This is a genomic window from Paraburkholderia phymatum (genome assembly GCF_038900715.1).
Classification (GTDB): Bacteria; Pseudomonadota; Gammaproteobacteria; order Burkholderiales; family Burkholderiaceae; genus Paraburkholderia; species Paraburkholderia phymatum_A.
This window is the reverse complement of record NZ_JAYMRZ010000016.1, coordinates 1-115,343: the sequence shown is the minus strand read 5'-3', so window position 1 is coordinate 115,343 and position 115,343 is coordinate 1. Positions and strand designations below refer to the sequence as shown.

General features: G+C 63.0%; 98 protein-coding genes and 2 pseudogenes (1 of these 100 running past the window's edge). 34 read left to right on the top strand and 66 right to left on the bottom strand.

Annotated features, from left to right (window positions below; genetic code table 11):
• The 4 genes from VSR68_RS26670 to VSR68_RS26655 all read right to left on the bottom strand — a co-directional run.
• On the bottom strand, positions 1-656 hold the 5' portion of the coding sequence (locus tag VSR68_RS26670; protein ID WP_342942704.1) for a fumarylacetoacetate hydrolase family protein. 538 nt of this gene lie to the left of the window's left edge; only the first 656 of its 1,194 coding nucleotides appear in the window; its start codon is at positions 654-656; the stop codon falls past the left edge of the window.
• 70 nt (positions 657-726) lie between these two features.
• Complete coding sequence (locus VSR68_RS26665) at positions 727-1,734, bottom strand: LacI family DNA-binding transcriptional regulator (protein ID WP_342942807.1); 1,008 nt, start codon at positions 1,732-1,734, stop codon at positions 727-729.
• 207 nt (positions 1,735-1,941) lie between these two features.
• Entirely contained in the window at positions 1,942-2,832 is an 891-nt protein-coding gene (locus VSR68_RS26660; protein WP_342942703.1) for an SMP-30/gluconolactonase/LRE family protein, read from the bottom strand.
• A gap of 67 nt (positions 2,833-2,899) precedes the next feature.
• The gene (locus VSR68_RS26655) at positions 2,900-3,133 is read right to left on the bottom strand and encodes a hypothetical protein (RefSeq protein WP_342942702.1); all 234 of its coding nucleotides are present in this window, start codon (positions 3,131-3,133) and stop codon (positions 2,900-2,902) included.
• A 656-nt stretch (positions 3,134-3,789) separates the two neighbouring features.
• Here VSR68_RS26655 and cobA point away from each other — a divergent pair.
• Positions 3,790-4,551 (top strand): uroporphyrinogen-III C-methyltransferase, encoded by a 762-nt coding sequence (gene cobA, locus VSR68_RS26650; protein WP_342942701.1) that lies wholly within the window; start codon positions 3,790-3,792, stop codon positions 4,549-4,551.
• A gap of 50 nt (positions 4,552-4,601) precedes the next feature.
• Here the strand turns inward: cobA and VSR68_RS26645 are convergent, their stop codons facing one another.
• Entirely contained in the window at positions 4,602-5,210 is a 609-nt protein-coding gene (locus VSR68_RS26645) for a CBS domain-containing protein (protein ID WP_342942700.1), read from the bottom strand.
• Positions 5,211-5,422: 212 nt separating this feature from the next.
• Here VSR68_RS26645 and mnmH point away from each other — a divergent pair, with 212 nt between their 5' ends.
• Positions 5,423-6,481, top strand: a complete 1,059-nt coding sequence (gene mnmH, locus VSR68_RS26640; RefSeq protein WP_342942699.1) for a tRNA 2-selenouridine(34) synthase MnmH — start codon at positions 5,423-5,425, stop codon at positions 6,479-6,481.
• 66 nt (positions 6,482-6,547) lie between these two features.
• Here the strand turns inward: mnmH and VSR68_RS26635 are convergent, their stop codons facing one another.
• Positions 6,548-8,890 carry a bifunctional diguanylate cyclase/phosphodiesterase gene (locus VSR68_RS26635; RefSeq protein WP_342942698.1) on the bottom strand — a complete coding sequence of 781 codons (2,343 nt, stop codon included), beginning with the start codon at positions 8,888-8,890 and terminating at the stop codon, positions 6,548-6,550.
• Positions 8,891-9,136: 246 nt separating this feature from the next.
• Positions 9,137-9,628: a GNAT family N-acetyltransferase gene (locus VSR68_RS26630; protein WP_342942697.1), complete on the bottom strand. Its 492-nt coding sequence runs from the start codon at positions 9,626-9,628 to the stop codon at positions 9,137-9,139.
• 318 nt (positions 9,629-9,946) lie between these two features.
• Between VSR68_RS26630 and VSR68_RS26625 the strand changes: the two genes are divergently transcribed.
• Positions 9,947-10,384 (top strand): YciI family protein, encoded by a 438-nt coding sequence (locus tag VSR68_RS26625; protein WP_342942696.1) that lies wholly within the window; start codon positions 9,947-9,949, stop codon positions 10,382-10,384.
• Positions 10,385-10,458: 74 nt separating this feature from the next.
• Here the strand turns inward: VSR68_RS26625 and VSR68_RS26620 are convergent, their stop codons facing one another.
• From VSR68_RS26620 to VSR68_RS26605, 4 genes are read right to left on the bottom strand one after another with little or no spacing between them, the layout of a single operon-like run.
• Complete coding sequence (locus tag VSR68_RS26620) at positions 10,459-11,625, bottom strand: ABC transporter permease (RefSeq protein ID WP_342942695.1); 1,167 nt, start codon at positions 11,623-11,625, stop codon at positions 10,459-10,461.
• A gap of 14 nt (positions 11,626-11,639) precedes the next feature.
• On the bottom strand, positions 11,640-12,794 hold the full coding sequence (locus VSR68_RS26615) for an ABC transporter permease (RefSeq protein WP_342942694.1): 1,155 nt from the start codon (positions 12,792-12,794) through the stop codon (positions 11,640-11,642).
• 33 nt (positions 12,795-12,827) lie between these two features.
• A complete protein-coding gene (locus VSR68_RS26610) occupies positions 12,828-13,547 on the bottom strand; it encodes an ABC transporter ATP-binding protein (protein WP_342942806.1) in 720 nt (239 codons plus the stop codon).
• A 5-nt stretch (positions 13,548-13,552) separates the two neighbouring features.
• The gene (locus tag VSR68_RS26605; RefSeq protein WP_342942693.1) at positions 13,553-14,761 is read right to left on the bottom strand and encodes an efflux RND transporter periplasmic adaptor subunit; all 1,209 of its coding nucleotides are present in this window, start codon (positions 14,759-14,761) and stop codon (positions 13,553-13,555) included.
• Between the two features lie 202 nt (positions 14,762-14,963).
• Between VSR68_RS26605 and VSR68_RS26600 the strand changes: the two genes are divergently transcribed.
• The 3 genes from VSR68_RS26600 (at position 14,964) to nudC (ending at position 18,716) form a co-directional block, all read left to right on the top strand.
• Positions 14,964-15,821 carry a class I SAM-dependent methyltransferase gene (locus VSR68_RS26600; protein WP_342942692.1) on the top strand — a complete coding sequence of 286 codons (858 nt, stop codon included), beginning with the start codon at positions 14,964-14,966 and terminating at the stop codon, positions 15,819-15,821.
• Between the two features lie 98 nt (positions 15,822-15,919).
• Positions 15,920-17,638: a SulP family inorganic anion transporter gene (locus VSR68_RS26595; RefSeq protein ID WP_342942691.1), complete on the top strand. Its 1,719-nt coding sequence runs from the start codon at positions 15,920-15,922 to the stop codon at positions 17,636-17,638.
• Positions 17,639-17,723: 85 nt separating this feature from the next.
• Positions 17,724-18,716, top strand: a complete 993-nt coding sequence (nudC, locus tag VSR68_RS26590; protein WP_342942690.1) for an NAD(+) diphosphatase — start codon at positions 17,724-17,726, stop codon at positions 18,714-18,716.
• 46 nt (positions 18,717-18,762) lie between these two features.
• On the opposite strand, the gene VSR68_RS26585 is transcribed toward nudC, so the two are convergent.
• Complete coding sequence (locus VSR68_RS26585; protein WP_342942689.1) at positions 18,763-19,275, bottom strand: Ohr family peroxiredoxin; 513 nt, start codon at positions 19,273-19,275, stop codon at positions 18,763-18,765.
• Positions 19,276-19,738: 463 nt separating this feature from the next.
• Between VSR68_RS26585 and VSR68_RS26580 the strand changes: the two genes are divergently transcribed.
• Positions 19,739-20,767 carry a LysR family transcriptional regulator gene (locus VSR68_RS26580; protein WP_342942688.1) on the top strand — a complete coding sequence of 343 codons (1,029 nt, stop codon included), beginning with the start codon at positions 19,739-19,741 and terminating at the stop codon, positions 20,765-20,767.
• A gap of 394 nt (positions 20,768-21,161) precedes the next feature.
• Here VSR68_RS26580 and VSR68_RS26575 read toward each other — a convergent pair whose 3' ends face one another.
• Both VSR68_RS26575 and VSR68_RS26570 read right to left on the bottom strand, forming a co-directional pair.
• On the bottom strand, positions 21,162-21,437 hold the full coding sequence (locus tag VSR68_RS26575) for a hypothetical protein (RefSeq protein WP_090867668.1): 276 nt from the start codon (positions 21,435-21,437) through the stop codon (positions 21,162-21,164).
• Positions 21,438-21,683: 246 nt separating this feature from the next.
• Positions 21,684-22,073, bottom strand: coding sequence for a hypothetical protein (locus VSR68_RS26570; RefSeq protein WP_342942687.1), 390 nt, complete (start codon positions 22,071-22,073; stop codon positions 21,684-21,686).
• Between the two features lie 363 nt (positions 22,074-22,436).
• Between VSR68_RS26570 and VSR68_RS26565 the strand changes: the two genes are divergently transcribed.
• A complete protein-coding gene (locus VSR68_RS26565; RefSeq protein WP_342942686.1) occupies positions 22,437-24,308 on the top strand; it encodes a right-handed parallel beta-helix repeat-containing protein in 1,872 nt (623 codons plus the stop codon).
• A 156-nt stretch (positions 24,309-24,464) separates the two neighbouring features.
• Here VSR68_RS26565 and VSR68_RS26560 read toward each other — a convergent pair whose 3' ends face one another.
• From VSR68_RS26560 to VSR68_RS26540, 5 genes are all read right to left on the bottom strand, one after another.
• Positions 24,465-25,466, bottom strand: coding sequence for an Ldh family oxidoreductase (locus VSR68_RS26560; protein ID WP_342942685.1), 1,002 nt, complete (start codon positions 25,464-25,466; stop codon positions 24,465-24,467).
• The gene (locus VSR68_RS26555) at positions 25,463-26,443 is read right to left on the bottom strand and encodes a hydroxyacid dehydrogenase (protein ID WP_342942684.1); all 981 of its coding nucleotides are present in this window, start codon (positions 26,441-26,443) and stop codon (positions 25,463-25,465) included. The genes VSR68_RS26560 and VSR68_RS26555 overlap by 4 nt, the downstream gene beginning before the upstream one ends.
• A 76-nt stretch (positions 26,444-26,519) precedes the next feature.
• Positions 26,520-27,767: a C4-dicarboxylate transporter DctA gene (dctA, locus tag VSR68_RS26550; RefSeq protein ID WP_342942805.1), complete on the bottom strand. Its 1,248-nt coding sequence runs from the start codon at positions 27,765-27,767 to the stop codon at positions 26,520-26,522.
• Positions 27,768-27,959: 192 nt separating this feature from the next.
• Positions 27,960-29,135, bottom strand: a complete 1,176-nt coding sequence (locus VSR68_RS26545) for a UxaA family hydrolase (RefSeq protein WP_342942683.1) — start codon at positions 29,133-29,135, stop codon at positions 27,960-27,962.
• Between the two features lie 90 nt (positions 29,136-29,225).
• The gene (locus tag VSR68_RS26540; RefSeq protein ID WP_342942804.1) at positions 29,226-29,495 is read right to left on the bottom strand and encodes a UxaA family hydrolase; all 270 of its coding nucleotides are present in this window, start codon (positions 29,493-29,495) and stop codon (positions 29,226-29,228) included.
• A gap of 307 nt (positions 29,496-29,802) precedes the next feature.
• Between VSR68_RS26540 and VSR68_RS26535 the strand changes: the two genes are divergently transcribed.
• The 4 genes from VSR68_RS26535 (at position 29,803) to VSR68_RS26520 (ending at position 33,821) form a co-directional block, all read left to right on the top strand.
• Positions 29,803-30,588, top strand: coding sequence for a GntR family transcriptional regulator (locus tag VSR68_RS26535; protein ID WP_342942682.1), 786 nt, complete (start codon positions 29,803-29,805; stop codon positions 30,586-30,588).
• Between the two features lie 488 nt (positions 30,589-31,076).
• A complete protein-coding gene (locus VSR68_RS26530) occupies positions 31,077-32,096 on the top strand; it encodes an ABC transporter substrate-binding protein (RefSeq protein WP_342942681.1) in 1,020 nt (339 codons plus the stop codon).
• 2 nt (positions 32,097-32,098) lie between these two features.
• Positions 32,099-32,908 (top strand): ABC transporter ATP-binding protein, encoded by an 810-nt coding sequence (locus VSR68_RS26525; protein WP_342942680.1) that lies wholly within the window; start codon positions 32,099-32,101, stop codon positions 32,906-32,908.
• Positions 32,901-33,821: an ABC transporter permease gene (locus tag VSR68_RS26520; protein ID WP_342942679.1), complete on the top strand. Its 921-nt coding sequence runs from the start codon at positions 32,901-32,903 to the stop codon at positions 33,819-33,821. The genes VSR68_RS26525 and VSR68_RS26520 overlap by 8 nt, the downstream gene beginning before the upstream one ends.
• 78 nt (positions 33,822-33,899) lie before the next feature.
• On the opposite strand, the gene VSR68_RS26515 is transcribed toward VSR68_RS26520, so the two are convergent.
• The 8 genes from VSR68_RS26515 to VSR68_RS26480 all read right to left on the bottom strand — a co-directional run bounded on the left by VSR68_RS26515 (position 33,900) and on the right by VSR68_RS26480 (position 40,951).
• The gene (locus tag VSR68_RS26515) at positions 33,900-35,654 is read right to left on the bottom strand and encodes an L-aspartate oxidase (protein WP_342942678.1); all 1,755 of its coding nucleotides are present in this window, start codon (positions 35,652-35,654) and stop codon (positions 33,900-33,902) included.
• Complete coding sequence (locus tag VSR68_RS26510) at positions 35,651-36,265, bottom strand: fumarate hydratase C-terminal domain-containing protein (RefSeq protein ID WP_342942677.1); 615 nt, start codon at positions 36,263-36,265, stop codon at positions 35,651-35,653. The genes VSR68_RS26515 and VSR68_RS26510 overlap by 4 nt, the downstream gene beginning before the upstream one ends.
• A 2-nt stretch (positions 36,266-36,267) precedes the next feature.
• The gene (locus tag VSR68_RS26505) at positions 36,268-37,143 is read right to left on the bottom strand and encodes a fumarate hydratase (protein WP_342942676.1); all 876 of its coding nucleotides are present in this window, start codon (positions 37,141-37,143) and stop codon (positions 36,268-36,270) included.
• A gap of 68 nt (positions 37,144-37,211) precedes the next feature.
• The gene (gene sdhC / locus VSR68_RS26500; protein WP_342942803.1) at positions 37,212-37,565 is read right to left on the bottom strand and encodes a succinate dehydrogenase, cytochrome b556 subunit; all 354 of its coding nucleotides are present in this window, start codon (positions 37,563-37,565) and stop codon (positions 37,212-37,214) included.
• Positions 37,565-37,912, bottom strand: coding sequence for a succinate dehydrogenase (locus VSR68_RS26495; RefSeq protein WP_342942675.1), 348 nt, complete (start codon positions 37,910-37,912; stop codon positions 37,565-37,567). Before VSR68_RS26495 ends, sdhC begins: the two co-directional genes overlap by 1 nt.
• Positions 37,912-38,625 carry a succinate dehydrogenase/fumarate reductase iron-sulfur subunit gene (locus VSR68_RS26490; RefSeq protein ID WP_342942674.1) on the bottom strand — a complete coding sequence of 238 codons (714 nt, stop codon included), beginning with the start codon at positions 38,623-38,625 and terminating at the stop codon, positions 37,912-37,914. The genes VSR68_RS26495 and VSR68_RS26490 overlap by 1 nt, the downstream gene beginning before the upstream one ends.
• Before the next feature lie 142 nt (positions 38,626-38,767).
• Positions 38,768-40,033, bottom strand: coding sequence for a C4-dicarboxylate transporter DctA (gene dctA / locus VSR68_RS26485; protein ID WP_342942673.1), 1,266 nt, complete (start codon positions 40,031-40,033; stop codon positions 38,768-38,770).
• A gap of 132 nt (positions 40,034-40,165) precedes the next feature.
• On the bottom strand, positions 40,166-40,951 hold the full coding sequence (locus VSR68_RS26480) for a sulfite exporter TauE/SafE family protein (RefSeq protein WP_342942672.1): 786 nt from the start codon (positions 40,949-40,951) through the stop codon (positions 40,166-40,168).
• Between the two features lie 183 nt (positions 40,952-41,134).
• Between VSR68_RS26480 and VSR68_RS26475 the strand changes: the two genes are divergently transcribed.
• A complete protein-coding gene (locus VSR68_RS26475; protein WP_342942671.1) occupies positions 41,135-42,025 on the top strand; it encodes a LysR family transcriptional regulator in 891 nt (296 codons plus the stop codon).
• A gap of 30 nt (positions 42,026-42,055) precedes the next feature.
• On the opposite strand, the gene VSR68_RS26470 is transcribed toward VSR68_RS26475, so the two are convergent.
• The 3 genes from VSR68_RS26470 to VSR68_RS26460 all read right to left on the bottom strand — a co-directional run bounded on the left by VSR68_RS26470 (position 42,056) and on the right by VSR68_RS26460 (position 44,380).
• On the bottom strand, positions 42,056-42,376 hold the full coding sequence (locus tag VSR68_RS26470; protein WP_342942670.1) for a pyrimidine/purine nucleoside phosphorylase: 321 nt from the start codon (positions 42,374-42,376) through the stop codon (positions 42,056-42,058).
• A 113-nt stretch (positions 42,377-42,489) separates the two neighbouring features.
• Positions 42,490-43,284, bottom strand: a complete 795-nt coding sequence (locus VSR68_RS26465; RefSeq protein WP_342942669.1) for a family 1 encapsulin nanocompartment shell protein — start codon at positions 43,282-43,284, stop codon at positions 42,490-42,492.
• The gene (locus VSR68_RS26460) at positions 43,277-44,380 is read right to left on the bottom strand and encodes a Dyp-type peroxidase (RefSeq protein ID WP_342942668.1); all 1,104 of its coding nucleotides are present in this window, start codon (positions 44,378-44,380) and stop codon (positions 43,277-43,279) included. The genes VSR68_RS26465 and VSR68_RS26460 overlap by 8 nt, the downstream gene beginning before the upstream one ends.
• 344 nt (positions 44,381-44,724) lie before the next feature.
• On the opposite strand from VSR68_RS26460, the gene VSR68_RS26455 reads away from it, so the two are divergent.
• Together VSR68_RS26455 and VSR68_RS26450 are read left to right on the top strand one after the other, a co-directional pair.
• Positions 44,725-46,266: a methyl-accepting chemotaxis protein gene (locus VSR68_RS26455; RefSeq protein ID WP_342942667.1), complete on the top strand. Its 1,542-nt coding sequence runs from the start codon at positions 44,725-44,727 to the stop codon at positions 46,264-46,266.
• Between the two features lie 359 nt (positions 46,267-46,625).
• Positions 46,626-48,380: a penicillin-binding protein 2 gene (locus VSR68_RS26450; protein ID WP_342942666.1), complete on the top strand. Its 1,755-nt coding sequence runs from the start codon at positions 46,626-46,628 to the stop codon at positions 48,378-48,380.
• Positions 48,381-48,419: 39 nt separating this feature from the next.
• Here the strand turns inward: VSR68_RS26450 and VSR68_RS26445 are convergent.
• Positions 48,420-50,056, bottom strand: a pseudogene (locus tag VSR68_RS26445) (hypothetical protein).
• Positions 50,057-50,382: 326 nt separating this feature from the next.
• Here VSR68_RS26445 and VSR68_RS26440 point away from each other — a divergent pair.
• From VSR68_RS26440 to VSR68_RS26425, 4 genes are all read left to right on the top strand, one after another.
• Positions 50,383-51,420, top strand: coding sequence for a M30 family zinc metallopeptidase (locus VSR68_RS26440; RefSeq protein ID WP_342942665.1), 1,038 nt, complete (start codon positions 50,383-50,385; stop codon positions 51,418-51,420).
• 297 nt (positions 51,421-51,717) lie between these two features.
• The gene (locus tag VSR68_RS26435) at positions 51,718-53,385 is read left to right on the top strand and encodes an alkaline phosphatase family protein (RefSeq protein WP_342942664.1); all 1,668 of its coding nucleotides are present in this window, start codon (positions 51,718-51,720) and stop codon (positions 53,383-53,385) included.
• A 144-nt stretch (positions 53,386-53,529) separates the two neighbouring features.
• Complete coding sequence (locus tag VSR68_RS26430) at positions 53,530-54,981, top strand: cytochrome-c peroxidase (protein ID WP_342942663.1); 1,452 nt, start codon at positions 53,530-53,532, stop codon at positions 54,979-54,981.
• 209 nt (positions 54,982-55,190) lie between these two features.
• Positions 55,191-55,445 (top strand): DUF2866 domain-containing protein, encoded by a 255-nt coding sequence (locus tag VSR68_RS26425; RefSeq protein ID WP_152755684.1) that lies wholly within the window; start codon positions 55,191-55,193, stop codon positions 55,443-55,445.
• A gap of 72 nt (positions 55,446-55,517) precedes the next feature.
• Here VSR68_RS26425 and VSR68_RS26420 read toward each other — a convergent pair whose 3' ends face one another.
• Together VSR68_RS26420 and VSR68_RS26415 are read right to left on the bottom strand one after the other, a co-directional pair.
• Positions 55,518-55,760, bottom strand: coding sequence for a hypothetical protein (locus VSR68_RS26420; protein WP_152755683.1), 243 nt, complete (start codon positions 55,758-55,760; stop codon positions 55,518-55,520).
• 90 nt (positions 55,761-55,850) lie between these two features.
• Positions 55,851-56,381 (bottom strand): lecithin retinol acyltransferase family protein, encoded by a 531-nt coding sequence (locus VSR68_RS26415; protein WP_342942662.1) that lies wholly within the window; start codon positions 56,379-56,381, stop codon positions 55,851-55,853.
• A gap of 457 nt (positions 56,382-56,838) precedes the next feature.
• On the opposite strand from VSR68_RS26415, the gene VSR68_RS26410 reads away from it, so the two are divergent.
• A complete protein-coding gene (locus VSR68_RS26410; RefSeq protein ID WP_342942661.1) occupies positions 56,839-57,123 on the top strand; it encodes a hypothetical protein in 285 nt (94 codons plus the stop codon).
• A gap of 5 nt (positions 57,124-57,128) precedes the next feature.
• The gene (locus tag VSR68_RS26405; protein WP_342942660.1) at positions 57,129-57,899 is read left to right on the top strand and encodes a PP2C family protein-serine/threonine phosphatase; all 771 of its coding nucleotides are present in this window, start codon (positions 57,129-57,131) and stop codon (positions 57,897-57,899) included.
• A gap of 44 nt (positions 57,900-57,943) precedes the next feature.
• On the opposite strand, the gene VSR68_RS26400 is transcribed toward VSR68_RS26405, so the two are convergent.
• The 9 genes and pseudogenes from VSR68_RS26400 to VSR68_RS26360 form a co-directional block, all read right to left on the bottom strand.
• Complete coding sequence (locus tag VSR68_RS26400) at positions 57,944-59,287, bottom strand: sigma-54 interaction domain-containing protein (protein ID WP_428983590.1); 1,344 nt, start codon at positions 59,285-59,287, stop codon at positions 57,944-57,946.
• Positions 59,287-62,343 carry a peptidase domain-containing ABC transporter gene (locus VSR68_RS26395; RefSeq protein ID WP_342942658.1) on the bottom strand — a complete coding sequence of 1,019 codons (3,057 nt, stop codon included), beginning with the start codon at positions 62,341-62,343 and terminating at the stop codon, positions 59,287-59,289. The genes VSR68_RS26400 and VSR68_RS26395 overlap by 1 nt, the downstream gene beginning before the upstream one ends.
• Before the next feature lie 35 nt (positions 62,344-62,378).
• Positions 62,379-63,131 (bottom strand): peptidylprolyl isomerase, encoded by a 753-nt coding sequence (locus tag VSR68_RS26390; protein WP_342942657.1) that lies wholly within the window; start codon positions 63,129-63,131, stop codon positions 62,379-62,381.
• 98 nt (positions 63,132-63,229) lie between these two features.
• Entirely contained in the window at positions 63,230-64,603 is a 1,374-nt protein-coding gene (locus tag VSR68_RS26385) for an HlyD family efflux transporter periplasmic adaptor subunit (protein WP_090867578.1), read from the bottom strand.
• Positions 64,584-67,158, bottom strand: a pseudogene (locus VSR68_RS26380) (FHA domain-containing protein); the annotation flags it as partial. The pseudogene VSR68_RS26380 and the gene VSR68_RS26385, both read right to left, overlap by 20 nt.
• 273 nt (positions 67,159-67,431) lie before the next feature.
• Positions 67,432-68,904, bottom strand: a complete 1,473-nt coding sequence (locus VSR68_RS26375) for an efflux transporter outer membrane subunit (RefSeq protein WP_428983594.1) — start codon at positions 68,902-68,904, stop codon at positions 67,432-67,434.
• Positions 68,905-69,191: 287 nt separating this feature from the next.
• Positions 69,192-69,446 (bottom strand): hypothetical protein, encoded by a 255-nt coding sequence (locus VSR68_RS26370; RefSeq protein WP_342942654.1) that lies wholly within the window; start codon positions 69,444-69,446, stop codon positions 69,192-69,194.
• Between the two features lie 309 nt (positions 69,447-69,755).
• The gene (locus tag VSR68_RS26365) at positions 69,756-70,181 is read right to left on the bottom strand and encodes a DUF4399 domain-containing protein (RefSeq protein WP_152755675.1); all 426 of its coding nucleotides are present in this window, start codon (positions 70,179-70,181) and stop codon (positions 69,756-69,758) included.
• A 61-nt stretch (positions 70,182-70,242) separates the two neighbouring features.
• A complete protein-coding gene (locus tag VSR68_RS26360) occupies positions 70,243-70,668 on the bottom strand; it encodes a DUF4399 domain-containing protein (protein ID WP_342942653.1) in 426 nt (141 codons plus the stop codon).
• A 346-nt stretch (positions 70,669-71,014) separates the two neighbouring features.
• Here VSR68_RS26360 and VSR68_RS26355 point away from each other — a divergent pair, with 346 nt between their 5' ends.
• Positions 71,015-72,937: an SUMF1/EgtB/PvdO family nonheme iron enzyme gene (locus VSR68_RS26355; RefSeq protein ID WP_342942652.1), complete on the top strand. Its 1,923-nt coding sequence runs from the start codon at positions 71,015-71,017 to the stop codon at positions 72,935-72,937.
• 47 nt (positions 72,938-72,984) lie between these two features.
• Here VSR68_RS26355 and VSR68_RS26350 read toward each other — a convergent pair whose 3' ends face one another.
• The gene (locus VSR68_RS26350; protein ID WP_342942651.1) at positions 72,985-75,141 is read right to left on the bottom strand and encodes a serine/threonine protein kinase; all 2,157 of its coding nucleotides are present in this window, start codon (positions 75,139-75,141) and stop codon (positions 72,985-72,987) included.
• Between the two features lie 154 nt (positions 75,142-75,295).
• On the opposite strand from VSR68_RS26350, the gene VSR68_RS26345 reads away from it, so the two are divergent.
• The 4 genes from VSR68_RS26345 to VSR68_RS26330 all read left to right on the top strand — a co-directional run bounded on the left by VSR68_RS26345 (position 75,296) and on the right by VSR68_RS26330 (position 77,651).
• Positions 75,296-75,556: a hypothetical protein gene (locus VSR68_RS26345; protein ID WP_342942650.1), complete on the top strand. Its 261-nt coding sequence runs from the start codon at positions 75,296-75,298 to the stop codon at positions 75,554-75,556.
• 38 nt (positions 75,557-75,594) lie between these two features.
• Positions 75,595-75,819, top strand: a complete 225-nt coding sequence (locus VSR68_RS26340) for a hypothetical protein (RefSeq protein ID WP_342942649.1) — start codon at positions 75,595-75,597, stop codon at positions 75,817-75,819.
• Between the two features lie 351 nt (positions 75,820-76,170).
• Positions 76,171-76,377: a hypothetical protein gene (locus VSR68_RS26335; protein ID WP_342942648.1), complete on the top strand. Its 207-nt coding sequence runs from the start codon at positions 76,171-76,173 to the stop codon at positions 76,375-76,377.
• A gap of 635 nt (positions 76,378-77,012) precedes the next feature.
• The gene (locus tag VSR68_RS26330) at positions 77,013-77,651 is read left to right on the top strand and encodes a YigZ family protein (protein ID WP_342942647.1); all 639 of its coding nucleotides are present in this window, start codon (positions 77,013-77,015) and stop codon (positions 77,649-77,651) included.
• A gap of 78 nt (positions 77,652-77,729) precedes the next feature.
• Here VSR68_RS26330 and VSR68_RS26325 read toward each other — a convergent pair whose 3' ends face one another.
• The 5 genes from VSR68_RS26325 to VSR68_RS26305 form a co-directional block, all read right to left on the bottom strand.
• Positions 77,730-79,400: a GMC family oxidoreductase gene (locus tag VSR68_RS26325; protein ID WP_342942646.1), complete on the bottom strand. Its 1,671-nt coding sequence runs from the start codon at positions 79,398-79,400 to the stop codon at positions 77,730-77,732.
• Positions 79,401-79,456: 56 nt separating this feature from the next.
• Positions 79,457-80,674 (bottom strand): mandelate racemase/muconate lactonizing enzyme family protein, encoded by a 1,218-nt coding sequence (locus VSR68_RS26320; RefSeq protein ID WP_342942645.1) that lies wholly within the window; start codon positions 80,672-80,674, stop codon positions 79,457-79,459.
• Complete coding sequence (locus VSR68_RS26315; protein WP_342942644.1) at positions 80,675-81,997, bottom strand: MFS transporter; 1,323 nt, start codon at positions 81,995-81,997, stop codon at positions 80,675-80,677.
• A gap of 146 nt (positions 81,998-82,143) precedes the next feature.
• Positions 82,144-83,568 (bottom strand): aldehyde dehydrogenase, encoded by a 1,425-nt coding sequence (gene aldA / locus VSR68_RS26310; RefSeq protein WP_342942643.1) that lies wholly within the window; start codon positions 83,566-83,568, stop codon positions 82,144-82,146.
• 407 nt (positions 83,569-83,975) lie between these two features.
• On the bottom strand, positions 83,976-84,728 hold the full coding sequence (locus tag VSR68_RS26305; protein WP_342942642.1) for an H-NS histone family protein: 753 nt from the start codon (positions 84,726-84,728) through the stop codon (positions 83,976-83,978).
• Positions 84,729-85,166: 438 nt separating this feature from the next.
• Between VSR68_RS26305 and VSR68_RS26300 the strand changes: the two genes are divergently transcribed.
• Positions 85,167-87,182 (top strand): bifunctional DedA family/phosphatase PAP2 family protein, encoded by a 2,016-nt coding sequence (locus VSR68_RS26300; RefSeq protein WP_342942641.1) that lies wholly within the window; start codon positions 85,167-85,169, stop codon positions 87,180-87,182.
• A 121-nt stretch (positions 87,183-87,303) separates the two neighbouring features.
• Positions 87,304-88,371: a VTT domain-containing protein gene (locus VSR68_RS26295; protein WP_342942640.1), complete on the top strand. Its 1,068-nt coding sequence runs from the start codon at positions 87,304-87,306 to the stop codon at positions 88,369-88,371.
• 201 nt (positions 88,372-88,572) lie between these two features.
• On the opposite strand, the gene VSR68_RS26290 is transcribed toward VSR68_RS26295, so the two are convergent.
• Positions 88,573-89,652: a diguanylate cyclase gene (locus VSR68_RS26290; RefSeq protein ID WP_342942639.1), complete on the bottom strand. Its 1,080-nt coding sequence runs from the start codon at positions 89,650-89,652 to the stop codon at positions 88,573-88,575.
• A 210-nt stretch (positions 89,653-89,862) separates the two neighbouring features.
• Positions 89,863-90,804: a LysR substrate-binding domain-containing protein gene (locus VSR68_RS26285; protein ID WP_342942638.1), complete on the bottom strand. Its 942-nt coding sequence runs from the start codon at positions 90,802-90,804 to the stop codon at positions 89,863-89,865.
• Between the two features lie 285 nt (positions 90,805-91,089).
• On the opposite strand from VSR68_RS26285, the gene VSR68_RS26280 reads away from it, so the two are divergent.
• Entirely contained in the window at positions 91,090-92,682 is a 1,593-nt protein-coding gene (locus VSR68_RS26280) for an inorganic phosphate transporter (RefSeq protein WP_342942637.1), read from the top strand.
• Between the two features lie 100 nt (positions 92,683-92,782).
• On the opposite strand, the gene ppk2 is transcribed toward VSR68_RS26280, so the two are convergent.
• The 11 genes from ppk2 to VSR68_RS26225 form a co-directional block, all read right to left on the bottom strand.
• Positions 92,783-93,709: a polyphosphate kinase 2 gene (gene ppk2, locus VSR68_RS26275; protein WP_342942636.1), complete on the bottom strand. Its 927-nt coding sequence runs from the start codon at positions 93,707-93,709 to the stop codon at positions 92,783-92,785.
• 169 nt (positions 93,710-93,878) lie between these two features.
• Positions 93,879-94,265, bottom strand: coding sequence for a VOC family protein (locus VSR68_RS26270; protein ID WP_342942635.1), 387 nt, complete (start codon positions 94,263-94,265; stop codon positions 93,879-93,881).
• A 101-nt stretch (positions 94,266-94,366) separates the two neighbouring features.
• Positions 94,367-96,100 carry a gamma-glutamyltransferase gene (gene ggt, locus VSR68_RS26265; protein ID WP_342942634.1) on the bottom strand — a complete coding sequence of 578 codons (1,734 nt, stop codon included), beginning with the start codon at positions 96,098-96,100 and terminating at the stop codon, positions 94,367-94,369.
• A 160-nt stretch (positions 96,101-96,260) separates the two neighbouring features.
• On the bottom strand, positions 96,261-97,658 hold the full coding sequence (locus tag VSR68_RS26260; RefSeq protein WP_342942633.1) for an aspartate aminotransferase family protein: 1,398 nt from the start codon (positions 97,656-97,658) through the stop codon (positions 96,261-96,263).
• A gap of 40 nt (positions 97,659-97,698) precedes the next feature.
• Positions 97,699-99,204, bottom strand: a complete 1,506-nt coding sequence (locus VSR68_RS26255) for an NAD-dependent succinate-semialdehyde dehydrogenase (protein WP_342942632.1) — start codon at positions 99,202-99,204, stop codon at positions 97,699-97,701.
• A 154-nt stretch (positions 99,205-99,358) separates the two neighbouring features.
• Positions 99,359-99,850, bottom strand: coding sequence for an Lrp/AsnC family transcriptional regulator (locus VSR68_RS26250; protein ID WP_342942802.1), 492 nt, complete (start codon positions 99,848-99,850; stop codon positions 99,359-99,361).
• Between the two features lie 15 nt (positions 99,851-99,865).
• Positions 99,866-100,906, bottom strand: a complete 1,041-nt coding sequence (gene doeB, locus VSR68_RS26245) for a N(2)-acetyl-L-2,4-diaminobutanoate deacetylase DoeB (RefSeq protein ID WP_342942631.1) — start codon at positions 100,904-100,906, stop codon at positions 99,866-99,868.
• A gap of 4 nt (positions 100,907-100,910) precedes the next feature.
• The gene (gene doeA / locus VSR68_RS26240; RefSeq protein ID WP_342942630.1) at positions 100,911-102,122 is read right to left on the bottom strand and encodes an ectoine hydrolase DoeA; all 1,212 of its coding nucleotides are present in this window, start codon (positions 102,120-102,122) and stop codon (positions 100,911-100,913) included.
• A gap of 9 nt (positions 102,123-102,131) precedes the next feature.
• Positions 102,132-103,133, bottom strand: coding sequence for a cyclodeaminase (locus VSR68_RS26235; protein WP_342942629.1), 1,002 nt, complete (start codon positions 103,131-103,133; stop codon positions 102,132-102,134).
• Positions 103,134-103,349: 216 nt separating this feature from the next.
• On the bottom strand, positions 103,350-104,324 hold the full coding sequence (gene eutB / locus VSR68_RS26230) for a hydroxyectoine utilization dehydratase EutB (protein WP_342942801.1): 975 nt from the start codon (positions 104,322-104,324) through the stop codon (positions 103,350-103,352).
• 184 nt (positions 104,325-104,508) lie between these two features.
• Positions 104,509-105,933, bottom strand: a complete 1,425-nt coding sequence (locus VSR68_RS26225) for a PLP-dependent aminotransferase family protein (protein WP_342942628.1) — start codon at positions 105,931-105,933, stop codon at positions 104,509-104,511.
• A 193-nt stretch (positions 105,934-106,126) separates the two neighbouring features.
• On the opposite strand from VSR68_RS26225, the gene ehuB reads away from it, so the two are divergent.
• The 4 genes from ehuB to ehuA all read left to right on the top strand — a co-directional run bounded on the left by ehuB (position 106,127) and on the right by ehuA (position 109,319).
• Positions 106,127-106,981, top strand: coding sequence for an ectoine/hydroxyectoine ABC transporter substrate-binding protein EhuB (gene ehuB / locus VSR68_RS26220; protein ID WP_342942627.1), 855 nt, complete (start codon positions 106,127-106,129; stop codon positions 106,979-106,981).
• 126 nt (positions 106,982-107,107) lie between these two features.
• Complete coding sequence (ehuC, locus tag VSR68_RS26215; protein WP_342942626.1) at positions 107,108-107,779, top strand: ectoine/hydroxyectoine ABC transporter permease subunit EhuC; 672 nt, start codon at positions 107,108-107,110, stop codon at positions 107,777-107,779.
• A complete protein-coding gene (gene ehuD, locus VSR68_RS26210; RefSeq protein WP_342942625.1) occupies positions 107,776-108,435 on the top strand; it encodes an ectoine/hydroxyectoine ABC transporter permease subunit EhuD in 660 nt (219 codons plus the stop codon). The genes ehuC and ehuD overlap by 4 nt, the downstream gene beginning before the upstream one ends.
• Positions 108,432-109,319 carry an ectoine/hydroxyectoine ABC transporter ATP-binding protein EhuA gene (ehuA, locus tag VSR68_RS26205; protein WP_428983589.1) on the top strand — a complete coding sequence of 296 codons (888 nt, stop codon included), beginning with the start codon at positions 108,432-108,434 and terminating at the stop codon, positions 109,317-109,319. Before ehuD ends, ehuA begins: the two co-directional genes overlap by 4 nt.
• Positions 109,320-109,376: 57 nt before the next feature.
• Here ehuA and VSR68_RS26200 read toward each other — a convergent pair whose 3' ends face one another.
• The 5 genes from VSR68_RS26200 to VSR68_RS26180 all read right to left on the bottom strand — a co-directional run bounded on the left by VSR68_RS26200 (position 109,377) and on the right by VSR68_RS26180 (position 114,263).
• Complete coding sequence (locus VSR68_RS26200) at positions 109,377-110,780, bottom strand: MFS transporter (RefSeq protein WP_342942624.1); 1,404 nt, start codon at positions 110,778-110,780, stop codon at positions 109,377-109,379.
• Positions 110,781-110,932: 152 nt separating this feature from the next.
• Positions 110,933-111,697: a phosphocholine cytidylyltransferase family protein gene (locus VSR68_RS26195; RefSeq protein ID WP_342942623.1), complete on the bottom strand. Its 765-nt coding sequence runs from the start codon at positions 111,695-111,697 to the stop codon at positions 110,933-110,935.
• A gap of 21 nt (positions 111,698-111,718) precedes the next feature.
• Complete coding sequence (locus VSR68_RS26190) at positions 111,719-112,723, bottom strand: flippase-like domain-containing protein (protein WP_342942622.1); 1,005 nt, start codon at positions 112,721-112,723, stop codon at positions 111,719-111,721.
• A complete protein-coding gene (locus tag VSR68_RS26185; protein WP_342942621.1) occupies positions 112,720-113,577 on the bottom strand; it encodes a HalD/BesD family halogenase in 858 nt (285 codons plus the stop codon). Before VSR68_RS26185 ends, VSR68_RS26190 begins: the two co-directional genes overlap by 4 nt.
• On the bottom strand, positions 113,574-114,263 hold the full coding sequence (locus VSR68_RS26180; protein ID WP_342942620.1) for a CDP-alcohol phosphatidyltransferase family protein: 690 nt from the start codon (positions 114,261-114,263) through the stop codon (positions 113,574-113,576). The genes VSR68_RS26185 and VSR68_RS26180 overlap by 4 nt, the downstream gene beginning before the upstream one ends.
• Positions 114,264-114,586: 323 nt before the next feature.
• Here VSR68_RS26180 and VSR68_RS26175 point away from each other — a divergent pair, with 323 nt between their 5' ends.
• Entirely contained in the window at positions 114,587-115,024 is a 438-nt protein-coding gene (locus tag VSR68_RS26175; RefSeq protein ID WP_342942619.1) for a hypothetical protein, read from the top strand.
• Positions 115,025-115,343: the final 319 nt, after the last annotated feature.

Sequence of the window (115,343 nt, the reverse complement as noted above, 5' to 3'; positions counted from 1 at the left end):
TTCACGGCCAGCACGATTTCCGGCTCGGGGTTGTTCCATGTCGATGCCGCCAGCAAGCCGACGTCGTCGCCGAAGCCGACCGACGACATCGGCTGCGACTTCGAGAACACTTCCGCGTCGGGGCCGATGCCCACTTCCATGTATTGCGACCACGCGCCCCGCCGTTCGAGCTCCGCCTTCAGGCGCGCCGCCGCTTCGGAACCCGGCTCGATCTTCGACAGGTCCGTGCCGATCAGCGTCGCGATGGTCTGCCGCACTTCGTCCGCTTTCGCCGGATCGCCGCCCGCCTGCTCTTCGATCACGCGCTCGATCAGGCTCACCGCGAACGTCACGCCGCATGCCTTGATCGGCTGCACGTCGCACGGCGCGAGCAGACGCATGGGCGCAGCCGGATCGGCGGCGAGGCTCGCCGCGATCAGCTCCGCCGCCGTGCCCAGACGCTCGCCCGGCGCATTGCGCGCGACATCCGCGGCATCGTCGCGTTCGAACAGATCGGCCGTGGTCGGCGCACTCGCCGTGATGTCGAAGACCTCACCGTTGCGCACGGCGACGACGCTCGGGCCTTCATGACGCTGCGTCTTGCGCCACACGCGGCCGACCAGCAGCGCGCGGCCGAGATCGTCGGGCAGATAGTTCGTTTCGGTCGATGCAGTCATGACAGGCGATCCTCCGATGATGAACGGCCCTCGCAACACGCAACAGGCCGATGGTCCGATGAAAAGCGTGCTAAGCGCTCTCGCGCGCGATCACGCTGAAGTCGATCTTCACGCTCTTGCGCGCCGAGGCGCGCGTCGATGGTGCCCCGCCGTCCTGTGCCGCGAGCGCGGCCAGCAGCGCTTCGCCCGTGCGCGTGCCGATGCCGTACGCGTCGACGGAAATCGTCGTGATGGTGGGCGCGCAGCACGCGGCCACTTCGAAATTGCCGAAGCCCGCGACGGCGATATCGCCCGGCACCGACAAGCCACGCCGGCGGCATTGCATGATCGCACCGAACGCGGACATGTCGCTCACGCACATCACGGCATCCGTGTCGGGCCATTGATGCAACAGCGCATCGAGCGCGGGCGCGCCGTGGCTCATCGTGATCGGCGATTCGCCGAGACGCACGACGCGCGGCTCGCCCAGGCCCTGCGCCTTCACTTCCTGCAGATAGCCCTTGAGACGTTCGAGGCCGCGCCGGTCGAGCTCGCTCGCGCCGCCGAGAAAACCGATGCGCCGATAGCCGCGTTCGACCAGATAGCGAACCATCTCGCGCGCGGCCTTCGCGTTGGAAAAGCCGACGGCCGCATCGATCGGCGAGGTGGGCAGATCCCACATCTCGACGACGGGCACGCCCGAGCGCAACAGCAACTCGCGCGTCCCGCTCGTATGCTGCGCGCCCGTCAGCGCGATGCAGCGCGGCTGATGGCGCAGCATCGAGCGCACGAGCCGCTCTTCGCGTTCGAGGTCGTAGTCGGTATCGCCGATCAGCAGTTGCAGCCCTTGCGGCTCGAGCGCAGCTGTGAGCCCGCGCACGGTGTCGGAGAAGTTGGAACTGGCAAGCGACGGCACGAGCACCGCCGCGAACGCCGAACGCCCCGAGGACAACGCGCCGGCCGCCGCATCCGCGACGTAGCCGAGTTCGTCGATGGCCCGCTGCACGCGCTCGCGCGTGGCGGACGCCACGCCGCGGCCGGCGAGCACGCGCGAGACCGTCATCTTCGATACGCCCGCGAGCGCCGCGACATCCGACATGCGCGGCGGTCCCGCGAGCGCGTTGCGTGTGTCGATGGCGCGTCTGGTGCTGCGTGGAGTGCTGGACATACTGATCGTTTGGGGTCGCGTTCTTTATCAGCCGCATATGATAACGGCAACCTCGCGCGCGACCCGTGCGCCCGCTAAGGAAACGCCACGAAGCATGGTGAACGCAGCGAAGGGTTCGATGCGTGCGCGATCGCCCATTCAATCCGTCACGCGCAACGCGCTGCGCTTTTCGATCAGCCCCGGCACGGATACACGCATCGCAAAGACGCCGCCCGATTGTGGATACTGCTCCAGTTCCTCGGCGGGACGGCCCTGGCGCGCGGTGGTCACATAGAGCGTGCGCAGATCGTCGCTGCCGAACGCGCACATCGTCGGGCACCGCGCAGGCAGCGGATATTCGCCGACGACCTTGCCTTCCGGCGAAATGCGCACGACCCGTCCGCCTTCGTACAGCGCGGACCAGTAGCAGCCTTCGCTATCCACCGACGCGCCATCGGGACGCCCGCGATCCGTCGGCGTCGGCTCGAACTTCACCCAGTCTTCGCGCGGGCCGACCTCGCCGCTGCCGACGTCGTACGGATGCCGGTAGATGGTGAAGCGCGGCGTATCCGAGTGATAACACCAGCGGTAGTCGGGACTGAACGCCATGCCGTTCGACGTCAGCAGGCCGGCGTCGATCTTCGTCAGCTCGCCGTTTGCGTAGCGATACAACGATGCGGCGTTGCCCGCCTTCGGTTCGTCGAGCGTGCCGAGCCAGAACCGGCCATGCGCATCGCAGCGGCCATCGTTGAAGCGGCTCGTCGCGGGATTCTCGGGGTTCGCGCAGAGCTTGCGCACCACCTGCCCCTTCGCGTCCAGCAGAAAGATGCCCGTGCGCATGCCGGCGATGAAGCCGTCGTCTTCCGTCAGCGAAAAGCACGCGATGTTCTCGGGCATCGGAATCGCCACATCCTGCCCTGTCTTCGGATCGAAACCATGCAGCGCCGGCGCCTGGATATCGACCCACCACAGCTTCGCGCGGCGCTCATCCCATCGTGGGCATTCGCCGAGCGCGGCGGCGGCGGGCAATACACATTCGAACGTCTGCATGATGATGGTCCTCTCTCGTGGCTCTTGAAAACGCACGCGGCGCGGATCAATCAACAGTAGCAAACAATCATGCGACGTTCAGCGTCGCAGCCGTTCTTCGCACGCAGCCCGTCGCGCGAACCATTCTTCGCGCATCGCCGCGTTGCATTCGCGCGCGCGGTCCGCGCCGCTCCCGGAGCCGTTCGGGACGCATGCTCGCGCCATGTCGCTGGCGGCTGTCCTCTTCTTCGCCCGCGAGGGCAGCCGGGGGCACGCGATCGCCGGTGAAGAAGTCGATCAACGTCGAGAGGCGCTGCTTCATGTCGTCTCCAGGTGCTTGTCGTGTCGTGCCGCGTTCGTGCGCATGCAACGCGAAGAACGCGCGAAATTAGCGAGAGTAAACGCCAACGGCGTCCCGCCAGTCCGGTTCGAAGACCAGACCGAGGGGACGCCGTTGTCCAATTCGATGCTGCGGAAATGCGAGAAGGTTTGCTGCGGCGCGGGTCGTCGTCGACGCTGCGGCAGTTTGATCATGCAAGTCATATGCCATGCGCGACGTTTCGCCGGACAGCCACGCGCACAGGCGATATGGCGATCATCTCGTCTCGACAGCGGCCGAGGTCAGCGAATCATGATGACGCTCGAAGGCACTTTCGTGGTGCGTCGCAGCACTGCGCAAGTGCGCTGCAAGGCGCGATCCAATCGTCAGACGCATTACATCGCGCACTCGATTCGCTCGCCCGCAACGAAGCCTGCCGCGCATTGCACGCATGAAAGCATCGAGCGTTTCGGCGACTGGCCCCTTTCTTGCGAATACGCCGTTCGCCGGCAAAGGCGCCGGCATCCGGTCCGGGCACGAAGCCCGCCACGGGAACAGGTAAAGCAGACAGGACAGCGGCGTCCCCTTCGTGCAAGCACGAGCGGGACGCCGTTTGTATTTACGGCATCGATCGACGGACACACGCGATGGAGAAACGGATGAACACGGGCAAAGTCACACTGGTCAGCGCGGGACCCGGCGATCTCGACCTGCTCACCTTCAGGGCGGCTAAGGCGATCGCGGCCGCCGACGTGCTGCTGATCGACGATCTCGTCAACGACGAGATCACGACGCTGAAGTCGGCTCACGCGCGCGTCATCAAGGTCGGCAAGCGCGGCGGCTGCAAGTCGACGCCGCAAGCGTTCATCCAGCGCCTGATGCGCCGCTACGCGCTGCAAGGCCGCCACGTCGTGCGGATCAAGGGCGGCGATGCGCTGCTGTTCGGCCGCGCGGGCGAAGAGATCGCCGACTTGCGCAGCGCGGGAATCGACGTCGATATCGTCAACGGGATTTCGTCGGGCTTTGCGGCGGCGGCGGGGCTCGGCGTGTCGCTCACGCATCGCGACCATTGCCAGGGCGTGATCTTCGTGACGGCGCATCTGCGCGACGGCAGCGAACCCGACTGGGCGACGCTCGCGGCCACAGGCATGACGCTCGCGATCTACATGGGCGCGAGCCGCATCGAAGGCATCGGCGAAGCGCTCGGCAGAACGCTGCCCGTCGACACGCCCGCCGCCGTCGTGCAGTGGGCCGGCACGTCGCGCGAAAAGCGCGTGTGCGCAACGCTCGGCGACATTGCGGCGTGTGCCGCATCGGAAAACATTACGAGCCCGGCCGTGATATTGATCGGCGGGGCGATTGGAGAAGGCGCGGCGCAACGGGCCGCGCGCAGCGAGTCGATGTGCCGGCTGAGCGCGTGAGCGTGCCGACTGATTGCTGATCAGTCGCTTATGGGTGGCTTAGCATCCGCTCATTGCCCGCACATGATCTTCATGATGTCGGCCTGCGTCAGCACGCCGACCACACGGCCGCCCTCGCCCACCACGGGCAAGTGATGATGCCCTTCTTTTTGCGTGAAGAGCGGAATGACATCGGTGAGCGGCGTCGTCTCCGCCACGCAGTGGACCTTGCGCGACATAACCGTGGTCACGGGCCGCTGGCGCCGCTCGCTCTCCGGCACGGTCGTATCGGATGCGAGCTTGAGGAAAGGCAGGACGGCATCGAGCGGCTGAAGGTCGACATGCGTGACCACGCCTTTCAGGCAACCCTCTGCATCGACGACGGGCAGCAGCTTGATATGGTGCGAATCGAGCACCTTCAACGCTGCGCCGATCGTATCGTCGACGGTCACGGTGACGGGCGGGTTGCGCATCACGTCCGCGCAGGTGAGCCGCAGCAGTTGCTGGAAATAGGCCTGCCGTTGCAGCTCGCCGAGCGCCGCTCGCCGATCGTCCTGTGGCCCCCGCGCCTGGCGTTCGCCCCGGTTCGCTTCACCGTCGCCGTTGGCGCGATCATCCGTGGCCCCGACGTGATGGCCCGGGTTCCCGAAACACCAGCTCAATACCGACGAGATCGACATGTTGGCCCTCCCCAAGGGTACGTTGACCGTGCATGAAACAGCAACTCCAGCGATGCATATCAGCTTTCATCGCTTGCTGCCAGTTTACATCATAACGTGAGGCATTTGCGCGCGACGCTCTGTCGCTGTCAGAAACGGAAAAACCCGGCGAAAGCAGGGTAAAAACGCCGACATGCGATAATTGCACTTTACGTCGCACTGCGACGGCCCGTATGCCCGAACCCTTGAAATCGCTTCTCGCCCCGCTCGACCAGATATCGGAATTCGACGAAATCGTCGATGTCCGCACGCCGCTCGAATTCGCCGAGGACCACATTCCCGGCGCGATCAATGCGCCTGTGCTGTCCAATGAGGAACGCGTCATCGTCGGCACGATGTACAAGCAGGTGTCGCCGTTCGAGGCGACCCGCCAAGGCGCGGCGATGGTATCGCGCAACATCGCCGCGCACCTCGAAACGACGTTTGCCGATCGTCCGCGCAACTGGCGGCCGCTCGTCTACTGCTGGCGCGGCGGCAAGCGCTCGGGGTCGATGACGACATGGCTCAATCTGATCGGCTGGCGCGCGCGGCAACTGGATGGCGGCTACAAGAGCTACCGGCACGCGGTCGTCGAGTCGCTCGATGCGCTGCCGGGGCAATTCCGCTACGTCGTACTCGCTGGCCACACGGGCAGCGGCAAGACGCGGCTCCTGAACGCGCTCGCCGAAACCGATGCGCAAACGCTCGATCTCGAAGGGCTCGCGTCGCATCGCGGTTCGATTCTGGGCATGCTGCCGAACGAGGCGCAGCCTTCGCAGAAGGCCTTCGATACCGCGCTCGTCTCCGCACTGCGCGCATTCGACCCGAGTCGGCCCGTGTTCGTCGAAGCGGAAAGCCGGCGCATCGGTTCCATATCGCTGCCCGTCTCGCTGACGGAGCAGATTCATCGCGGCACGTGCATCCGGGTGGAAACGGAGCGCGGCGAGCGCATCCGCCTGCTGCTGCAAGACTATGCGCACCTCTTCGACAACCGCGAGTTCTTCAAGGCGCAACTCGCGAAGCTGATCGAGTTGCACGGTCGCGCGAGAATCGTCGAATGGCAGACCATGATCGACGAAGACAAACGCGTCGAACTCTTCGAGCAGTTGATCGACCTGCACTACGATCCCGCCTATGCGCGCAGCACGGGCAAGCACTATGCGCAGTTGCCGCAGTCGATGCGCTTCGCGCTGCGGCCCACGGACGCCGACATCCACGAACAGGCGCGCGCGCTGCTCGCGCAATTGCGCTAACGCTTCAACGCGTCAACACACAACGCTTCAACGCATCGTTGCGCTAAAGCGCCAGCGCGCGGCGCATCACCATTGCTCGGCCGTCGGCCACGGCAGACGCCGCAGCGACCAGTCAAGCTCCGCGCCGACCACGCAGCGCCCCTCGCGCGACTGCAGCGCGACCGTCACCGCGATGCACGGCCTGCCGCTCGCCAGCGACAGATACGGGCTGCTCGTGACGGGCACGCCCGGACGCAGCACGGCATTGCGGAAATACGGCCGATGGTCCCAGCGCGCATCGCGCGGATTCGCGATGGGATGCAGCGAACCGCTTTCGACCGCCGACGCCCTCCCCATCACTTCATGTCCAATCTGCCGCCCCGTATCGTCGAGCACGAAACAGCTGACGCATAGCTCCAGCTGCGCGAGATCGCGGAATGCGTCGTCGAGCGGCACGCCTTCGAGCCATGCGTCGACGCCCGCGTCGAGCGCCTGCAGGTACGGCCGCACTTCCGATTCGAACAGCGCGTGCTGATGCGCGCGCCCTTGCGCGATCACATCGAACGCGTGATCGATGCGCCGGTGCACGGCATCGGGCGGCGTAATGGACGGCGACGGCCGGCCAAGCAGAAAGCCTTGCGCGAAATCGACGTTCGATTCGACGGCGAGAATCAGCTGCTCCGTCGTCTCGACGCCTTCCACCACGACCAGCATCCCCGCCTGATGCAGCAGCGAGACGAGCTTCGGCAAGATCGGCTGCTCGACGCCAGGGCTCGTTGCGCGTATCAGCTCGCCGTCGAGCTTCACGAGATCGGGGCGGATGCGCAGCAGACGGTCGAGGTTCGAGTGGCCCGCGCCGAAATCGTCGACGGCAATCAGAAAGCCGTGCTCGCGATACTGCCCTGCCGCGCGCGACATGTCGTCGACGCTGCCGCCGTGCGACTCCAGCAGTTCGAGCACCACGCGATCCGGCGCGAGCCCCGCCGAGCCCACGAGTTGCGCAAGCTGACGGGCGTAGCCGTCGGCGATGAAAGTGGCCGGCAGGATGTTCAGAAACAGCCATGCGTCATCGGGGATCAGGCGGCGCGCATTGCCGAGGTGCAGCGCGTGGCTCGTGCGGTCGAGATCGCCCTGATCGCTGAACGGCCTCGGCGAAAACAGCACGGCGGGCGGCACGCGCGAGCCGTCCTCGCGCTCGCCGCGCAACAACGCCTCGAAGCCGACCTGTTTCTGATGCGAGAGGCTGTAGAGCGGCTGGAAATGCGAGGTCAGCCAGAAGTCGTCCCACAACTGGCGAATCGGCTCCGACGAAGCCCCGTCCGCGAGATCACGCGCCCATGCGAGACGCACGGGATCGACGGGCGCCGCGCGTTCGACGCACACGCAGTCGCGCCCCGTATGCTTCGCTCGCAGCAGGGCCTCGTCGGCGCGATCGAGCAGCGCCATCACGCTCTCGCCGCATCGGTATTGCGCGACGCCGAAGCTCGCGCTCACGAGGCCATCCGGACGCGCAATGCGGCCGATCGCGCTGCGCAACGTTTCGGCAAGCTGCGCGGCGGGGCGCAAGGCCGCGTCGTGCAGCAGCACGAATTCCTCTCCGCCGATGCGGCCCACGATGTCGGCGGGCGTCGTCATCTCCTTCAGCACGCGCGCGACATTCGACAGCGCCTGATCGCCGACGGCATGGCCGAACCGGTCGTTCAGCGACTTGAAGTGATCGATGTCGATAAAAATGGCGCTGACGCTCGCGCCGCTGTCCAGCTTCGAGAGACGCATCGCCGCCTGGTCGAGAAACGCGCGGCGGTTGTGCAGTCCCGTCAGCGGATCGGTTGCGGCAAGGCGCGCGAGGCGGTCTTCGAGCAGAAAGTGATTGCGCCTGAAGCGATAGAAGCCGAAGTGAAACACGGCGGCTGTCGGCAGCGCGACGGCGAGCCACACCCACCACACGACATTCGCATCGCCTTGCGCGCGCGGCAGGCTCATCAACAGCGGCACGCCCGTTACGCAAAAGAGCGCGCTGCCGACGAAAAAATGCGCAGGCGTGAGCCACAGCGGCGCCGCGCAGACGGGAATCGCGACCATCGCGGGCAGCGCCCACAACAACGGCACGTCGAGCCCATCGACATTCAACGCGAGCCCCGCAAGCAACACGAGCATATACGCGACGCCGAGCGCGCCGAATTGCGACGTGCTCTTCGCGCGGGCAATCGCCGCGACCAGCAGCGCAAGGCACGCGGCGCACGCAAGCCGCCAGACGAGCGGCACGGCCGACCCCGCCACGAAGCAGCGCGCGAACGCGAACGCCATGAACACGATGACGGTAAACGCCATCGTCATGGTTGCAAGGGGTCGCTGATGTTCCAGTGAACGTCGGTGAAACCGGTGTTGCAATCCGGCGTCGAACGTCCGATCCGTTAGGGAGGAAAGCATTATTAGCTCAGGCCAGTTCCGGTGACTCTGCCGATGTATAACGGCATCTCTGGCCCGAGGTTGATACTTCATATGAAAACAGTGATGCGCGACGGCATCGGCTGATGCTGCATTTGACAATTGCAGGTCTCGCGAGCGCGAATCACTTGCGTCGATCGCTTGCATCGAATGTCAATTGCGTCGCGGGTGCAATCTCATCCTCCCTCTACGTGAGATCACGAGCGATCGAACACGTCCTCCTTTCCTTTAGAGAACAAGTGAGAGAAAGCGCGTCCCTGCAACGGGGTTCGCATAGTAGGCGGACGTTTCGGTAAAGCCCATGCGTTCGTATAGACGCTGCGCGAAGGCCGTTTGAGGAACGGAATCGAGCACGAGCTTCGCATATCCCAGCGCGTTCGCTTTGCCGATCACCGACGCAACGAGTTGCTCTCCAAGCGAAAGGCCGCGATATGCAGGACGCACATAAAGCCGCTTCACTTCGGCAACTTCATTCGAATGACGCAGCAGTCCCACGCAGCCCGCTATGTCGCCGTCTGCTTCCGCGACGAAGAACAAGCCCGATGGCAACGTGTACGTCTGCTCGAACATCTGCATTTCATGCTCGAAGCCGCGATACGACAGGTCCATGTCGAGCCATTGCACATACTCGCGAATGATCGCGACAAGAGCCGCCGTGTCCGACGAAAAAACCGCTTCCCGAATCGAAGGAAGCACTTGATGCGTGATTGAAGCCGACATGTCGCCCTCGCGCTGAATACCCGGATCATCCGTAGGGGACACAGCGTAGTGCTCACGACGGCGCGCAGTCTTGAACGTTTGTGCAAACGCGTTGCGCGCCTGCAATCCTACTATTTGATGCAGAACGCTAAACGACGCGCACACCGAAGCCGAAGCGAAAGTCAGCGGACCCAACGCGTCAAACGAAGCGCGCGGACTGAACGCGCTCGACGATCGTCAACCATCCGCACGATGTCGATTTCGGCTATCGTCGATCGTCGTAACGATGAAAGCCGCCTGATCGCGCGGTTTCAACAACCCATTCGAGGAGATGCAGAGATGAAAGTGATGGTGATCGTCAAGGCCACGAGCGACTCGGAAGCCGGCAAGATGCCGGATACCGAACTGCTGGCCGCCATGGGCAACTTCAACGAAGAGCTCGTCAAGGCGGGCGTGATGCTCGCGGGCGAAGGCCTGCATCCCAGCTCGCGCGGCAAGCGCGTGCGTTTCTCCGGCCCGCAGCGTAGCGTGATCGACGGGCCGTTCGCGGAGACGAAGGAATTGATCGCCGGGTTCTGGCTGTGGCGGGTGAAGTCGATGGAAGAAGCCGTCGAATGGGTCCGGCGCTGCCCGAACCCGATGGAAGGCGAATCGGAAATCGAAATCCGCCAGATATTCGAAGCCGACGATTTCGGCGACGAATTCACGCCCGAACTGCGCGAACAGGAAGACCGCTTGCGGGCCGACATCGAAAAGCAGGCGAACAAGACGAAGTGACGCTCCGCGCGTCGGCGGAATGGAATGCGCTCGACGCGTGCTCAGGGTTTACTCGACGCGTGCTCGACGCGTGCTCAACGCGCACGCAACGCATCGACGATGCTCATGCGAGCGGCGCGCATCGCGGGCAGGAATCCGCCGACGAGTCCCATCGTCATCGAAAACGCGAGCGTCTTCACGACAATGGCGGGCGTCAGGATGAAGCGGAACGACAGGTCCGCGAAGGTCTGGAAGTTGGTGGTCGAAAACGACGCGAACTGCATGAAGGCCGCGCAGCCCAGGCCCATCATCCCGCCGACGAATCCGAGCAGCATCGCTTCGACGAGAAACGCGGCGAGCACGTTCGAGCGCCTGAAGCCGAGCGCGCGCAACGTGCCGATCTCCGCCACGCGATTCGCGACGGACGCATACATCGTGATCATCGCGCCGATCATCGCGGCGATCGAAAAGATCGTCGACAGCGTGAAGCCGAGTATGTTGATGAAGGTCGAGAGCGCCTTCGACTGGTCGCTGTAGAACGTCTGCTCGCGCTTCGCTTCGTCGGCGAGGCGCGGATCGACGTCGAGATCCTGTTTGAAGCCATCGAACTGATCGGACTGCGCGAGGCGCACGACCATCGACGAATAACTGGTGCGGCGAAACGACTGCATCAGCTGATCGACGTCGCCCCAGATTTCCGAATCGAAGCCGCTGCCGCCGGCGTCGAACGTGCCGACCACCGTCCAGTCGCGTTGCGCGAAGTGCAAATGCTCGCCCGGCTGCGTGCCGCTGAAGCCCTTCGCAACGCTGCTGCCGACAATGATCTCCGACGAGCCGGGACTGAACATGCGTCCCGACGCGAGCTTCACCTGCGGCCGCAAGCTCATGCCGGCGGGCGACACGCCGCGTATCACGACGTTCGACGGCTTGCCGGTGCTGAGCTTCAGCAGCGAGATCAGCACGACGGATTCCTTCGACGCCATGCGCCGGCCATCGCTGCCCATCGCCACGGCAGGATGCATTTCGATGACGTTCGCCTGAGCGCGGTCGATCGCGCTCTGCACTTCCGTTTCCGCGCCCTTGCGGATCACCACGACGTTGTCCTCTTCGCCCGTCGAGACGAGCGTTTTCTTGAGGCCCGCATCGAGCATCAGCACGGTCGCGAACACGAACACGACGAGCGCGAGTCCGCTCGCGGTGAGCGCCGTGGTCAGACGGCGCGTCCACAGATTGCGAGCGATGTAAGAGAGCGGAATTGCCACGATAGCCCTCGCCTCTAGCCAATTGCCCGCAGGCCTTCGACGATCCGCACGCGCGCCGACTGCATCGCCGGAATGATCGCGGCAGCGAGCCCGACGGCCAGTGCGCACGCGGCCTGCAACAGCATCGTCTGATGCGACACGACGAACACGGGAAACACGCCGCCCGTCGCCTGCTTGAAGAAGCTCGCGGCGGGCGGCGTCGCGAGCATGCCGAGCGCGCCGCCCACCGCGCTGATCGTCACCGATTCGCCGAACATCAGCAGCGCGAGAAAGCCCGGTCCGAAGCCGAGCGCCTTGAGCGTCGCGTATTCGACGGTGCGCTCGCGCGCGCTCATCGCCATTGCATTCGCCATCACGGCCATGATGATCACGATCACCACATACGATACGAGACGAATCGCCGCGATGATCTGATTCGACATCGCGACGAAGCCGAGCTGGAACGCCTGCTCCGTTTCAGTGAGCGTTTCGGCGAGCGAGTTCTTGAACACGGCGTCGACGTTGCGCGAGATCGCGGCGGCATCGTCGGGATTCGCGATGCCGAGCACGTACACGCCGACCTGATCGGCTTTGCGCCCCGGCATCTTGCGCACCGATTCGTTCAGATAGTCCCAGTGAAAAATCAGCTGGCGCGTGATCGTCGATTCGTCGCGCCCATCGAGAATGCCGCGCACCGTGAATTCCCACGTGCCCGGATAGATCGTCCCTTTGATGGGGATCACGTCGCCGACCTTGAAGCCGAACGCGTTCGCAAGCTGCCTGCCGATCAGACAGCCTTTGCGGTCGCGTTCGTAGTCGCTGCGCTGCTGCGCGGACAGAATGAATTCCGGGTACAGGTCCAGATAGTTGTCCGACACCGCGAACTGCGCGAAGAAGTTCTTCGGCTCGCGATAGATGCCGCCGAACCAGCTCGACCGCGCGACCATCGTCACGCCGTCGACGCCTCGAATGCGGTTCTCGTAGCTGAGCGGCAGCGGGAACGTGAGCGAGATCGCATTGCGCGTGACGAGCCGCGCATTCGACGCCGCCGCCGCGCCCGCGTACCACGCGTCGACCACCGTATGCAGCAGCCCGTATGCGAGCACGGCGATCGTCAGCCCGAGCACGGTCAGCATCGTGCGCAGCTTGTGACGCAGCGCGTTGCGCGTGATCAGCTTCAGCAGATGCATGGCAGCCTGCGATTGCGCGCTTCGTCGGGCATTTCAGCGAGCCGTTCCATCGATCAGCTCCCCTTTCTCCAGATGCACGAGCGCTCTTGCCGCGCCCGCCGCATGCGCGTCGTGCGTCACCATGATGATCGTCTTGCCCAGCTCGCGGTTGAGCCGCTGCAACATCGACAGCACTTCCTCGGCGGACGCGCGGTCGAGGTCGCCTGTCGGCTCGTCGGCGACGATCAGCGTCGGATCGGTGATCAGCGCGCGGGCAATTGCGACGCGCTGCTGCTGGCCGCCCGACAGCTCCGACGGATAGTGATGCGCGCGGTTCGACAGATTGACCATGTCGAGCACGAGCGCCACGCGCTCGCGGCGCTCCTTGCGCGTCAGGCGCGTGAGCATCAACGGCAGCTCGATGTTTTCGAACGCCGTCAGCACGGGCATCAGGTTGTAGAACTGGAAGATGAAGCCGACATGCGCCGCGCGCCATTGCGCAAGCGCCGCTTCGGAGAGCCGCGTGATATCGACGCCGCCGACGTGCAGCTCCCCGCCGTCCGGCCGGTCGATGCCCGCGATCAGATTGAGCAGCGTGCTCTTGCCCGAACCGGACGGCCCCATCAGCGCGATGAAATCGCCTTCGCCGATCGCGAGCGTGATGTCCGACAGCACGGGCACCGTCTGCACGCCGCGTCTATACGATTTCACGAGGTGACGGATGTCGACGAGGGGCATCGCCTCTTTCAGTGCCGCACTCGCGTCGTGACTCATGTCGTTCACGGCTTCTTCGCCACGGTGACTTTCGCGCCGTCCTTGATGTGCTCGTTCGGCGAGCGCACGAGCACATCGCCGGGACGCACGCCGCCGACGGCAACCAGTTCGCCGAGCGTCGCGCCCGTCTTGACGGGCACTTCGCGCACGGCATCGTCCTTGATCGCGAACACGACCTTGCGTCCGCCTCGCTCGACGATGGCGGCCGGCTGCACCGCGACCACCGGCTGTCTGTCCTGCGGCGGCACCGGCTTCGACAAAAACGCGATCTTCGCGCTCATGTCGGGCAGCACGCGTTCGTCGCGATCGACGAAACGCACCTTGACGAGCACGGTCGCCTTCGAGCGGTCGACGGTCGGCACGATGCGCGACACGCTGCCCGCGAGGCGAACCTCCGGCAGCGCGTCGAGCTGGATCTCGCACGGCTCGTCGACGGTGATCTTCGCGATGTTCGATTCGGCGACGTCGGCCTCGACTTCGAGCGTCGCCATGTCGGCGATCGTCACGACCGCGCCCTTGCTGTCGGAGGCCTGCGAAAACGGCGTGATGTTGTCGCCGACGTTCGCGTGCTTTTCGATCACGACGCCGTCGAACGGCGCGCGGATCACGGTCTGATCGACGGAGACCTGCGCGGCCTGCGCGTTCGCCTGCGCCGACACGATCGCGGCGCGGCTGTTGTCGATCGACGCCTTCGCCTTGTCGTAGCGGGCGAGATCGGCGTCGTACTGGGTCGCGGGCATGGCGCCCTTCGGCGCAAGAATCGCCGAGCGGCGCAGATTGATTTCCGCGTTCTTCAGCTCCGCTTGCTGAAGCGCGAGATTGGCCTGCGCGACCTTGACCTGCGCCTTCGCCTGCGCGAGCGCGGCCTCGACGTCGTTGCTCTCGATCCGCGCGATCACCTCGTTTTGCTTGACGCGCGTGCCTTCGAGCACGCCGAGCCATTCGAGCCGCCCTTGCGCCTTCGACGCCACGGCCGCCTTGCGCTGCGGCACGACGTAGCCCGTCGCGTTGAGCAGCGTGTAGGTTTGCGATGGGTAAGCGGACACCACGGTCGTGGTGTCGACGGTCTGCGGCCCGGCGAGCCTCAGGCCGACAAAGAGCCCGCCGGCAAGCAGCAGCGCGACGGCCCCGTAGCCGATCCAGTTGCGCCGGCGGCCGCCCGTAGCGACGGCCGGCCGGTCGATTTTGAGCCGCTTCAGATCGTGATCTGCCAATTTATATGTCGTCGCCGGATGGCTCGTGCAAGCCTGGACGCCTCATCTAATGAAGCGCGCATCGGAGCACCGCCATGCCGGCTACCTGTCCTGTATTCGGGCCCACAGTATAGCGCCGCGCATCGTCCGTACTTTTGTCCGGACGCGTGCGATTGCTTTACAGTCTTGGCGTCGGCATCCGGTTATTCGAAGGGGGAACATCATGCAGGACAAGCAGACGGTGGCGGCGGACAGCACCGCCGTACGCGTCGCGTTGTGGCGGGCGATGCATGTGCAGGTCGACGCGCCGCCGCACGTGCTCGACGACGAGATCGGCTTGCGCCTCGCCGCGCCCGACGAAGGCTGGCGCAACCGCCCCGACATGAACCCGCAGGGCACGCGCGGCTATCGGGCATCGATCGTCGCCCGCGCGCGTTTCATCGAAGACCTGGTGACGGAAAAGGCGAGCCACGGCGTGTCGCAGTACGTGATTCTGGGCGCGGGCCTCGATACGTTCGCGCAGCGCAAGCCGGAGATCGCGTCGCGGCTGCGCGTGTTCGAAGTGGATCGACCGGGCGCCGAGGCGTGGAAGCGCCAGCGCCTGATCGAACTCGGCTACGGCATTCCGCCGTGGCTGCGGCTCGTGCCCGTCGACTTCGAAGCGGGCCAGTCGTGGTGGGAGCGCCTGTCGGGTGCGGGGTTCGAAGCGGGCGCGCCGGCCGTGGTGGCGTCGACGGGCGTGTCGATGTATCTGACGCGCGACGCAAACCTCGCGACGCTGCGTCAGATCGCGAAGCTTGCGCCTGGCTCGACGCTCGCGATGACATTCCTGTTGCCGCTCGATCTCATCGATGCCGCCGAACGCGCGCAGCATCAGGCCGTGTATGAACGGGCGCGCGCGGCGGGCACGCCGTTCGTCAGCTTTTTCAGCCCCGACGAGATGCTGGCGCTGGCGCGCGAAGCGGGTTTCAGCGATGTCCGGCACGTATCGACGGCCGATCTGACCGAGCGCTATTTCTCGCATCGACCGGATGGCCTGCGGCCCGCGACGGGCGAGGCGTTTCTCGTCGCGAGCACCTGAGAGCCGTCACCACGCCCGCGACGCGTTCGATGCGCGTCGCCGGTTGGAACCCGCGGTTGGAGTCCGCAGTTGGAATCGATAACAACAAGGTGTCGAGCATGCGCGATACAACTGACAGTCCCGCACGCCTGAGCGTCCTGAAAGGCCTGCTCCCCATCGACCGTACCCGGGCGTTGCGCGATGTATTCGCGGGCGTATCGCTCGCGTCGATGGACATTCCCCAAGTGCTCGGCTACGCGCGCATCGCGGGGATGCCCGCCGTGACGGGTCTTTACACCGTCTTTGTGCCGCTCGTCGCGTTCGCGTTCTTCGGCGCGTCGCGTCACCTCGTGGTGGCGGCCGACTCGGCCACGGCCACGATCTTCGCGAGCCGCGCGTCGGCGCTTGCGCCGATGGGCAGCGCCGACTATGTAGCGCTGGCGGGCATGGTCGCGCTGCTCACCGCGGCGCTGCTGCTGCTCGCGCGCATCTTCAAGCTCGGCTTTCTCGCCGACTTCCTGTCGCGCACGGTGCTGGTCGGCTTTCTGACGGGCGTCGGCATTCAGGTATCGATCGCGATGCTCGGCGATATGTTCGGCATGACGGTGCCCTATCCTTCGTCGCGCAGCCTCGCGCAGATCGCGTATGTGATCGGCCATCTCACTGGCGCGCATCTGCCGACGCTGGTGCTCACGGCGCTGGTGGTGGCCGCCATCCTCGGCTCGAAGGCGCTGTCGCCGCGTCTGCCGATACCGCTCGTCGTCGTGGTCGGCAGCATCGCGGCAAGCAAGACGTTCGACTTCGCGTCTCACGGCATTTCCGTGCTGGGCCCGCTCGCGGGCGGCTTGCCGCCGCTGCGCTTTCCCGAGGTCACGTGGCAGCAGTTTCTCGATCTCGTGCCCGTCGCGGCGTCGTGCTTCGTGATGATCATTGCGCAAAGCGCCGCGGCGGCGCGCGTGTTCGCGCAGCAGTTTCACGAAGAAGTCGACACGAACGCCGACATCCTCGGGCTGGCCGCCGCGAACGCAGCCGCTGCGTTCAGCGGCACGTTCGTCGTCAACGGCAGCCCCACGCAAACCGCGATGGCCGAACGCGCCGGCACGCGCAGCCAGCTCGGGCAGCTCGCGTTCGCCGCCGTGGTGGTGGTCGTGCTGCTGTTCCTGAGCACGTGGCTGCAATATCTGCCGCACTGCGTGCTGGCGGGCATCGTGTTCACCATCGCGATCGGCATGATCAACGTGCAAAGCCTGAGGGCGATCCGCGGCGAAAGCCCCGGCGAGTTCGCGCTGGCGCTCGTCACGGCGGCCGCCGTCGTGATGGTGGGCGTCGAGCACGGCATTCTGCTCGCCGTCGCGCTGTCGCTGATGCGGCACGTGCGGCACAGCTACCGCCCGCATACGATGGTGCTGGAGCCCGCGCCCTCGACGGGACGCTGGCTGCCCGTGCCCGCGCAGCCAGGGACGATGACGGCGCCGGGGCTCATCGTGTATCGCTTCGGCTCGGATCTGTTCTTCGCGAACGATCACTTCTTCACCGCGGAAGTCTCGCGGCTGATCGACGCGGCGTCGGGTCCGCTGCACTGGTTCGTCGTCGATGCGGGCGCGATCACCGATCTCGACTATTCCGCCGCGCGCACGTTGAAGGATCTGATCGACAACCTGCACGAGCGGCGGATCGGCGTGCTGTTCGGGAGGGTGAACCGCTATCTGCGCTCCGATATGGACCGGCACGGCATCACGCAGACGATCGGCGATTCGAACATATTCGAAACGCTGCATGAGGCGCTCGCGGCGGCGGGCGTAAGCAGTCCGTCGGCGCACGAGCCCGGCGTGCTGTAAGGGTTGCGCCGCGCGGACAGGCGCCACGGAAAAGTACGACATGCCGTGCCATACTTGCGAACCGTCCTCTTCACACGTCAATGCGATGACCGCCCCTTCCGCTTCCATCGGCTTCAACCTGAACCCGCTCGACCGCCGCTCCGACAAGCGCGACGACGACGCCTTCATCGAACGCCTGCGCAGCGATGCCGCCGCGCGGTTTTTCGTCTTCGATGGCGACGTCCCGTTGCTCAGGCGCGGCGACGGGCAGGAAGCGTGGTTTCTCGCCCGTGAAGCGGCCGCATTCGGCGAGCCGCTGCAAAGCGTGTTTCTGGGGCAGCACGACGACGGCAGCGGCCGCTTCGCGCTCGGCTTCACGCTCGGTCTCGAACCCGGCGAAGGGCAGACGCACGGCGTGCTGCACGAGCGCATCGACTTGCGCTCGATCGCGATGCGGGGCCTCGTCGCGCCTGAGCTGATCGGCATGCTGGGGCAGGCGAAGTCGATGCTCGACTGGCATCGCCGCCACGGCTTCTGCGCGAACTGCGGCGCGGCCAGCCGCTCGGCGGCGGCAGGCTGGCAGCGTGTATGCGACGCATGCGGCACGCGTCACTTTCCGCGCGTCGATCCCGTCGTGATCATGCTGGCGATCGACGGCGAGCGGTGCCTGCTCGGACGCCAGCGCCAGTTTGCGCCGGGCATGTACTCGGCGCTCGCGGGTTTCGTCGAGCCGGGCGAAACCGTCGAGGATGCCGTGCGCCGCGAAGTGCTCGAAGAAGCCCATGTGACGTGCGCGCAGGTCGTCTACTTCGCGTCGCAGCCGTGGCCGTTTCCTTCGTCGATGATGATCGGCTGCTTCGCGCGTGCCGCCGACACGGAGATCGTCGTCGACGAGGCGGAACTCGAAGACGCGCGCTGGTTCACGCGCGCGGAAGTTGCCGCGATGCTCGCGGGCACGCATGCAAACGGACTGTCCGCGCCGAAGCCGTTTGCGATCGCGCATCATCTGCTGCGGGCCTACGTCGAGCATGGCGAGGCGGTGTTGCAAGGCGATGGGGATCAAACGATGGCGCCGTCGAGGCCCTCGTCACGATCCTGATCCTTCTGAACCGCCGCGCGCTCTCAAGCGAGAAAAGCATCCCGCGTCAGTCGATGACGGCCACGACATTGACCGTCCCCTGGCGGGCCATCTTCGCGTAGGGACACAGGCGCTCGGCGTTTCGCACCATCTCTTCCGCGACGGCCCGCTCGACGCCCGGCATCCGCACGCGGACATCGATGACCAACGCGTAGCCGCCGTCCATCGGATCGCGGCCGAACGCAACCTGCACCTCGACGGCCGTATCGTCGAGTTCCAGCTTCGCGCGCTTTCCGAGCAGATTCAGCGCGCCATGGAAGCAGGCGGCAAAGCCCGCCGCGAACAGCTGCTCGGGATTCGTTCCGTTGCCGGGGCCGCCGAGTTCCGTCGGCAGCCGCAGATTCACGACGAGATTCCCGTCGTCCGAACGGGCCACGCCGGATGCGCGGCCATGCCCCGTCTCGCCGCCCGAAACCGTCACCGTCGTCGTGTACAGCGGAGCGAAATCGCGGCCCCGATACCGGTCGAGCAGCGAAAGCGGAGGGGCTTGCAGTTCCTCGTTGTCTTTTTCGTTGTCCATGTTGCCCTCTGGCTCGGCGACGTGCGCGCTGGTTCCCTGTGGTTCCCTGTCAACGAGCGTACGGGATTGCGTTCGGCCCCGATATCCGCGAATCCGCGCCCGCCTCCGGCGATCTGCGCCGAACGAACGATCGTATAGCCGGCGTCGGCGTTCGGCATGGTTTTCGCCCGGACCCCGGACGTATCCGCTTCGGAACGCGTGTCCGCAGGCGCAACCCTCATGCTAGGCGAGCGCGGACCGGGGCGGTAGAGCCTTCCACGGCCTCACGGTGTTTCCAGTCCGGCGTCAATCGAAAACACGGCCGCCAGAACGCTGTACCGCATCTCTTCAACGTGTCCTACACTACGAAAGCCAGCCGAAAGCCCCGCCAGCGTTCTGCGGCTGCGCAACACTCCCGCTGCTCAAATACAAACAGGCACCCCCGGACGGCTCAGCATGCAGGTGCCCATAGTCGGAGCCCTCGATGGATCAACCGGATATACCGCAGCATGGTTTTCGCGTTGGCCTGCCCAATCCCGCTGACGCCTTGTCGACCTGTTTCGCGACGAGCTACGCGGGCATCATCTCGTTCATGGCCGTCGCCACGGAAGGAAGCTTCGCCAAGGCGGGCGAGCGATTGGGGATCGGGCGCTCGGCGGTCAGCCGCAATGTCCAGAAGCTCGAAACGCAGCTCAGCACGCGCCTCTTTCTGCGGACGACGCGAACGACCCATCTGACGCGCGAGGGCGAGCGGTTCTTCGAGAACTGCAACCGGGGTGTGACGCATATCGTCGAGGCGATGAACGACATGCTGGACCTGCGCCACGGACCGCCGCGCGGCCTGCTTCGCATCAGTTCGACGGTCGGATTCGGACGCAAGGTGGTTGCGCCGCTGATTTCCACGTTCACCGACGCCTACCCGGATATCGCAGTCGATCTGCTGCTCGATGACCGCCCGACGGATTTCGCCGCCGAACAGATCGATGTCGCGTTTCGCGACGGGCGCATCGAGGACTCGAGCATCATCGCGAAACAGCTGATCCCGATGCAGATGGTGCTCTGCGCGTCTCCTCTCTACGCCGAAAAGCACGGACTGCCCACGACGCTCGACGAGCTGAGCAAGCACGAGTGCATCAACTATCGCTTTTCGAGTGGGCGCGTGTGCGAGTGGGAATTCAAGGTCGATGGCCTTATGCGAAAGTTTCTGCCGACGGCGAGACTGACTTTCAACGACGCGGAGCTGGTATTGCGCGCAGTGCTCGACGGACATGGGATCGCGCAAATGCCCGGCTATCAGATATGCGATCACATCGCGCGCCACGAACTCGTGATGGCTTTGAAGCGGCATGTGCCGGACGATCGCGGCCACTACATCTGCTATCTCTGCCGACAGCATCTGCCGTCACGCATTCGCGTGTTCGTCGATTTCATGACCGAGCAGATTCGCGCGCTCAATCTGCTTTGCTTCGAAGATTTTTATACGGAATGTCCTGAGCGCGAGCATCAGGCATGAAAGCCGTCCGTGCCGAAGCACTCGTCTTCTGCAATTGATGCCGCTACGGAAACGGTGAGTGTTGCGATGTGCCTCTACTGAAGCCGCGATGCGAGGCCTACGATTCAGGCATGGTAACGCGGTCGGCCGACTCGGTTGACGAGCCGTCGAGGCCGTGAGTGGAGAACATCATGTCTCGTTTCGGACCTGTGCTCGTATTCGCCGGCTGGATCATCCTCACCGCCGTCAATATCGGACTTGCGCTCGCGGTCTCGTTCAGCGGCGCAGTCTGAACGGCTGTCGACAGGTTATCGATGAATCGCCGATTTACGGATGAACCGCATACCGGTCGCAGAGGTGTGCCCTGCAACCGGCCGCGATCGTCGTTCCGTGCACTGCGCGCGCACTGCACGCACTACTGCGCTGCGGTGAGCTTCAATCCCGCAGGCCGCAACGGCGGCGGCACTTCCTGATGCCCGCGCCGGTCGTCGGAAACCTGCTCGATCCCTTTCTTCTGTACTTCCTCGCAGAACGCGATACGCGAGCGGTAGTAGTCCGCCTGCATCTGCGCGTCGAGGACACGTTGCTCGGCCTGATAGAGTTCCATCCGTAGATCGTGCAGCGCACGTTCAGCCTGTCTTTCAGGGGCGGCAGAGTGATGTGACGCCCAGCGGATCAGCCATTGCAGCATCGTGGAGCCCTCCTCTTCGCAGTTGTGCTTATGCGGCATGAAACACGCGCGCTGTTCCTGTTCACCACGGCTCTAGGCTATCAAAAATAAGATAGGGGCTTGTGTGTCTTATCGCACGTGTTGCGAAAACGATACCTCGGCAAATCCCCCGTTGCGCATTGCTGCCAATTGCGGTGTGCATCCCGCCAACCGCGCGGCCCGGCACGCGGCCGCAGTCACAGATTGCGGATCGTTTGCACAATCACTTCAAGCGAGCTTCTCCTTCAGAAAAGCAACCACATACGGCGTCGCGGCAGCCGCGACTGTCGATGCGACGGCCGGGTCGACTCCCATCTTTTGCGCGAGAGCCTCCGCGACGCGGCCAGTCAGGATGCCTTCGCCGCCTTCCTCGATCGACTTGAAAAAACCATCGCCTCTGACGAGGCCGGCCGCGAATGCCGCGAAGAAACTTTTGCCGGGATGCTCGCCCATCAGACCGGCGCTCTGCTCTTCGACATGCGCATGCGCAGTCTCGGCCACCTGACCCAGCATCTGCTGCGCATCGTCAGGGCTCACGCCTTGGTCCGCGAGAGCCTGCGCGGCCTGATTGCCATGCTCCGACGCAAGAAATTCGGAAACGAGTTGCTGTACGTCCATGGACGCTCTCCTTACTCATTGAGGACTGTTAATGGGCCAACGTGACAATTGGCTGACGCTTTGCAAGGCGATGTCACGGCTGCCGATGACGGGATGTCGGGGACACTCAGACTAGCCGATTTCGGCGGATGGTAAAAGCCGTTGCCGACGGTCGCCGATTACGGCGCATTTACGAATCGACGGGTCATGGTCGTACACGGCGCGCGCGGCTGGATGACGGAGCCGTACTACAGACTTCTAACAGATTCACGCTCACAATCCCGGTCGCATCAACCGTAATTCAGTATGACGAAGTAAATTTCCGTCCGAATCTAAAAGGAACGAAAAATCATGATACTTGAATCGTGTTGTCGTAAAACTGGCATGGCGGCTGTTGCCACGGTCGCAATGGTTTTCGGTCTCGCTGGCTGCGGAGACGATAGCGGCACAGACATCGCCGATGCCGCCAGCGCCGCAACGGCGAAGAGTGTGGCATTGGCAGCGGTTTCGAGTTCGGTTCCCGATCCCGAACCCGTCATCGACATGACCGGCGTGCGCAATACGGGTGCCGGCTCCGCACGCATCGGAACGGCCGCGTATGCGGTGCCTTCGGGTGCCGCCATCTATGTTTCGCCGACGGGTTCGGACACGGCGGCCGGCACGCTTGCGGCACCTCTTGCCACGATACAGCAGGCGATCAGCAAAGCTTCTGCGGGCGCAACGATCGTGCTTCGCGCAGGCTCTTATCATGAACGCATCACGACGAACCGGCAGGTAACGATCCAGGCCTATCCGCGCGAAACGGTATGGCTCGAAGGCAGTTCTGTTATCAGCGCCTGGACGCGTACCACTTCGGCATCGAAGTATGTATGGGCTGCGGGCTGGAACCATGTGTTCTCACATGATCCGACCTTCACCCGCGGCGCAGCCGATGGTACGGGCAGCGGTCAATTCGTGAGCCCGGCTTATCCAATGGCAGCGCATCCGGATCAGGTCTGGGTGGATGGTGTGGCACAGACTCAGGTGACATCACTCGCGCAGGTGACACCCGGCAGCTTCTTCTACGACGAGACGGGCGCGAAGCTTTATCTCGGAGCCGATCCGACGGGACATGCAGTGCGCGCCAGCGACATCCAGGTCGCCATCACCGACAACAGCACGGGCAGCACGTTCCAGGGTTTCGGTGTCCGGCGTTACGCACCGTCCGTGCCGGATATGGGCGCTGTCCAGCTTCTGGGTTCCGGCGTGACGTTCCGGAACGTCGCGGTCCTCGACAACGCGACGACAGGACTCTTCGTCGGCAATGCGAACGCGACGGTGCAGAACGTGACCGCCGCGCGCAACGGTCTGCTTGGCGTTGGCGGAAACCGGACTGATGGACTGCACATGCAGGGGTTGCTCGCGGTGGCGAACAATCAGGAGCACTTCAACATGTCGCCCGTTGCCGGCGGCTTCAAGACATCGCATTCCCGTCATGTCGTCGTGAGCGACAGCGTGTTCCTCAGGAATCTCGGTACGGGCTTGTGGTTCGATGAATCGTCGTATGACATCAAGATATTGAGCAACGACTCGATCGGCAACGCCGGGCACGGCCTCGATACCGAAATCTCGGACACGGCGCAGTTCGTCAACAACCTGGTCGTCGCGAATGGCGGGAGCGGCATCAAGGTCATCAATACAAGTGACGTCGATATCTGGAACAACACGCTTGCAAAGAACAGCACGACTACGAGCGAGCGCAATCTCAACATCGTGATGGATACCCGGCGTTGGGCTACGGCAACATCATCGAGCCAGAAGGATTTGCGTCAGGGCGTGGCAACGCCGCCTGACATGACGTGGATCACGGGGCCGACCAACGTTCACAACAACGTCATCACCGGAGGTTCCGGCAACTGCCTGATCTGCATGGAGGACTACTCGCATCAGTACACGGCCGCGCAACTCAAGACCACCGCCGACAACAACGTCTATCAGCGCTCGTCGGTCAACGCTCCCACCTGGGTCGCCGTGTGGTCACGCGGGCAAATCAACGTGAACCCTGCCGTCTATACGACCTTGCGTGCGTTCACCAGCGATACCGGTCAGGACATGCATGGCTACTTCCTTGACGGACCGGCCGCGCTCGATGCGAGCTACAAGCTCACACCCGCTGTTAGCTCGGCTATCAACACAGTTGCCGCGCCGCTTCCGCCCGATATCGCCATGCTCATTCAGAAGCCGGCAGGAATACGAGCGCTTGGCGTCTGGTGGTAGCCAGCCAACGCCGTTGACGCCGGTCCGGCACACTCGCGCTGCTGTGCCGGACCGGCAATGCAGTGAAGCACCGCGCGATCGAGCCGATCGCCCACGACACAAAACACAGCACCAAGCACGGCACAAGCACGGCACAAACACGGCACAAGCAGAACCCTACCCCGCCAGCCCCACAAGCTGCGCATGAAGCGCATCGGGAATCTCGATCCCGTCGCGCGCGGCCGCATCGGCGAGACTGCGCCGGCGCGCGCCCGGCAAGCGCACGTCGGCGTCCTGCAGCATCGCGGCGATCAGCGCGTCCACTCTCGACAGATACGCTTCGCTGCCCGCCAGCGCGCCCGGATCGACCGCCCAGAACAGATGGCCGATCTGCGATTTCTCGCCCTCTTCCGTCAGGAACGAGCCCGCCTCATAGCCGAAGTTCGCGCCCGCGAGCGCAGCCGCGAGCAGTTCGACCATCAGCGCGAGCATCGCGCCTTTCGCGCCGCCGAACGGCAGCATCATGCCGTCGAGCGCGGCTTTGGCGTCGGTGGTCGGCAAGCCGTCGCGCGTCGTCGCCCAGCCTTCGGGAATCGGCTTGCCTTCGCGCGCCGCGACCATGATCTTGCCGCGCGCCACGTTCGACAGCGACAAGTCGATCACCAGCGGCGCGCCGTCGCGGCGAGGAAAGACAGCCGCAATCGGGTTCGTGCCGAACAGCGAATGTCGCCCGCCCCACGCGGGCATCGCAGCGGGCGCATTGCTGAACGCGAGCCCCACGAGACCCGCCGCGCCGAGCGCTTCGAGGTGATACGCGCCGACACCGAAATGATGGCTGCGCCGCACGCTCGCGACCGCGCTGCCATGCTCGCGCGCGCGGCCGATCAATGTTTCGATCGCGAGCTCGCAGGCTGGAAACGCCATGCCGTCGGCGGCGTCGATCAGCACGGCTGCGTTGCGCGCATTCGCGATGAACGCCTGCGCCTGCGCATCGACGCGGCCATTGCGCAACTGCGCGACATACATCGGCAGACGCGCGACGCCGTGCGAAGACAGCCCGCGCTCGTCCGCGTAGACGAGCGCGCGCGCCGTCGCCGAGGCCGTCTGCTGCGTCGCGCCCGCAGCGAGCATTGCGCGCGTGGCGAGCGCGTACAGGTCGCCGGATGAAACACGCGTCATGTCGAAACTCCTTCCCGTCGTTGTGAATCGCGCTCGCCTTCGAGCAGCGCCTGCGTCACGCGCGCCGCGACGAGCGTGCTGACGCGTTCGTTCGATTGCACTGTGAGTCCCGCGATATGCGGCGTCAAGACGAGGTTCGGCGCGCCAGCAAGCGGCGAGCCCGCCTTGAGCGGCTCGTCGGCGAACACATCGAGCGCCGCGCCGCCGAGGCGCCCGTGCTTCAGCGCATCGGCGAGCGCGCTTTCGTCGATCACGCCGCCGCGCGACGTGTTGATCACGACGGCATGCGGCTTGAGCATCGACAGTCGCGCGGCGCCGAGCAGATTGCGCGTGCTCTCGACGAGCGGCACGTGAACCGACACGACATCCGCCGCGCGCAATGCGTCGTCGAATGTCATGCACTGCGCGCCCGTCTCTTTCCAGCACGCGGCGCTCGCCGGCTGCTGCGGATCGTAACCCGCGACCCGCATGCCGAGCGCGCGCGCCAGTTGCGCGACGAGTTGCCCGATCCCGCCGAAGCCGATCACCGCCAACGTGCTGCCCGCCGCTTCGCGTCCGTTCGACAGCGCGGTGCGCGGCCATTCGCCCGCCGCCACCGCGTCGCTCGACAGATACGCGCCGCGCAGCAACATCAACGCCGTCGCGATCACATACTCGGCGACGGCGCGCGCATTCGCGCCCGTCGCGGGCAGCACCTGCACGCCGCGCTGCGCGCACGCCGCGAGATCGATATTGTCGAGCCCGACGCCCAAGCGACCGACGGCGATCAGTTTCGGCGCGGCATCGAGCAACGTCTGCGTGACCTGCGTGCGGTTGCGCACGATCAGCGCATCGGCATCGGCGAGCAGGCTGCGCAGCGTGTCGGGCTGATCGACGAGCGATGCGTTCGCCTGCACGTCGAAGTGCTGCTTCAACGCTTCGACGGCGGATGCGTCGATGAACTCGCTGACGACGACTTTCTTGCGATCGTTCTTCAATTCGAGCGCTCCTGTGCATAGGCTGGCGTTCTTTCGCTGATCTCCTCGGCCGTTTCCGCTTCTTCGCCGCCACTGCTTATCGCGAGCGGCTCGGCGAGTACCTTGCGCGCGGCTTGCGCATCGAATGCGCCTTCCCAGCGCGCGACACGAGCGTCGCCACCGCATTGCCGATCATGTTGACGATCGCGCGAACCTCGTTGAGCACGCGGTCGATGCCGATGATCAGCGTGATGCCCGCGACGGGGATGATGTTGTGCGTCGACAGCGTCGCCGTCAGCGCGACGAGCGCCGCGCCCGCGACGCCCGCGCCGCCCTTCGACGTCACCATCAGGATCGCCAGCAGGCCGATCTGCTGAACCAGCGACAGATGTGTATTCGTGGCCTGCGCGATGAAAAGCGACGTCATCGTCAGATAGATCGCCGCGCCGTCGAGGTTGAACGAGTAGCCGGTCGGCAGCACGAGCCCGACGACGGGCTTCGGGCAGCCGAGACGTTCGAGCTTCTCCATCAGCCGGGGCAGCACCGATTCCGTCGTCGACGTGCCGAGCACGATCAGCAGTTCTTCGCGCAGGTACTTGAGCAGCGGCCACAAGCCGACGCCCGTCCAACGGCAGATCGAGCCGAGCACGAGCACGATGAACACGATGCTCGTCAGATAGAAGCAGACGATCAGCAGGCCCAGTTGCTGCAACGTGCCGATGCCGTACTTGCCGACCGTGAACGCCATCGCGCCGAATGCGCCGAGCGGCGCGAGCCGCATGATCATCTCGACGATCTTCATCAGCGCCTCGCCGCTCTGCTCGATCACGCGCGACAGGAAGCGGCTGCGGCGCGACATGATCGACAGCGCAATGCCGAACAGCACCGAGAACAGCAGCACCTGCAACAGGTTGCCGCGCGCGAACGCGCCGACCACGGAGTTCGGCACGATCTCTTCGAGAAAGCTCTGCGATGCCGCCGTATGCACTTCCGCCACGTAATGACTGACGGCGTGCGTGTCGAGCGTCTTCGGGTCGATGTTCAGTCCTTCGCCCGGATGCAGCACGTTCGCGACGATGAGACCGATGACGAGCGCGAGCGTCGTCACTGCTTCGAAGTAGAAAATCGTCTTGAGACCGACACGGCCGACGTGCTTGAGATTTTCCATCCGCGCGATGCCCACCGACACGGTGCAGAAGATCACCAGCGTGATCAGCATTTTGATGAGGCGGATGAACGTGTCGCCGAATGGCTTCATCTGCACGCCGAGATCCGGCGAGAAATAGCCGACGAGAATGCCGGCCGCAAGGCCGATCAGAACCTGAACATAAAGATGCTTGAGCACGCGCAAGATGGTGTCTCCTCCACTCGCTGCTGCTTGAAGTGAACAGCGTCGCGCGTCGTGCGTCGGCCTTCTGTCCTTCCGTGGCCCGCTTTGCACGGCGCGCGCGCTGTAGCGAAACTGCGTTCGCAAAGCCCGCCGCACTCAGCGAGAGCGGGCGGACTTCATGGGGACAATCCGATGTGATCGCGCAGATCAGGCGCTCTCGAACAGACGCGTCAGCACAAACTCGCGATGACCCAGCGCCTCAGCCGATGTCCAGCGGCCATTCGCCGTGGCGAGCATCGACTCCAGCAGCTTGTCGCCTGCCTGATCGAGATTCTGTTCGCGCTGCAACAGGCCCGACACGTCGACGTCGACATGCTCGCTCATCGTGCGCACGGTGCGCGGGTTCGCGCAAATCTTGATGACGGGCACGATCGGATTGCCGATCACGTTGCCCTGCCCCGTCGGGAAGAAATGCACGGCGAAACCGGAAGCCGCGCACAACGTGACCATCTCCGCCGCCGCCGACGACGAATCCATGAACCACAGGCCCGAATGCGTCGGCATCTCGGCCTTGTCGAGCACGCCATCCACGCGGCACTTCTTGCCGATCTTCTGGATATTGCCGAGCGCCTTCTCTTCGATCGTCGTCAGGCCGCCCGCGATGTTGCCCTTGGTCGGCTGCGACTCGGAGAGGTCATCCGTTTTCCAGCGGTTGATCATGTCCTGGTAGCGGTCGAACATGAACTGAAAGCGCTCGCGCACCTGATCGTTCGCGCAGCGCGCGGCGACGAGCTGCTCGCCGCCCGTCAGCTCCGACGTCTCGCCGAACACGAGCGTCGTGCCGAGACCATAGAGCTTGTCGAACGCGTTGCCGACCGTCGGGTTCGCGCCGCAGCCCGAAGTGGTATCCGATTCGCCGCACTTGGTCGAGACCCACAGGTCCGCGATCGGGCATTCTTCACGGTCGAGCGACGTCGCGTACTGCACCATCTCCTTCGCCGCCTTCGATGCGCGCATGACCGTGTCGTGGTCGCCGTGCAGTTCGATGCCGAAGCCCATCACGGGCTTGCCCGACTTCGCGATGCCGTCGACGACGCGCTTGGTCCAGCCTTCCTCGATGCCGATCACGACGACGGCCGCGACGTTCGGATTGCAGCCCGCGCCGATCAGCGTGCGGAAATGCAGGTCGAGGTCCGCGCCGAATTGCAGGCGGCCATACGGATGCGGCAGCGCCATCGTGCCTTTGATGTTGTTTTCGACGGCTTGCGCGGCCGCGTTCGACAGATCGTCGACGGGCAGAATGATCACATGGTTGCGCACGCCGACGCGTCCATTCGAACGGCGATAGCCGCGAAAAGTAGTGTTCTGGTCAATCACGCTCATGGTGGGTCTCTTTGATCGGGCTCTGTTCAGGGAGGGAGTCGCTGGGGCCAACAAGGACGCGCGCGTGGGGACGCATGCGCATCGCGAGCCTTACCAGCGTTTCGTCTTGATGTTGTGCACGTGGGCGTGCTCGCCCGTCTTGATGGGCTGCACCACCTTGCCGATATCGACGCCGTACTTGTAGACGGTGTCGCCCACGGCCATGTCCTTGAGCGCCATCTTGTGACCGATGGGGATGTCCTGCTTCGCGGAGACGGTGATGACTTCGTCGTCGTCCATGATCCACGCATTCAACTGCGTGCCCGCCTTGATGCCTTCGACGACCGCGACACCCACGGTGTCCTTCGCTTCGTGCAGCACGATATGAATCGTCCTGCGTTCCTGTGATGGGTTGCCGGAAGCTCCAGAACCCGTTTGCGACCCACCTGCTGCCGTGTAGCTCATCGTTTGTCTCCAGTCTGGTTGACAGGTTGTGTTTCGTCTCCGTGCAAATCATCTTAGGCAGCACTCATCCATATGTCAACCATATCATCTATATGTGTTTGATGAATCGGATGAAGTAGAATAATTTGGACAGAAGCGAGAAGAGCGGCATCGCGCGCTGCACAGGCAACAACAACGCACTAACAAGGCACTGACGAAGCACCATGCACGAGAGGACACAGCCATGAACACGTTGACGATCGGCTCGAACAACGCCAGCGGCACCATGGGCACGCCAACCATCGGCGGCACACGCTACAAGGAAGTGAAGAACGCGATGCTCGCGGCGCTTTCCGCGCAGGAATGGAAAGGCGGCGAGGCGATACCGTCGGAGAAGCGTCTCGCGGAACGCTTCGGCGTGTCGATCGGCACGTTGCGCAAGGCCATCGACGAACTCGTCGCTGACAACATCCTCGTGCGCCATCAGGGGCTCGGCACGTTCGTCGCACAGCACCAGCGCGACCGGCACTTCTTCCGCTTTTTCCGCATCGTGCGCCAGGACGGCGACAAGACCTATCCGACCGTGAGCCTCGTGTCCTTCAAGAAGGCCAAGGCGACGCGCGAAATCGCAGCGATGCTCGGCGTCGAGCCGAACGCGCGCGTGTTCACGTTCGTAAACCGGCTCGCGCTGCACGGCGAAACGGTGATGATCGACAACATCTCGGTGGCCGAGGCGCGTTTTCCGGGGCTGACGGAAGCGGCTCTGCGCGAGCGGCCGAGCACGCTCTACAACTTCTATCAGGATTCCTTCCACATCAACGTCGTCGGGACGGAAGAGCGCCTGCGCGTCGCCACGGCCGACGACGCCGAAAGCAGCCTGCTCGAAGTGCCGCACGGCACGCCGCTGCTCGAAGTGCGGCGGGTCGCGTACTCGTATCATCATGCGCCCGTCGAGGTGCGCATTTCCCATGTGAACACCGCCCGCTACGAATACGTCGGGCCGTCCGCCTCGCACGAAGAACCGCTGTAACGGCACGCGACACGCTTTAAAGCGTTCGGCAATCACACGACAAAAGGGACGTGCCGGCACGTCCCTTTTTCACGTTTTCCCGCAGTTGCAATCGGCAAGGGCATCACCTACACTCGACACTCATACAGATGAGTTAAATCACAGGGCACTTAACGCGCCACCGAGCACGGTGCCCGACAACAGACCATCAAGGCACCGGGTTCCAGTCGTGCGCCGCCATGCAACGTTTCGCGGCGCGAACGAAGGGAACACAAGGAGACACTCGCGATGCGTACCACGCCTCATCGTCGTCCTGCACATCTGTTCTATCGTCAGCGGCCACGTCCGCATTGCCGCGCGCCTGTCTGCGCGCGGTCCGCCATCGTTTGATTCCGTCGCGCGTGCGCACCGGCTTGCCCGGCGCGCGCGATTGCCTGTCGCGCACTCGCGCTATCCGACCGCCCCCGCCGTGCCTTGTCACGCACGGCAATTACAAGGAGTGACCCGCAATGAGCCTCCGCAGAGTTGTCCTTTTCTTCTCGACGCTGCTCGCGCTGTGCGCGATGCTGGCAAGCGCGCCCGCGCGCGCCGAGCTCTCCGAGATCCGCATCGCGCGGCAATACGGCGTCAGCTATTTGCCGCTGATGATCATGCAGGATCAGAAGCTGCTCGAAAAACACGCGGCGCAACTCGGCGTACCGAACCTGAAAGTGTCGTGGGTCGAATTCGCGGGCGGCAATGTGATGAACGATGCACTGCTCTCCGACTCGTTGCAGATCGCGTCGGGCGGCGTCGCGCCGCTCGTGCTGCTGTGGGCGCGCACGCACGGCACGCCCGTCGAAGTGAAGGCGCTCGCCGCCATCAATTCGATGCCGCTGCTGTTGAACACGCGCAATCCCGCCGTGAAGACGCTGAAGGACTTCAGCAGCAAGGACAAGATCGCGCTTCCCGCGGCGAAGGTCTCGATTCAGGCGATCACGCTGCAAATGGCCGCGGAAAAAGCATTCGGCGCGGGCAATCAGGGACAGCTGGATAAATACACGGTGTCGCTCGCGCATCCCGACGCGCAGCAGGCCCTGCTGTCGGGCAACAGCGAAGTGACGGCGCATTTCGGCTCGCCGCCGTTCCAGGAACAGGAGCTTGCGCACGGCGGCGTGCGCACGGTCGTCAATTCGTATGACGTGCTGGGCGGCAAATCGACGTTCAATCTCGTGTGGTGCACGTCGAAGTTCTACCAGCAGAACCCGAAACTCGCGCAGGCCTTCATGGCCGCGCTCGACGAGGCGGAAGCCCAGATCAACAAGGACAAGCACGCGGCGGCGCTCGCGTATCTGCGCATCAGCAAGGACAAGAGCAATGTCGCGGACATCGAGAAGATGATCTCGTCGCCCGACGTCGCCTTTACGACGACGCCGGAAAACACCGTCAAATACGCGGACTTCATGGCACGCACCGGTCTCATCAAGGCGAAGCCCGCTTCGTGGAAAGACATGTTCTTTCCGACCGTTCAATCGCTGCAAGGGAGCTGACGATGTCACGTACGCGCGCAGCAGCCAGATCGGACACGCCATCGCATGATGGCGGACCATTGCTCGATGTCAGCGGCGTCACGTTGCAGTACAAGACGCCGAAGCATCTCGTGATGGCCACTTACCGCGTCGACTTCAAGGTATTCGAAGGCGACCGCTTCGTGCTGCTCGGTCCGTCCGGCTGCGGAAAATCGACGCTGCTCAAGAGCGTCGGCGGCTATCTTCCGCCGACGGAAGGCACGATCACGCTGAAGGGCAAGACCGTCACGAGGCCCGGCCCCGACCGGATGATGGTGTTTCAGGAATTCGACCAGTTGCTGCCGTGGAAAACGGTCAAGCAGAACGTGATGTTTCCGCTGCACGCGTCGCATCGTTTATCGGCACGAGAAGCGGAAGAGCGCGCAATGCACTACATCGACAAGGTCAATCTGACGAAATTCGCCGACAGCCATCCGCACACGCTGTCGGGCGGCATGAAGCAGCGCGTCGCGATTGCGCGCGGCATGGCGATGGAGCCCGACATCCTGCTGATGGACGAACCGTTCGCCGCGCTCGATGCGCTCACGCGCCGCAAGATGCAGGACGAACTGCTCGGGCTGTGGCAGGACACGCATTTCACCGTGCTGTTCGTCACGCACTCGATTCCGGAGGCGATCAAAGTCGGCAGCCGTATTCTCTTGCTGTCGCCGCATCCGGGCCAGGTCAAGGCGGAACTCGACACGGCAGCCGCCGGCGAAACGCCCGCCACGCTCGAAAAACGCATCCAGCACATGCTGTTCGAAGACGAGATCGAAGAGGCCGAGAATGTCTGAAGCTACCGCACCCGGCGCAGCACCCGTTCATTCGACGCGGCGCGATGCCGGCACGCGCGCGCCGCGCGCCGAGATCATCCGCGAGCCGAGCGACGCCGCGCATTTCAGCGTGGTCGAGAAACCGTTGTCGGCTTTCGAGCGGCTCTACAACCAGGGATGGCTGCGCAAGGCGATGATTCTCGCCGTGCTCGCGATCATCTGGGAAGCGTACGCACGCTGGCTGAACAATCCGCTGCTGTTCCCGACCTTCACGGCGACCGTCGACGCGTTGTTCCGCAGCATCGCGAGCGGCGAACTGCCCGGCAAGGCATGGGCGTCGATTCACGTACTGCTGATGGGCTATGTATCCGGCGTGGTGCTCGCATCACTACTGACGGCGGCCGCGATCACATCGCGCATCGGCACCGACTTCCTTGAAACGATGACGTCGATGCTCAACCCGCTGCCCGCTATCGCGCTGCTGCCGCTTGCGTTGATCTGGTTCGGGCTCGGCAACGGCAGCCTGATCTTCGTGCTGGTGCATTCCGTCACGTGGTCCGTTGCATTGAATACGCACTCGGGGTTTCTCTCCGTCAGCAATACGCTAAAGATGGTGGGCCGCAATTACGGACTGCGCGGCGGCGCTTACGTCGCGAAGATACTCGTGCCCGCTGCGTTTCCAAGCATTCTGACGGGCCTCAAGATCGGCTGGGCATTCGCATGGCGCACGCTGATCGCGGCGGAACTGGTGTTCGGCGTCAGTTCGGGTTCGGGCGGCTTGGGCTGGTTCATCTACGAGAACAAGAACCTGCTCGATATCGCGAATGTATTCGCGGGCCTCTTCACGGTGATCCTGATCGGCCTCGCTGTCGAGAACCTGATCTTCCGCGTGCTCGAACGGCATACGGTGCAGCGTTGGGGCATGCAGTCGTAAAGGGTTTATCTGTTAGCTGTTTCAGTCAATAAAAAAGGCGGGCGCAATCGAATGCGCCCGCCGTTTTATTGCTTTTTTTCAGCCACGAACCACAGCAGCCTCAAGACTCTTTTCACGCTCATCCAGAATCGTTTCGCCCGGCTTGACGCGCGTGAATGTCACAGGCTCTTGCGATACGCAAATCTCGCCTTGCTGGCGGCGAACCGTCGTAAATGCCGAGCCGAAAAGATCGCCTGCATCCGGAAAGTCCTCTCTGAAATGCGCGCCCCGGGAGTTCTCGCGCGCAATTCCCGCTTCCGTAATCACCTGGCTGACCGATATCAGGTTCTTCAAGTTGAGCCAGTCGTGCCATTGCAGATTCAGCGCGCGGTCGCCATCGGTAACGCCTGTGCGCATCAACTGGTCGTAGAGATCTCGCAATGCCGCTCGTGCGCCAAGAAGTCCGTCGCCGTCGCGAATGATGCCGACGTCTTTCCACATGCATTCATAGAGCGCTTCGCGAATGTGCTCCAGATCTTTTCCGTTCTGTTTGAAAGGCGCTTCTGCTTCGCTGACGGCGGCCTTTATCGCGTCATCGTCGGGGGCATGATATTCGCCCTGTTCGCTGACCCACGCCGCCATGCTGTCGCCCGCAATGCCGCCGAATACGGTGGAGTTCGCGACGCCATTGCCACCCAGACGATTGGCGCCATGCACTCCGCCCGTATCTTCGCCCGCTGCGAACAGGCCTGTGAGTTCCGTGCGGCAGTCGGGCTGGAAAACCACGCCGCCCATCATGTAGTGCGCGGTCGGCACGACTTCGACGAGGCCGCCCGCGAGATCGAAGCCGCAATCGGCGCAGCGCTCCACCATGCCTTTGAACTGCTTGCGCACCTTGTCCGGTCCAAGGTGGCCCATCTGAATGTACACGCCGCCATTCGGCGATGTGCGGCCCTCTCTCATTTCCGAGTAGATGCCGCGCGATACGATGTCGCGCGTAGCACGCTCGCCGCGCGCGTCGTAGCGATGCATGAAGCGCTCTTTATCGCCGTTGAGCAAATGACCGCCCGCGCCGCGCAAGCCTTCTTCGAGGACCGTGCCCGTCATCCGCGTATGGCTGCCGGCGAGCAATCCTGTCGGATGGAACTGCACCATTTCCATGTCGCGCAGCGGCAAGCCTGCGCGCAGCGCCATCGCCAGGCCATCGCAACTCTTGTCGCCCGACGGCGTATGAAACTTGTACATCGTCGGGCCGCCGCCCGTCGCGAGCAGCACCGCTCGCGCCTGCACGAACACGAATTGCCCCGAGCGCATGTCGATCATCAGCACCCCCGCGAGGTTCTTGCCGTCGCGGCTTCTGATCAGTTCGATTGCGCGGTGCTCTTCGAGCCGGTTGATGCCACGGCTCCATACCTGTTCGGCAAGACGGTTGATGATCTCGATGCCCGTCAGGTCGCCCTTGTGCACGGTCCGATCGAACGTCTGTCCCGCGAATGCCTTTTGATGAATGGAGCCATCGGGATTGCGATCGAAAAAGCAGCCCAATTCGTTCTCGAGCTCACGAACGCGCTCAACGGCCGTGCTCACCAGTGTCCACGCGAGATCCTGATTCGACAGCCATTTGCTGCCCTCGATCGTGTCCATGAAATGACGCTCGACGGAATCGCCCGGCGCCAGCGCCACGTTATATCCGCCCTGCACCATGCGCGTGCAGCCGCACTTCCCCAACAGCCCCTTGACAGCGACGGTGATCGAGAGCTGAGGCGCGGTCTGATGCGCGTGCAACGCCGCGAAGAGACCCGCGCCGCCTGAGCCGAGTATCAGGATATCCGTCCGGATGTGCGCAATATTCATTTGGCCTGTACTCCGAGACTGGCGAGCACGGCCGCGCGACGGTCGGCTGCATCGTGCTTCACCGCGTCGTAAAGACTCCCGCCGTGGCTATCCATCGCCACCAGCAAGGGACCGAAGTTGCTGATCCTGAATCGCCACAGCGATTCGGGATTGAGATCGTCGAGATCGACGGCTTCGATCTGCTCGATCCATGTCGTCTCGAGCGCGGCCGTGCCGCCGATGATCGCGAGATAGACGCCGCCCAGTTCGCTGAACGCGGCTTGCGACGCTTCGCGCAGCCCGCCCTTGCCGACGATCATGCGCACGCCGTATTGCGCCATCAGCGGCCGTGTGAAGCGCTCCATCCGGTCTGATGTGGTCGTGCCGATACAGATCGGCTGATAGCCCGCCGGATAGTCGTCGCTGACAGGAACCTTGCGCACGTTTGGCGCCGTATGAATAACGGCATGACCGCGAAGATCGAAATGCGTCGTGCGCCCTCTGTCGAACATATGGATTTGCGTCGCATCCCGGATGCCGTAAAGCGTTCGATGCAATGTCACCGTATCGTTCACACGCAATTGCCGGATCTGTGACTCGTCGACGGGCGTGAAGAGATCGTAGTGGGCCATTTTCAGAAACCGTATGAAAGTCCGTCGGTAGAGAACACGGCTCTTGCGCGCCGCGCCGAGTGACATTGCATGTTCACTGCAATGGGATTCATCGTGATGTGCGTCGCCGCGAGCTCGATGTGAACGGCGAATGCCGTGCTGTCGCCGCCCAGACCTTGCGGGCCGACGCCGAGCTGGTTCACGGCCGCCGACAGTTCCTCTTCGAGCGCCGCGCCGTCGGGATCTTCGCAACGTGTGCCGAGCGCGCGCGTGGCCGCCCGTTTCGCGAGGGCGACCGAAAGATCGGACGTACCGCCGAGTCCGACGCCGACGATCGTCGGCGGACAGGTCTTGCCGCCCGCAGCAAGCACGCAATCGACGACGAACGTCTTGATCGCATCGATTCCTTCGGCGGGCACCGCCATCTTCAGAAACGAATTGTTTTCGGAGCCGCTGCCTTTAGGCACCATTTCGATGGCCGCCGTATTCGCGTCGCCGGAAAAGTCGATGTGAATGACAGGTACTTCAATGCCGCAAGACGTGTGATCGTTCTTGCGCGTCAAAGGATGCACGACCGACGAGCGCAACGGATGCTCGCGCGTCGCTCGTTCACAGCCCTTGCGAATCGCGGCCTTGAGTTCGAACCCGTCGAACTCGACATTGCGCCCGATCACGACGTTGTAGATCGGGATGCCCGTGTCCTGGCAAAGCAGGTTGTCGGTTCCCTCCGCCACTTGAATGTTCGTGCGCATCGTTTCGAGCACACGCCTTGCCACGGGCGACGTATCGGTTGTCGCGAGCCTGTCGATGCCCTGCTTCACATCCGGCGGCAGCAGTTTGAGTGCGCGGATATAAAGCTCTTTAGAGGCTTCCTCGACAGCGCCGAGATCCAGTTTCATGGTCATTTCCTCCCGGATAGCGTTTCGAATCCAGACCTGGCTGGTTTCGCGAACGCGGCATCAGTACTTCAGTGCATGAGTGCAAGCAGAAACGCGAGACCGGCACAAGTGCTCGCTCCCAACCCCAATGCGAGCCAGTTCTTTCGCAGCCCGGTCCAGGGGAGAAACTCGATCAGCAGCAGCCGGATGCCGCCCATCAAATGAAGCGAGAGCAGGATCACGAGACCCCATTCACCGAACTTGAAAAGCGGTTGATCAGTGACGCGAATGAAACTTTCGAGCGCGCCCTCGCCGGCAATCGACTGCCCGAGCGCCCAGAAGTGAACAGGTAAAAAGAGCGCAAGGCCGAGACCGGACAGGCGGTGTACGAGAAACGCCCAATACGCCGGATGCGTGCGCGCGCGATAGTCGTTCTTGCGCATCATGCGACGACTCCATAGACCGCGCGCAGTCCCATGAAAGCCAGCAACGCGGAAATCGCCACGCTCGCCGCCACGGCCGATTTGCCGCGCCATTGCAACCACTCTTCGGCAATTCGCAGCAGACCGATGGGGACGTGAATCGCGCACGCGATCACGAACAACGTATAGAACGCGCCGAAGAACCAGTTGCCATGCGTGCGGCCAAGAATGGCAGCGGCACTCAGCCCCTGATGCACCGCGTACACGATGACCGCGATGTGAACCAATACGCAGCACGCGAGAACCGTCGCGCTCATTCTCTGCCAGTACCACAAACGCGCCTGCATTTTCAGCGACATCGCGTTCATCACAATTCCCCTTTGAGCGCGGCCTTCATCGTCATCCGTTTCAGGCCCGCAATGCCGGCCGTCGGCGAGATGTGCTTGGGGCAACGCTCCGTGCAGGTCGCCTGCGTGTGACACGAATGGCATCCTGCGTCGCCCGCCACCGCGCGAAGGCGTTCGGCACGCTTGCTGTCGCGCTCGTCGTTGACGAGCGTCCAGGCCCGGTTGAGCGCGGCGGGCCCCAGGTAATCGGGACGCCAGGTCACGACATCGCACGACGAATAGCAGACGCCGCAACCGATGCACTCGACACCTGCGTCGGCCGCCTGTCGGCGAGGGCTGTCCGGCTGCACGCGCGCGAAGTCATCGCGGCGCGTCCGTTCCCCGCTGAATTGGCCTTTGGCCTGAGCCCACTTATCGAAGAAGCGGCTCATGTCGGTCACGAGATCCTTGATCACGGGCAGGTTCGACAGCGGCGCGATTTCAAGCTGATTGCCCGCGGCCACCTTTGCGACATGCGTGCGGCACGTCCATCGCGCCTTGCCGTTCACGTTCATCGCGCAGGAGCCGCACATCCCCACGCGGCACGCGAAGCGATAGGCCAGATCGGGTTGCAGGTGACGCTGGATATAAGTCACGACGTCCAATACCGTCTGACTCTCATGGCGAGGCACGTCGTAGGCGACCAGCTCGCCTTCCGTGCGGCCTCTCCAGACCTTGACGCTCAGTGTGTCCATATGTGTGTCCATATCGACAGTGCCTTTAATGAAGAACGACCCATGCAATAGCCAATAGCGGCTTGTCACTCACTAGTGTTCTGCATCGGGAGATAAAGGAAAAGCGAATATTTCTTGGCTTGAGAGAAAGGATCGCTTTTCATCAGTCGATACCGCGACGGCTCAGCACCAGCGCCATGCGCGCGTTATCGCGTTCCTTCTCCAGACCTGAAATGACGAGGGTCGCAACCGCATTGCCGATCATGTTGGTGACGGCGCGAATCTCCGAGATGAAGCGGTCCACGCCAAGGATCAACGCAGCCCCTTCGATCGGTATGTGCCTGAACGCCGTCAGCGTCGCGAGCAAAGTGACGAAGCCGGCGCCCGACACGCCCGCCGCGCCTTTCGAACTCACCATCGACAGCACCATCAGCGCGATCTGATCGCCCCATGTCATCGGCACGCCGTAGGCCTGCGCGATGAACATCGCGCATATCACCTGCGCGACACAGGTGCCGTCGAGATTGAACGAATACCCCAATGGCATCACGATGCCGACCACCTGCTTCGGACATCCCAATCCCTCCAGCTTGCGGATCAATTGCGGAAACACCGACTCGGAGGAAGTGGTGGCGAGCACCAGCAGGATTTCGCCTTTCATATGATTGAGCAGCTTGAGCAATCCAAAGCCGCTCATTCGACAGATTGTGCCGATCACCACGACGAGAAAGAAAATCGTCGCGACATAAACGGTGATGAGCAGCATGCCGAGCGAGTGCAGCGCCGACAAGCCGTACTTGCCCACCGCGAAGCCCATCGCGCCGAGTGCGCCCAGCGGCGCGAGCTTCATGATGAAACCGACGATCTTGAACAGTACTTCGGAAATGCCGTCGAAGAAGGTCAGCAACGGCTGTCCTTTTTCTCCGAGGTACGACAAAGCGACAGCGAAAAGGCAAGCGATCACGACGATCTGCAGCATGTCGCCCGATGAAAACGGGCTGAGAAAACTGGGTGGAATGATGTTCAGCAGAAACCCGACTAATCCGCTGTCGTGTTGTACGACCGTCTGGTATTGCGCCAGTGCGTGAACATCGGCGGAACCGGGTTGAAGATTCATCCCTGTGCCGGGTCCGATCAGATTCACCATCATCATGCCGATCAGCAGCGCGAGCGTCGTCACCACCTCGAAATACACGATCGTCTTGCCGCCTATTCGGCCCAATGTCTTCAGATCACTGATTTGCGAAGCGCCGCAGACGATCGTGGTAAAGATCAGCGGCGGCGTAATCATCTTGATGAGGCGGATAAAGCCGTCGGATAACGGTTTCAGTGACTGTCCGAATGCGGGAAAGAAATGACCGATTGCAACTCCGATCAGGATCGCGATAAAGACCTGGAAATAGACATGTCGGGTGAATCGACGCAGCATGGTGTCTCCTGTTTCTCGTCGCGGCTCGTCAATGGATTGACGACAGTTCGTGAGTGAAAAGAGCAAAGAGCCGCTTGTAAGTGAGGGGTCTTGCAGGAAAGAACGACGCGGCATGCCCGCCAGATGGCGAGATCACGCCAGCATTTCGATTGAAGAGCGGACGATGAGATTGGCTCCCGCCAGAATCAGCACGGCCCAAAGAAGCGTCGACACTCTGGCGGCGGGGACTCTGCTGCGCAACAACGCGCCCGCTACGAGACCGAGCGCGCCGCAAGGCAAGAGCCATCCCGCCAGCGGCAACACCACCGGGTTCTTGTACAAGCCGGATGCACTGAATAGAAAGAGCCGCGCGACAGCAGTCGCGGTAATCAACATGCTGACGGTTGCGCGCCGCTGATCGGCGTCACGCAGCCGCCCCGCGAGATAGATCGTATAGACGGGTCCGCCCGTGCCGAATACGGCTGTCAGGCATCCGCCGCTGACGCCCAACGGCAGTGCCCAGCCTGCGCCCAGCGCGCGAAATTCTCCGCTCGACATGATTCGCCATGTCGAATACACGAGCAGGCAGACACCGAGTATGAGTTCGAGCGGCTTTTCCGGCGCCGAGACGAGCACGGTCACGCCGAGCACGAGCCCGATACAAAGCCACGGGCCTATCTTGCGCAGTTCGCCGATCTGCACGTCTTTCAGATTGCGCACGCCGACGAGCAGTCCCGCCATCAGATCCAGTATTAGCATGACGGGCGTGGCCGTCTTCAATGGAATGAGCTGGGTCAGCATCGGAATGGCAACGATCGACGAACCGAAACCCGTCATGCCGTACACGAGATACGCAAGCGCGACGATCACACCCGACACCGCTATCGAAGCAATGTCGATTCCGATCGTGGACAGAGCGAGATACGCATGGTCAAGCATCGGTGCATTGCCTCGTGGTATCGGGGATCGGGGGTTCCTTTCCACGAGTCATTATGAAACCGATGTTGATAAAGAAAAATCCAATAATGGTTTTCCTTAGCACAAGGAAAACTTTCGCTTTTGTATCATGATGTCTGCCAATGCAACGCACCACCGCGTCGATGCGCGGCCTGACACAACGTCATGCCTTCGATCAGAACCCTCAAAATCTTCCTCACTGTCGCCCGTAGCGGCACATTCGCGGCGGCGGGTTCCGAGGTCGGCCTCACGCCCGCCGCCATCGGCCTTCAGGTTCGCGCGCTCGAAGACGAACTCAAGGTGCAGCTCTTCGATCGAAGCGCACGCGCGGCCGTGCTCAATTCCGTCGGCCGTGCGCTGATTCCCGAAGTACAGGAAATCGTGCGCCGTTATGAACTGCTCGAGTCCGCGGTGGGCGGCGGCGAAATGTCGGGAACGGTGACGATGGGCGCGCTCGTATCCGCATTGATGGGTTCGTTTGCCGATGCGCTATGGTCGATCCGTCAACGCTATCCCCGGCTCGACGTGCATCTGTTTGCAGGCATGTCGAGCGACTTCGCGCGAAAAGTGGAAACGGGCGAGCTGGATGCGGCTGTCGTCACGCAATCGCCGCGCGCGCTCGCTTCGAATCTTCTATGGACGCCATTGTATTCGGAGCCGATGATTCTGATCGTCCCGCGAAGCCCGCACTTCGACTTGCCGCGCAACCAGAACGACATACTGCGTGAAGCGCCTTTCATGCGCTTCGATCGAAGCACATGGACGGGGCATCTCGTGCAGGACGTGTTGAATCAGTGCGATACGCTCGTCAACGAGGCAATGGAATTGAACTCGGTCGAAGCCATCATCGAGCTGGTTCGGCAGGGCTTCGGCATCTCCATCGTGCCGAAGCTCGCCAACGTCGCGTGGGCGAATGACCAGAAGCTGCAGGTGATGCCATTGAATGGCGTCGAAGTACTTCGTCACGTCGGCTTGCTCGAACGCTCGCGGCACAACCGCATGGCATTCACCGACGCGATCAAAGGGTTCTTCAACACGCCGTTGCGTCCAGCGTGAACGCGAACGACGCAAGCGACACGCGCGTCTTTACAGATAACTGCACACGTAATCGAGCGTTTCGATCACGTCGATATCGAAGCGGCTCTTGCCGGGCACCGAGAACGACTCGCCTGCGCGATACGTCTTCCACTCGTCACTGCCTTCGAGACGGATGCGGCATTCGCCCGCCTGCACTTCCATGAGTTCCGGCGCATCGGTGCCGAAGTTCAGCGTGCCGGGCAGGATCACGCCGAGCGTCTTGCGGCTGCCATCGGCAAAGAGAACGGTGTGCGACACGCACTTGCCGTCGAAATAGACATTGGCCCGTTTGATAACGGAAACCTGATCGAATTGCGTTGCGGCCGTCATGGCGGTCTTCCTGTCGTCGTCGTGAAGGGATGCGTTCGCGCCGCGTGGCTATCCGCGCGGCGCGAGCCCGCCATCATACATTCGATTCGCGCAGCGCAAACGCGCGATTCGTTCTACTCCGCTCGCATCACCGACACCGACGCTTCGCTCGTCAGCATCAGGAACGTCAGCGTCTCGCGCAGATAGAGGCGCACGGCCGAGTCGCTATGGCTCTGGTAGCCGATCGACACGTCCTGGCCGAGATGCAGTTCATAGTCGCCGCCGCGCATCGACAGCACGCTGCCGCCCTCCACCGCCGGCGCCCAGATGATCTCGCCGTTCACGATCCGCTTGATGTGCTCGATCACCGGATCGCTGGCTTCGCCGAGCGCCGTATAGGCATCCGCGCCGAGCAGCACCGAATACGGACCATCGACGCCCGCAAGACGCAACTGTTCGAGCGCGCGGCTGATCGCGGCCGGATAGTCGGTGACATCGGCGGGCAACGCGATCTGCGGATTCGACGATCCCTCGCGAATGCCGACGATGCCCGCTGCCTTGTAGCCGTCGAAGATCGCGCGGTCCTCTGCATACGCGAGTTCTTTCGCGGCATCCTTCGCCGGCTGCCAGTCCGCGTCGTTCGCGCCGCGCTCGACGGCATCGACCTCTTCGCGCTTCAGCTCGAACGGCACGGTCAGCTGGACGAGCGCTCTCACTTCGGCGAGCCTGGCACTCACGCCGTGATGAGGCGCGGCGATCGTCGTCTGGTGGCCCGTGCCGATACCGGACAGATCGGTGCCGCCCGGACCCTTCACGTCGACCACGCGCCGCCCGGCGACGGAGCGCTTGAACGTGCGCGCCACTTCCTCTTCGATTTGCGACCAGGCAACACTGGAGATCGGCGCCAGCTCGCGATGCAGGTTATTCATATTGGGGAATTCCTTTCAGAGAGCCGATTTTCAACGAGCGTTCGCGAGTCGGCCCGGCAGAAGCGGCTGCGGCTGCGGCTGCGGATGCATCATCGGGCGGCTCGCTCGTATCTACATTCACGCTCGCGTCCAGCTTCACGTTCGCGCCCTGCGGATCGCGTTCCGCGAGCGCTTCGAGCACGGTCGCCGATGGCACGAAGAAGAGACCGCCCGTGACCGCGCGGCTGAAGTCGAGCAGCCGGTCATAGTTGCCCGGCGGCCGTCCGACGAACATGTTCTCGAGCATCTGCTCGAGCGGCGCGGGCGAGCGCGCATAGCCGATGAAGTACGTTCCGAACTCGCCTGCGCCGGGGCGGCCGAACGGCATGTTGTCGCGCAGGATCTTCACTTCCTCGCCGTTCTCGACGAGCGTCGTCAGCGAGCTATGCGACCACGACGGCTTCACGCCTTCGTCGAGCTCGATGTCCGAGAGCTTCGTGCGGCCGATGATGTGCTCCTGCGCTTCGACCGTGAGCGCATTCCAGCCCGTCATGTCGTGCAGGTACTTCTGCACGAGCACGTAGCTGCCCTCCGCGAAGTCCGGGTCCTCGTCGCCGATCATCGTGAACTCGGGCACCTCGCGGCCCGTCGGGTTCTCGGTGCCGTCGACGAATCCGACCATGCTGCGCAAGTCGAAATAGCGAAAGCCCTGCACTTCGTCGACCACCGACACGGCATCGCCGAGCCGGCCCATGAGCTGCGTCGCAAGCTCGAAGCAGAGGTCCATCTGGTCCGCGCGAATGTGCAGCAGGATGTCGCCGGGCGTCGCGACCGCGCGGCGTTCGCCCGGCCCGAACTCGCGAAACGGATGAAGCTGCGCGGGACGCGGCGCGCCGAACAGCGTGTCCCACGCGTCGGAGCCGAAGCCGCACACGCACGACAGGTTGCCGGACGGCACGCGCTTGCCGACGGAGCGCACGAGCGCGCCGATATCCGCGCACCATGCGCGCACGGCGCTGGCGTGGTCCTGTCCGGCGGCGAGCGTCGCGACGATGAAAATCACGCTGCGGGTAATGGGACTATCGACGGCTTGCGGTTCTGGAATGTCGTTGGGCATCGGATCGTGTCCTGTTGAAACCGTTGCGGGTTGCGACAAAGCGGAAAGTGCGCCGGGTAGGAGAGTACCGCGATTACGCGAAGTCTGTCCGTGGAGCCGGCAAGACCGCCATGCGTTTGTGAAACGCGATTCGCGACGTTAAACATCATACGAATTGATCGACGTCAGATTACGGGTTTCCCCGCGTCAGGTCTGGCGGGCGCGCGCCGTTATACCCATCGGGCAGCGCGTTATCAGCCGCCACGAAAACCAGCAGCATCGGCACTCAACGACCTCGGCAACGACCGGCAACAACGCGCAAGCCTCGACCCCAGCCGCCGCAAACCGACCATCCTCACTTCACCATGACTCTCAACAAGAAACTCGCGTCGATGATTGCGATCCTCTGGATCGGCCTGATCCTCATTGGCGCGTTCGGCGCGTGGCAGAACCGTGCGTCGATGATTTCCGACCGCCGCGACCAGTTGACCACGCTCGTCGAAGAAGCGAACGCGATCGTCAACCGCTACTACACGCTGTCGCAGCAGAATGCGATGTCCGAAGCCGACGCGAAAAAGCAGGCGTTCGACTCGCTCTCCGCGCTGCGCTACGGCTCCGACGGCTATTTCTCCGTCAACGACTCGCAGCCCGTCATGCTGATGCATCCGTTCAAGCCGGCCCTCGTCGGCAAGAACCTCGCGGATTTCGCGGACCCGGCGGGCAATCACCTGTTCCTCGATCTGGTGAAGGCGGCGAACCAGGGCAAGGGAGGCTTCGTCGACTATCTGTGGTCAAAGCCCGGCAGCGACACGCCCGTCGCGAAGACCAGCTACGCGATGCGCTTCGCGCCGTGGGACTGGGTGCTCGTCACGGGCATGTACATGGACGATGTGCAGAACGCGTTCTACGCGGATCTCGTGCGCTGGCTCGCGATCACGTTCGCGCTCGGCGCGCTCGCAACCGTCGCGATGGTGATCGTGCTGCGCAGCGTGAAGCAGACGCTCGGCGGCGATCTCGAAGTGGCCGTCGAAGCGGCGCAGCGCATGGCGCGCGGCGATCTGGCGACGCCCATCCCTGTCGCGCATCGCGATGGTGCGAGCCTGCTGCACGCACTGCGCACGATGCAAAAAGGCCTCGTCGATACCGTGTCGCGCGTGCGCGCCGGCACCGAGAACATCAACGTCGGCGCGAGCGAAATCGCGGCGGGCAACACCGATCTGTCGCAGCGCACGGAACAGCAGGCGGCCGCCCTCGTGCAGACGGCATCGAGCATGGACGAGATGACGTCGAACGTGAAGCAGAACGCCGACAGCGCCGCCACGGCCGCTCAGCTCGCGAGCCAGGCCGCCGACGTCGCGACGCGCGGCAGCCGCGTCGTCGATGACGTGGTCCGCACGATGGGCGACATCACGAACAGCTCGCGGCAGATCGGCGACATCATCGGCGTGATCGACGGCATCGCGTTCCAGACCAACATTCTCGCGCTGAACGCCGCCGTCGAAGCGGCGCGCGCCGGCGAACAGGGCCGTGGCTTTGCCGTCGTCGCCGCGGAAGTGCGCAGCCTCGCGCAACGCTCGGCGACGGCTGCGAAGGAGATCAAAGCGCTGATCGAAGCGTCGACGGGCAGCGTCGAGGAAGGCGCGTCGCTCGTCGCGAACGCCGGCTCGACGATGACGGAACTCGTCGCATCGGTGCGCCGCGTGAACGAGATACTCGAGGAAATCAGCCATGCGTCGCGCGAGCAGAGCGCGGGCATCGAGCAGGTGAATCGCGCCGTCGTCGAAATGGACCAGGTCACGCAGCAGAATGCGGCGCTCGTCGAGCAGGCGGCTGCGGCCGCGCATTCGCTGAAGGATCAGGTCGGCGTGCTGCGCGAGGCGATTTCGAGTTTCTCGCTGCCCGCGTGAGTGCGCGCTGACGTGCCGTTTTCGATGCGGCCAAGGCGGTCCATAAAACGCAGCCCAGGAAAAGGCACCCGCAGGCACCCGCAGGCAGTCGAAGGCAGTCGATAAAAAGAAGGCGCTCATCGCGAGCGCCTCTTCAACACGCCGCGTCGGAGACGACGCATAAGTTGAACGGGCGTTACGTCCGATTTTTCAACTCCACGTTGCCCGCATTCCACGCGATGTGAGCGCGGCCGCACGTAACGACACGGCCCTCTTCCATCGCGATTGCTTGCGCGAAGCTCGCGCCGAGATTACGTTCTTATTACAATCCGTTCCACGCTCACTGTGGACCGGTCATCGGAACGGCCGGCTTCGCCCTCATGACACGCAAGCAAAACCACGACCCGTACGCGCCTGTCGCGAAGAATCCCGTCCTCGTCGCGCGGCTGCCGATGTGGCGCTCGAAGCTGATCGTGATCCTCGTGTTCGCGGCGTTCGCGTCGCTGATCGGCCGCGCGCTCTGGGTGCAGGTCGTCAATCGTGACTTCTACGTCGAGCAGGGGCAAAAGCGCTATCAGCGGACCATCGAACTCGATGCGACACGCGGGCGCATCGTCGACCGGCATGGCGCGATGCTCGCCGTCAGTCTCGCGACGTATGAAATCTGGGCGTCGCCGAAACTGCTCGACGATGCCGCTCATGCGCCGCTCGCGAAGCTCCTCGACATGCCGCGCGCGGAACTCGCGCGCCGCGTATCCGGCGACAAGAGCTTCGTGCTGCTCAAGCGCCAGGTCGATGCGCGGACGGCCGCGCATATCGACAAGCTCGATCTCGCGGGCATCACGCGCATCGCCGATTCGAAGCGCTTCTATCCGGAAGGCGAAGCGGCCGCGCACGTGGTCGGCTTCACCGATATCGAGGACAACGGCCAGGAAGGCATCGAGCTCTCGGCCAACGAACTGCTCGCCGGCGAGCCGGGCGAGCGCGAAGTGATCCGCGATCGTCTCGGGCGCGTGGTCTCCGATACGCGGCCGCTCACGCCCGCGCAAAACGGCGCGACCGTGCATCTGACCATCGACCGCCGCATCCAGCAGCTTGCGTATGCGCAACTCAAGACGGCCGTCGCGAAGCACAGCGCGCAGGCGGGCAGCGTCGTCGTGCTGGACTCGCGCAACGGCGAGATTCTCGCGCTCGCGAATTACCCGAGCTTCGATCCGAACGACCGCACGCGGCTCACGGGACAACAGCTGCGCAACCGCGCCGTCGTCGATACGTTCGAGCCGGGCTCGACGATCAAGCCGCTGGTAGTCGCGCTGTCGCTCGATCGCGGCCTCGTGCGGCCGGATTCGATGATCGATACCGCGCCGGGCTGGTATCGGATCGGCCCGAACGTGGTTCACGACACGTCGAATCACGGACGCATGACGATTGCCGAGGCATTGCAGAAGTCGAGCAACATCGCGCTCGCGAAGCTCGCGCTGAACCTGCCCGCCGAAACCATCTGGGACAAGTATCAGGAGTACGGACTCGGGCGCGCGCCGCAACTGACGTTTCCGGGCGTCGCGGCGGGCCGCGTGCGTCCGTTCTCGCGCTGGCGCCCGATCGAGCAGGCGACGATGGCGTATGGCTATGGCCTTTCGACGTCGCTGCTGCAGATCGCGCAGGTGTACACCGCGTATGCGGGCGACGGAACGCTGCACCCGGTCAGCCTCATGGCCGACCCGGCGCGTTCCGCCGCGAGAGGCGATGGCCAGCGCGTCACGACGCCTGCGACGGCTGCGGCGATCCGCTCGATGCTCGAAATGGCGACGGGCGCGGGCGGCACGGGGCGCGCGGCGAATGTGGACGGCTATCGCGTCGGCGGCAAGACGGGGACGGCGCGCAAGCAGGTCGGCGCGACGTATGCGAAGAACCGCTACCGGTCGCTCTTCGTCGGCATGGCGCCGATGAGCGATCCGCGTCTGATCGTCGCGGTGATGATCGACGATCCGGCGGGCCGCGCGTTCTACGGCGGCACGGTTGCGGGCCCCGTCTTCAGCGCGGTGACGGGCGGCGCGTTGCAGCTGCTCGGCGTGCCGCCCGATGCGCCCGTGACGATGCCCGCATCCGAAGCCACGCATGCGCCCGACGTGTGATGCCCGCCATGCCGCGCCGTCGGCACATGCGTTGCTTCGTCACGCGCGGCTTCGTGCAAGCGCGCGCAAATCGCTTGCGACTTCATCCATCACCGGCTGCCATTGCGCGAACTGCCGCTGCCGGTAGAGCGTGGCCGTCGGATACCACGGACTGTCGCGCCCTTGCGTCATCCACGTCCAGTACGGGTTGACGTCGAGCAGCACCCACGTGCGCCGGCCGAGCGCGCCCGCGAGATGCGCCGTCGACGTGCATACGCTGATCACTAGATCGAGTTCGCTGACGAAGGCCGCCGTGTCGTCGAAGCTGTGCCATTCGTGCGTGAAGTCGGTCATCGGCAGGCCGGCTGCGCGCGCCGCCGCGACGTCGTCGGCCGCGCCCGGTTGCAGCGAATAGAACGCGACGCCTTCGCGTTCACCTCTGAGTTCACCTTCGAGTCCGCCAAACGCCCGCGCATACCGCTCCCAGCGACGCGCCGAAAGACGTTGCGCCCATGCGTCAGGCTGCCTGTCCACGCGAGGCCGACCTTCAGACGCGGCTCGCCCGCAAGACGCGCGCGCCATGCGTTGCGCGCGGCGGCATCGGCATGCAGATAGGGCACGGCGCATGGAATCGTGTCGACGCGCGTATCGAGCATCAGCGGCGCGCTCGCGAGCGGCAGTTCGAAGTCGAAAGGCGGCAGCGCATCGACGTCGCGCGCCGACGAATACGCATCGATATGCTCGCCGAAGCTGCGCGGCAACAGCCCGCCCATCTGCGGAAACGAATTCCACACGAGCCGCCCGCCTTCGCGATGCACGCGCTGCGCCAACGACGGAATGAAGCGGCAGAACTGCAACACGTCGCCCATGCCCTGTTCGCCCCATACGAGCAGCGTCTTGCCCGCCAGCGGCTCGCCGCGCCACTGCGGCTTGCCGAACGCGGGACGGCCGCTCGTCAGCATGCTTGCGGGAGCGCTCCAGCGCGCTTCGTGCGCGGACCAGCCTTCGACGTAATTGCCGCGCAGCAGATACAGCACGGCGAGCGCCGTGCGCAGCGAAGCGTTGTCGGGCGCAAGCTCGCAGGCCTTCTTCGCGTGAGCGAGCGCGTCGTCCCAGCGCTGCGACTCCTTCAGCGCCTGCGAGAGATTGCCGTGCGCAAGCGCGCTGCGCGGATCGAGTTCGACCGCCGTCATCGCCGCAGCCAGCGATCCTTCGACATCGAAGCACGCGCGCCGCGCACCCATCAGATTGATCCACGCGCCGAAATCGGCGGGGTCCGTGGCGACGGCCGCTTCTAGCAATTGCCGCTCTTCTTCGGGATCGCCGCCCGTGCGGTTGAGCGCGATCGCGAGATTCGTCCGCAACCGCGGAAACGCCGGATCGATTGCAAGCGCATGGCGATACGGCGCGAGCGCATCGCGATGCCGGTTCGCGCTTTGCAGCGCGTAGCCCAGGCGCACGCTCGCCACTGCATCGCGCGGTTCGAGTTGCGCGATCGTTTCGACGAGCGAAATGCCTTGCGCGATCTGCTGTTGTTGAAGCAGCGCGACCATCATCCTGTCGATCGAAGCGCGATCCGTCGGATGAAGATGCGCGGCCGCTTCGAGCCACAGCGAACGCGAACGCGCATCGCTGTTCGACTGCGCGTCGACGGCGTGGCGAAGAAAAGTCAGAAACGGATCGAGGATCGGCTGCATATGCGCTGAACGAAGAGTTGACCTGTGGAAACAACGTGCGCGGCATGCACGGATGCCGGTCGCACATTGTCCGATGCAAGCGCACGGCGACGCGTAAAGAATCGTCAATGCGCGCTTCTGTTTAAAGCGATGTCTTTTCGCAACCGCCTTGCGTTTCAAACGGCATCGGCGCCTAAAGTTGCCTCCCGCGCCGCCGATATTCCAGCAGAGGCCATCGACGCCTCATCCCCTTGCTTCAGCGCTCCCGTCATCAGTCCGCTTCGCGCGCCGACGCCCGTGAGGCCGCTTGACGCACATCGCGGACCGACACGCCGGCACGATCCGCGATGCCCTGCCCCATCGCCGGCGACACCGAAAGGGCATCTGCGATGGGCAGCCAGCGCTCGAAATCGATAGCGGCACGCGTCGCGACTCTTGCATTGCCGATCGCGCTGCCGGTTATCGCGACGCTCGGCGGCTGCGGCGGTGGAGGCAACGACAGCGCGCCGACGTCGAGCGCGGCCAGGGGCACGCCCGCCACGACGAGCACGCCTGCGCCCGCCAGCAACGACAGCGTGCTGCATGCCGCCTGCTCGTCCTGCTCGGCAGCCGACGATTCGACTTACACCGGCAGCGGCACGGCCGTATGGCAGGCGGTCAACACGAATGCATCGGCGATCGACGTGCCCGTCAGCATCAAGGGACTGTCGGGGCAGAACATGACGCTCGTCTTCACGAACGAAGGCACGAGCGCGCAGCCGATGCCGGCCATTGCATTGAGCACGTCGAGCGCGAACATGTCGGCGTCGATCATGCGCGCACAGCCGCTGTCGGCTGCAACGGCAATGGCAACGGCAATGGCAACGGCGACGACCGCGAGCGGCGAAAATCCGACGCTGGCCGCGATCCGCGACTTCAACTATCGGGGCTGGGCTGCGCTCGCGACGAACCGTGTCGCGCCGGCCGCGCGCTATTCGACGAACGGCGCATCGACGACGACTTACAACGTCGGCGATACGCGCACGTTCTACTACGCCGACTACTCGCCGCGCACGACGACGCTCGCGCAGACGACGAACACGTCCGACGGCACGACGGTCAATCTGTGGGTCGAATCGGCCGAACTGGGCGCGGCGAAGATTTCGCCGCAGATCATCGGCACTGCCGTCGTCTACGATGCGCGCGGCGTGTTCGAACTCGAAGGCATCTCACGCGAACAGGCGCTCTCGTTGCAGAACCAGCAGGTGAAGATCCACGGCACGATCACACGCGTCAACAACGCCGATGCGCAACACGTGCAACTGCCCGCCGTGCGCGTCGAATCGCTCGACATTGTGCAGTCTCCTGACGCCACTTCGTCATCGTCCGCGCCACCGGCACGATGACGCGCTCTTTTCTTTCGTAAGCGCGATGCAAGACAAACGCCAGCCGCGCCGGTGGTTGTGCCGGCACGCATTGACGATTTGACAATCGGCGCCTTTCACAACGCTGTCCGACGATGACAGCGGCGAAAGTTACACGACTCCATAAGTTCACACCTGTTTGATTCAATTCGGTCGCGTCGGCATAGCCGACACGCGGCCCGCATCGTCATGCGGATCGTCACGCGCCTGAGATCGGCGCGCTCACGATACGACCGCCCCGAAACAAATCAACAATTCATTCCCGGGAGCTACGTCATTATGTTTCGCCGAGCTTTGATAGCCGTTCCTTGCGCAGGGTTGGCGCTGTCGCTGTTCGCATGCGGCAGCGATCACAACAACAACTCGACCGCTCAGAACTCGCTGCAAACCGCCACACCCATCAAGCACCTCGTCGTGATCTACGGCGAGAACGTTTCGTTCGATCACTACTTCGGCACCTATCCGAACGCGACGAACCCGGCCGGGGAGCCGGCGTTCTCGCCCGCCGCCGGCACGCCGTCGGCGAACATCCTGACGGGCACGCTGCTGACGGCCAACCCGAACCTGAACACGGCCAACGGCACGGGCGCAGCGAATCCGTTCCGCCTCGACCGCACGCAGGCTGCGACGGCCGACCAGAACCACGCGTACACAGCGGAGCAGCAGGCGAACGACAACGGCGCAGCCGACCTCTTCCCGAAGTTCACGGGTAAGGGCTCGAGCGGCGGCGTCGGCGCGTTCGGCACGACGGGCCAGGTGATGGGCTACTTCGACGGCAACACCGTCACGGGCCTGTGGAACTACGCGCAGAAGTTCTCGATGAGCGACAACGCGTGGACGTCGACGTATGGTCCGTCGACGCCGGGCGCGCTCGAAGTCGTTTCGGGCCAGACCAACGGCGTGCAGATCCTGAAGACGACGGCGAGCCCGTCGACGGTCGCGAAGAGCTCGTTCTTCATCAACGACGGCCAGGGCGGCATCACGATGATCAACGACGTCGATCCGGGCAACGACGTGTGTTCGAGCCAGACCGATCAGGTGCTGATGTCGGGCAAGAACATCGGCGACCTGCTGAACGCGAAGAGCATCACGTGGGGCGGCTTCATGGGCGGCTTCAACCTGTCGACGACGAACCCGAACGGCACGACGGGCTGCAAGCGCAGCACGGTCGCGACGGCCGTGGGCGCCGCGACGGCCGACTACATTCCGCACCACAACTGGTTCCAGTACTACACGTCGACGGCCAACCCGCAGCACACGCGTCCGAGCTCGACGGCCGCGATCGGCTACAGCACGGAATCCGACGGCAAGACGCCGGAGCCGGCGAACCACCAGTACGACACGGATGACTTCTTCGCTAGCGTGAAGGCTGGGAACTATCCTTCCGTGAGCTTCCTGAAGGCGCCCGCCGCGCAGGATGCGCACGCGGGCTACTCCGATCCGCTCGACGAACAGCAGTTCGTCACGAAGGTCGTGAACTTCCTGCAGCAGCAGCCCGACTGGAACAGCACGGCCGTGATCGTCACGTATGACGACTCGGACGGCTGGTACGACCATGTGTTCATGCCGCCCGTGCATGGCTCGTTCGATGCGCAGGCCGACCAGCTGAACGGCGCGGGCGTGTGCGGCACGACGGGCACGCAGCCGGCGGGCGTGAACGGCGGCGCCGTCAATGGCCGCTGCGGCCCCGGCACGCGCATTCCGTTCCTCGTGATCTCGCCGTGGGCGAAGACGAACTACGTCGATCACACGTTCGTCGACCAGGCGTCCGTCGTGCGCTTCATCGAGGACAACTGGCTGAGCGGTCAGCGCATCGGCGGCGGCTCGTTCGACGCGACGTCGGGCAGCATCATGTCGATGTTCGACTTCTCGAACGGCGGCAAGAACCCGACGCTGTTCCTCGACCAGACGCAAGGCACGCCCGTCAGCTCGGTGCCCGCGATCTGACGCACGCATCGAGTGCGTCGGGCGCTTTTTTAGCAGCATGGCCGTGTTGCAGCCGGGAAACCGGCGCAACGCGGCGCTTTCGTTTTCGAGGCGCGGCCTGTGCGGCGCGTCTGTCCCGAATCAGTCATCGCATCGCCATCGAATATGACCGAGCTCTCTACGCCGTCAGTGAATCCCACGCCGCTTGAACCCAACAACGCCCCGAGCGGTTCGCCGTCCCGCTCGCGGCGCCGCGCGCTCGCGCTGTGCGTCGCGGCCGTTGTCGTCGTGGCGCTCGGCGCGTGCGGATTCGCCGTCGCGTATCCGCAGTACATGCCCGATGCCATCGGAGCAATCGTCGAGGACATGACGGGCGCCAATGCGCATCCCGTCACGTTGCAGCGCCCGTCCGTCGCGCCGCTCTCCGCTGTCGCGATGCTCGGCAAGGAGATCTTCTTCGACACGTCGCTGTCGGCGTCCGGCAAGCAGTCGTGCGCGACGTGCCACAGCCCCGCGCACGCGTATGGCCCGCCCAACGATCTCGCCGTGCAGCTGGGCGGCGAGCACATGACGCTGCAAGGCTACCGGCCGCCGCCTTCGCTGATGTATCTGTACCGTCAGCCGAATTTCAGCATCGGCCCCGACAGCGCGGAGAACGACGACAACCCGGCCAACCTCGCGCAACTCGCAAGCCAGGCCGCGGGCACGCAACGCGCGCAAAAGACGGCGGGCGCGGCGCCCGCAGCGGCGGAAATGGTGCCGCAGGGCGGACTCTTCTGGGACGGCCGTGTCGATACGCTGCAACAACAAGCGTCGGGCCCGATGCTCAATCCCGTCGAGATGGCGAACAAGGACGACGCCGAAGTGCTGCGCAAGCTGCAAAACGCGCGCTATGCCAAGACGATGATGCAGCTGTTCGGCCCCAACATCTTCAAGGACCAGCGGCTCGCCGTCGCCGAAGCGATGTTCGCCGTCGCGCGCTATCAGGTCGAGGACCCGTCGTTCCATCCGTACACCAGCAAGTACGACTACTGGCTCGAAGGCAAGGCGCGTCTCTCGCGTGCCGAACTGCGCGGCCTGCATCTCTTCAACGATCCCGACAAGGCCAACTGCGCGGGCTGCCATCTGTCGAAGCCGAGCCGCGACGGGCTGCCGCCGATGTTCACCGACTTCCAGTACGAAGCGCTCGGCGTGCCGCGCAACACGACGCTTGCGCAGAACCGCGATCCGTACTTCTTCGACATGGGCATCTGCGGCCCCTTCCGCACCGACCTGAAGGACCAGACGCAATACTGCGGGATGTTCCTCACGCCGACGCTGCGCAATTCGGCGACGCGCCACGCGTTCTTTCACAACGGCATCTACAACAATCTCGACGACGTGATGGCGTTCTACAACGCGCGCAATACCGATCCCGCGCGCTTTTATCCGCGCGGCGCCGACGGCAAGCCGGAGAAGTACAACGATATTCCGGCCGCGTATCGCGCGAACGTCGACGTGAAGGATGCGCCGTTCGACCGCAAGTTCGGCGAGCAGCCGGCGATGTCCGATGAGGACATGCACGATATCGTCGCGTTCCTGCACACGCTGACCGACGGCTACGGCGAGCAGCATTAAGCGGCGGCCTACGCGTCCACGAAATCGTGGAGCCACCACTTTTAAGGCTCGTTTAATTCTTTCCTGTGAACATGCGGCTCAACATCCCCTGTTGAGCCGCCTGAGTATCGGCGGCATTTTTTTTCGCCGGGGGTGGGGCCTCCCGTTGCGACTTTTTGCATGGGACCGGATCTAGTGGTCTGCATGGGGCTGGAGTAAGGAGATACACGATGGTCGAAGACTCGGTGCTCGAACATCTGCGCGCGCTGCACGGCAACGCGCAAACGCTCACGATCCGCAGCTGCACCGTCTCACCGCCGATGCAGCATCCGTGGGGACGCTCGTACCGGCTCGTCGAATGGACCTTCAGGCACGACGTTGAATCCTGCCGGCGCGTCGTGCCTGCCGAGAGCACGCCTCGTCAAATCGCCGAGGCCGTAATGTCGCACGTACCGGGGCGGCGCTTCTGCCAGCCTGGCGAATAGATTGCGCGCCGCACAGCGCCAGCCGCTCGATGCGCGGGCCGCGTGCGTTGCACGCCGGGTCGCCGTTCTTCATCACGCAGTCCTCCATGCCGACATCGCCGGGCGCGCTTGCGCAGGCGGAAACACATTCCACGATCCGTCGTCGTGACGGAAGAAGAAGATCGACAGCAGCCCGCCGGGACGCGCGGCCTCGACGCACACGCAGCGCCGATGCATCTGCGTGCGGCAGAAGCGAACGACGCGCGCAGGCATCGCGGGCGTGGGCGCAAGCCACTTGTCGACGGCCCAGTGCAGTGTCTTTCCGGTCGGGCTCATGATGGTCTCCTTCGTGTCTTTGTCTGCTTCAAACTTCAGTTGCCGGGTTCATGCTGCCGGGTTCATGCTGCGGCGTTCATACTGCGGCGTTCATGCTGCGTTAACAACGGCGTGGCCGATTTTCATCCGCTTGGCGACGAAAGCGCTCACGAGGCACAGCAGCGCGTGCACGCCCGCGCGCGGATGCGTGAAGCATTCGTGGACCTGTTCGCTGCGGCTTTCGCCGAGCAAGCACCATGCGCAGAAGTGCTCGCAGTTGTTCGTCAGCAGGCGATAGCGGTTTTCGCCGAGGCGCGCGCGGGCGCGCAGCACGGTTTCTTCGCCGGAGAACTTCGGGAACGGATGCGGACGCACGGCGACGGCGTGACCGTCGGCGAACTGTTCGAGCGGCACTTCTTCGACGGGGCCGCGATGCGCGGACTTGGCGAAACCAGCGTAGTGAATGACCTTGCCGTTGCCTGCATAGATGCCGTGATGCTCGTAGCCGCGGCGTTGCGTGATCAGGTGAGCACCGAGTGCGGGTTCGTCATCGGAACCGCCGAGCGCGACGTCCGCCGATGCATAAGCGGCCGCGCGGTTTGCGCCTTGTTCACTGCTTGATTGTTCGAGGTTGCGGTTCATGGCTCTGTCCAGCTATCCGATTCAAAAGGCCAACACTGTTGCCGACTCTTTTGCATCAAGCGGACCAGGCAAAGCAAACCATTGATTTAACGATAGATTTCCTCTTGAACCGTGCCTTGCAGGCAGCTTGTGTATGGATAGCCCCAACAGAAATTCGGGCCGTTGTGTTGTGCGGGCACCATCACTTCACGCTCTTGCGCGACGCCCGACGCGGCGCGCAAATGTGTTGGCTACCCCACCTTTTGCGGCTGCCCTTTGTTGGGCCACTGCCAACGCAACGAGTCGCCGGCATGCCGCGCGATCAGAGAATGGTCATCGCCATGCCGCGCCCAGCAACGATCGGCAGCAAAGCTCGCGCACGCAACGCAAACTGGCATAGGCCTTGCACCTTAGCTGGCATCACACATCATTCTCTGACTCGCGGCCTTGTGTTTGACGGCCGATCGGGAGACACGTCATGGCATCCATCAACATCAGCGACCTGCCCCTCAACCTCGCGCTCGATCGCAAGGCAATGTCCGCGATCAGCGGCGGCGGCGGCGCACCGTGGGTATTCGGCTGGATCACGCCGTTCGTCCAGAACACGCCGAGCGTCGGCCCCGTCGTGAACCTGTACGACGTCACGAACAACTTCTATGCTAACCAGATGATCAACCAGTTCCAGACGGTCAACGTCCAGAACACGGGCAACAACTCGGCCGTCATTACCGCTCCTGACGAACGAAGTCTGAACCGGGCTTAGATGCCGTGACCTGTATCAGTCAATTCCGGTGGGCGTCGGCGGCACGCTCCGACACCGGCCGCGTGCGCGAGATCAACGAGGACGCCTGCCTCGATGAGCCGCGACGCGGCCTTTGGGCCGTGGCCGACGGCATGGGCGGTCACGCGGTCGGCGATCTCGCGAGCCAGCTCGTCGTCGGCATACTCGGCCAGCTACCGGACGCAACGGGCATCAAGCAGTCCATCGCCCAGGCGCGCACGTGCCTGCAAGACGCGAACCGCCAGCTACGCGAAGAGGCAAGCCGCCGGCAGGTGCCGCGCATCGGCACCACCGTCGTCGTGCTGCTCGCATGCGACCGCTTCTGCGGCTACCTGTGGGCGGGCGACAGCCGCATCTATCTGCTGCGTGAAGGGCAGTTGCGCCAGCTGACGCGCGATCACAGCCAGGTGGAAGAGCTGCGCCGCTCCGGTTATCTGACCGATGAAGAAGCGCGCAATCATCCCGCGCACAACATCATTACGCGCGCGGTCGGCGCAACCGATCATCTCGATCTCGACGAAGACGCGCTCGAAGTCGCGGACGGCGACGTGTTCCTGCTATGCAGCGACGGCCTGAGCAACGAAGTGACGGACGAAGAGATTCACAAGACGCTCTCCTCTGTCGATTGCCTGCATGCCCCCGGTGAACTCGTCGATATGGCGCTGGCGCGTGGCGGCCGCGACAACATCACGGCCATCGTCGTGCAGGCGGAAGACCCGCATGCGTCTGACAAAACGCTGCTCAATCCGGCGCCCTGATACGACGCTTTGGTTTCGCTATTGCGTTGCGTCACTGCGTTGCGTCATTGCGTTTCGTCGTTCGCTTCCGTCTCGTCCTTGCGCGCATTGGCCTGCGCATGCTCGCGGCGAAAATCCTTCGAATGCAGCCCGTGCTTCTTCAGCAGCATCTGAAGATGCGAGCGGTTCATGTCGACGCGCCGCGCCAGTTCCGCCACCGTGCCGCCCACTTCCCGCAAGCCGCGCTGCAAGAAGGCCTTTTCGGCTTCGTCGCTGGCGGCGCGCTTCGCGTCGCTGAGCGACAGCAGATTCGTCACGCTCGCGGCGCCATTTGCCGTCTCGCTCGCCACGCCGGGTATCAACGAAGAAATCGGCGACGAAGGGCGCATATCCGTCGGCAAATGATCGACATCGGCGATATCGCCCGCGAGACACGAAATGCGGTACATCACGTTGCGCAATTCACGGATATTGCCCGGATACGAATAGGTCAGCAGAAAGTCCCTTAATTTAGGGGTTATTCTCACGGGACGGCGCTTGAGCACGCCTGCTGCCTCGTCGCCGAAGTACTGGATCAGCAGCGGAATTTCATCGCGCCGCTCGCGCAATGGCGGCAGCGTCACGTGGATGACGCTCAGCCGATAGAAAAGATCTTCGCGGAACGTGCCCTGCTCGCTCAGCTTGCGCAAGTTGCGGTTGGTCGCGGCGACGATGCGCGTATCGACGCCGATTGGCTCGTCGGAACCCACGCGCTGAATTTCATGCGCTTCGAGCACGCGCAGCAGTTTCACCTGTCCCGTCAACGGCAGCTCGCCGATTTCGTCGAGAAAGATCGTACCTGTATGCGCGCTTTCGAATTTGCCTTTGCGGTCGTTCGTCGCGCCCGTGAATGCGCCCTTGCGATGACCGAACAGTTCCGATTCAAGAAGGTTGTCCGGAATCGCGCCGCAGTTGACGGAGATAAACGGCTTGTCCGCGCGGCTGCCGTTCGCGTGAATGACCTTCGCCATCAGCTCCTTGCCGGTGCCGCTTTCGCCGTCGATCAAAACGGGCAGATCGGTCGGCGCGGCCTTCTCGGCGATTTCGAGCGCTTCAAGCAGCTTATGGTTATCGCCGAACGTGCCTTCGAAAATGAAGCTGCGCGCAAGCAGCGCCTGCCGCCGCGCGCCACGCGACTGGTCGCCGCGCAACGGCTCGACGACGGCCGCCTGCACGAAGCGCTCCTTGTGCGACATCTGCATCACTTCGTCGCGCAAGGAACTGGCCTGTTTCAGGATCTTTTCGATATCCGCGCGTTCGAGCCGCGACGACCAGCGCAGCGTCGAACGCAATATCTCGATCTTCTCGATCAATCCCGCGTATGAGAGGGCGGAACTGCTTTCTTCAGGTTGCTGGTCGAGTATCTTCATCACGCGCTCAACTGTTTCTGGACGAGCTGGTAGTACATGCCCTTCCGGTTGACCAGTTCCTCGTGACGCCCCTGCTCGACGATCGCGCCTTCGTACAGCACGAGGATCTTGTCCGCGCGCATGATCGTGCTCAGACGGTGCGCGATGATGACGGCCGTGCGTCCCTTGAGGATGTCGTGCATGTTGCTGAGGATATTGCTTTCCGATTGCGTATCGAGTGCCGACGTCGCTTCGTCGAATACGAGCAGACGCGGATCGTGATACAGCGCGCGCGCAATGCACAGACGCTGGATCTGTCCGCCCGACAAGCCGATGCCGCGCTCGCCGACGATCTGTTCGTAGCCGAGCGGCAGCTTGCTGATGAACGCATGCGCGTCGGCCATCTTCGCGACTTCTTCTATGCGCCGCCGGTCGGGCGTATCGTCGCCGCTCGCGATGTTCTCGGCAATCGTGCCCGAGAACAGCAGATTGCTCTGCATCACATAGCCGATCTGCGCGCGATAGAACGCCTTGTCGACCACGTTCATGTCATAACCGTCGACGGTCATCTTGCCGTCGCTCGGCGCGTAAAAGCCGACCAGCAGCTTCGCGAGCGTCGTCTTGCCCGAGCCGCTTCTTCCGACTATCGCGACGAGTTCGCCCGGCTTGATATCGAACGTGATGTTCTCGAGCACATACGCGCCTTCGTTTTCGCCGTAACGGAAATAGACGCCGTTCAGGCTGATCGCGCCTTGAAGGTCCGGCAGCATCACGCGTGAAGGCAGATCTTCCGGCTTCTGCTCCGGCTCGATGTCGAGCACGTCGCCGAGACGTTCCATCGCGACGCCCGCATCGTTCAGCATGCTCCACAAGCTGACGAGTCCCATCAGCGGCGTCAGCACGCTGCCCATGAACGCATTGAACGCGATCAACTGGCCAATCGTCATTTCACGCGCGAGCACGAGATTCGCGCCGACCCAGAGAATCGCGATCGTCGTCGCCGCGTTCAGCAACTGGCTGACGAAGCCGATCAGGATGTTGAACGCGTGCGCGCGGTACTGCACTTCAAGGGCTTTCGCGTACTTCTTTTCCCAGCGCAGACGCACGGGCCGCTCGATGCCCATGCCCTTCACCGTCTCGACGCCCGATAGCGCCTCCATCAGGAACGACTTCGAATCCGTTGCCGCCGAGAACGTTTCGCGCGCGTAGTTCTTGATCTTCGGCGTAGCGACAACCGTCAGAGCCGTGATGGGAATGACGAATGCAATCAGCACCATCGTCATCTTCGCGTTGTAGAAGAACATGATCGCGAAATAGATGAACACCATCAGCAGATTGAGCGCCGTCGTCACCGTCGATTCCGTCAGGAACGCGCGGATCGTCTGGTTCTCCTGGAAGCGCGCGAAAATGTCACCCGTCTTGCGCTTCGCGAAGAACGAGAACGGCAGCGACATCGTGTGCTTGAAGAACTGCGACATCATCGCGAAGTCCATGTTGCGAACCATGAAGTTCGACAGATACGCGCGAATCATCGACATCAGCTGCGAGAACACATTCGAAATGATCAGGCCGAGTATCAGCAGATGCAGCAGACTGATGTTCTGATGCACGATCACGCCATCGAGGATGTTCTGGATGATCAACGGCGGAATCACGCCCAGCACCTGAATCACGAACGTCGCGAGAAACAGGTGCATCAGTATCTTCTTGTACGGCGTCAGATACGCGACGAAGCGCAGCCACGGCGAGCGCGACGCCGACAGCTGCACGAGATTCGGCCCCGGCGTGAACAGCAGGCACGTGCCGCTCCAGCCGCGTTCGAAATCTTCGATATTCAGCTTGCGAAACCCCAGGGCGGGATCGGCGAGCCAGACGTGATCCTTCGACACGCCGTACACGATGATGTAGTGGTAGCCCTCCCAATGCACGATGAACGGCAGATCGAAGCCTCGCAGCGAATCGAACGTGCATTGCACGCCGCGCGCGGTAAAGCCCAGCGATTCGCCCGCGCGCGCGAGGCTGTCGAGCGTCGCGCCCTGTGTCGTCACGTTCGCGAGTTCGCGCAGCTTGCCGAGCGTCATCGGTATGCCGTAGTGCTTGCAGATCATCGCAAGGCACGCGGCGCCGCAATCCATTTCCTCCGCCTGCTCGACGAGCGCAAAGCGCTTGATCACCCGTTCGCCGAGTTCCGGCTTCGTATGCAAATCGAGCCGCAGCGGCAGCTTGCGCCGCTGTTCGATGCGCTTTTGCCGGTCAAGCTCGCGATCCGCGTATTTGATGCGCTCGTCGAGTACTTCGCGCAGTTTCGGATTGCGCTCGAGAATGAAATGCACCGTGCGCTCGGGAATGACGAGCAGCCGCGTATCGGTCATCGCAATCGCCGACGCCGCCTGCTCCTGCCGCATCAGGCAGGCCTTTTCGCCGAAGATCTCGCCGTCGCGCAGCGTCGCAAGCGTGTAGTCGTTGCCGTCCTCCTGGCGCACGATGCGCACTTCGCCTTGCCGCACCACATAGAGACGCCGGTCGTCGCGTCCGTCCTGCTTGAGGATCTCCTTGCCTGCGGTGACGCGCTTGACGCCGACGCTGCGCACGTATTCTTCGAGTTCCTGCTTGTTCAGCTTGCCGCGCAAATCGAATAGCTGCGCAACGAAGCCGCCCGCCGAATTGATCGCGACATAGCTCGCGACAAATGCGAGCGCGGCCTGATTGCCGCCGATGACGGGCTCGATCGCCGCGCGCGGAATGAACAGCAACTCCGTCTTGCCCGAAGAACGCACCGACGACTCGTGCACGTACGCGCGCAGCATCGCGATGTCGGCGAACACTTCGCCCGACTTGCGCACGCCCATGCTGATTTCCTTGCCGTGCTCTTCGGTGAAGATGCGCACCGAGCCCGACTTGATCAGGTAGAGACCGTCGGCGGGATCGCCCACGTTGCACACCGTTTCGCCAAACGAATAAAAGCGCGATTGCACGTGTTCCGCGAGACGGTCGAGTTCCTCGCGCGTGAACGGCGACAGGATCTCGACCGTCGACAGAAAGTCGGCAGCGGACGGCGTGGTTTGCGGTGCATCCATGATGCTCGTGGTCCCCGGCAGTAGCGCGCGTCAGCTCAGAGCGCTTCGATGATGTGTTCCTGGGCGCGCGTCATCAGCCACTCTTCGCGCAGCAGGCGTTTGATTTCCGACGCGACATCGGCGTCGAGCTCCGCCGGATATTTCGCCGTCACGGCAAAGATCTCGAAGCACGAACGGTCCGGCGAAGCGAAGGGCCCGAGCAGATCGCCGACTGCCGCGTTGAAGATCTTCGCTTCGATATCCGGCTTTAGCGAGCCGCGCAGCACCTTGCCGATCACACCGCCCGATATATTCGTATCCGCAATCGAATGCTCGCGGGCCATTTCCGCGAATGCGTCGGGATCGTCGTTCAGATACGAGATCATTTCCTTGGCCTTGCCTTCGTCGTCGAGAAGAATGTGGCTGATCTCGATCGCGTCGAACTTCGGCGAATTCATCGAGAAGTACTCTTCTATAGCGCCGTCGCTGCACACCTTGTCGAGCATCTTCTCCTGATACAGGCTGTCGGTGATGAACCCCTCGAACTCGTCGAGACTGACCTTGAGCGTGTCGAGGTACTGGTTCATGTCGGCCGCGCGATGCAGCCCACGCACGCGCCGGAACTGATCCGCGCGTTCCTGGATTTCGTCGGCATTCACCGTCACGCCATGCTTCTTTGCGGCATGCACGGTCAGCTTGTCGCGCACCATCTGCTCGATCAGGCTTTCGAACTGGCCCGTGAGCTTCAGCAGGCGTGTGAATTCGCCGACATCCACGACTTCATCATCGATTCGAACGATCGCGGTCATCTCGTCCGCTCCTCTAGTGGTGGCCCGAACGTACAGGCGGGCTGGCGGTTGTATGTTGACTACGGCTTGCGTTGCAGCGCGTCCAGATCGTGGCCGGCTTATCCGGCGAGTTGCCTGAACGGGTCCAGCCCCAGGTCGATCAGCCGCCGCTCGCGCACGACGATTTCGGCGCTTGCCGTCATCCCGTAACGCAGCGGATAGCGGTTCTCCGCGACCTGGTAGTAATTCTTGTCGAGCGACACGCGGCCTTCGTAGACAGGCTGCTTGTCCTGCGCCGAAGGTTTCGTCGCGGGCGAGATATACGCGAGCGTGCCGTTGATGAGCCCATAGCGCTGATACGGAAACGCGTTGAATTTCAGCTTGACGGGCATGCCTTCGTGCAGGAAAGCGCGGTCGCGCTCGGCGATCTCGATCTTCAGCACGGGGCGCGCATCCTTAGGCGCGATGCCGCCCAGCGGCGTGTTCGCCTGGATCTTGTCGCCCGTTTGCGTCGACGTGACATCCGTGATGACGCCCGATGTCGGCGCGAGGATCAGCAGGAAATTGTCCTTGTCGATGTTCTCGAAGCGAATGCGCGCGGCCGCATCGGCGACGAGGCGCGCCGTCTGCAATTGCAGGCGCAGTTTCTCTTCGGTGCTCGTGATTTCGCGAATCGCGGCGTCATATTGAAGCTGCAAGCTCGTTGCCTGCTGGCCGCTCGTTTCGAGTTGCGCATTGGCCTGTGCGTATTCGTGGCTCAGCTTGAAGTCGAGTTCCGTGAGCTTCGATTGCGCGACGCGATAGGCGTTGTCCGCTTCCAGATACGCATTGCGCTTCGCATCCACCTGCAGTTCGGCCACGCCGCCGCCGCCCGGCTGCGCGAAGAGGCGCGCGTACTTATCCGCCTCCTGGCGCGCGGCATCGCGCGTGCGGCGCGCATTGTCGAGCGTGCTGCGCGCTTCTTCGAGTTCCGCCTTCTGGCCTTCCGCGAGCTTGGTCGTGCCTTCGGAGATGCGGTTCTCGTGCAAACGCTCTTCCACTTCGAGTTGATCCTTGAGCGCGGCCGCTCTTCGTTCCATCAACTCCTTCTTTTGCGGAAACTCTTTCCATTCGCGCTCGGCATCTTCGAGTTTCAGTTGCGCCTGCAACGCATTGGTCGCCGCTTCGATCGCGCCGCGCGCGTTGATGCGCGCGAGCACGTCGCCCTTCGATACGGGCTGCCCTTCTGCGATATACAGATCGGTCAGTTCGCCGTCGATCGGCGCGTAAATGCGCCGCACGTCCGATTCCGGCGCGAGCATCCCTTGCGCCGTCACGATCACATCCGCGCGTCCGATGAACGACCACAACAGGCCCGCCACCACCAGCGCGACCAGCGTCAGCACGAGCGCCGTCGCAATGCGCACAGGCTCCGCGGTAAGGATCGCGATGCCCTCCGCACTGTGATCTTCGAGCGCTTCGTAAAGCGGCTTCGGATGATTGTCGCGCTTCACTCGTCAGTGCCTCCAATCAACGCGAGCTTGGACTTCAGCAAGCCAGGCTCGAGTACCATCCGCAATTCCTGCAACGAACGGCGCTGCAATTGCGTTTCCGCTTCGATGTCTTCGAGCAACTGATCGGAGCCGGCGGGCGGCGGCGCTTTCAATTGCGTATAGATCCGCATGCCCTGTTGCGCGGACGTATTCGCTTCCGAAAGCAGACGCGCCTGATTGCGAAAGCCTTCCGAAACGCCCGCTTCGAGACGTTGCGTGCCGCCGATCGAACCGTTCGCGCGATATTGCCGCCACAGCGTCTGCGCGCGGTTGATCGAGTCCTGCGCGCGAGCGAGCGCCCTGTCGCGCAGCGCGTCGACATCGGTTTTAATTGCGCGCACGTAGTACGCGTCCTCAACGGGGTCGAGGCTCGCGTAAAACGACAGCAGCTTGTCGTCGCGATTGCCCGCACCACGGCTTTTCTGCAAGTCCGCGAACTGATCGAGCACCGCCTTCTTGTGCGCGAGCTCCGCCGCGAGCACATCGGACCACGGGCCTGCGGGCATCGCCTGCAAGCCTGCCAGCGCCTGCTGGCTGTCGCCGCTCTGCCACGCGGCGCTCACGGCATCGTGCTTCGCAATCACTTCCGGCGACGGCAAGCGACTCGCGCTCAATTGCGTGTATTGCGCCTGAAACGGCGGCGTGCTGAAGCTCGCCTTCTTCATCAACGCGAGCAGCGGCGGCAGATGACGCGCCGTCATTTCGTTGAAGAGTTCCGTGTACTGCCGCAAATCCGCGCGCACCGCATCGAGTCCGGCGAGACGCGGATAGCGCTGTGCGTAGTCGTCGAGCACGGCCGTCAACGCGTTCGGCTTGTCGTGTCCCAGTTCTGTTGCGATGGTCGAATTGAGCCGCTCGATTGCGGCGAGGTACACCGAATCGTCGCTTTGCAGCTTGCGCAGATGGCTCATCGCAAGTGCATACGGCTCGGTAAATTCAGGCACATACGACGCGATGCGATCGAGTATCCGCTGATGCCCTTTCGCATCATCTTCCCAGCGCTTCAGCAGATCGCCGATGCGGCCTTCGTCGCTGTAGATGTGAATCGACGCATCGGGGCCGCCACGGCCCACGACGAAACGCTCGAGCTCGCCGACCCAGCGCAACTGGTCGATCAGCGACACGGCATCCGGGTTGCCCTCGCTCGATGTACGCATGCCTTCGACCAGCGCAGCCGCGCGGTCGAACTGCTTCGCGCGCAATGCGGCGAGCCAACCGGGCACGCGCGCTTTCATCAGCGCTTCGCTCCCGAGCGACCTGATCGAATCGCTGGCGGGATGATGCTGTAGATAAGACGTGGCGGAATGCGCCGCTTCTTCGTATTCGCCCGCCGCGAGCAGATTCTTCACTTCGCGCTCGGACGCACCGCGCATGTAGAGCGCAACGGCAATGCCGCCGATCACGATCAGCACGGCAAGGCCGCCCCAGCCGATGCGCCGCATCGTCGTGCGGTCGCCGCCCGCGAAGGTGCGCGTCAATTCGCTGAGCAGGAGTTGCCAGCGACGGCGCGGACGGCGCTGCGGCGTTTCCGTCGACTCTTCGGACGTCAACGGCGGTGAGTTCTCGTTGACTTCGTCTTCGCGCTGCAACGCGCGATCGACACAGAAGATGTCGAGAAACGAATGCGCCGCGCCGACGAACGTCGTCTTGTCGGGATCTTCCGCGGGCATCGCGGCGGCGGCAACGGGCGCGGGTGTATCGAAAGCAATGCGCGAAGCGACGGGCGAAGCAACGGGCGAAGCGGCGTCGGCGAACGGCGGCGTCATCTGCGTGACGGTCGGCTCGATTTCGAAGGACTTTTCGAGCGCAACCTGGTAGACGAAATGGTCGCCGCCGAATCCGATCACATCGCCGTTTCGCAGCGCGACAGCCGATTCGCCGAGGCGCTTTTGATTGACGAATGTGCCGTTCGTGCTGCCGAGATCTTCGATCCACGGCTCGCCGCTCTTCAGAAAAATATGCGCGTGACGCCGCGAAATGTAATTGACCTGATGCGGATAGCGGTCTTTATAGCGCGCGAACAGTTCGTCCGTCTTGCTGACAAGAAACGGAAATACAGGGATGTCGATCGCTTCGAGTCCCAGATCCGCACGCTCCGGCTTGAGCGTCACCGTCAGATGCTGAACGCCGCGCGCGGATGCGGAACTGAACGGACGCGGTTCGACGGCGACGCGATAACTCAATTCGCCGCCAAAGCACAGTTCGTCGCCTGCGCGTACACGCGCCGGCGTCTGACGCACGGCGTTGCCGTTCACCGTCGTGCCGTTCTTGCTGTCGAGATCCGCCACATAAACCGCGCCGTGCTCGCTAAAGATGCGCGCGTGACGCCGCGAAAGCTTCGTGACCAGCTCGCGCGAATACTCGGCAAAAGGCGGCTCGCTGCGGCCGATCGCGAACAGATCGTCGACGATGCGGATGGGGCCCAGGGACGGATGCGAGACGGGAAGCAGCAGGACGTCGAACTCTTTGTCCAGAGCCGCCCGCATCTCAGCAATCGGAGCTTCGCCGGGATTCATCTCTTTGCATCACCAAGCGTGGACAGCTGACGCACGAGCGTCAGGACAGAGCTTTCGACAGGCGCGGCGACCAGAGCGTATTCGACGCAGCCACCGTGTTGATAACCAATTCGGCAGCTAATCAGGAATTTTAAGTCACGCATGGTGTTAGTCAATTGTTGGTCCGGCTATTGCGGCCGCCATCAATCATCCGATTCGACGCAGTACTTTTAAGAACCGTGCCAGTGCTTGCCATTGGCGAGTACCCGTTCGTTGCGGGATCGATTGCCGCGCTCACTGCTTGACTTGCGCTTCCACATTCACGGCCGGCCAGCCGCCGCCGAGTGCCTTGTAAAGCAGTACCGTGTCCGACAGTATTTGCTGATGATTCGTCAGTACATCGAGTTGCGCCTGAAGCAGCGTGCGCTCCGTTTCGAATACTTCCAGTTGCGAAACCACACCCTCGCGCAATTGCGACTCGATCTGTTGCGCAACCACGCTAAGACGCTGCACTTCCTGTTGCAATTCCACTCGCTGCTGCTTGTGCGCATCCAGGCTGACCAGCGCATTCTCGACTTCTTCGAATGCCGCCATCACCGTTTGCCGGTACTGCTGTTCGGCGACGGCCATTTGCGCTTCCGTCGTCTTCACGTGAGCGCGCACGCCCGGATCGAGCAGCGGAATGTTGATGCTCGGCATCAGGCCGAACGTGAACGACTTCAGCAGCTCGGACAGCGCAAAGCTTGCCGTGCCGCCGTGCGCCGTCAGGCTGACAGTCGGCAATTGCGCGAGCTTCGCTTCGCCGACGAAGTCGTAGCCTTCGAGCACGCGCAGTTCCGCCGCGACGACGTCGGGCCGGCGCGACAGCAATTGCGAAGGCAGGCCGCCCGGCACAGGCGGCAGTTGCACGCGCTGCTGCAAATGACCGACAGGCACCGTGAATTCGCCGGCGGGCACGCCGATCAGCGTGCACAGCGCGTTGTTCGCGAGACTGCGCGAGCGGCGCAGATCGATCAGATCCTTCGTTAGACGATTCACCTCCGCCTGCTGACGAAGAACCTGCGTCTTCGGAATGAGGCCGTTGCGATTCATGCCGTCGAAGATCGAGAGAATCTGCTTGTTCTCGTCGACCATTTTTTGCTGCGCTTCCATCTGGTCGTCGAACTGGAGAATCTGGAAATACGTGGTCGCCACGTTCGACACCAGTTCCAGATAGCCCGCGCGCCAGTCCGCTTCCGTCGCGTGGAATTCGGCCTTTTGCGCCTGCACGCCCTTTTCGACTTTGCCCCAGATGTCGATGTCCCAGTTCACCTGGGCAGCGACGTTGTACTGCTTGGTAAACGGCTGGCCCGTGACCTTTTGAAAATTGGCGCCCGCGCCGAGATCGGCCGTCGGCAGCGCTCCCGCTTTCGCTTCGCCGATCTGCGCACCGGCGACATCGATGCGCGCGGCAAGTACCTTGATGTCGAAGTTGCCTTGAATCGCCTTGTCGATCAGCGTGTTCAGATACGGGTCCTGGAAGCCCTTCCACCAGTCGGGCACGATGGTATCGGCGGGCGAGACGAGCGAGCCTGTCTTGTCCGACCACGACGCCTTGGCGGGCGTATCGGGACGCTTGTAGTCAGGCTGGTGAACGTCGACGCAACCGGCAAGCAGCGCCGCGCAGATGGCGGTGGATGCGATTGCGCGAACGGCGATGGCGATACGGCTTTTCGGTGCTTCGTCGCGGTTGTCCGCGTGAACGCTGGCGGACGAACCCCGTTGCATGCAGCAGGCGACGAACGAATCAGGCAACGCAGACACGATATTCTCCGATCTTTCCCGGCTCTACTGCACGTGCAAAGCGCGCCATTCAAGTAAAGCACGTCCGGCGCGGCATCACTATGAATGTCGGCGGATTTCGTTCGGCGTGGAGTTCGTGCGGTGACGCGGCGGTCTTGTGAAAAGGACGATTACGTTTTCGATCTTTTTGACGGCGGTGACGACGTCGTGAGTGCGAGCGCCTGGCCATCCGAGGCGGCCGGTCCGGACAGCCTCGAATGCGCGCGCGAACGTCAGTTCATGACGATGCTGTTTCCGGCCGTCATCATCGGAATGATCTGCGTCGTCGAGTTGCTGTTGCCGCCGACGTTCGTGATATTCATCTGTTGCTGAACGAATTGCGGCGCGTTGATCGTCTTGCTGTTGTCGAACAGGAACGACAGGCTCGGGAACAACGGATTGGCAAGATAGCCGCCGCGGACGGACTTCAGTGCTTCGCTGTCGAGTTCTTCGGCAACGGACAGGTCTTTGATGATCAGTGCGCTCATGACAGTTCTCCCATGAGAAAAGCGAAGGGTTCGCGAGGTATTCGGTTTGGTGCTTCAAGCATCTTGTCTGCTCGAACCTCACTCATGCATGGGCTGTGCCAATTGCATCGCGTGTGCGTCGAAAAACCTTCAGAGCCTTGCTCGCATTGCACTGCCTGTCAAAACGCCTCCGCGCATACGAATCGCGCATGCATTCATCTGCCGCGCAGGTGACGCAGCGCGGCAGACATTCACAGCGAAACTGTTGGGTCGAAAGGAACAGCACAAAGTACTCAATTTATTGAGCGATTATTGAGCACACCCGTTCGTTCACTTCGCAATCACGGTGATCTTTTTCGAGTAGACGGGCGGATTGTGCGGAACGTGATTCTCGTCGCCCATCAGCAATTGAAGCGTGTGCTTGCCGGGCGGCAACTCGATCATCGTCTCGGTTTCCCCCGCGCCGAAATGCAGATGCTGGCGATCGGAAGGAATCCCCTGATCCATCGGCGGCAGGTCAGTGTCGATCAGCAGATGGTGGTGGCCCGTGTTCGGGTACTTGACGCCCTTCGGCGCGACGCCCATGTACCGCAAGCCGAACCACACGCGAAAAGGCTTGTTGGCAGGCACGACCTGTCCATTGTTCGGATAGCCGATATACGCGTATGCATCTTTTGGCGCAGGCGTCGGCCCGGCAAAGGCGATATTCAATGAAGCGAGAGCGGCAAGCGCCGCGGCGGCAACGATCCTGATCATGGCTGCTGTTCTCCGTCTTGCGCGCATTGCACCGGCCCGCCGGCGCTGTGGCGGCGCGTGCTCACTTCACGATGATGGTGATCTTCTTCGAATAGACGGGCGGATTGTGCGGAACGTGGTTGTGATCGCCTAGCAGCAATTGCAGCGTGTGCTTGCCGGGCGGCAACTCGATGCGCGCATCCGTTTCCCCTGCGCCGAAATGCAGGTGCTGGCGATCGGAGGGAATCTCCTGATCCATCGGCGGCAGGTCCGTATCGATCAGCAGATGGTGATGTCCTGTATTCGGAACATTCACGCCCTTAGGACACACGCCCATATTGCGCAAGCCCATTCGCACCCAGAGCTTGCCGCCCGTAATGACGGTGCCGTCCGAAGGCCAGATGATGTACTCCTCGGCTCCGGGCGGCGACGGCGTCGGTCCCGCGAATACCTGTGCCGAAGCGAGAAAGAGCGCGCCGAAAATCGCCAGCCTTATTCTTCTTTGCATTGCGCATTCTCCCAGGGAGGGTCAGTGCTGCTTGCTTCCGCTTTAGCTTAGGACGTAACTTGTCAAAAAGATACGCCACGCTCGTTAACGTTCTGACGTTTCGAATCGCGTGCTATCGTTGAAGAGGGTGGTCCATGCAAAAGCAATGCGTCGCGCACGCGACGCCCCGCGCACACGCACTATCCAGAATGGCTGCATGCTTCGCCGTCGATTGCAATGCGGCGAACGGCTGTCGTTCTCATTGTGCGCTGGGCCCCTCCGGCTGGTCCCGCCGGTTCGTCCATAGCGAGGTTCCTTCCAGAACTTCCAGAACTTCCAGAACTTCCAGAACAAACAGGATCTGAAAATGTGGCGAAAACTTCTGCTGGTCTGCATCATCGGGGCACTCCAGATGCAAGCAGCCGCCGCGCAAACGCTACCGCGCGAAGCAGGCGCTGCCGCTCCACGCATCGCGATGGATGATGCCGTTACAGATTCGGTCGAAGGCGCCGGGCGCAAGGTTGCGCTCGTGATCGGCAATGCGGATTACCCCGTCGATGCGCTGCCGAACGCCGTGCGCGATGCGCAAAGCGTCGCTGAAACGTTGCGCGCTCAAGGCTTCGATGTCGTGCTGCGCACGAACGCGACAACGCAACAGATGCGCGACGCGCTCGCCGAGTTTCGCCACCGCTTGAAGCCGGGCGGCACTGCCCTGTTCTATTTCGCCGGACACGGATTGCAGGCGGGGCACTCGACGCTGCTCGCTTCCGCCAGCGCCGACCCGCGCGCGCCCGCGACCTTGATGACAGCAAGCGTCGATCTGTCGGGCGTGCTCGATACGCTCTCCGCGCCGCGCGCGCATGCGCTCAATCTGGTGGTGCTCGATGCGTGCCTCACGCAACCGTTCGCGCGGTCTGTCGCGGCGATTCCGTTGCCCGCGCAAACGCTCATTGCCTTCGCGGCCGAGCAGGGCGAACACGCCGCCGACGGAACGCGTCACGGCATCTTTACCGACACATGGTTGCGCGAACTGGCCCACGCACCCGATCAGCCACTCGACTCGATGTTTGCTCACGTCACGCTACGCGTGACCCAGGCGACGCACGGCATGCAGAAACCGTGGGCCGTCTCGTCGATGACGAAACCTGCGCGCGTCTTTGCATCGCATACCTTGACGCTAGCCTTGGATGATTCGCCGAATGCAATCGTCACGTTGAATAGCCGGGGCATTTTGCCGAAGGACAGCAACGAGCAATATGAACTGACGTTCTGGGATTCGATCAAGGACAGCAATTACGCGAGCGATTATGAAGCGTATCTGAAGGCCTATCCGAACGGCCGCTTCGCGACGCTCGCGAGGGCACGCATCGACCGGCTCAAGGCAGCGGGATCGGCGACGCCGCCTGCCACGCACGCGGCGCCTGCTCCTTCGCCGGCGCCCGCCCCTGCACCGGCGCCGAAGGCTGCCGTAACGCCTGCGCCGGCCTCAACGCCCGCTCCTGCACCGAAAGCCGCAGCAGCACCTGCACCCGCCGCGCCTGCCGCGCCGACGCCTGCGCCCGCGCACGCCGCGACGGGTGGCGAAAGCAAGGACTGCGCGGCATGTCCCGTCATGGTGTCGCTGCCCGCAGGCTCGTTCACGATGGGCAGCAATTACGACCCATCGGAGAAACCGCCGCATCACGTGACAATCTCCGCGCCGTTCGCGATCGCCAGATATGAGGTGACGGTCGAGCAATGGAACGCGTGCGCGGATGCCAACGGATGCCCGAAGCTGTCAACTGAAAACAGCTCCGTAAAGAATGCACCCGCGCGCGATCTCAGCTGGGACGATACGCAGGCCTACGTGAAATGGCTGAGCAAGGTAACGGGCAAGACCTATCGGCTACCGACGGAAGCCGAATGGGAATACGCGGACCGCGCGGGCACGTCGACGAAGTACTGGTGGGGCGATCAGATGCGCAAAGGCGTAGCGAACTGCAAGGACTGCGGCGACCCCTATCACAAGGAAGCGCCAGAACCTGTCGGCTCATATGCGGCGAATCCGTATGGACTGTACGACATGAACGGCGGCGTCTGGGAATGGGTCGGCGACTGCTGGCATAACTCATACCAGAACGCGCCGGCCGACGGACGCACATGGGATGCCCCCGGCTGCAACATGCGCGTGATTCGCGGCGGCTCGTGGCGCGAAGGCAACGACTACATGTTGAGCTCGACACGCTTCAAGTACAGCCCGAGCGTGCGCCAGTCGCAAAACGGCTTTCGTGTCGTCAAAGAACTCAAGTGATCTGAAAGCCGCGCGCATTAAGCGGAATACGCGCGCGCTCTTTACTTTTAATTCGGCCTCGGCCTGCTGTTGATCTGCGCGATATCGGCGACGATTCGGTCCTGCCCGTATCTCGCCGCAAGCTGCTTGAGCCGCGCATCGAGAGCGCGCAAATAGTCCGCGCGCGACTCGCTTTCGGGACGCGGGGCATCGAATAGCGGCGCGGGCGTGACCAGCAGGACAACCAGCTCTTCGCCGAACGGCTTCGAAACGACCCACTCGCCGCCGTTGCCGATCGTCGCCGCGTAGTGCGGCGGCGCCTGATTACCCTTTGCGCGCGGCCCCGGCACCATGTGTACTACCGTGCCGTCGAGTACGTAATAGTCGATGTTCACATACGAGTCGTAACCCGGCGTCGTCACATCGACGACGAGAGGATCGCCTTCCGTCAGCACGCCATTCGGCATGCGTGCCTTTAGCGAACTGATGTGGCCCACCAGCCAGTTATGCGACCAGTAAGGACCGAGTTCCTTCAGGATGTCGCACTTGTCGTTGCTCACGTGATGCACGTCGACTTTCGTCGATGCCACGCCCGGCAATGTCGCAAGGCGCTCGTTGACTTGCGCCTCGCCTTGCTGCGGCACGAATCCGCGCACCTCTACCGCGCGATCCTGAACGGAAGCGGCCAGCGCGGAGCACGGCAGTGATGCGAGCACCGACGTAACGGCGGCGAGCGTCGGCGGCGGGGGCGTGGTGGGTGTTTGCGGCGCAGGCGCGGAGGCCACGGACGCGGTGGACGGCTGTGCAGGTGTGACGGGTGCAACAGGCGTAGCGGACGTTGGCGACACGGCCGCGCTCTGCGCAGACGGCGCGCCTGTCTCGGGCACGGCCGACGCCTGCTGTGCGTCGTTCTCGTGCTCCAGGTTCTGCGACGCGCGATAGAAGTACAACGCGCCCGCCGCTGCGCAAGCGAGCGCGAGACCCGCGACGCCGGACTTCACCAGCATCCCTGTGCGGTCGGGGCTGTGCGTCGTCGACTTCGACCCGGACGGGCGATCCTGCGCGCCGAACTCTTCGACGAAGCGCGACACGGTCGGCGTGCGCGCCTTGCGATCGAACGCCAGCGCCGAGCGCAGCGCGCGCCATTGACGGTTGCCCAGATTCTCCGGCCGCTGCGGCTGGCGATTCGCCGCGCGCGCCTGAGTCGCCGACATGCGCTCGAACGGATGGCGTCCCGTCAAAAGCTCATACGTAATGCAACCGAGCGCGTAGATGTCGTCGCGCGGATCGGGCTCGAGATGCTCGAGCATTTCCGGGCTCGCATACGCGGGCGTCAACGCGCCGAGGCTGGCCGGATCGAATACGGTCGCGTCGCTCTCTTCTTCGGGGCGCTGAAAGACGCGCGCAATGCCGAAGTCGATCACCTTGACTTCGCCTGTATCCGTGAGAAAAACATTCGCGGGCTTGAAATCGCAATGCACGAAGCCGCGTTCATGCGCATACGCGAGCGCGTTCGACATACCGCGCACGATCGGCAGCGCGGACTGTACGGGCATGCCCTTGAAATCCGGCGTGCGCAGGATCTGGCTCAATGGCTTGCCGGACAGGTACTCCATCGTCAGATAAACGATCGGTCCCTCTCGATCGAAATCGTAAACGGTGACGATATTGCGGTGCGCGAGTACCTGTGCCTTGCGCGCCTCGCGCTGCAATGCAATCAGCGACTTCGGATTGCCGCGGAACTGCGTATTAAGCACCTTGATCGCGAGATAGGGCTTGCGGTCGGACGCTTCGAGCTTGCGCAGATCGAGTGCCTTGTACACGGTGCCCATGCCGCCCACGCCCAGGCACTCTTCGAGAACGAAGCGGTTGTTCAGCGTATCGCCCGTGCCCTTCACCTGATCGAGGCCGGACAGCACGGAGGACGTATCGGCGTTCCTCGTGGGCGGCGTCGCGATAAGGCGCTCCGGCACCGTCTGCACACGCGTTTCCTCACCGCCCGCCGCGGCAAGATTCGACACCGGCATCTGCTCGATCCGGCGGCGCACTTCCGCGTAGAGATCAGGAGGCAGAGGCTTCCTGGTGTGCGCTTCGCCAAGTATTTCGAGCAGACGAGCCGAACCGAGACCTTCCGTCGTCAGCGTGCTGTCGAGTTGAGCGACAAACGCGTCGTGCGTGAGCGCGCCGCTCTGAAAGTCCCGAATCACGTGCGCAAGGCTAGCCATGTGTTCAAAGCGCTGCAGCTCTCGTTGGCCGAAGAAATTCCCTGTCGTAACCAATTACATTTGCTCGTTCGATAGTAGTTCGCACGTATGCCTTTCGCAAACCAGGATTGGCCCGTGACACACGCACGGCACGGTCGTGCGCCTGGCATGGCCTATGCGTCGATTGATGCGCCGGGTAGAGATCGTGCGCACGGCGCGAACGGCGCGGCCGCCGTTCATGTTCGACAACAGCAAGACGGTCGATGCCCCGCAGCTTGTAAACGATGCGACGAATACGGGCGCCGTGCTTCTCGCTTTACTGTTCTCCTCGCTTCGTTCGCATTGCTCGCTAGCCCACATCGTATCGAGCCTGAATTACCTATACTGGTTGTTCGAGCCCTACGCGTTGCCGCCACTGATCGAAGCGCGCCTTTGATCGCGATGGCATCACGCGATATTTTTTCTGGAACTGCCATGCCCAAGCTCGTCATCAAGGATCTCTCCGAAAGCGTCGAACTCGATCGCGCCGCCATGACGGCCATCGTCGGCGGCGCAAGAACGGGGGGACGCTTCTTTGGCGTCACCGCGCAAGCACTGCCCGCCGCGACGCGCGTAGTCGACTATCCCGCAGGATTCCCGACGGCCGCACGTCAACCCGTCGACGAACGTATACCGCCGCAAAGCCTTTTGCGCAAATAGCGGTAGCGCTCCCGTCCATTTGTTCACCTGTACCTTCTCTCCGTATGCGGCTACGCGGCGGCATACGGAGCGCATTCGTTCGCGCGTGAACACGCAGCATTCATCGACACGTCGCGTTCATTCCAACAACCGTCCACGCGCGCTGGTGTGGTCGACGCCAACAGATTTTCGCCGACACGACGGCCAACCGGTGATAGACGCGTGAGCACCGTCCGATATTCCCTTGCGCACAGGCGCTTTGCAACGCGCAATGTGCGTTACCCCTCACAGGGCCGCTAAATCGGCATACGCGTTGCGGAACAGGAAGCGAGCGCTGAATCGTGCTCGTCTATCCGCACCGGGAGAATTGCCATGAAAGCCACTGTCGTAGTGAAAGACCTGTCCCCATCCACCACCCGCGATCGCAAGGAAACCGCACTGACGCCCGAGAAGATGAAAAGCATTGTGGGCGGACGAAGCGTTGCCGTGACCGTCGATGGCACGCGTAGCGGCACAGTCGACGACTGGGCAATCGACACCGCTATTTTCGAGGGGCGTATCAAAGGATCGATGATTTGAGGGTTCTTATCTGATGTTTGCTTTTGGGTGTCTGCAGAGCCAAGCCCCTGTGTTCCTGAATGAGGCAGAGGGGCGGCTTTGCGCGGATTGAACGCCTTGACGATCTTTTTCGAACCAATCGTGCATCCGTGCTAGATATATGCGCTTATCCGCTCGCGTTGTGGGGCACGGGAAGGGAACTGGACGCGACGAAGATGGACCCGTTTCAATTTTCCCGTGCTGACTCAATGCCGGCGACAACATCGAATGGAATGACTTTGACGACTACACGATGAAATCACGCGTCCAACTGATCACCATACTGGCAATCGTCAGCGCACTGCTTTCCGCTTGTGGGATTTTCGGTTGCGCGGGCGCCGGCAGTAACTACGGTTACGCTGCCGGTTGCACGGCGGGAACACGATTCTAGTGTCGGCTTTCGACGACATTCACCACGTCGAAAGGGAAGAACAGACGGATCACCGGATGAGGAGTCCGGCATCGCTCCAGCCAGAGCTAGATCCGTCATGCGATGCATTATCGGCTCGTGCTGCCGTCGCGTCATCACGCAAGTGAGCAAGAGACTCTTTCCGCATGCGTCAAAATGCGCGCAGCGAGTCCCCTAAATAACAGCCCGCGCTCGCACATCCGTTAATATGTCGGACGCACCCGCGCCTTTAAATCACCGTTCGCAACCTGCTTTGCCGACCTTTACGCTGCCCTCGACGCTTCACGCGGAACTCGAAATCCGCAAAAGCCGCTTCATTGCCTACGCGATTCCCGTGGCCGACCGCGACGCCGCGATGGAAGAATTGCAGCGCCTGCGCGCGGAGCACCCCGCTGCCACGCACGTATGCTGGGCACTTCTCGCGGGCGGCCAGTCCGGCATGTCCGATGACGGCGAACCTTCCGGCACGGCAGGCCGCCCGATACTCGAAGTGCTTCGCCACCACGATCTCGACGGCGTGCTGGCCGCCGTCGTGCGCTACTACGGCGGTGTGAAGCTGGGCGCGGGCGGCCTCGTGCGCGCCTACACCGACGCCATCGCAACGGCACTGCAGGAAGCGCCGCGCGTCGAGCGGATTGCGCTCGCGTCGCTGAGCGTCGAAATCGGCTATCCCGACGAAGCACGCGTGCGCCGCTGGATCGAACAGGAAAATCACACGCTCGAATCGAGCACCTATGGCATGAGCGTGCAATTGACGATACGCATGCCCATCACCGCCATCGACGCCGCGCGCGAAGCGCTGCGCGACATGACGCAAGGCCGCGCGGGCTTTCCCGAAGACGTCTGAGTGCGATTCGCGAGAGCAAAAACAAAGCGGCCGCGCACAGGAAAGCAATTCCGTACACGCGGCCGCTAGCCTCTTCAATTACGCCTGGTGCGCGGCAACCATCGCCTTTTCCGCTTCGCGCACTTGCGCGCCACCCGCTTGAGCGTCTTCGAGAATCATCTCCGCAGCTTTTTCCGCGACCATCATCGTCGGCGCATTGATATTGCCCGACGTGATGTTCGGGAAGATCGACGCATCGACGATGCGCAAGCCCGATATGCGATGCACGCGCAAACGCTCGTCGACCACCGAGGTCCCGTCATCGGGCCCCATCGCGCACGACCCGCACAGGTGATAGATCGAGCCGGACTGCTCGCGGAAGTACTGCAAAAAGCCCGCGCGATCGTTCACCTGCGGCCCCGGCGAAATCTCTTCGACGGTGATGCCCTTGAGCGCCCGCGTCGACATGATCTTGCGCACGAGTTCGCTACCCTGAATGGCCTCGTCGATGTCCTTTTGCGTCGTCAGCGCGTTGATGCGAATCTTCGCGGGATCTTCAGCGCGATTCGACGCGATCTGGATCGAGCCACGGCTCGTCGGGCGGCATGGATTGAAGCACAGCAGAAAGCCCGAGTACGGTTCCGGTTCGAGGCTCGCCTTGTTGCTCTTTGGAATGCGATAAGAGAGCGGATTGAAATAGAGCTGGAAGTTCGGCAATGCCTCGTTCTCGCTGCCTTTGAAAAAGCCGCCGGACTGATTCACGCTCATCGCGAGCGGCCCCTTGCGCGTCAACATGTACTGCAAGCCGAGCTTGATCTTGCCGATGAGCGGCCGCATTTCGTCATTCAGCGTCTTCACGTTTGCGCGGTAATAGAAGCTCACGCAAAGATGATCCTGAAGGTTCTGCCCGACGGCAGGCAGATCATGCACGAGCGGAATGCGATGCTGTTCGAGCAGCGCCCGGTCGCCGACACCCGACAATTGCAGCAGCTTCGGCGTATCGACCGCCCCGGCCGACAGAATCACTTCGCGCTTCGCAGTGAATTGACGCGTGCTGCCGTTCTGCTTTACGACGACGCCCGTCGCCCGCCGGTTCGCATCGAACAGTACCCGCGTGACGAGTACTTCTCGCTCGACGGTCAGATTGCTTCGGTTCAACACTGGGTGCAGGTACTCGAAACTGCTCGACGAGCGCTGGCCATGGCGCGTATTAACGTCGTAAATGCCCGCGCCTTCGAATTGCGCGCCGTTGAAGTCGTCGGTGCGTCGATAGCCCGCCTGCTCGCAGCCCTTGAGGAACACATGGCAGATGGGATGCACGGCGTCCTTCATCGGCGAAATGCTGATCGGTCCATTCGCGCCGTGATACTCGGTGTCGCCGAGCGGATGCGATTCGAGCTTGCGGAAATACGGCAGCACGTCGCGATACGACCAGCCCTTGTTGCCCGCTTGCGCCCAGTCGTCGTAATCGCGCGCCTGGCCGCGCACGTAGATCATCGCGTTGATCGAGCCGGAGCCGCCCTGCACTTTTCCGCGCGGACAATACAGCGAGCGGTTGTCGAGTTCCTTCTCAGGCTCGCTGTAGTACATCCAGTTATACGTTTCGTTGTAGTACGTCTTCGTGAAGCCAACCGGAATCTTGAACCAGAACGAATCGTCCGCGCGCCCCGCTTCCAGCAATAGCACCGAGTACTCGCCCGATGCCGACAGGCGGTTCGCGAGAATGCAGCCCGCAGATCCCGCTCCGACAATGATGTAGTCGTAATTCATGCCTTATCCGCCCGCAGGCGTCCATCCGTGGAATACGTTGAGGCCCGTTCGCGCATTCAGCCTTTGGCGGGCGCGAGATCCTTCACGTCGAAGGGCCGCGACGCCATTTGCAAATGCAGCCGCGTACCCGTGTACGGCGTGTGCTGCTGCACGACTTCCATGTTCAACTCGACGCCGAGGCCCGGTTCCGTCGACGGAATGATGTAGCCGTCTTCCCAGCGAATCGGCGTCTTGAGGATTTCAGCGTGGAAACCGTCCCACGTGCCGATGCTTTCCTGAATCAGGAAATTCGGCGTACATGTGGCGAGCTGAATGCTCGCGGCAGCGCCGATCGGCCCGTTGTACAGATGCGGTGCGATCTGCGCGTAATGCACTTCGGCGAGGCTCGCTACTTTTTTCGCTTCGAGCAGCCCGCCGACGCGCGCGACGTTCAATTGCAGAATCGACGCGCCGCCTGCTTGCAGCAGCTTGAAGAATTCATACTTTGTCGTCAGGCGCTCGCCTGCCGCGATGGGAATGCTCGTGTGTGCGGCGACTTGCGCCATTGCGTCTTCCTGACCCGGCGGTACGGGCTCTTCGAACCACAGCGGGTCGAATTTTTCGAGGCGCTTCGCGAGGCGGATCGCCGACGACGGCACCATCTGCCCATGTGTGCCGAACAGCAGATCGGCCTTGCTGCCGACAGCCTCGCGCACCTTGCGGCAGAACATTTCGCAACGGTCCAGTACTTCGAGCGACAACTGGTGGCCCGAGTAAGCCGTGTAAGGTCCCGCCGGATCGAACTTCACGGCCGTAAAGCCGCGCTTGACGTTTTCGGCCGCGCATTCGGCGGCGAGATCGGAATCGTCGTAGTCGTACTCGCCACGGCGATTCTTCGGGTACAGGTACGTGTACGAACGCAGGCGCTCGTGCACGCGGCCGCCCAGCAATTCGTACACCGGCTTGTTCGCCGCCTTGCCGATGATGTCCCAGCACGCCATTTCGAGGCCGCTCACGACGCCCATCATCGTCAGATCGGGACGCTGCGTAAAGCCGCTCGAATACGCTTCACGCCACAGGCGTTCGATATGGTGCGGGTCCTTGTCGAGCAGATAGCGGGTGAACACATCGTCGATGACGTGCGTCATCGCATTCGGATGAAACGTGGCCGAATAGATTTCGCCGACGCCTTCAATGCCGCAATCCGTCTTCAGCTTGACGAAGATCCAGTACATGCCGCCGATATGCGGCGGAGGTACGGCGACGACATGCGTTTCGAGCGAGACGACTTTCATTTACGCACCTTCTTTTCTGTTGAGCATATTGCGCAGCACGAGGCCCGCGCAGCCGCCGACGGCGGACACGGCAGCCACGTAGCCGAAGTACATTTGATAACCGTGCACGCCCGGGAATGTCTGCGTCAGATAGCCGTTGATGAGCGGCAGGAACACGTCAGGCGAATAGCCGAGCACGGAGATCAGGCCGATCGCGAGGCCCATCGTTTGCACGGGCACATTGCAGCGGTCGAGCAACGACCAGTAGAGGCCGCGAATCGCGTAAGTGAGCACGCCGATAAAAAGCACGAGGAACACGAGCAGCACGTGGCTGCTGATCTTCGGCGCGGCGATCAGGCCGATCAGCGACAGCGACGCAAGAAAGAGCGCGATGATCAGCACCGTCACTTTCGAAAAGCGGTCGCCGAGAAAACCACCGCCGATGCCGCCGATGGGACGCATCCACAGCTTGAGCGTCGTGATCGTGCCCGCCATCACCACCGACAGGCCGATCTCGCCTTCATGCAGATAAGCCGAGAAGCTATAGGTCGCCCAGAACACCTGATACCCGCAGAACACGATCGCCGCGACGAGCCACAGCTCTGGAATCTTCGCGAGCGTAAGCAGATCGCCGATCACGTTGCCGCGCTTTGCAGCTTGCGCGCTGCTCGTCTGTTCCGCTTGCGACGAAGGGTCCTTGACGAGCGCGAGCAGCACGCCCAGCCCGACGCAAAGGAACGCGTACATATAGACGACGAACCGGAAGCCGACGGCAGCCGGTTCGCCCTTCGTCTGCGTGATCCACGCGAAGAGCGTGATCGCGATCGTCGCGAGCATCGCTTCGACGAGTCCCCGGCCACCGTCGAGAAAGCCGAAGAAACGGCCCTGCTCGTCGTGACCGGCGATCAGCGTCACGCGCTTGATCACGGCCGCCCAGAACGTCAGGCCCGTCGACAGACCCCAGCCGCCGAAGATCATCAGCAGCAGATCGAACGACGGCGCAGTCGAATACAGCAGGCCAAGCACGCCCGTTGCAACGAGCGAAAAGCTGATCAGCACGCGCGGCGCGATGCGATCCGCGAGCCAGCCGCTCGGCAGATAGCTCAGCAGAAAGATCGTGCCGAGCATCGAGTACAAATAGCCAAGCTGGCTTTCGGTGATGTGGAAGACTTCCAGCATCGTCGGCTGATAGACCTGGCGCAAGTAGAGAATCGGATAGATTGCACCGGCTGCAATGACGAGCAGCAGCAATTGCACATAGCGCTGCGCGTTGCTGGCGGATTGAACGGTCGATGCATCGGAACGGCGTGCGGAGACGTCCGTTTTCAGAGATGGGCTTGCCACTGAGGTGCTCCTGTGGAGACGCGCGAGGAGCACGGCATGCGCCGTGACGTCGTGTCTCCAGATGTTGTTATGAATGCGGCGCAGCGCATGCTTGCTGCGGCTGAGGAAAAAGCGCACCCGCTTGCGCGGAATGCGCTTTGAAAGGATCAGTACTTCATGACGACGAGACGCGTCTGCGTGAATTCGAGCATGCCGTGCTTGCCGTCGTCGCCGCCGAGACCCGAGCGCTTCCAGCCTGCGTGAAAGCCCTGATACGGGTCGGCGGGCGTGCGGTTCACGTAGAGTTCGCCGGCTTCGATGTGGTTGGCGACTTTCATCGTCGTGCGGTAGTTCTCGGTGTAAAGCACCGACGAAAGACCGAATTGATGGTCGTTGGCCATGTGCAGCGCTTCGTCGAGCGTGCTGTAGCGCACGACGGGCATGATCGGGCCGAAGGTTTCTTCCCGGATGATCTCCATGTCCTGACGGCAATTCGTCAACAGCGTCGCAGGATAGAAGAAGCCCTTGCCTTCGGGCATCACGCCGCCCGTTTCGAGCTTCGCGCCGTCGGCAATCGCGCGCTGGACCATTGCGTGAATCGACTGGCGCGATGCTTCGTTGACGAGCGGGCCCATCAGCGAAGCATCGACGCTGCGGTCGCCGCTTTTCACGGCGCTCATATGCTGCTTCAACAGCGCGACGAACTGGTCGTGCACGCTCTCATGCACGTAGACGCGTTCGATTGCCGTGCAAAGCTGTCCGCAATGCGTGGTCTTCGAGCCGACGAGTTCTCGCGCGGCTTTCTCGAGATCGGCATCCGGCTCGATGATGGCGGGCGTCTTGCCGCCCAGTTCCAGCGACGGCTTCGCAATGTTCGCCTTGCAATAGTCGAGCACCTTGCGGCCCGCGCCGACGCTGCCCGTGAGCGTAATCATGCCGACGGCGGGATGCGTGCACACGGCCTCGGCCGTCGCGTGGCTCATCGCGAGAATGTTGACCACGCCCGGCGGCAATTCGGCGCGCGCGATGGCTTTAGCGATTTCGAATGCGGAAGTCGGCGTGTTGTTGCTCGGACGCACGACGACGGCATTGCCCGCGATCAACGCCGGCGCGACCTTGCGCATCAACGTGTAGACGGGGTAATTGAATGGAATCAAACACGCGACGACGCCGATCGGCTCGCGATGCAGCACGAGATTTTCGTCGGGCGTGTCGCTCGGAATGACTTCGCCTTCGATACGGCGCGCCCATTCGGCGTGATAGCGCGTGATCTGGCCGGCGTAGACGGCTTCGTTCGTCGCATCGGCGACGCTCTTGCCGGACTCCTGCGCGAGCGCCGCGCCGATGGCGGGCGCGCAGTCGGTCAGGGCATCCGCGAGCCGGTGCAGATACACGGCGCGCCCGGCGGCGGGCAATGCGCGCCATTGCTTCTGCGCGGCAGCGGCCGCATCGACGGCCGCAATCGCCTCTTGGCGCGATGCGCCCGACACTTGCGCGATCAACGCCTCGGTGGCGGGGTTATAGACGGAGATGAGTTCGTCGGTTGCGGGTTCGATGAACTGGCCGCTTACGAAATTCCGGTCGAGTCGCATGGTCCTTGCCTCGTGACGCGTGCGCAAAGCACGTTACCGGCCGCCATTCGAAGCGCTTTAAAGCGATTCGAAACCTGCAGCCGGCGCATGACCCGGATTCTTCTCTGCGCCATTACGACCCGCAAGCGAGTATTTCGACCGGCAAGCATTCGAAAAACTCATGTTCATAGAGCGAATTGACGCGCAGACGAACCAAGCGCCAACGGATCGGACACAATGTGTGGAAATGCGTCTATTCGACTGCTGCTTTAAGGACGCGGAAAACGGCGGCATTGCCGTCGAGCGAGCCGGCGTCGCGCCGGCTGCAAATGACGGCGCGGCGGTTGATGCACCGCGCCGGGGGAATTGGCCGGACCTCGCAAGATCCGGCCGGGTCGTGTCGAAGCGTTCCGAGTGGGACGCGCGTCTCAAGCCTCGCCGGTTGTCTCGGCGGGCGTCTGCACTGCCGCCGGTGTTTCGACGACGGGCTCCACGGTCTTCACGGGCGCCTTCTTCGCGCTCACTTTTCTTGCGGCACCCTTCTTTGCGGGCGCTTTGGCCGCGGTAGCTTTCCTGGCAACCGCTTTCTTTGCGACCGCTTTCTTTGCAGCCGTCGGCGCCGCCGATTTGGCAGTGGTCTTTCTGGCTGCTGTCTTCTTGCCGGCAGCCTTGACGACCGCTTTCTTCGCGACCTTGCCCGCTGCGGACTTCGCCGTCACTGTTTTCTTTGCCGCCGTCTTCTTTGCGGTTGCCTTCTTTGCAACTGCCTTTTTAGCAGCCGTCTTTTTCGCGGCTGCCTTGACGGTCACAGCCGGTTCGGAAACAGCCTCAGCCGGATCGATCAGAAACTTGCTGCGGTCTTTCACGTTCTTGATCCATGCCGGCGGACGCGCATGACCGCTCCACGTCGCGCCCGTCTTCGGATCGCGATACTTGGGCGGCAGCTTGCCTTTGGTGGCCGCCGCCGGCTTTGCCTTGCCGCCCGCAACACCGAGACGCTCCGCACGCGCGCGATCGCGCCGGGCCTTGGCACGCTGCTCGATGTCTTCCGTCGTGAGACCGTGCTTGATCATCAGTTCGCGGATCTGGTCCAGGGCGCCCTGAGCACGTTGAGTGACGATCGCTTCGGCCTGGGTTTGCAGCTTCTTTATACGTGCCTGGATAGATTCCAATGTCGCCATTATTGCCTCCCTTTGAATTGCATAGGCCGACTATGCCACGGAATTGCTTAGAAGCGCTATGGTTTTGAAGCGTGAATAAGACAATCGTTGCGCATTTATAAGGCTTTCGCCCTTAAGACTCGCATAAGGTTTGTAACACCTGGCGGGCAAGGCGGCTTTGACGCGCTTTAAAGAACATCGAAGCAGCTTTGCACTCCCGTTGAAACCCCTTTGAAGCGTCGCGCCTTGAAACGTCGCCTCCGCGGCATTGCGAGTCGCAAGAATAAGCAGTGGCTTTCGAACGTTGAGTCTCCATATCCTGCTTGTGATGCGTAGCCGCATGTCTGCGCCCGGCATGAGCACACTGGTAGACTTTAGTGGAATGATTTGCGCGCCATGCGCGTCACCGTGCTGCGTCGCCGTGCTCTTGGATAGCAGCTTCAATACCCGGAGAAATCCATGGAGCACGCGTATGTCCAGTTGCTGCACCTGCTCGCAGGCCATGCGGCATGGACGTTGGTCGTCGTCTTTCTTGCGGCCTTTCTCGAAGCGGTCGCGATCGTCGGCACCTTCGTGCCGGGCAGCACGGCGATGTTCATCGCAGGCGCGCTCGTCGGCACGGGCACGCTGAACCTCGGCTGGCTGCTCGCGTGTGCGATTGCGGGCGCCGTCGCGGGCGACGGAATGAGCTACTGGATCGGCCGCCGCTATAAAGACAGGATCGGCAGGCTCTGGCCGTTCAGCACGCATCCGGGCCTGCTCGAAAGCGGCCAGAAGCACTTCGACAAACACGGCGCAAAGAGCGTCGTCTTCGCGCGCTTCGCCGCGCCGCTGCGTGCCGTCGTGCCCGTGGTCGCGGGCATGCTCGAAATGCCGCCCGCGCGCTTCTACGCGATGAACCTGCTCTCGGCGTTGCTATGGGCGCCCGCGCATATTCTGCCCGGCGTCGTGTTCGGCGCGTCGATCCAGCTGGCGGGCGCCGTGTCGTTCCGCCTCGTCGCCGCGCTCGCGATCGTCGTCGCCCTCGTGTGGGTCTGCTTCTGGATCATGCGCGTGGTGGTCTCGCATGCGCGGGCATGGGCGAGCGCATCGCGCCAGAGCATTCTGAACTGGGCACGCCATCACGAAGCGCCATACGGCCGGCTGATCTATCGCATCGTCGATCCCGAACGCGAAGCCATTGGCCTGCTCGTCGGCATCTCGGTGTTCGTGCTGTTGTGCGCGGGCGTATTCTTCGGCGTCATGCAGGACGTCGTGGCGGGCGATCCGCTCGTTCAGGTGGACATGTCCGTCTATCGCTTCCTGCAATCGTCGCGCGCGCCGTGGATAGACGAAGCGCTTGCGCGCGCTTCGACGCTCGGCAGCATTCCCACGCTGATGGCGCTCGTCATCACGTCCGTCATTCTGATGGCCTATGAGAAGCGCTGGCGCACGCTCATCTACTGGCTCGTCGCCGTGCTGTTCTCGCAACTGCTGATCTTCGCAATGCAGGTGATCGTCCATCACGCGCCGCCGGCCGCCACGCAGCCCGATCTCTACGCGTTTCCCAGCAATCACGTTGCGGCGAGCGTCACGGTCTATGGCTTTCTCGCATTCGTCGTCGCGCGGCGCGTCGGCATGCTGACGGGCATCGCGGTCACGGCGCTTGCTACGCTGATCGTGATCGTCATCGCGTTCGCGGGCCTGTACTCGGGACGCTTCGCGTTCTCCGATGCCGTCGGCGGCGCGGCATTCGCGGCAGTGTGGGTGGCCGTCGTCGCGCTGACGGCCGTATGGCGGCACCCTGAAACGCCGCCGTTGCGCGAAGCCATGCCTGCCGTTCTGCTCGCGGTGCTGTGCGCGAGCGTGGGCTTGCAGATCGGCTTGGGACGCCAACCTGATGCGCCAAGACCCATGCGCGAACGGCCACCTATCGTCGTGACGCAAGCGCAATGGACGGACTCGCTGTGGAAGATCTTTCCCTGCTACCGCTCCGACATGGAGGGCGACCGGCGCGAGCCGATCACCTTGCAATGGTCAGCCGATCCGCAGCAGATCGTCGCGCAGTTGCGCAGCCGCGGCTGGCTGGAGGGCACGCGTTTCAATGCGCGCAGCCTGTTTTCGCTAGTGTCGCCCGACGTGCCCGCGATGGATTTGCCCGTTCTGCCCAAGCTCAACGACGGCGAACCGTCGATGCTCGTCTTCAGCAAACAGCGCAATCGCCGCGACGAGCGCGACGTGCTGCGTTTCTGGCGCACGGGCTATGCCGTTGCGCGCCGCGAAGGCATTGCGCCCACGCCGATCTGGCTCGGCTCGCTCGTACACGAACGACTGCTGAGGCCGTCGTGGCCCTTCAACGTGTTGCGCACTGACCGGCAACTCGATCCGCTCATCTCGTCGAAATCGCGTGACGGCGAGTGGCGAGAGCTCGAAATCTCGCGCAGCATCGGATGCACCGACATTCCTGTCACGCTGCTTGCGTCGAACCGGCGCTAGTCTTGCGTATCTTTTCGCTTCTGCCTGACGCGCCCTTACGTTGGTACGCGCGATGCGTTTAGCCGTGCAACAATGAGCGGCTGCCGCCGCGAACCGCACGACAGCAACGCGAGACGAAGCGATGCAACGCGCCAAGGAGTCGCTGCAATTGGTCGAGTTCCACCCGTCGGCAATATCTACCTGGGGCGCAACCGTCGTTTTCGCGAACGTGCTGCTCACGCGCCTCGGCGTTCCCGTGCCCGCCGTGCCCGTGCTGCTGCTTGCGGGGACGGCCATCGCGAACGGCCATCTGTCGTTCTGGCATGTGCTGACGGCGGCCCTCGCAGGCGCGCTGATTGGCGACGGCACGTGGTTCCTTGCGGGCCGCCTGCTCGGCCGACGGCTGATCCGCGCGCTCGCCCGCCTCTCCGCTGCCGTCGAAGCGCACATGCGCAAAGCGCGCGCGCTTTTCGTTCGCTTTGGCCCGGCCATCGTGTCGGTGTCGAAGTTCGTGCCGGGGCTCGCGATCATCACGCCGCCGTTGATGGGCACGACGCGCGTCGGCGCCGTGATTTTTTTCGCGTGGGATGCCGTGGGCATCGTCGCGTGGGCGACGTTCTGGCTGCTCGGCGGCGCGATATTCGAGCATCAGCTCAGCCTGTTGATTTTCGAAGTGCGGGCTCATGGCTGGACGATCGTCGATGTGCTGTTCGCAATCGCGATCGTTTATCTGGCGTTCCGCCTGATCCAGCGCTGGCGGCTGCAACAGCCTCTGTCGCTTGCGCCCGTCTCGCCCGAACAGCTCGACGCGATGATGCACGCCGACAAGCCGCCCATCGTGCTCGACGCCCGCCCCGCAGCGGTGCGAGCACGGGCGCCCCAGCGCATTCCCGGCGCGCTGCCGCTCGACATCGATTCGCCGGATACCGTCGACGCCGCCTTGCTCGCGCGCGATGTCGTCGTCTATTGCGTTTGCGCCGACGACGTCACGGCGAAAGCGCTGTCGCGGCATATGCGAAGCAAAGGCTTTACGCGGGTCCGCGCGATAAGAGGCGGGCTCGACGCGTGGGAGCGGCGTGGCTATGCAGTCGAGCCTTCGAGCACCGACGAAGAGATCGCCGCGCATCCCGCGCGCGAAAAGAGCCGCGCACTGCGTGACGAGCGCGGCATCACGCTGCGCGGTATTGCGCCGAGGGGGGCCGTTTCCTGAACAGCGCATTCGATGTGTACGCGATTCGATGTCGGCAAGCGCCTCGACGCGTAGTATCGGCCGACTTGCTACGTCGTCAAATCGGCGCTATTCGGTTCGATTTTCGCGGGCATTATTTAAAGCACTCTAAAGGTGCTTTGCGTGAGCACTATTTGTTAGGCGTGTGTGTCTTGAGCCTGCGTTAGCGCGGCCCGCGCCGCTTTAGCCGCGCGCGACTTCCTGCACGGGCGCGAGTCCGCCGACGACGATCCGGTCACGCCCTGTCGCCTTCGCCTGATACAGGCTGCGGTCGGCTTCGAGTAGCCACGTGTGATAGTCGAAGATATCGTCGGTGAGTTGGGCGATGCCCACGCTGATCGTACACGGGCATTCCGCCGATGCCTCTTTGCACTTGTCGCGCACGCGCTGCAGCAGCGCTTTCGCGACGGCGTGCGCCTCGCGCAGCGTCGCGCCGGGCAGCACGATGCCGAATTCCTCGCCGCCGTAGCGCCCAATGCTGTCGCCCGCGCGGAAATGGCGGCGCAGCAGATCCGCGAATGCCTGTAGCACGGCGTCGCCAGCAGGATGGCCCATCGTATCGTTGATGCGCTTGAAGTGATCGAGGTCGATCAGCAGAAGGCATGACGCGTAGCGGTTCGCGCGGCATCGCTCGAACTCGTCGGCGAGCAGCCCTTCCCAATGCCGCCGGTTCCACAGGCGCGTCAAGCCGTCCGTGCGGCTCAGACGTTCCAGTTCCCGCGTGCGCTGCGCAAGCTCCAGCGACAGGCGGTAGCTCGTCAAGCCCAATGCGAGCGGATAAACGAAAAGGAACGGCAGACACCCGAGTATGACCGGCATCTGCGATATCGGCGAAAAGACGAAGCCTAAGGTGACAAGCCCCACGATCAAACCGAGACCATGCGCGACCACGCCGCGTGCAAATAGCCTGATACCGCCTGCGGCGATGTTGTCCATGCCGAGCATCGCGAGAATCAGCACGCTGGGCAAGACATTGAACTGCATCGCGACGACCCAGAAGCCGCCCAGCAGCGCATCGACCATCAGGTTCACGCGCTCGCCGCGAGAAGGCACGGCACAGGCGAGTGCGGCACGCCGCGCGACATACGGCCAGAAGAAGCCATGGAACACGAGCAGCGTCCACAGCAAGAAGCCGCGATGCTGTTGCGCGAATACGGAAGCGACGCAGAAGAAGCCAAATCCCAGCCCGGCAATGCGCAAACGGTAGATGCGCTCGACAAAGCGTGTCCCTTGCGCGGCCTTGCTATTCGTTGCCAACTTCATCGCTCTCTGAGCAAGTGACTACGGGGATACAGGCACGCGCGACGGTCATTGCGCGTGGTGCGTGGACTTTCAATGCAGACGCAACGTCATGGATTGATATAAAAATAATACCAGTGCCGCAGCGTGCAATGCGTCCCTTTGACGAGTGGAAGCGCTTCTGTCGCGCGCGTGTGTTGTTTTCCCACAAGAGGCGATCGAGCCTGGGTGTGGTCAATGGCCGCTTATCAGCGGCACGGCCAATGCCGCCGATGTTTCAAAGCTGCGCTGCGTCAGCCACACTTCCTGTTGCAGCCAGTCGCGAAAGACGGCTACATGCGGCAGCTCGCCTTGCTCGGGCCGCGTCACGAACCAATAGGACTGGTGCCCATCGACGTGCACGTTCAACACTTGCACGAGCTGTCCATTGGCAAGCTCTTGAGCAATCATATGACGATCGGCAATCGTGATGCCGAGGCCGTCGATGGCCGCGCGAATCGCGTGATCGAGCAGATCGAATTCGAAGCCACCCGACGTATCGACGCCCTCGATGCCCGCCGCCTTCAACCAGTGATGCCACGTCAGATAGCGCTGGTTGTCGCTTGCCAATACGTGCAGCAGCGTGAACTGGTTGAGGTCGATGCCCGCGCTTCCCGCCTGGCGCGCGAGCAGCGCGGGTGAACACACGGCAATGTGCTGCTCGTTCATCAGCAGCACATTGTCGAGCCCTTCCCATTCGCCATTGCCAAAGCGAATCGCGCAGTCGAGTACGCTCGATTCGGCGAGATCGTCTTCAAGACGCGTCGACAGGCTCAATTCGAGTTCGGGCCGATCCGCACGCAGGCGGCCTAGCCGCGGCAAGAGCCAGCGGCTTGCAAACGTGGGCGGCACATTGATCCGCAGACGATTGAGGTGCGTCTTCTCCTGAATGCTGCGCACGGTCCATTCTATTTTGTCGAATGAATGCTGTAAGGCCTGCAAAAGCACGCGGCCGGACGCCGTCAGATCGAGATGATGATGCCGCCGCTGCAGCAGCGATTCGCCAAGCTGTTCTTCGAGTTGACGCACCTGACGGCTCACCGCGCTTTGCGTGACATTCAGCAGTTCTGCGGCGCGCGTAAAGCTGCCGGTGCGGCCGGCGACTTCAAAGGCTTTGAGCGCATTGAGCGCTGGCATTTTTCTTTTCAAGGATGTCTCTTTCTCAAAGGCCGCCAAAGGGTGGTCAAGGACGCATTTTAGCGTTTGGGCCGACGCGCCCTTCTTCGCGCTCTTCTACGCGCTTTTCTTTTAAGGCACTACAACATCGGATGCGCGCAACAGCATGCATCGCCGCTCCAAAACCCCTTGATTCAGGGCATAAACGTTAAGGGGACGGCATCCGTCATGCCGTTGTCATCGTACAGACATACTGGCCTTGCAGCATCGTAAATCCCCCCGAACCTTCCCCCCGAGGCCCAGGCCATGCCGGAACTCTCATACCCGCAACCAGGTACTGCAACCGCAAAGAACCGCAATTTGGGCGTCGCCGTCTTTCTGATCGCGCTCGTCGCGGGCGCCATCTATTGCGCGTTCCAGTTGATCGGCGACCTCGAACCCGTGCGCATGGGTTCGTTCGTTCCATATCTGCTGCTTGGTGTTGCTCTATTGATCGCGCTCGGCTTCGAATTCGTCAACGGCTTTCATGACACGGCGAACGCGGTCGCGACCGTCATCTATACGCACTCGCTGACGCCTAGCGTGGCCGTCGTCTGGTCGGGCACATGGAATTTTCTCGGCGTGCTGACTTCGACGGGCGCGGTCGCATTCGGCATCCTCCAATTGCTGCCCGTCGAACTGATTTTGCAGGTGGGCAGCAGCGCCGGCTTCGCGATGGTCTTCGCGCTGCTGATCGCCGCGATCATCTGGAATCTCGGCACGTGGTGGTTCGGCTTGCCGTCGTCGAGCTCGCATACGCTGATCGGCTCGATCATCGGCGTCGGCTTGATGAACCAGATGCTGCACGGCCCGAACGGCACGAGCGGCGTCGACTGGGCGCAAGCGCTCGGTGTCGGCAAATCGCTGCTGTTTTCTCCCATCGTCGGCTTCCTGCTGGCAGCGCTGCTGCTGCTGATCCTCAAGGCGGTCGTGCGCGTGCCCGCGCTCTATTCCGAGCCGAAGGGCAAAGAGCCGCCGCCGTTCTGGATTCGCGCGCTGCTGATCCTGACCTGCACGGGCGTTTCATTCGCGCACGGTTCGAACGATGGCCAGAAGGGCATGGGCCTCATCATGCTGATCCTGATCGGCACGGTGCCGACGGCATATGCGCTGAACAAGGCCGTCACCGCAGCGGAAACGCAGACGTTCCTCGCGGTTTCGCAGCAAGCTTCGGCCACGCTCGGCAAGTATGCGACCGGGGGCACGCCGCCGCCCGTCGCCGAGGCGCGCGCCGAAGTGGAGAACTACGTGCGCACGCGTCAGCTGACGCCCGCGACGGTGCCCGCGCTGCAGAAGCTGTCGGAACTGATCGGCCAGCAGGTCGGCGCGTCGGGTTCGATGGCGAACGTGCCGCAAGATCTCGTCGATAACGTTCGCAACAACATGTATGTGGCGTCCGAGGCGATCCGTCTGATGGAAAAAGCGAAGCAGCCTGCGTTTGCACCGGACGACGCCAAGGCCATCGACAACTTCAAGAAGCAGATGGATCACGCGACGAAGTTCATTCCGACATGGGTCAAGGTCGCGGTGGCGATTGCGCTGGGCCTCGGCACGATGGTGGGCTGGAAGCGGATCGTCGTGACGGTGGGCGAAAAGATCGGCAAGCAGCATCTGACCTATGGCCAGGGCGCGTCGGCCGAGCTCGTCGCGATGGTGACGATCGGTGCCGCCGACGTCTACGGCCTGCCCGTCTCGACGACGCACGTGCTGTCGTCGGGCGTCGCGGGCACGATGGCGGCAAACGGCTCGGGACTGCAATGGGGCACCGTGCGCAGCCTCGTGCTGGCATGGGTGTTGACGCTGCCGGCGTCGATTGCGTTGTCCGCGTGCCTGTACTGGGTGTTCCGGCATACGTTCTGATCGACGGCCTTTCGCCCGAGAGGGCGAACAAAAAAGCGCGGCCAACAAGCCGCGCTTTTCATTTGAGCCCTATGACCAAGGCCTACGAACAGGGTATCGATCAATAGACTTCGGGCACGATCATCGACGACGGCACAGGCTGGCGAATGTATTCGTCGTGATACACGCGTTCCGGCAATACGATGGACGGATGTTCGATCTCGTGATACGGAACCTGGCTCAGCAGATGATGAATGCAATTAAGGCGCGCGCGCTTCTTGTCGACGGCCTGCACGACCCACCACGGCGCCTCGGGGATATGCGAGCGCTGCAGCATCACTTCCTTGGCTTGCGTGTAGTCCTCCCAACGCCTGCGGCTTTCGAGATCCATCGGGCTCAGCTTCCATTGCTTGAGCGGATCTTGAATGCGCGCCTGGAAGCGGATTTCCTGTTCTTCGTCGGTGATGGAGAACCAGTACTTGAGGATCTGGACGCCGCTGCGCACCAGCATCTTTTCGAATTCGGGTACTGAGCGGAAAAACTCTTCGTACTCGTCGTCGTTACAAAAGCCCATGACGCGTTCGACGCCCGCGCGGTTGTACCAGCTGCGATCGAACAGCACCATTTCGCCGCCCGCGGGAAGATGGCTCACATAGCGCTGGAAGTACCATTGCGTGCGCTCGCGGTTGTTCGGTGCGGGCAGCGCGGCGACGCGGCACACACGCGGATTCAGCCGCTGCGTGATGCGCTTGATCGCGCCGCCCTTGCCTGCAGCATCGCGGCCCTCGAAGATCACGACGAGGCGATGTCCCGTCTTGACGATCCAGTCCTGGAGTTTGACGAGTTCGCCTTGCAGCCGGAACAATTCGCGGAAATAGTGCTTGCGGGCTTCGCGTGCCTCGGGCGTAAAGCCCTCCGAGCCGTCGAGAATACGGTCGTCCACTTCCATTTCCAGTTCCTCGTCGTACGCGTCGACAAGGTCTTCTTCGAAACGGCGCTGCCGGGCGGTGAGCGCCGCGCCGTCAAATTCCTGCTCGGATTCCTTCATCACAGTGGCTCCTGGTTTCTTCCATTCCACGGAAGGGGATTACTCTGCGCGTGGGCTCTTGTGATTGTGGCGATTGTGGGTGTCATTCATATTACTCCACCTGCCGCTGTGCCCGACGGCGCGCCAGCAGCGGCTTTCCTTGCAGTTGCGCGGCGGCAGATGAGTAGTGTTAAAGCCTCTTTGCAATACTGATCTCATGTCCATCGGGATCGCAGATATGAAAGTACCGCTCGCCCCATGAAGCATCGGCGGGCGCGGACTCGGGCGTGAATCCCGCCGCAAGCGCCTTGCGATAGACAGCGTCCACGTCGGACACGTGAACGATAACCCGTCCCCACCAAAGAACGGGCCCGCGCGTATCGACGATCAGATTCAGATAGGTGCCGCCGAATGCAAACGACGTGAACGCTTCGGACGGCCCGCCATAAGAAAGCGGAAACCCGAGCGCGAGGTAAAACGCAACGGCGCGCTGCATGTCGTGCGTCGCCAGCGTGACGGCGCTCAATCCTTCGAAGCGCGGCCCGGTGGCATCGTTCTGTGAGACTGGCTGATTCATCGCTCTCTCCCGCAGCTGAAAGTGAAAACAGCGGACACCGCCATTCCGGCAATGCCCGCTGCAAAGCGAATCAACACGACGTGCCGATGCACGTCACGCCATTACGGTATCACTCGCGTCACACCGCGTCCACGCGGGTCGGATACGGGTTGCGGCGTCTCGCCGTTGATCTTGATCGCCTGAATGTCGCCGTTGAAGTTCTGTGCCTGCAACGTGTAGCCCTTCGCTTCGACCTGCTTCGCGAGGTCTCCGTCGATCGGCTTGTACGGCTCCCAGAAAATCGTGTTCGGCGGCAACAGCTGATGGTGGAAACGCATCGCGGCAACGGCTTCGTTCAACGGCATGTTGAAGTCGTACACGTTGTTGATCACCTGGAAGATCGACGTGAAGATGCGCGAGCCGCCCGGCGTGCCGATCACGAGCGACACCTTGCCGTCCTTCGTCAGAATGGTCGGCGTCATCGACGACAACGGACGCTTCTTCGGCTCGATCGAATTCGCGTCGCTGCCCACCACGCCGAACATGTTCGGCACGCCCGGCTTCGACGCGAAGTCGTCCATCTCGTCGTTCAGCACGATGCCCGTGCCTTCCGCCACGACACCCGAGCCGAAATAGCCGTTGATCGTGTACGTGTTCGAGACGGCGTTACCCCACTTGTCGACCACGGAAAAATGCGTCGTCTCCGCCTTCTCGGGCATCGACGTGCCCAGCCCCGGCTGCACGCTCTTCGTGTCCGACGGCGTCGTCGGATTCACTTCCGATGCGCGCTTGGCGATATACGCGTCGTCGGTCAGTTGCGTAATCGGCACCTTGTAGAAGTCGGGATCGCCAAGGTATTGCGCGCGGTCCGCAAACACGCGCTTTTCGATTTCCGAAACCAGATGGATGTACTGCGGCGAATTGAGCTCGACATTATTGAAGTCGTCCTTGCGGTCCGCCTTCATCTTCAGCAATTGCACGAGGCCGATACCGCCCGAGCTAGGAGGCGGTGCAGTGATCACGCGATAGCCGTTCCAGTTCGCCTGGACGGGCTGACGCCATACGGCCTTGTACTCCTGCAAGTCGCGCTTCGTGATGAGGCCGTGGTCCTTCTTCATCGACGCGGCGATCAGGTCGGCCGTCTTGCCGTTATAGAACTCGCGCGCGCCCTGATTCGCAATGCGCGTCAGCACGGCTGCCAGATCCGGCTGCTTGAAATTGACGCCCTGCTTCAGATTGCCGAAATAGGTGTCGAAATTCGTTTTGCCGCCAAAGTCCTTTTCCGCATTTTCGCGGCGCTGCGCAAGCTGCTCGTCGACTTCGAATCCATCGCGCGCGTATTTGATCGCGGGCGCCAGCACCTGCTTCCACGTCAGCTTGCCGAAGCGATGCTGCGCTTCCCACATGCCCGCAACCGTTCCCGGAACGCCAACGGCATCGGCGCCAAAGAGGCTCTTGCCCTTGATGACGTTGCCCTGCTCGTCGAGATACATCGTGCGCGTCGCAGCAAGCGGCGCACGCTCGCGATAGTCGATGAAATACGGCTTGCCGTTGATGTACAGCGTCATGAAACCGCCGCCGCCGATATTGCCCGCTTCGGGATACGTGACAGCCAGTGTGAACGCAATCGCGACGGCAGCATCGACGGCATTGCCGCCTTCCTTGAAGATCTGCTCGGCGGCATCGGCGCTGTACTTGTCCGCGACGGCCACGGCCGACGCATCGAGTACGACTTTCTGTTTGGGAGGGGCCTTGGCGTAGGCCGGTGCGGATTCGAGAAATCCCGCGGATGTTGCGAAAAGCCCGGCCACTGCCAGGGCTGTTGCAGAGAACTTTGCTTTATCGATTAGTTTCAATGCGTGTCTCCAAAGACATTCTTCCGGTTCAGGAACGAAAAGCCTGTCTTTGGGCTTATAACACGCAATGCGCACAAATGCGAAGCGGCCCCATGCACTCGTTGTGCATGGAACCGCTTTCGCACTCGCTTACGCCAATTGCAATCCAGCGAGGACGCTGTTATGCCGTGGCCGCGTCCTTGAGCACCTGCGATGCGACCTCATCGACGGCGGCCTTGGTCAGCGAAACGATCTCGTCGACTTCGGCGCGCGTCGTGATGAGCGGCGGCGCAAAGCCGAGGATGTCGCCATGCGGCATCGCGCGCGCAATCAGCCCGCGTTGCAGCGCGGCAGCCGACACACGCGGACCGACCTTCAACGCGGCATCGAACGGACGGCGCTCGTCCTTATGCGCCATGAATTCGAGAGCAGCCAGCATGCCCGCACCGCGCACTTCGCCGACGAGCGGATGCGAGTCGAACGCGGCATGCATCTGCGCGAGCAGATAGCCGCCGACGTCGGCCGCGTTTTGCGTGAGGTTCTCGCGCTCCAGGATGTCGAGATTCGCGAGCGCGGCGGCGGCGCAAACGGGATGCCCCGAATACGTCCAGCCGTGTCCCATCGGGCCGTGTTCCTGCGAGCCCTGGGCGATCACGTCCCACACCTTCTCGCCGACGATCACGGCCGACAGCGGCGCATACGCGCTCGTCAGGCCCTTCGCGACGGTGATCAGGTCCGGCTCGATGCCGTAGTGCTGCGCGCCCATCTTCGAGCCCAGACGTCCGAAGCCGCACACCACTTCATCGCTGATCAGCAGAATGTCGTGCTTCTTCAGCACCTTCTGGATCGCGGGCCAGTAGCCGGCCGGCGGCGGCAGGATGCCGCCCGTGCCCATCACGGGTTCTGCGATGAAAGCGGCGATCGTGTCCGCGCCTTCCTTCGCGATCAGCTTCTCAAGTTCTTCGACGCAATAGTCGACGAACTGCGCTTCGCTCATGCCTGCGGGCGCCTGGCGATACCAGTGCGGACACACCGTGTGCTTGACGCGCTCGATGGGCAGATCGAAATGCTGATGGAAGCTCGGCAGGCCCGTCAGGCTACCCGTGACGATGCCGGAGCCGTGATAGCCGCGCTGGCGCGAAATGATCTTCTTCTTGTTCGGGCGGCCCTTCACATTGTTGTAGTACCACACGATCTTGATCTGCGTTTCGTTCGCATCCGAACCGGACATGCCGTAGTACACCTTCTTCATGCCCTTCGGCGACCAGTCGATGATGCGCGACGACAACTCGATGATCGTATCCGTCGAGTGGCCGACATACGTGTGGTAATACGCGAGCTTCTTCGCCTGCTCGTAGATCGCGTCGGCGACTTCCGTGCGGCCATAGCCGATGTTCACGCAATAGAGGCCGGCGAACGCGTCGATGAACGACTTGCCTTGATGGTCTTCGATGCGAATGCCCTTCGCGCCCGTGACGATACGGCCGGGCAGCGCGCCGCTCGCGTGATCGTGAGCGTGCGTCGACGGGTGCATGAAATGTGCGCGGTCCGCGCTAAACAGTTGATCGAGCTGGGTCATGGGAAACTCCGTTTTCTGATCGATAGTTGAATGACAAGTCTCAAGCGGCGTGCGGCCGATGAGCACAAGAAGCAGCGTCGGCGACAGGCAAGCCCAATTGACCGAGGCAGTAGTAACGCGTTTCGACGAACGGCTCGAAACCTTCGAGTCCGCCTTCGCGGCCGAGGCCCGATGCCTTCATGCCGCCGAACGGAATCGGCGCGCCCGTGAACTTCACGCCGTTCACGGAGACCATCGCGAAGTCCAGTTGACGAATCACCTGGAACACCGTGTTCAGATCCTTTGCGCAGAGATACGCAGCGAGGCCGTACTCCGTGTCGTTCGCGCGGGCGATCGCTTCGTCGAGCGTATCGAACGGCGACACGGCGGAAATGGGCGCAAAGTTCTCTTCATCATAGATGCGCATGCCCTTGCCCGCATCGGCGACCACGGTCGGCTCGAAGAACCAGCCGCCGCGCGCATGCGGCGCGCCGCCGGCGACAATGCGCGCGCCCTTCGCCCGCGCATCTTCGACGCGTTGCACCGTTGCATCGAACGCGGCCTGATGCATCAGCGGACCCACTTCGCTGCCCGCTTCGAATGCCGAGCCGACCTTCAGCGCGCGCACGGCTTGCGCATAGCGTTCGACGAAAGCCTCGTAAATCGGGCGCGCAACCAGAATGCGATTCGCTGCGCAGCAGTCCTGGCCCGACGTCTGGAACTTCGCGCCCACGGCCACGCGCACGGCCTGTTCGAGATCGGCGTCTTCTGTCACGATGAACGGCGCATTGCCGCCCAGTTCGAGCGCCGTCTTCTTGATGCCGCTTTGCGCGACGGCCTGCATCACGAGCCCGCCGACACGCGTCGAACCCGTAAAGCTCACCGTGCGCACGCGCGGATCGCGCACCAGCGTTTCCATCGCCATTTGCGGTTCGCCGAGCACGACGTTGAACACGCCGGCCGGGAAGCCCGCTTCTTCCGCGAGCTGCGCAAGCGCGAGCGCCGAGAACGGCGTTTCGTGCGCAGGCTTCACGACGATCGTACAACCCGCCGCCAGCGCGGCCGCTGCCTTGCGCGTGATCATCGCGTTCGGGAAATTCCACGGCGTGATCAACGCGGCCACGCCGACGGGCTCCATCATCGTGCCGAGATGCGCGCCGTCGATATGCGTCGGAATCGTGCGGCCGTTCAGGCGCTTGCCTTCATGCGCGAACCATTCGATGAAGCTCGCGCCATAAGCGATTTCGCCAGCGGCCTCGGCAAGCGGCTTGCCCTGCTCGAGCGCGAGAATGCCCGCGAGATCGTTCTGATGGCGCAGCACGAGTTCGTGCCAGCGCAACAGCAACGCCGCGCGCTTCGCGACGGGCACCCAGCGCCATGTTTCGAACGCGCGCTGTGCGGCGTCGACGGCTTGCGTGATTTGCGGCGCTTCGAGCATCGGCACGTGGCCGATCACTTCCTGATCCGCGGGATTCTGCACGGCCACCGTGGATGCCGTTTCGCTATGCACCCAACGGCCATCGACGTAACACAGCGACTTGAACAGAACGGGATGACCCAGCAACATGACGATCTCCTATGTGCGTTATCTGACTGTTACTGTACGGGCGATACGCATCGTGTTTTTTTGGTTCGGGACGCCGGCGCTGTGTGTTTTTTCTGTTTTAGCGCGGCGCTACGCGAAGTTTTTTTGCCGCCCGTCTAGCACTGCATCGACGGCTTCACTCGCCGCCGCCGATTGCATCCGAGGCCCAGTCCGGCATCGTCTCGGGCACGTTCTTCACGACCTTCGTCACGATGTACGTGAAGTAGCGCTCGATACCCAGCTCATCGGTGAGCAACGCATCGATGAAGCGCTGATAGTGATCGATGTCGCGCGACATCACGTGCAGCACGTAATCGACGCCGCCGCCCGTCGCGTGACATTGCGTCACTTCGGGAGCGGCGGCGACGCGTTCTTCGAAACGGCGCATGTCTTGCGCCGTATGCCGCGCGAGCGTCACCTCGACGATGATGCGGCTGCCCTTGAATGCGCGTGCCCAGTCGATATCCGTCCGATAGCCACGAATCACGCCGCTCTCTTCGAGCCGCCGCACGCGCTCCCACGCAGGCGAGATCGACAGATTCACTTCCTCGGCAAGACGCGACTTCGTGATGCGTCCGTCCTGCGCGAGGATGCGAAGAATCGCGAGATCGTAGCGATCGAGTTTCATCATCGGCACATGCCCTTACTTTTTCGCGGTGCCCGTCGAAACGGGAATGCCGCGCTCGACGATATCGGCCACCACGGCCACCGTATCGCCGATATGCACGAGCCCCGGAAAATGCCGCGCGGCGAGCAGACCGCTGCGTTTCGCGCGATATTCGAACGGCTTTGCGCCCGTGCGCGTCGCGTCGTGAACGCGCGCGATCACTTCGCCCGCTTCGACGTTGTCGCCCAGGTCCTTGCACAATTCGAGCAGGCCGTCGTGCTCGCTCGTCGTGTAGCAAGTGCCGTCGGGCATGTCGAGCAGCGTCGTCGTGCGCGCCGATGCGTCGTCCGCAGGCGCCGCCGACAGCACGCCCGCATTCGCGAGGAAGCCGCGCACGCCGCACTCGGCCACGGCGACGCTTGCGACCGTCGCCGTTCCGCCGCCGCCCAGTTCCGTCGACACGAACACCTTGCCCGCTTCTTCGACGGCCGTATCGAACAGACCGACGCTATCGAGTTCGAGCATCCGCATCGAATACGGTGCGCCGAATGCGCGCATCGCCGCTTCGCAACGCGCCTGCTGCTTCGCATCGTCGAGCACGTGCACGGCTGCGAACGGCACGAAGTCGAGCGTGCGTCCGCCCGCGTGCAGATCGAGCACGTAGTCTGCAAGCGGCAGCAGATAGCGCTGGAAATAGTCGGCGATTTTCTCCGTCACCGTGCCGTCCGGCTTGCCCGGAAAGCTGCGGTTGAGGTTGCCGCGATCGATCGGCGACGTGCGGCTGCCCGCGCGAAACGCCGGATAGTTCATGAACGGCACGATGATCACGCGTCCCGTCACTTCGCTTGCCTTCAGCGTCGACGCGAGCTTCGACAGCACGATCGGACCTTCGTACTCGTCGCCGTGATTGCCGCCCGTCAAAAGAGCGGTCGGGCCATTGCCGCGACGGATCACCGTGATGGGGATCATCACGGCGCCCCACGCGGACGCGTCGTGCGAGTGCGGCAGTTTTAGAAAGCCGTGCTGTTCGCCGTCCGCTTCGAAATCGACAGTGGCATGAATGGGTGATGCCCGCATTGCACTACTCCTTGATGAACAGCTTGCGCGGCGTGTTGCAGAACGTCTCGACACCCGACTCGGTAATCAGGATGCTTTCCGTGATTTCGAGTCCCCAGTCGTCGAGCCACAGCCCCGGCATGAAGTGGAACGTCATGCCGGGTTCGAGGACCGTCTTGTCCCCGGGACGCAGGCTCATCGTGCGCTCGCCCCAGTCCGGCGGATAGCTCGCGCCGATCGGATAACCACAGCGGCTGTTCTTCTCGATGCCCGATTTGCGCAGCACCGCAAAGAACGCATTCGCAATGTCCTCGCACGTATTGCCCGGCTTCGCGGCCGCAAGCCCCATTTCGATGCCTTCGACCACGGCCTTTTCCGCATCGATGAAATGCTGCGGCGGCTTGCCGAGATACACCGTGCGCGACTGCGGGCAGTGATAGCGCTTGAAGCAGCCGGCGATTTCGAAGAACGTGCCCGCGTTCTTTTCGAATGGCGAGTCGTCCCACGTCAGATGCGGCGCGGCCGCATCGGCGCCTGTCGGCAGCAGCGGCACGATCGCGGGATAGTCGCCGCCATAGCCTTCGACGCCCGTGATCCCCGCCGAATAGATATCGGCGACGAGATCGCTCTTGCGCATGCCCGGCTCGATGCGCTCGACGATATGCGCGTGCATCTTCTCGACGATGCGCGCGGCAATGCGCATGTACTCGATCTCGCGCGGCGACTTGATGGCGCGCTGCCAGTTGACGAGCGCGGTCGCATCGCGCCACGTCGCATTCGGCAGATTGCGTTGCAACGATGCGTAGGCAGCGGCGCTGAAATAGTAGTTGTCCATTTCGACGCCGATGCGGCGCGACTGCCAGCCGCGCGCCTCGATCACTTCGCGCGAGAGATAGTCCATCGGATGACGCTCGGTGGACTGCACGTAGTGATCGGGATAGCCGATGATGTTCTCGCGCTTCATGAACACGGTGCGCAATGCGCCGTTCGCATCCTGTCCACGGCCGTACCAGACGGGCTCGCCATCGAGCGCGAGCAGCACGCATTGATGCACGTAGAACGACCAGCCGTCGTAGCCCGTGAGCCACGCCATGTTTGTCGGGTCGGTGACGATCAGCAGATCGATCTGCGCCTTCTGCATCGCCTTGCGTGTCTTCGCGATGCGTGCGTCGTATTCGGCGCGATCGAAAGGCAAGCGAACCACGGGGGTCGCCGCCTGTTGGGATGTATCTGACATGGTCTCCTCTCAGCGCTTCATGTCGTTACGGAAAATGGTGCCTGCATTGGCCGCGCGGGCGCGCGCAACGGCGAGCGTCGCGATGGCCGTGTCCTGCGCGCCCGTGCCCGTGAGATCGCACAGCGTGATGTCGCTGTCGCTCGTGCGTCCTTTGGCCTGTCCTGCGATGACCTGTCCAAGCTCTGCGTGCTTTGCATCCGCATCGACGACACCGGCTTCGATCGCGTGATGCAGTTCGCCGAGCACGCGCGTCTGCGTGACGCGATCGCATATGTAGCGCGCCGCCGCGAGTGCTTGCGGCGCAATTTCGTTCTTGTGTTCCGCGTCCGAGCCCATCGCCGTGATGTGAAGACCGGGATGCAAATCGGCTGCCTGGATCAGCGGCTCGGTGCTCGGCGTCGTGGTGATCGCGATGTCGGCTTCGGCGAGCGCGTGATGAACGTCGCGCGCGACTTCCGCGGCAACGTGCAATTGCGCGGACATGTCCGCCGCGAATTGCTCGGCGTTCGCGCGATTGCGCGCCCATACCTTGACGCGCTCGATCTTTCGCACCATCGACAACGCCTGCAATTGCAGACGCGCCTGCTCGCCCGCGCCGATCACGGCGACGCTCGGCGCCTGCTGCTTCGCGAGCCAGCGCGCCGCGACGGCGCCTGCCGCCGCTGTCCGCACGGCCGTCAGATAGCCGTTGTCGAGCAACACTGCTTCCGTGAGGCCTGTTTTCGCGGACAGAACGAGCATCAGCCCGTTAAGGCTCGGCAGACCGAGCTTCGGGTTATCGAAGAAGCCGGGGCTCACCTTGATCGCGAAGCTGTCGAAGCGCGGCAGGTAGGCCGTCTTCACATCGACTTCGCCGCGATGCTCGGGCAGGTCGAGCCGCAAGATGGGCGGCATCGCAACGGGCTCCGTGGCAAGCGACAGAAACGCGGATTCGACCTGATCGATCGCGGCGAGATCGAGCGGTACGAGTTCGCGCAATTGCGATTCGCCCAAGAGAGTAATGGCAGTCATGCAGTGTCTCCTGTGTCGACCAGAGTTGGCGCTTTAGCGCTTACTCTGGTCCCATGCAAAGCGGTCGACCAGAGTTGGCGCTTTAGCACTTACTCTGGTCCCATGCAAAGCGGTCGACCAGAGTTGGTGCTTCAGCACTTAGTCTGGTCACATGCAACTTGCTTGCGCACGGCCGGCGTCGGCGCTTGAGCTCTTGCGCCGGCTCATGCAATTCCTTCAGCCCGCTCGCACGATGCGGCGATGCTGGCTCATGTCGATATTGGCGCCCGTCACGATCAGCACGATCGGGCCTTGAAAATCAGGGGCATTGTGCAAACGCTGCGCGAGCAGCGCCGCAATGCCGACGGCGGCCGCGCCCTCGAGCACCAGCCGTTCGTGTTCGTATGCATGCACGAGGCCGCGCGCGATCGTCGCCTCGTCAAGCAGCACGACTTCGTCGATCAGCTCGCGCGTGATCGGGAACGTGTACTGGTTGTCGAGCCCGATGCCGCCGCCCAGCGAATCCGCAAGCGACTCGACTTCATCGACGAGCACGGGCTTGCCCGCCTCGAGGCTCGCGTGCATCGCGGCGCCGCGCTCCATCGTCACGCCCGTCATGCGCACCGCGCGATTGATCTGCTTCGACGCGAATGCAATGCCCGCGAAGAGCCCGCCGCCCGACAACGGCACGACGATGTGCGCGACATCGGGCAAGTCTTCGGCGATTTCGACGCCGATGGTCGCCTGTCCCGCGATGACGTCGAGATGATCGAACGGCGGCACATACGCATAGCCTTCTTCGCGCACGAGGCGTTGTGCTTCCACCTGCGCGTCGTCCTGGCTCTTGCCGACGATGCGCGCCTGCGCGCCCAGTGCGCGCACCGCCTCGACCTTGTTCGACGGCACGAGCGACGACATGCACACGGCCGCTTCGATGCCGAGTGCGCGCGCCGCATGCGCGACGGCGCGCCCGTGATTGCCCGTCGACGCCGTCACCACGCGCTTGCATCCCGTTTCAGCAAGACGCACGAGCGCGTTCGTCGCGCCGCGCAGCTTGAAGCTGCCCGTCGGCTGGACCGTTTCGAGCTTCAGATAGACAGGATTATTTGCAATCGCCGACAACGTGGGCGATTCGACGAGCGGCGTGCGCAGCACGCGCCCTTCGATACGGCGTCGAGCGCGATAGACATCGGCAAGCGAGAGAACGGACATTGGCATCGGCCCTGCATGAGAAACGCGACCGATGCGGAAAACCCCAGACGTCAGTATTTCACTACGTTGAACGCGGGCCACACCGGACTCAGTGCGGCCAGTCTAATGTTCTAAATATTCTTTTCTATTGTCCTGGTACATTTCGTTTTGCATCGCTGCGCGCCCACCCGATGCACCCATGCGATCAACCGAAGTCATGCACCTGCGGATACTGTTCGAACACGTCGTGCATCGTTTCGAGCGCTTCCTGATACACCTCTTCGCTCACTTCCGCGCCCACGCACAGCCGGACCGCATTGGGCCGTTCCGCGCCGCGCACGAGGAACGGATCGGGCGACGTCACGGCGATATCGCGATTGCGCAGCTCGCGCACGAGCCGGTCCGCCTGCCAGTGATCGGGCACGCGCAGCCACACGGACAACGCATGCGGATGCGAGCCGAGCACATACGGTCCGAGTATTTTTTGCACGAGCGCCTGGCGCTTCGCGAGCCGCTCGCGCTGCATCTCCACCAGACGCGCGGCCGTGCCGTCGTTGATCCAGCGTGTCGCCACTTCCGCGATCGGCGAGTTCGCCATCCAGCTGCTGACGCGCAACACGCTTTCGACGCGCAGCGCGAGACGGCGCGGCGTCGTCATATAGCCCGTGCGCAGGCCGGCCATCACCGACTTCGTCATGCTCGTGCAGTAGAACGACAGCTCGGGGATGTGGCTCGAAATCGGCGCGGGACGCGTGGCGGGCAGCGGACCATAGACATCGTCTTCGATCACGTACACCCCATAGCGCTCGGCAATGCGCGCAATCGCGCGGCGCCGCGACTCGGGCATCAGCGCAACGGTCGGATTGTTGAGCGTCGGCGTGCAGACGAGCGCGGTAATGCGCTCGCTATCGCACATCTCTTCGAAGTGCTCGGGATGGATGCCGTATTCGTCGATCTCCAGCCCTTTCAACGTAAACCCCAGGACATTCGCGGAGCCGATCACGCCGTGATCGGTCAGACTTTCGCACAGCACGGTATCGCCGGGACCGACCAGCGATGCGAGCGCGAGAAAGATGCCATGCGCCGCGCCGTTGGTGACGAGCAGCGTATCGACGGAAGCCGGCATGCCGAGCGACTCCAGCCACGCAATGCCCGCTTGCCGGTGATGCTCGAAGCCCGCGATGGGCCTGAACGCGCGTATCCACGGCTGGTCGTCGATCTTCGCGAGCGTCGCGCAGACCTTGCGCCACATCGCGTCGTGCTCGGGCGTGTGGATGATGCGCGCAATCGAGAAGTCGACCACGGAACGCTCGGCCGTATCGAGCATGTAGTTGGACATCGTCTCCGTGACGCGCTCGGCGACGAAGCTGCCGCGCCCCACTTCGCAGCGGATCAGCCCTTGCCGCTCCAGTTCCTTGTATGCGTTCGTCACCGTCTGCACGCTGATCGACAGTTCGGACGCCACATCGCGCTGCGGCGGCAGACGCGCGCCCGCGCGCAACGACTCGCTTTCGATATCCGTTGCAATCGCCTTCACCAGCCGTTTGTATTTCGACTCGACGCCACGCACCGCGCCGACTGCATCCCGCCATTGTTCTATCACTACAGTCTCCCTATCTACAGCATGCATAGTGCGACGAAAGCAGCCCGGAAAATAATTGTCCTAGTGCAATGGGAACAAAAAAATGGCTTTGTATGCTGCGCTCATGGTTCGGTTCCGGGGCGCTCGAAACGCTGGAATCCTTGCCACACCGGGTTTTCCCGGGGATCGCGCCACTGTGGCACGACATTCATCACTTTTACTTTCGCCCTACGGAATCGACATGAAATCGAAGCGCACGTCCGTCATGCTCGGCGCCCTCTGCCTCGCGGCAGCCGGCCTTGCCATGCACACCCAGTTCGCGTCGGCTGAAACGACGTTGCAGCGCATCCAGCGCACCGGCGAAGTCCGCATCGGCTATGCGAACGAAGCTCCGTTCGCCTATACGACACCCGATGGCAAGGTGACGGGCGAATCGCCGGAAATTTCGCGCAAGGTATTCGAAAAGCTCGGCGTGAAAAAAGTGGATGCCGTGCTGACGGAATGGGGCTCGCTGATTCCGGGCCTGCGCGCGGGACGCTTCGACGTCATTGCCGCTGGCATGTACATCACGCCGGAGCGCTGCAAGCAGGTCGCTTTTGCCGATCCGCAATATCAGATCCAGGACACGCTGCTCGTGACGAAGGGCAATCCGAAGAACCTGCATAGCTTTGCCGATATTGCAAAGCAGCCGGACCTGAAGCTCGCCGTGATGGCGGGCGCCGTCGAAGTCGCCAATTCGCGCGATGCGGGCGTGAAGGACACGCAACTGCTGCAGGTGCCCGATACGACGGCGCAACTCCAGGCCGTGCGCACGCGCCGCGCCGATGCGGCAGCGGGCACGGCGCTCACGATGAAGGGCCTCGCCGCGAAGGACGCGGCCCAGGTCGAAACGGTCTCCTTCTTCAAGGACGATCCGAAGCATACGGGCTATGGCGCGCTCGCGTTCCGTCCGGAAGACACCGATCTGCGCGATGCCGTGAACAAGCAGTTGCATCAATGGCTCGGCACGCCCGATCATCTCGCGACCGTCGGACCGTTCGGCTTCGACAAGTCCAATGTGACGACGAAGACGGCCGCCGAAATCTGCGGCCAGTGATTCGCCGCTCACGCATCGGGCCGCAGATGATGCAGCGCGATCGCACGCCGGGGGAGGCACTCAAAATGCTTCCCCACTTCAATCCGAGGCGCGCCGATGCGCCGTCATGCAAGCGAGGCCACCGCCATGCGTGAACTGTTTCCCCTGCTGCTGCAAGGCACGCTCGTCACGATCGAGATCGCCGTGTTCGGCACGCTGCTCGCGATCGTGATGGCGTTCGTCGGCACGGCCACGAGGCTCTCGCCGTGGGCGCCGTTGCGCTGGATCGGCAACGTGTATGTCGAGGTGTTTCGCGGCACGTCGCTGCTCGTGCAGCTCTTCTGGTTCTTCTTCGTGCTGCCGCTGCCGCCGTTCCGGATCGAACTGACGCCGTTCACGGTGGCGATCGTCGGGCTCGGCCTGCACTACGGCGCGTATGGTTCGGAGATTCTGCGCGGCGCGCTGCGTTCGGTGCCGGGCGGCCAGTTCGAAGCGGCGCTCGCGTTGAACATGTCGGCATTCTCACGCATGCGCCGCATCATCCTGCCGCAAGCGATGATCTGCGCGCTGCCGCCCGCAACCAATCTGATGATCGAATTGCTGAAGGGCACGTCGCTCGTATCGCTGATCACGCTGTCCGATCTCACGTTCCGCGCGCGCCAGCTCGACGAAGCGACGTTCAAGACGGCCGAGATCTTCTGCCTCACGCTCCTCATCTATTTCGTGCTCGCGCAGTTGCTGGCCACGCTGATGCGCTACTTCGAGCGGCGCGTGAGCCACGGCATCATCGTTCGAACCGTGCCAAAGGCGGCGTCATGAATCAGTTCTTCGACTTGCAGTACGCCGCGCACATCCTGCCTCAACTTGCGCGCGCATCGGTGTACACGATATTGATCACGCTGGTCGGCTTCGCGATCGCGCTCGTGCTCGGCCTCGTGCTCGCGATCCTGCGGCGCAGCCACATCAAGGCCGTGTCGCGCACGGTGGCGTTCATCGTCGAGTTCATCCGCAGCACGCCGCTGCTGATCCAGGTGTACGTGCTCTACTATGTGCTGCCTGTCTACGGCATCACGATGTCCGCGCTGATGGCGGGCACGATCGGCATCGCGCTGCACTATGCGTGCTACACGTCCGAGGTGTATCGCGCGGGTCTGAACGGCGTCGCGCGCGGGCAGTGGGAAGCGGCGTGCGCGTTGTCGCTGTCGCCGTGGCGCACGTATGCCGGCGTGATTCTGCCGCAAGCGGTGCGGCCCGTCATTCCCGCGCTCGGCAACTATCTCGTCGCGATGTTCAAGGACACGCCCGTGCTGTCTGCCATCACCGTGGTCGAACTGATGCAGCAGGCGAAGAACGTCGGCTCGGAAACGTTCCGCTATCTCGAGCCGATCACGCTTGCGGGCCTGTTCTTTCTCGTCATCAGCATTACGTTCGCACAACTCGTGCGGCGGCTCGAATTCCGTCTGAGGCTGCCATGAAGTCGCGCACCGACATCGATACCCACCTGCACTCCGAGTCCCCCGTGATGGAGAAAGAGATGAAGCGAGACCCCGTTTCCGCGCTCAACGACGCGCCGAACGCCAACGGCCAGCAACCGATGGTGCGCTTCGCCGGCGTGACGAAGCGCTACGGCGCGCTCACCGTGCTCGACGAACTCGATCTGGACATTGCGCCCAACGAGAAAGTCGCCATCATCGGGCCGAGCGGCTCGGGCAAGTCGACGCTGCTGCGCGTGCTGATGACACTCGACCCGTTGACGGGCGGCATGATCGAAGTAGACGGCGAGCCGTTGACCCACATGCGCAAGAACGGCGGGCTCGTGCCTGCATCGCCTGCGCATCTGCGGCGCGTGCGCAGCAAGATCGGCATGGTCTTTCAGAGCTTCAACCTGTTCCCGCATATGACCGCGCTCGCGAACACGATCGAAGCGCCGATGCAGGTGCTCGGGCTGTCGCGCAAGGAAGCGACGGAACGCTCGCGCGAACTGCTGTCGATGGTCGGGCTGGAGGACAAGTGCAATCACTATCCGTCGCAACTGTCGGGCGGCCAGCAGCAGCGCGTCGCGATTGCGCGAGCGCTCGCGATGCGTCCGAAAGTGATGCTGTTCGACGAAGTGACGTCCGCGCTCGACCCCGAGCTATGCGGCGAAGTGCTGAACGTGATTCGCCGTCTTGGCGAGGAACACAATCTGACGATGCTGATGGTCACGCACCAGATGGGCTTCGCACGCGAATTCGCGGACCGCGTGTGCTTCTTCTCGCAAGGCAAGATCATCGAGCAAGGGCCGCCGCAGCAGTTCTTCACGTCGCCCCAACATGAACGCACGCAGCAGTTCCTGCGTGCGGTGCGCGAGGCCGTTTGATGGTTTGATCGCGTGCTTCGACGCGGCGTTCATGCTGCATCAAGCGGAACGCGCGCGTCAGGCCCGCCCTCTGCCGCCGCGCGCGAGTTCTTCGCCGCTGTTGTGCGGCAGCTTCGCCGTGACGGGTATGGAAGCGAGCGAGAACAGGCCGATCGCGAGAAACGCGGGCCAGAAGTCGGTCCACACGATGGTCGGATGGCCTTGCAGTTCGTGCGAAATTTGCAGCACGATCCCGGCAACCGTCACGCCGAGGCCCAGCGATATCTGCTGGACGACACTCGCGACACTCGTCGCGCGTCCGACGTCGCTGCTCGGAATGTCCGCATACGCGAGCGAGTTCAGCGACGTGAACTGCAGCGACGGAAAGATGCCCCCGAACAGCACGACACACCAGATCAGCACGTGCGGCGTGTTCGGCGTGAACAATGCATAGCTCGCGATCGCGCAGCCGGCGAGCAGCGCGTTGAACATCAGCACGCGTCGAAAGCCGAAGTGCGCGAGCACCGACGAAGCAATCGTCTTCATGAAGATCGAGCCGAACGCCGACGCACACGTGATTGTGCCCGCAACGAACGGCGTCATGCCGAGCCCTTCCTGCAGCTTCAGCGGCAGCAGAAACGGCACGGCGCCAAGACCGATGCGAAACAGCGAGCCGCCGACCACGCTCGCATGAAAGCTCGGAATGCGCAGCAGCTTCAGATCGAGCACGGGCCGCTCGACGCGGCTTGCGTAGCGCCAATAAATCAGCAGCAATGCGGCGCCGAGCACGCACATCGTCACGGATACGCTGTTCGATACGAGTTCGCCGCCCACCAGCGACAGCCCCAGCATGAAAAGCGACGCGCCGCTCGCCGACAAGGCAAATCCCGTCCAGTCGAGCGGCCCCGGATGCGCTTCGCGCATGTTCGCGATGTGCCGGTTCGTGAGCCAGATGCCGAACAGGCCGATCGGAATGTTGACGATGAAGATCAGGCGCCAGTGCAGATACGTCGTGATGAAGCCGCCGAGCGGCGGTCCGATCACGGGCCCGAGCAGCGCAGGCACGGTCAGATAGTTGACCGCGCGAATGAAGTCCGACTTCGGCACCGAACGGAAGATGATGATGCGTCCGACGGGCACCATCATCGCGCCGCCGATGCCTTGCACAAAACGCGCGGCGACGAAGAGCGGCAGGTTCGTCGAGGCCGCCGCCATCAGCGAGCCCGCCATGAAGACGCCGATCGCCGTGCGAAACACGGAACGCGGACCATAACGGTCAGCGACCCAGCCGCATACGGGAATGAACACGCCCAGGCCGATCACGTAGCTGGTGATCGCGAGCTTCAGTGTGATGGGATCGTGCCCGAGATCGCGGGCGAGAACCGGCAGGGATGTGACGAGAACCGTCGAATCGACGTTTTCCATGAACATCGCGCACGCGACGATCAACGGAACGATGAATGCGCCTATTGCCAGAGGCATGGTCGAGGAAGCGCCAGTGAAGAAACCGTCGGCGTAAAGCCGCAATTATCGCATCGGCTCAGCAAACGATGTTGCGACGCTTGCAGCAAAAGAAAATCGCGTGCCGGTTGCCCGTGCACGCGATTTTTTACAGCGCTGTCTATGATGCCGGCTCAGCGCGCCGCGCCCACCAGCGGTTGAAGCATCGGCAAAATCTCCGCCGCTGCGCGTTCGACGTCGTTCTGGAAGTCGATTTCGATCCACGGCGCGCCCGTCACGTCAGCCGTATCGAACACATGGCTGCGTTCCAGCAGCAGATCGCGCACGGCCTCTTCGTGAGGCATGTTCGCGCGGCCGCTGTCGACGTAGCCCGCAACGATCTCGGCAAAGCGCTTCGCGGTTTCTTCGCGCAGACGGAAGAAGCCGACCGATTCGCCGATCGTGTCGTAGTCGAGACCGACGGCCAGCTGCTTGCGCAGTTCGACGGGCACGCCGTCTTTCAGGCACAGCTTGACGGGCTCGTCGCCCGTTTCGAAATCGCGGTCGATGAGCAGACGGTTCGCGTGATTGCCCGCGACGAGCGCGCTCAGGATGCGCTCGTCGTACAGCACGTCGGCATCCATCAGCAGTACATCGCCGCCGCGCGTCAGCGCATCGGCAACGGTATGAACGGTGAGCACGCTGCCGAGGTCGAAGCGCGGATTCAGCTTGATCTCGACCTTGTGCGGCCACTCGATCCGCTTCAGTTCGGCTTCGACGAGTTCCGGCTGGAAGCCGAGCGCGAGCACGACTTCATCGACGCCCGCTGCATCGAGCATCTGCAGATGACGCTCGAGCAGGGTCACGCCGTCGAAACGCAGCAGGCATTTGGGAAACTGTTCTCCGGCAGGTTGCTGGAGACGCAGGCCAAGACCTGCAGCAAGAATGATGGCGCGCATTCGCGGTCCTTTCCAAAGATATCAATCGACAGCGGGCAGACGCGTTGCGCGTCGCCGCTGCCAGCTACGTTCGCTGAAATGCAGATAGAGCAGGCCCGGCAAGCCGAGCAGCAGCTCGCGCGCGCGCTTCACCAGCGACAGCGCCAGCGCCGCTTCGGGCGGCAGGCCGACGAGCGGCGCGAGCAGCAGATAGCCGCCTTCCTGGACGCCGAGCGAGCCGGGAATCGCGAAGGCCGCGCCGCGGATCGCCTGGCCGAGGCTTTCGAGCAGCAGCGCGTCGATCCAGCCCACGGGATGGCCGAGAAAGCGCAGCGCGAGCCACACTTCGACCGTGCCGACGATCCAGCCCGCGAGGCTCAGCGCAAAGCTCGCGGCGACCTTGCCGCGCTCGCTGTAGAGTTCGCGCACGGCGACGTCGACGGCATCGGCGCGCGTCGTCAGCGACGACCAGTCGCGCTTGCCGAACACCTTCGACAGCACGCGCAACGCCTTGCCGAACAGGCCGCGCCGCTGCGCCATATAGAAGCCGGCGATCAGCGCGCCGAGCACGCCCGTTGCGATCAGCGCGGCCGTCTGCAGGTCGTGCATCGCGCCGTGCGCCGCCGATGCGCCGAACAGCAGCAAGCCGAGCATCGCGAAGACGATCTGCGCGAGCGCCTGCAATGTCGTGCTGACGGTGATCGCCGCGGCGGCGTCGCGCATGCGCAAACCGCGCTGCGACAGTTGGCGCACCATCATCACCGGCCCGCCGATCTGACCGGCCGGCAACAGGCTGTTCACCGATTCGCCGATCCAGCGCGCGAACACCGCGTCGCGCCCGGTGACGTGCCTCGCCTTCCTGTCGAACATCACGGAGATCGCGCCCGCGTCGAGCAGGAGCGGCAGCAGATGGAACGCGGCGACGAGCGCGAGGCCCCAGCCCGCCACCATCAGCGTCGACACGACAGGGCCGAAGCCCTGCCACGCGAGCAATGCGACGAACAGTGCACCGCCGATCGTCAACAGGATCATCGCGGCGCGCGTCACACGCCTTCTCCCCTGGCGTTGCGGCGTGCGAACTGGCTGAACACCTGGCGGAAGCCAAAGTACGCGATCGCGTCCTTCAGATTCGAAATCACGCGGCGCCACGGGCGCATGTTCGGGTCGGTCACGTATTCGAACGTCAGCGACACGCGCATTTCGTTGTCGAGCGCGGGCGTGATGCGGTGACGCAATTTGTCGCCGTCGAAGAACACGAGGCCGCCCGGCGGAATCTGCACCGAACCGGGCGCATCGGCTTTGTCCGGGTTGCGCGTGTGCAGCTCGTAGTCGAGACGGCACGACGATTCGTCGATCACGCCGAGCAGCAGCGTATAGCGGCGGCCGTCGTAGTACGACGTGTCGTAGTGCCAGCCGATATGGTCGCCGGGCTTCGTGTAGTAGTAGAGCGCGTATGCGTGCGGATCATCGGGCGGCGACAGCAGCAGCTTGTCGCCCGTCAGATGCTCGAGCCAGCCGATCAGCTCCTTCGAGCGATAAAGCTGCGCGATGAACGGCGCGAGACGGTCGATCGTATGGCGGCTGACGCTGCCGCCCTGCTTGTGCCCCGGCAGATAGTTGCGGTTCACTTCGGGCAGGAGCGCGCGTGCGGCTGCGATCAGGTGCGCCGTCACTTCCGGTGCGAGGAAATCTTCGAGGTACAGAAACGCGCTCTGGTCGTCGAAATCCTTGCGCAGCTGCGCGTTGTCGAACGTGCGGACGCGGCTCGCAACCGCGCGATCCGCATCGGGCGCGGCGTTCGCGGACGACGAAGCAGCCCCGGAAACAACAGAAGCCGGCGCGAGGCCGGCATTGTTCAACGAGTTGGATGTGGTCACGTGTTCTTCTGCGGGTGTGCTCATCGGCTCACCCATGCCTGACTGGTTTCTTGCGCCGAGCGCGATCGGCGCACGACGCGACGGTGGTCGATCACCACATATACAGCGAAGAGCGGCGCGCCGATCGACGCGGCCATGAGAAACGGCGCGACGCCGCTCATCAGCGTGACGAGGGGCAGCAGATACAGAATGTCTTCCGTCTCGAAGCCGCCGACGGATGCCTGTTTGGTGCCCGCCTTGCCCGCCATCTCCTCGATGCGCATGCGCAGGAAAAAGATCAGCGCAACCGCGATGCCCGCGACGGTGCCGAGCAGGAACGGCGGCACGGCGACGCCGATCAGATTGCCGACTTGCGATGACGTCATCCCGTAGCCCATGCCCGCGAAAAGCAGCACGGTGACGAGCGCATCGCAGGCGAGGTCATAAAAATGACCGATGCGGCTCGACTTGCCGCTGACGCGCGCAAGCTCGCCGTCCGTGTGATCGACGAAATTGGACAGCACGATCAGAAGCGCGCCGACGTTCGTCCACGCGAAACCGCCGCGCGCCAATGCAAGGCCGCCTGCGACACCGATCAGCAGGCGTACGGTCGTCAGATGGTTGGGCGTGACGGGTGTATCGACGAGCGGCATGATGAGCCGCCGGGCAAGCCGGGCATCCCACATTTTGGGTGGCGGGACATTCCGGGGAGGATTGGATTGCGAAGTCATAACCCGGAAATATATACGGGATCGCGATTTCTTGCCTCGATCGCTCACAATTATGTTGCTTTTCAATGGCCTACTCGTGGATGACCTGACAGCACGAATTTTCGAACGCAGGTAGAGTGCGCGTCTGTCGCGCAGTTGTTACCGGGTCTTGTCATGGTGGTTGCCGCGTGGCGCGCGTTTGGCCGTGCGCTTGCTCACGCGTTTGCCTGCTTATACACCCGTTATTTTGATTCGCCTCGCGTGATTCGCCGTTGATTTTCCCGTTGCACTTTCATTTGAAGTTATCCGCGCGCGAGCCATTGCGCGGACGTTTTGTCGATACCATGAAACGCTTTTTTCTCCGCCCTGTTCTGTTTGCGCTGATGTTGTCGGCGCCGCCGTTCGCCGCGCGCGCCGCGTCGCTCGATGCCGCGCTTGCTTGCGACGAATCGGCGCACAAGTTCATCGCGGATCTGGCCGCCCAGCAGTTGATCGATCGGAAGCCGATGCGCGTCGAGAGCAACTCGATCAACGCGTTTAGTCCCGTGCGCGGCGCAAACCTGAACGCGTACGGCTTTAGTGTGTTCGCTGTCGTCGGATATGAACAGGACGATCCCATCTTTCGCGTGGGCAGCGGCGAGCCGCTGGCGAGGTCGGCCTATGGCGCGGTCGTCTGGGGCAGCGACGAGAAGGTGCAAGCTGCCGTCACCGCAGCGGGCAGCACGGCGATCGTCCATCACGTTGCGCCGCATGTGACGGCGATTTTCTGCAAGCGCAGTTAGGGCGCTGGCGGAACCGGCTTTCTTCGCGCATCTGTACGCGATGTCAGCGGCACGCGGCACTGACGCTCGCAATGATTGGAGCCGGTCCCGTGCAAAGCCAGGACAGTACTCGCATGCGTCGACGCACTAGCCTGCATTGTCATAAGGTTCCCCACCTGCGTAGAAAAAAGCAGCGTCCGGGTACGCTAATCAAGTTGGGCCTGAACAATCCGAAAAGCCTTGTGCGGTGAACCCATTCGGCAGAAATGGCATTGTGGGAATTGCAGGGACCTGGCATATTCATGCATAAATCCTGCAAATCCTGACGAGGTGCGGATGG

Coding starts and splice junctions, on each gene's coding strand:
- VSR68_RS26665 (WP_342942807.1), bottom strand. CDS start 1,734: ATGTCGGATGTCGCGGCGCTCGCGGGCGTATCGAAGATGACGGTCTCG.
- VSR68_RS26660 (WP_342942703.1), bottom strand. CDS start 2,832: ATGCAGACGTTCGAATGTGTATTGCCCGCCGCCGCCGCGCTCGGCGAA.
- VSR68_RS26655 (WP_342942702.1), bottom strand. CDS start 3,133: ATGAAGCAGCGCCTCTCGACGTTGATCGACTTCTTCACCGGCGATCGC.
- cobA (WP_342942701.1), top strand. CDS start 3,790: ATGAACACGGGCAAAGTCACACTGGTCAGCGCGGGACCCGGCGATCTC.
- VSR68_RS26645 (WP_342942700.1), bottom strand. CDS start 5,210: ATGTCGATCTCGTCGGTATTGAGCTGGTGTTTCGGGAACCCGGGCCAT.
- mnmH (WP_342942699.1), top strand. CDS start 5,423: ATGCCCGAACCCTTGAAATCGCTTCTCGCCCCGCTCGACCAGATATCG.
- VSR68_RS26635 (WP_342942698.1), bottom strand. CDS start 8,890: ATGCTTTCCTCCCTAACGGATCGGACGTTCGACGCCGGATTGCAACAC.
- VSR68_RS26630 (WP_342942697.1), bottom strand. CDS start 9,628: ATGTCGGCTTCAATCACGCATCAAGTGCTTCCTTCGATTCGGGAAGCG.
- VSR68_RS26625 (WP_342942696.1), top strand. CDS start 9,947: ATGAAAGTGATGGTGATCGTCAAGGCCACGAGCGACTCGGAAGCCGGC.
- VSR68_RS26615 (WP_342942694.1), bottom strand. CDS start 12,794: ATGCATCTGCTGAAGCTGATCACGCGCAACGCGCTGCGTCACAAGCTG.
- VSR68_RS26610 (WP_342942806.1), bottom strand. CDS start 13,547: ATGAGTCACGACGCGAGTGCGGCACTGAAAGAGGCGATGCCCCTCGTC.
- VSR68_RS26600 (WP_342942692.1), top strand. CDS start 14,964: ATGCAGGACAAGCAGACGGTGGCGGCGGACAGCACCGCCGTACGCGTC.
- VSR68_RS26595 (WP_342942691.1), top strand. CDS start 15,920: ATGCGCGATACAACTGACAGTCCCGCACGCCTGAGCGTCCTGAAAGGC.
- nudC (WP_342942690.1), top strand. CDS start 17,724: ATGACCGCCCCTTCCGCTTCCATCGGCTTCAACCTGAACCCGCTCGAC.
- VSR68_RS26585 (WP_342942689.1), bottom strand. CDS start 19,275: ATGGACAACGAAAAAGACAACGAGGAACTGCAAGCCCCTCCGCTTTCG.
- VSR68_RS26580 (WP_342942688.1), top strand. CDS start 19,739: ATGGATCAACCGGATATACCGCAGCATGGTTTTCGCGTTGGCCTGCCC.
- VSR68_RS26575 (WP_090867668.1), bottom strand. CDS start 21,437: ATGCTGCAATGGCTGATCCGCTGGGCGTCACATCACTCTGCCGCCCCT.
- VSR68_RS26570 (WP_342942687.1), bottom strand. CDS start 22,073: ATGGACGTACAGCAACTCGTTTCCGAATTTCTTGCGTCGGAGCATGGC.
- VSR68_RS26565 (WP_342942686.1), top strand. CDS start 22,437: ATGGCGGCTGTTGCCACGGTCGCAATGGTTTTCGGTCTCGCTGGCTGC.
- VSR68_RS26560 (WP_342942685.1), bottom strand. CDS start 25,466: ATGACGCGTGTTTCATCCGGCGACCTGTACGCGCTCGCCACGCGCGCA.
- VSR68_RS26545 (WP_342942683.1), bottom strand. CDS start 29,135: ATGAGCGTGATTGACCAGAACACTACTTTTCGCGGCTATCGCCGTTCG.
- VSR68_RS26535 (WP_342942682.1), top strand. CDS start 29,803: ATGAACACGTTGACGATCGGCTCGAACAACGCCAGCGGCACCATGGGC.
- VSR68_RS26530 (WP_342942681.1), top strand. CDS start 31,077: ATGAGCCTCCGCAGAGTTGTCCTTTTCTTCTCGACGCTGCTCGCGCTG.
- VSR68_RS26525 (WP_342942680.1), top strand. CDS start 32,099: ATGTCACGTACGCGCGCAGCAGCCAGATCGGACACGCCATCGCATGAT.
- VSR68_RS26520 (WP_342942679.1), top strand. CDS start 32,901: ATGTCTGAAGCTACCGCACCCGGCGCAGCACCCGTTCATTCGACGCGG.
- VSR68_RS26515 (WP_342942678.1), bottom strand. CDS start 35,654: ATGAATATTGCGCACATCCGGACGGATATCCTGATACTCGGCTCAGGC.
- VSR68_RS26510 (WP_342942677.1), bottom strand. CDS start 36,265: ATGGCCCACTACGATCTCTTCACGCCCGTCGACGAGTCACAGATCCGG.
- VSR68_RS26505 (WP_342942676.1), bottom strand. CDS start 37,143: ATGAAACTGGATCTCGGCGCTGTCGAGGAAGCCTCTAAAGAGCTTTAT.
- sdhC (WP_342942803.1), bottom strand. CDS start 37,565: ATGCGCAAGAACGACTATCGCGCGCGCACGCATCCGGCGTATTGGGCG.
- VSR68_RS26495 (WP_342942675.1), bottom strand. CDS start 37,912: ATGAACGCGATGTCGCTGAAAATGCAGGCGCGTTTGTGGTACTGGCAG.
- VSR68_RS26490 (WP_342942674.1), bottom strand. CDS start 38,625: ATGGACACACTGAGCGTCAAGGTCTGGAGAGGCCGCACGGAAGGCGAG.
- dctA (WP_342942673.1), bottom strand. CDS start 40,033: ATGCTGCGTCGATTCACCCGACATGTCTATTTCCAGGTCTTTATCGCG.
- VSR68_RS26480 (WP_342942672.1), bottom strand. CDS start 40,951: ATGCTTGACCATGCGTATCTCGCTCTGTCCACGATCGGAATCGACATT.
- VSR68_RS26475 (WP_342942671.1), top strand. CDS start 41,135: ATGCCTTCGATCAGAACCCTCAAAATCTTCCTCACTGTCGCCCGTAGC.
- VSR68_RS26470 (WP_342942670.1), bottom strand. CDS start 42,376: ATGACGGCCGCAACGCAATTCGATCAGGTTTCCGTTATCAAACGGGCC.
- VSR68_RS26465 (WP_342942669.1), bottom strand. CDS start 43,284: ATGAATAACCTGCATCGCGAGCTGGCGCCGATCTCCAGTGTTGCCTGG.
- VSR68_RS26460 (WP_342942668.1), bottom strand. CDS start 44,380: ATGCCCAACGACATTCCAGAACCGCAAGCCGTCGATAGTCCCATTACC.
- VSR68_RS26455 (WP_342942667.1), top strand. CDS start 44,725: ATGACTCTCAACAAGAAACTCGCGTCGATGATTGCGATCCTCTGGATC.
- VSR68_RS26450 (WP_342942666.1), top strand. CDS start 46,626: ATGACACGCAAGCAAAACCACGACCCGTACGCGCCTGTCGCGAAGAAT.
- VSR68_RS26440 (WP_342942665.1), top strand. CDS start 50,383: ATGCCCTGCCCCATCGCCGGCGACACCGAAAGGGCATCTGCGATGGGC.
- VSR68_RS26435 (WP_342942664.1), top strand. CDS start 51,718: ATGTTTCGCCGAGCTTTGATAGCCGTTCCTTGCGCAGGGTTGGCGCTG.
- VSR68_RS26430 (WP_342942663.1), top strand. CDS start 53,530: ATGACCGAGCTCTCTACGCCGTCAGTGAATCCCACGCCGCTTGAACCC.
- VSR68_RS26425 (WP_152755684.1), top strand. CDS start 55,191: ATGGTCGAAGACTCGGTGCTCGAACATCTGCGCGCGCTGCACGGCAAC.
- VSR68_RS26420 (WP_152755683.1), bottom strand. CDS start 55,760: ATGAGCCCGACCGGAAAGACACTGCACTGGGCCGTCGACAAGTGGCTT.
- VSR68_RS26415 (WP_342942662.1), bottom strand. CDS start 56,381: ATGAACCGCAACCTCGAACAATCAAGCAGTGAACAAGGCGCAAACCGC.
- VSR68_RS26410 (WP_342942661.1), top strand. CDS start 56,839: ATGGCATCCATCAACATCAGCGACCTGCCCCTCAACCTCGCGCTCGAT.
- VSR68_RS26400 (WP_428983590.1), bottom strand. CDS start 59,287: ATGAAGATACTCGACCAGCAACCTGAAGAAAGCAGTTCCGCCCTCTCA.
- VSR68_RS26395 (WP_342942658.1), bottom strand. CDS start 62,343: ATGGATGCACCGCAAACCACGCCGTCCGCTGCCGACTTTCTGTCGACG.
- VSR68_RS26390 (WP_342942657.1), bottom strand. CDS start 63,131: ATGACCGCGATCGTTCGAATCGATGATGAAGTCGTGGATGTCGGCGAA.
- VSR68_RS26375 (WP_428983594.1), bottom strand. CDS start 68,904: ATGCAACGGGGTTCGTCCGCCAGCGTTCACGCGGACAACCGCGACGAA.
- VSR68_RS26370 (WP_342942654.1), bottom strand. CDS start 69,446: ATGAGCGCACTGATCATCAAAGACCTGTCCGTTGCCGAAGAACTCGAC.
- VSR68_RS26365 (WP_152755675.1), bottom strand. CDS start 70,181: ATGATCAGGATCGTTGCCGCCGCGGCGCTTGCCGCTCTCGCTTCATTG.
- VSR68_RS26360 (WP_342942653.1), bottom strand. CDS start 70,668: ATGCAAAGAAGAATAAGGCTGGCGATTTTCGGCGCGCTCTTTCTCGCT.
- VSR68_RS26355 (WP_342942652.1), top strand. CDS start 71,015: ATGTGGCGAAAACTTCTGCTGGTCTGCATCATCGGGGCACTCCAGATG.
- VSR68_RS26350 (WP_342942651.1), bottom strand. CDS start 75,141: ATGGCTAGCCTTGCGCACGTGATTCGGGACTTTCAGAGCGGCGCGCTC.
- VSR68_RS26345 (WP_342942650.1), top strand. CDS start 75,296: ATGCGTCGATTGATGCGCCGGGTAGAGATCGTGCGCACGGCGCGAACG.
- VSR68_RS26340 (WP_342942649.1), top strand. CDS start 75,595: ATGCCCAAGCTCGTCATCAAGGATCTCTCCGAAAGCGTCGAACTCGAT.
- VSR68_RS26335 (WP_342942648.1), top strand. CDS start 76,171: ATGAAAGCCACTGTCGTAGTGAAAGACCTGTCCCCATCCACCACCCGC.
- VSR68_RS26330 (WP_342942647.1), top strand. CDS start 77,013: ATGTCGGACGCACCCGCGCCTTTAAATCACCGTTCGCAACCTGCTTTG.
- VSR68_RS26325 (WP_342942646.1), bottom strand. CDS start 79,400: ATGAATTACGACTACATCATTGTCGGAGCGGGATCTGCGGGCTGCATT.
- VSR68_RS26320 (WP_342942645.1), bottom strand. CDS start 80,674: ATGAAAGTCGTCTCGCTCGAAACGCATGTCGTCGCCGTACCTCCGCCG.
- aldA (WP_342942643.1), bottom strand. CDS start 83,568: ATGCGACTCGACCGGAATTTCGTAAGCGGCCAGTTCATCGAACCCGCA.
- VSR68_RS26305 (WP_342942642.1), bottom strand. CDS start 84,728: ATGGCGACATTGGAATCTATCCAGGCACGTATAAAGAAGCTGCAAACC.
- VSR68_RS26300 (WP_342942641.1), top strand. CDS start 85,167: ATGGAGCACGCGTATGTCCAGTTGCTGCACCTGCTCGCAGGCCATGCG.
- VSR68_RS26295 (WP_342942640.1), top strand. CDS start 87,304: ATGCAACGCGCCAAGGAGTCGCTGCAATTGGTCGAGTTCCACCCGTCG.
- VSR68_RS26290 (WP_342942639.1), bottom strand. CDS start 89,652: ATGAAGTTGGCAACGAATAGCAAGGCCGCGCAAGGGACACGCTTTGTC.
- VSR68_RS26285 (WP_342942638.1), bottom strand. CDS start 90,804: ATGCCAGCGCTCAATGCGCTCAAAGCCTTTGAAGTCGCCGGCCGCACC.
- VSR68_RS26280 (WP_342942637.1), top strand. CDS start 91,090: ATGCCGGAACTCTCATACCCGCAACCAGGTACTGCAACCGCAAAGAAC.
- ppk2 (WP_342942636.1), bottom strand. CDS start 93,709: ATGAAGGAATCCGAGCAGGAATTTGACGGCGCGGCGCTCACCGCCCGG.
- VSR68_RS26270 (WP_342942635.1), bottom strand. CDS start 94,265: ATGAATCAGCCAGTCTCACAGAACGATGCCACCGGGCCGCGCTTCGAA.
- VSR68_RS26260 (WP_342942633.1), bottom strand. CDS start 97,658: ATGACCCAGCTCGATCAACTGTTTAGCGCGGACCGCGCACATTTCATG.
- VSR68_RS26255 (WP_342942632.1), bottom strand. CDS start 99,204: ATGTTGCTGGGTCATCCCGTTCTGTTCAAGTCGCTGTGTTACGTCGAT.
- VSR68_RS26250 (WP_342942802.1), bottom strand. CDS start 99,850: ATGAAACTCGATCGCTACGATCTCGCGATTCTTCGCATCCTCGCGCAG.
- doeB (WP_342942631.1), bottom strand. CDS start 100,906: ATGCGGGCATCACCCATTCATGCCACTGTCGATTTCGAAGCGGACGGC.
- doeA (WP_342942630.1), bottom strand. CDS start 102,122: ATGTCAGATACATCCCAACAGGCGGCGACCCCCGTGGTTCGCTTGCCT.
- VSR68_RS26235 (WP_342942629.1), bottom strand. CDS start 103,133: ATGACTGCCATTACTCTCTTGGGCGAATCGCAATTGCGCGAACTCGTA.
- eutB (WP_342942801.1), bottom strand. CDS start 104,324: ATGTCCGTTCTCTCGCTTGCCGATGTCTATCGCGCTCGACGCCGTATC.
- VSR68_RS26225 (WP_342942628.1), bottom strand. CDS start 105,933: ATGCATGCTGTAGATAGGGAGACTGTAGTGATAGAACAATGGCGGGAT.
- ehuB (WP_342942627.1), top strand. CDS start 106,127: ATGAAATCGAAGCGCACGTCCGTCATGCTCGGCGCCCTCTGCCTCGCG.
- ehuC (WP_342942626.1), top strand. CDS start 107,108: ATGCGTGAACTGTTTCCCCTGCTGCTGCAAGGCACGCTCGTCACGATC.
- ehuD (WP_342942625.1), top strand. CDS start 107,776: ATGAATCAGTTCTTCGACTTGCAGTACGCCGCGCACATCCTGCCTCAA.
- ehuA (WP_428983589.1), top strand. CDS start 108,432: ATGAAGTCGCGCACCGACATCGATACCCACCTGCACTCCGAGTCCCCC.
- VSR68_RS26200 (WP_342942624.1), bottom strand. CDS start 110,780: ATGCCTCTGGCAATAGGCGCATTCATCGTTCCGTTGATCGTCGCGTGC.
- VSR68_RS26195 (WP_342942623.1), bottom strand. CDS start 111,697: ATGCGCGCCATCATTCTTGCTGCAGGTCTTGGCCTGCGTCTCCAGCAA.
- VSR68_RS26185 (WP_342942621.1), bottom strand. CDS start 113,577: ATGAGCACACCCGCAGAAGAACACGTGACCACATCCAACTCGTTGAAC.
- VSR68_RS26180 (WP_342942620.1), bottom strand. CDS start 114,263: ATGACTTCGCAATCCAATCCTCCCCGGAATGTCCCGCCACCCAAAATG.
- VSR68_RS26175 (WP_342942619.1), top strand. CDS start 114,587: ATGAAACGCTTTTTTCTCCGCCCTGTTCTGTTTGCGCTGATGTTGTCG.